The organism is Bacillus sp. A015 (genome assembly GCF_053851875.1).
In genome coordinates this window covers 1-115,343 of record NZ_JBSPZB010000003.1, presented here as the reverse complement: position 1 = coordinate 115,343, position 115,343 = coordinate 1, and the positions used below count along the sequence as shown (strand labels likewise).

Below are 115,343 nucleotides of genomic sequence, written 5' to 3'. Positions count from 1 at the left end.
CCTAAAATCGCCGCTGAATCACCAAAGCCGACACTTGTGAATGTTTTTGGTGCATAATAAATAATCGTATTGATACCGATAAACTGCTGTAAAAAGCCTAAACCGACACCAGCGATCAAAGCTGGGTGCACCCACGGCTCAAATAATTCCTTAAGACCGCCTTTCTCTTCACTTTCCGCCTTTTGAATATCTAAAATTTCTTCTTCGACTTCTTCCTTACTCTGTCTAAGTTTTGATAATATCGCCTTCTCTCGGTCAGCCTGTCCATGGACAAACAGCAGCGAGGACTTTCTGGCATAAACAAAATACCAAATAATAGAAGGATAGAAGGAACCACTGCAATTCCAAGCATCAGACGCCATGCCTCCGCATCTGCTAAAACGTAATTCACAATATAGGCGAGAAGAATACCAAATGTGATCATGAGCTGGTTTAAAGAGGACAGTGCACCCCTTGATTCCTTTGGACAAAGTCAGATAAATATAATGGAACAATCGTCGTCGAGCAGCCTACAGCAAGCCCTAGTACGATTCGGAATAAGACCATCACTTCCGTATTTGGGGCAAAGGCTGTTCCAAATCCGCCGATAATAAACAAAATAGCTGCGGCGATGATTGCTTTTTTCCGCCCAAATTGGTCTGTCAGTTTTCCAGAAAGAGTGGAACCAAACATCGCCCCGATTAAAATCGAGCTGACGACAAGCCCCTCTTGCAAACGAGTTTAAACCTAAATCTTTTTCATAAATAAGATGGCGCCAGAGATGACACCTGTACCATAGCCATATAAGGCGCCGCCAAGTGCGCCGAAGAAATAAAGCCATCCATTCCGATTTTTCATCAACATACCCCCTCTTTTGTCTGTGTTTACTGGTTGTTTCTCTATGAAAAATCATTTTCCTCACTTCCTGTCATTTCAAACATTTCGATGTTTTATGACAAATATATTTCATTTTCGTATCAATGAAACTTTTTACGATAAGGAAACGTCAATTAAGCGTTGGCGAAAAAATGTCGCACTATATCCCGTTTTAAGGTATATTTGTTTTAGTTTGTAATCATGAGAAGAACATCTTTACTATAAAAATCATTGCGAGGTTTAAAATATATGGATCAATCACGAAGCAGACGCAAAGGGAGAAAGCGTTTAAAACCATGGGTGAAAGTCACTCTTTTTATATTCGGTATTCTTTTACTGACAACCGCTTCTGTCACAGGCTATGCCTACTATAAAGTGACAAATGCTGCCAAAAAAGCACAAGTGTCTCTAGATCGAGGCGCACAATCTGTCAAACGGATTGAAGCATTTGATCCAGGAAAAGACAGTTTTTCTGTTTTGCTGCTCGGAATCGACAGCAGACCAGGCGAAACAGTTAAACAGGCACGAAGCGATGCAATGGTCTTAGCGACGATTAACCGCACTAATAAAACCGTTAAATTATTAAGCATTCCAAGGGACTCATACGTCAATATTCCAGGTCATGGTTATGACAAAATTACTCACGCACACGCATTTGGCGGTGCAGATTTAACGGTGAGTACAGTTGAAAATTTACTAGATATTCCGGTCGACTTTGTCATTCAAAGTAATTTCAAAGCATTTGAGGAAATTGTGAATGAACTAAACGGCGTTTCTATTAACATTAAGGATGAATATCTTGTCAAACAAATTCAGAAAGATACAAAAGGCAAGGTTGTGCTTCAAACAGGAACTCATACACTAGACGGTGATCAAGCTCTCGCATATGTGAGAACGAGAAAAGCAGATAGTGATTTAATGCGCGGACAGCGTCAAATGGAAATTTTAAAAGCCATTTTTGATAAATCAAAATCATTAACGTCCATTCCGTCATATGACAATATCATTGATACACTCGGTGATAATGTCTCAACGACCCTTTCTATGAAAGAATTAGTCGGTCTTTTCCCGCTTCTGACTTCATTAAAATCTGTTGATACGATTCAGCTAAAAGGTTCAGACTATCAGCCAAACGGCGTCTATTACTTCCAATTGGATCAAAATCAACTGAATGAAGTGAAAACTGAATTGAAGAAGCAGCTTGAATTATCTTAAACAGAAAGCGTCAGATTGTTGACAAAGGGCTAAAATGATCTTTATTTTAGCCCTTTGTCTTCTTTTCAGCGTGATTGAAAACCTTTGAAGTCTAGGAAGGACGAGTACCGGAGCGGAGCGAATTTGACATTCGGAGCACCAGCGCGCAGGACTGACACAGAATGCGAGGGTTTGTCTACACGCTGAAAGCGTCCCTGTGGGGTGCTTTTTCTTATCTCATCATTGATCATTTGGACATTTTTGTTTAGCCTTGATATAGAGAGGAATCAAATCTCCTCACTCTTTCATGAGAATGAAGGAAATCGTACATACTTTTAAGAGGCTATTGCATGAATGAAGGAGGATTTGACAGCGATGAAAAAAATGATTGCGATTGATTTAGACGGCACACTCTTGAATACAAAAAGTGAAATTTCCGCTCAAAACCGGCAGGCATTGATTCGGGCGAAGGAAGCTGGCTATATTGTCACCATCTGCACAGGGCGGGCGACTTTTGATGTGAAGAACCTTCTTGGCGATTTGGACATTCCAATTATTGCGGCAAACGGCGGGACCGTCCATACCGAAGGATACAAGCTCTTCAGCCGAATCACACTTGATCAAGAAGCTGGGAAACGTGCGGCAAAGGCATTAGTGGAACGGAACATTTACTTCGAGGTATATACTGACGATGCCCTCCTCTCCCCATTTGATGGAAAAGAGAAGCTGAAAGCAGAATTTGATGTGATCAAAAGCGCAAATCCAAATGAGGATGTAACTGATTTATGGGAAGGGGCAATGACCCAATTTAAACAATTTGGCATCAAATCAGTGGATGATATCCGCCAGATTTTTGAGTCGAATGAAGCGACCTATAAATTACTGTGCTTCTCATTTGATATGAACAAGCTGCAGGAAGCACGAAATCTTCTTGCCGAGATGCCTGAGCTCTCATTGACCTCGTCTGGAAAACATATCATTGAGGTGCTGCCAAAAGAGTCAGGGAAAGGACATGCCCTTAAAAAACTCGCAGCCCATTATGGCGTAGACCGCTCCAATATTTATGCGATCGGTGACAGCCCTAATGATCTATCCATGTTCGAGGAAGCAGGTCACCGGATTGCGATGGGGAATGCGGTGGACGTCATTAAAGAAAAGAGCACATACGTCACAAAAGGCAACCATGAAGATGGCGTCGCTTATTTTATTGATCTGCTTTTACAGAATCAATTCCAAGAAAAAAAGACGCTTGTCTAATCAGCGCCTAGTGAGAAGTCCAGAAGTCCGATCTGGTTGTTGATCGGGCTTTTTCTTTATTTTTTGATTCTAACAGCCGTCTCATATTTATCCTTCCAGTACGTACTTGTTTTCATATTAGTAATGACAACACCATTTGAGACGGTCACATGAATGACTTGATTTGATCCTGCATAAATGGCCGGCATCAATGAAGTCCCTTTGAAGAAGACAAGATCTCCTGGCTTAAGCTCCGAACGTTTTACAGGCGTGCCTGCCTTGACTTGTCCTGACGCATAGCGAGGAAGCTCAATGCCAAGCACTTTTTGGTACACGTACTGCGTGAATCCTGCTGTATCAAACCCTTTCTCTGGGTTCGTACCGCCTTTGACATAAGGGACTTCCCCAATATACGTAGCAGCTTTTGATACGATTGGGTCTTCTTTCACTAGTTTCAGCTCAGTTAATCGTTTCGCACCTGTCCATTTCTCGCGCCAATACGATTCGGACAAATAAGAAATCGTCACACTTTCAGAACGGCTCGCATGAATAAAACGATCGCCCCCAATGTACATCCCTACATGAGAAATTCCGGGTTTATATGTGTTGCTAAAAAAGACAAAGTCCCCAGGACGAATATCGTCTAGTGCTACTTTTTCTCCGACCATCCATTGCTGTTCAGCACTTCTAGGCAAATAAATGCCAAGTGATGTTTCAAATAAATATTGTAAAAAGCCTGAACAATCAAAGCCAACCTTTGGATCTGCTGCACCAAACACATAAGGGACACCTAAATATGTCATCGCATCTTTCACAACAAGATCATCAGAGATTTCTTGAGAAACAGGCAGCCGTTTGACCGCATAAAATCGGTCTGTCCAATATTTGCTTTGGCTGACATCTGTTTTCACCACACCTTGACTAAGCGTGATGTGGATGACTTGATGGTTTCCAGCGTACAAAGCCACATGTGTCGGGATCTCTTTTGTTTCCTCAGGACTACGGAAATATACGAGGTCTCCGGGTTTGGCTTTTTCCCATGATACCTTTTCTCCAATCTGATATTGATCGATCACCTTCCGCGGCAAATCAAATGTGCCTGATGTCTTGTACACATATTGAATAAACCCAGATGCATCAAAGCCCGTTTTTGGATCGGTTCCCCCTTTATGGTAATGTGTTCCAATCAGCGTTTCCGCTTGCTCCAAAGGAGACTTTGTTTGAGCAGACACCTCTGATTGGGACATGAACATCAGCCCTACGAGCGCACAGCCTCCAATCAGCATTCCTTTCCATTTCATGATCTTTTCCCTCCTGTCTTCTATAGTTTCGGCATGACATCTTTCATTTTACACCTTTTTTCGACAAAAAAGAGCACGCAAGGCGTGCCCCTTCTATTCACCATGACTCTATTTATTCGCTTCCGCTTTCGACTGCTTTTGCTGCTCGATCTTCTGCATTTCAACTGAGATCTTTTGTTTCTCATGATCTGTCAGACTATCACTAAATTTAAAAGCAGACATAAAGACAAATACTAAAATTAACGCAACAAACGGCCAGCTTGCTTTTAGGAATTTCATTTCTTATCTTTTCCTCCGTTTTCTTTTAATGTTTGAACTTTATCAGCATGATTGACTTCAAAGAAAATGTGTCCGTCTTTTTCTTTCCAATCCGCATTCGTGCCATTGGTCAGCATACGAATAATGGATTTCGACTCAAAAGATCCTGCCTTTACTGGAGCAGGCGTTGCTTCTTTGATATACATTGGGACAACTTCAAATGTCGCTTTTCCATCTTCATTCAGATGATACTGAACAAGGGCAGAATCACGTGTTCTAGACCAGCCTTGGTCAAAAATAAAGTTCCCCAGGCTATAGAAGATCGCCGTTCCATTGTAGACCTCCATTGGCTCAAGGACGTGCGGGTGTGCACCGATGATGATATCAGCACCAGCCTTCGACATCGCTCTTGCTAATTCTCTTTGTCTATCGTTTACTTCATTGTTGTACTCCTGACCCCAGTGAGCATGAACAACGACGATATCTGCCTTTTCAGCAGCCTGAGAAATCATCGGAATAAAAATAGATGGATCGGCTGGCAGAATACCTGCTTTGCGATTCGTTGCTTTAAAATTTTTCCCATACACATCTGTAAAACCGAGTGTAGCGATTTTGACACCGTTCACTTCTTTGTAAGAGATGTTCTGCTTCGCATCTTGGAGGTAACGACCTGCTCCGGTGTAATCCATGTCAGCTTTTTCAAAGGCATTGATCGTGTTGTTCAGACCTTTTTCACCAAAATCTGCCGCATGGTTATTTGCAAAGTTTAATACAGAGAAATTCAAATCCTTCAATGCTTGGACAGACTCTTCATCCGTTTTCAAATGAATATTCTTTTGCGCCGCCTGTTCCTGATCTAATGCAACTGGATGCTCAAAGTTACCTGTTACATAATCTGACACATCAAAATATGGTTTGGCATAGCGAAAGAGATGCTGTTTCCCGTAGCGATCGGTCACTTTCTCTACATTTCTTCCAAACATAATGTCACCGACAAACGAAGCGGTCAGGATGTTTTCTGGATTCTTTTCTACAGTTGGCACTTGCGCTTTCCCGATAAATGTAAATAGAAATGTACAAGCAATGACGATCGGTAAAGCAATCAGTACATGTTTATTCGTCTTTTTCTTTTGATTCTTTGTGATTTTCAGCAGCTTTTCCTGAAAGCTCAATTTTTTATTCATGATTGGACACACCTTATCTTAAAATAGATAGTAAACATACATGATGGCAAATGTTGCACCACTTAGAAGCAACGTGCTTCCAAGGGTAATCGTAAGACCTTGCTTTTGAATCGTATTTGCAATCAAGCCAGGTACGATGATCCCGATTCCGCGAAATTCTGCTATTTCAAATGGGACCACTGGATAGAAGAAATCAAATACGAGCTTTAAGGCAATCCCTGTAATCAGCATCGCAGCAAACTTTCTGCGTCCGTATAAAATCATAAATTTTGATAGACCAAAGCGAACGATGACATACGTAAGCAAGCTGACAGATAAGACGACTAAAATGAAGACTGGCTGGTTAAATACAAGCGCAAGATAACCTGGAACAACTAGCCCAGCTGGTACAATTCCTGTTTTTTCTGCAAAGATTAAACTAAGTAGAACACCTAAAATTAACGAGATATAAAGATCTGATCCGAACATTTTCTATATTTCCTCCTAGCTGACAAGCTGCTTAATTTTGTATTCTTGAATTTTTTCGATTAAAGGTTCAGCGGCGCCATGGATATTGCCGACTCCATAAACCACTCGATTATGAAGCTTTTTCTCAAGCATGTTCATAATTTGTTCTGTAGATTGATATTCAAGGTTGTGTAAGTGGTCAGCCGGAATTTTCCCTTCCTCATATGCCTTCACAATTGGATCAGTCGTTTCACCAATTAAAACAAGATCACTAGCTTCAATATAAGGAAGTACATCCTCCGCAAACTGGATCGTTCTATCTACACGATCCGCACGGCAGTTCATGATAATAATTGGTTCATCTGTTGGATATCCAATTTCTTTCACACGCTTCCAAATATTCAATGTAGATGATGCGTCATTTGCCGCAAATCCATTTACAAAGTGTCCAGGTGTTTTCGCATCCATTAATGGAAGAATTCTCATCGCTCCTGGATCAGGCGGCGCATTTAACATTCCTCTGAATGCCGTATCTTCATCAATCCCTAATGCTTGAGCGACACCAAGTGCAAGCGAAGCATTATCCGGGAAAACCATGTACTCAAATTTCCGTAAATACTCATCGGTAATCTTGGAATTATCTGCAACAATGACTTCCGTGTTGCGTTTTTTCGCAATCTCTTTAAAGAAATCCGTATATTCACTATCCGTAATAACCAAGTGTCCATTGTAAGGAATTGTGGCTGTAAAGGCTTCTGCTATTTCGTCAAGAGTTGGCCCCATTACATCCATATGATCTTCAAGAACGTTTACGATCACGCCAATATTCGCTTGAAGCAGCTCTTCCTGAAAGATAATTTGGTAATCTGGATTTACTGCCATACATTCACTGACGATGGCATTTGCTCCTCTTTCAACTGTTTCTCTCATAACTTCCTTCTGCTCTCCGATATTCGGTCCTTGCGGCTTCCTTTTAATCGGTTTCTCTTCTGGCGTATCCCAATAAATCATTCTTGCATCCGTTCCCGTTGTTTTGCCGACAGTTTTATAACCTGCCTCCATTAAGATACCGGTTGTCAATCTTGTAACGGTGGACTTTCCGCGAATACCATTAATATTGACGCGCACCGGCAGGGCATCGATATTTTTCTGATGACGCTTCTTTTCAATAAAGCCAATCCCTAACATGATGACGCAGGCTATAACGATTAACCACATCGATTATCTACATCTCCTTTTTTTATGAGTGTGATATGTAAATTCAATCAACAGTATATCTGTTCAGCATAAAATCACAATCGGTATTATGTAACATAATCTTTCACTTCCTCGTATGCCAAATTCCTCTAATCCTAAGGTGTAAATGCCTAGCATTCCCTCAAATAAAAAGGCCAAAAGACGGACAAAATTCAGACTGAATTTCTGCTTCATTCAAGAGAAAGCGTTACCATCAATCATCGAAAAATCTTTTGTCCTTTTCTCCCTAAATTTTTTGACAATTATTAAGATGTATTTTGAATCAATGTTTTAAAATCCTTTCATCCCTATAAAATCAGTCATATCAGTGCTTTAAATGAATAGTGCGTGTTTTGGAATGTTTTATCTTTTTGAATGAACAGGTTAGAAAGTCATCCTCAACGGTCAGAATGCTATGCGTTGACCTATGACAAAGGTCACCTCTCAAAAAATCAAGTCATATGCTTATTTTTGGGTCACGAAAAATTGGGATAAGATGTCAAAATTTGATCATTTCGTTATATCTTCTCTTTACGATATTCACTCCTTATGACCTAAACAATGAAACAATATTCATTTGTTTTTATCAAGATTCATCATTTCTTAACATTTTTAATATGATTTTAGTTGAAAGTTGTCGGCTCATGTCATGCATTCCCTAAAGGTGACGAATAAAATCAGCTTCTCCGCTTACACTAAGGTTAAAAAATAATGTGAGAGGAGGCTAAAGATGCCAAACACCAATGAACAAACACGCTTGCACTTTTTATCAGGCAGCTTTGAGGAGAAAATTCGGATCCTGAAGAAAACATTTCAGCAAAGCGGCGATTTTGAATACCGGGAGTTAATGGTGAATGAAACAAAATCAGTCCTGTTCTTTATTAAAACGAGAATTGATGAAGGCAAACTGAACGATTTCATTATCGGCAACTTGTTAGGCCCTCCCGGGAAGCAGAACTATACAAAGTCTCTTAGTACACTTGAAACAGGTGATTTGATACTGATCACTGACAGTATTATTGCAGGAAGCATTGCCTTTCTTGATGAAAATTCCTCGCAGATGAAATTGTTTGCTGTCGGACAGCCGCCGCTGCGCTCTATTTCTGAGCCTTCTTCTGAAAGTATTATTGCGGGTGCACATGATGGATTTGTCGAAAGTTTAGATACGAATTTATATTTGCTGCGTTCACACTTAAATGATCGAAAACTGGCTATCCAATATCATAAGATTGGTACAAAATCTGAAACAAAGCTTGCGACTGTATATATATCTGATATCGCTAATCAAGAAAAGGTAGAAGAGATAAACAAACGGATTTCTTCTATTAAAGTAGACACGCTGCTAAGTCCTGGCTCTATTGTTGAGGCGATTGAGGATGATTCATTTTCTATTTTCCCACAGCTTATTAATACAGAGCGCCCTGATAAGGTGAGATCTGCAATCCTTGAAGGGCGAATTGTGGTGATGATGGATGGCAGTCCGATGGCCATCATTCTTCCTGTCACCTTCTTTAGCTTCTTTCAATCACCTGATGATTATAATAGCCGCTGGATTCCGGCTACGTTTATCCGTGTTCTCCGCTATCTTGCCTGTATCATCGCAGTCGTTTTGCCATCTTTTTACATCGCTGTTATTGGCTTTCATTATGAGGTCGTCCCAGATGAATTAGCCATAACGATGAAAAATTCAATTATCGGTATCCCATTTCCTCCTTTGATAGAAGCGATGCTAATGGAGATCACCATTGAACTCATACGCGAGGCAGGGGTGCGTCTGCCAAAACCAATTGGTCAGACGATTGGAATTGTAGGAGGTTTGGTCATTGGGGATGCCGTTGTAAAAGCAGGACTCATTTCGAATGTCCTTGTTATTGTGGTTGCAGTGACAGCCGTCGCTTCTTTTGTCCTTCCATCCTTTGAAATGACTTTAGCCATTCGAATGCTGCGTTTCCCGCTCATGTTCATGGCATCGATGTTCGGTTTTATCGGTATTTCATTTGGACTGTCTATTGTCCTCATGAACTTATGCCGCTTGGAATCGCTAGGAGTACCTTACTTATCACCAGTTACTCCATTTAACTGGCAGGACTTAAAAGACACGATCATTCGATTACCGATGTGGATGTACAAAATGCGCCCTGTTTATTTAAATCCGCAAAAGAAAGAGCAAATTGAAAATTTGAGAGGGTGGAAAAAGAAAAATGAACAATAAAATATCTCCACCTCAAGCTGTCTTTTTTATCATCCAATCTCAAATTGGTGTCGGTATTTTAGCCCTCCCCCATTTGCTCATGAAAGACATGGGTCACGATGGGTGGATGACGATTATTCTAGCCGGATTATTCATCCAAATCATCAACACCATTTTTATTTACATTATTCATAAATATCCTGACACATCGTTTTTCCAAACGTTAATCAACGTGTTCGGAAAATGGATCGGCCGGACCTTGATCGTACTCTATACGGTATACTTTGCCTCAGTCTGCATTGTTGTTCTATCGATTTTCACAAGAATTCTTGGAATATGGGTGCTACCGCTTACGCCAAATTGGGTCATTGATTTCTTGCTGATGATATCCATTATCTACATCGCAAAGGAAAAATTCACAGCAATTGCCAGGTTTAACTTTATTTTGACTCCCTTTTTGCTCATGCTGTCTCTATTGATGTTTTATGCATTAAAAGGAACGAATATCGACTACCTCATGCCTTTTTTCCAAACAGATTTTTCTCAATTTCAAATTGGATTGAAGGACGTTGTTCTGTCCATGAATGGATTCGAGATGATCCTTATCATCTCTCCATTTATGAAGGGTACCACCAAGGAACGTTATAAGGTCATGACCATTTCTAATATATGCACAACGCTTTACTACCTATTTATTACATTGATTTGTTTTATGTTTTTCAGCCCTATTGAGCTTAATGTCATTCCAAACCCTGTTCTTTATCTATTAAAGACCATTTCATTCGGTGTGATTGAGAGGACAGACTTAATTTTTCTCAGCTTTTGGGTGTTTAACATTCTTGCCACCCTCAGCAATTATCTCTACTTTTGTGCAAATGGCGTATCCAGCATTTTGAAGAAAAAAGAGCATAAAAAATATGTCTATTATTTTGCCATTTTGATCTATGTCGCTAGCTGTTTTCTTGCAGAAGATCATTTTAGAATTCAGCGCTTTAATGACTTTACGACTTTTTCTCAATATTCAGTTATTTATACACTTCCGATCATTATGGCCATCACCATCTTGATCAAACATCGCAAAGGGAAGGTGAAATCACATGCGTCATAAGTACATACTGACGCTGCTTATGTGTATTTCTCTTATATTCATGCCTGGCTGCTGGGATCAGAATTTGTTAAAAAACATCTCTCTTGTCTTAACTTCAGCTGTCGATCAAGGAGAAGAAGACAATGCGAAATTCTCAATTACCTATCGAAAGGTGCAGCAGTCTCAAAGTATGGAGCAAGGAAATACAGGCAGCTATTCAACCACTGTTCTTACAACTGAAGCACCGACTTTAAGAAAAGCAAGGACCAACTTTAGCCGGATTGTCGACCAAAAAATTGATATATCGAAAATGCGGGTCATGCTGATCGGCGATGAATTTGCTCAAAATCGCCTTCTTCCCTATTTAGATATGTTTTATCGAGATCCCAAAAGCCCTTTACTCGCAAACCTTGCTGTGGTTCAAGGGGGAAACTGTGTGGAATTGATCAACCAGCTGCTCAAGGAAAAACTTATTGTGAGCGACTATTTAAACAACTTAATCACTACCGCATCACAGTCCTCCCTAGTAGCACCTAAAAACATTCAAAATGTCCGGTCCAAAATGCTGCAAACGGGAGAGGATTTCACACTGCCGTTACTTCACTTCGATCAATCAAAGAAGTTAATTAGTGTAAAAGGTGTAGCCCTATTTGATAATGAAAAAAAGAAAGGCGAACTGTACGGTCAAGATGCGATTCTGCTCACCGTGATGGACAAGAAAATGGGGAGCTATGCAACCTTCACAAAAAAAGTCAGAAGTGACATGAAATTAAAAGAGAGCAATTACATCACCATTCAAGTAACAGACTCAAAGAGAGACATCGAGATTGTCAATCCTGATCACCGAGACTTAACATTCTCTCTCAATTATGAATTCACGACATCTGTGCTCGAGTACCCGAAAGATAACCTAGATACAGATAAGAACATTGAAATGCTCAACAAAAGGCTTTCAGCCATTTTGACAAAAGAAGCCGAAAAAGTCGTTGCTGCGCTGCAAGAAGCAAACTCTGATGTCCTAAGCCTTGGCAGAAAATATCGAGTAAGACATTATGATGAGTATATGAAAATGAACTGGGTAACCGATTATCCAAAGGTGAAAATTATTCCAAAAATCAAAGTGAATATTAAAAAAACAGGTATTACTAGCTAAGAAAAGGAAGAAGTCATCTTTCTTTTCTTTTTTTATTTTTTTATGATTGTCATTTCAATACTTTCGTGATAATCTATCTATGTAAACGGTTACACATTCACGAAGGGAGGCACTCCATTGGCTACAATTAAAGATGTTGCAAAAGCCGCACAAGTGTCTGTTGCTACTGTTTCACGCGTGCTCAACGATACTGGATATGTCCATACAGATACGAAAACCCGCGTGACACAAGCGATGCAGGAGCTGAACTATTTCCCCAATGAAGTGGCTAGATCCCTTTTTAACAGAGAATCACGCTTAATCGGTTTGATCTTACCTGATATCACAAACCCCTTCTTCCCTCAGCTGGCTAGAGGCGTTGAGGATGAGATTCATGCTCATGGTTTTCGGTTATTATTCGGAAACAGTGATGAAGATCGCGAGAAGGAACTGGCTTACTTACAAACCTTTAAACAAAATCAAGTGGTCGGTGTCATTGCTGTCACCAACGAACCTGAATCGGATATGTACAATGATGATTTACCCGTTGTGTTCTTAGATCGAACAGTGCCAAATGCACCTTCTGTGTTTGCAGATGCTGCAACTGGCGGGAAAATGGCCGCAATGGAATTGATTAAGCGCGGCAGCCGGCAGATCACACTGCTAAAAGGACCTGCCCATCTTCAAACAGCGCGGCAGCGATTCAAAGGTGCACTTGATGTTCTCACTGAAAAAGGTGTCGACTTTCATGTGATGTCTAACGCTTCTTTTTCCTTTCAAGAAGCCCGAAAAAGCGCCAAGGCTCTTTTCCAGCTGTACCCTGAAACAGATGGTATCATCGCCAGCAATGATATCGTCGCAACAGCAGTCATACACGAAGCGCTTCGGAACGGAAAAGCCATTCCAGATGAAGTCCAAATCATTGGATTTGATGATATTCCGCAAAGCGAACTGCTCTTCCCTTCCTTATCAACGATCAGGCAGCCTGCCTATGATATGGGGAAAAAAGCAGCGAAGCTGTTAATCAAATCCATTCAAAAGCAACCAATAGATCAGCCAGTTATTCAAATGCCCGTCTCTTTTATTGAACGAGAGACCACGAGAAAGGTGGATTCACAATGAGTCATATTGTTGTAGTAGGAAGCTGTTCAATGGATTTAGTCGTCACATCGGATAAGCGGCCAAATGCCGGAGAAACGGTTTTAGGCGAATCATTTAAAACCGTCCCAGGCGGAAAAGGAGCAAATCAAGCAGTTGCAAGTGCCAGACTCGGTGCAGATGTATACATGGTCGGTCGAGTCGGTGATGACGCTTATGGTCAGGATATTGTAAGTAATTTACAAGGGCAAGGTGTTCGCACCACATATATGAAACCGGTTACCGAAATGGAAAGCGGTACAGCTCATATCATTTTAGCAGAAGGCGATAACAGCATTGTTGTGGTTAAAGGAGCAAATAACGAAGTCACACCTCACTATGTAAAAAATGCTCTTTCTACGATTGATGATATTGGGATGGTTCTCATTCAGCAGGAAATACCTGAAGAAACGGTCGAAGCTGTCTGTGCCATTTGCAGCGAAAAAAAGATCCCAGTGATCTTAAATCCCGCACCAGCCCGCAAAGTGTCACAGCAAGTTTTAGAGCAAGCTGCCTATATTACACCGAATGAGCACGAAGCAGCTCTTATGTTTGATGGTCTCACAATTGAAGAAGCCCTTCGTCAATTCCCTAATAAATTACTGATCACAGAAGGAAAAAATGGGGTTCGATATTTTGACGGATCGAGAGAAGTTTTAGTCCCAGGCTATCCTGTTAAAGCAGTCGATACAACAGGAGCTGGCGATACATTTAACGGCGCTTTGGCTGTGGCATTAATAGAAGGCAAATCCCTATACGACGCGCTTGCTTTTGCCAATCTTGCAGCATCTATCTCTGTTACAAAATTCGGCGCACAAGGCGGCATGCCAGCAAGAGAAGAATTGGAGAGAAAGAAATGAAAAAAAACGGCATCTTAAACAGCCATATCGCCAAGGTGCTTGCTGACCTTGGTCATACAGATACAGTCGTCATCGCAGACTGCGGTCTACCTATTCCAGAAGGCCCAATCAAGATCGACCTTGCGTTATCGATCGGCACACCGTCCTTTCAGGAGGTCACCTCCCTCCTTCTTCAGGAAATGGCCGTTGAAAAAATCACTGTAGCCAGTGAAATCAAAGAAGCCAATGAGCGAGATCATTTGTTTTTAAAGAAAGCGTTCTCACAGCCGTTACATGATGTAAATCACGAGACTTTCAAAGATATGACCAAACAGGCAAAAGCAGTCATTCGAACGGGTGAAGCCACCCCATACGCAAACTGCATTCTTCATGCCGGTGTCATCTTTTAAAAGGAGGAGCCAGAAATGAACATTGAGATGCATAACATCCATAAGGCCTTTGGAAAAAACACCGTTCTCTCCGGGGTCTCCTTTGACCTCGTCACAGGTGAAGTCCACGCGCTCATGGGTGAAAACGGGGCTGGAAAATCAACTTTGATGAACCTGCTGACAGGCCTTTATTCATTAGATCAAGGAACGATTCAAATCGACGGAAAAGAAACCGCTTTCAAAAATCCGAAGGAAGCTGAGCAGCACGGAATCGCCTTTATTCATCAGGAGCTGAACATATGGCCTGATATGACCGTATTGGAGAATCTATTCATTGGTAAAGAAATCTATACGAAGCTCGGCCTCCTAGACACAAAAAAAATGAAAGCCCTCGCTCAAACGCAGCTGGACCGATTGTCTGTTAACCTATCACTTGATCAAGATGCAGGCAGCTGTTCTGTTGGCCAAAAACAGATGATCGAGATTGCGAAGGCGTTAATGACCGATGCGAAGGTCATCATCATGGATGAGCCTACGGCAGCTTTAACAGACCGTGAGATTGAAAAGCTATTCCAAGTCATTGAATCACTCAAAAAAGAAGGCGTTTCCATCGTCTATATTTCTCACCGTATGGAGGAAATCTTTGCGATCTGTGATCGTATTACGATCATGCGTGATGGGAAAACGGTCGATACGAAAGCCATACCTGAAACGGATTTCCATGAAGTCGTCAAAAAAATGGTCGGCCGAGAATTAACAGATCGTTACCCTAAGCGTACGCCTTCTAAAGGAGATATTGTCCTAGAAGTAAAACAAGCGACGGGAAAAAGACGCTTTCAAGATATTAGTTTCTCAGTCAAAGCTGGAGAAATCGTCGGTGTCGCAGGCTTAATGGGCGCTGGCCGAACCGAAATGATGCGGGCGCTGTTTGGCCTCGATCCTCTTGACAAAGGTGAAATCTGGGTTCACGGGAAAAAGGCTGTCATTAAAAAACCAAGTGATGCCGTCAAGCTCGGCATCGGCTTTATCACAGAGGATCGCAAGGATGAAGGACTCATGCTTGATGCATCCATCCGAGAAAACATCGGTTTGCCAAACTTAGATAGCTTCTCTCCAAAAGGGCTGATTGATAAAAAAAATGAACAAGATTTTGTCGACCTGCTCATCAAGAGACTGACGATTAAAACGGCTTCCTCTGAAATCTCTGCCCGGAGGCTTTCTGGTGGAAATCAGCAAAAAGTCGTCATTGCCAAATGGATTGGCATTCAGCCGAAGGTCTTGATTTTAGATGAACCGACAAGAGGTGTTGACGTCGGGGCAAAACGAGAAATCTATCAGTTAATGAACGAGCTGACCGATCGAGGCGTTGCGATTTTGATGGTCTCCTCTGAGCTCCCAGAGGTTATTGGGATGAGCGATCGAGTGCTTGTCATTCATGAAGGAACGATCAACGGAGAATTAGATCAAACAGAAGCTACACAAGAACGAATCATGACACTAGCTACAGGAGGGAAGTAACATGAAACCACTTACTTCAAATGGACGATTTGACCACATCATGCAAAAGCTTGGGCCATTCTTAGGACTCATCATCCTTGTCGCCATTGTTTCTATTTTAAACCCGGCCTTTTTAGAGCCATTAAACATTTTAAACTTACTGAGACAAATCTCCATTAATGCCCTCATTGCCTTTGGGATGACGTTTGTTATTTTAACTGGAGGCATTGATTTGTCTGTCGGTGCGATTCTAGCCCTGTCTAGTGCTTTGACCGCAGGCTTTATCGTTTCTGGCATGGACCCGATTCTAGCCATTATCGTGGGATGTATCATCGGTGCGATCCTTGGGATGGTCAACGGTCTTTTAATCACAAAAGGAAAAATGGCTCCTTTCATTGCCACTCTTGCAACGATGACCATTTTCAGAGGATTGACGCTTGTTTATACAGACGGAAATCCGATTACAGGGCTTGGCTCTAACTATGCATTTCAGTTATTCGGGCGCGGATATTTCTTAGGCATTCCTGTTCCAGCGATCACGATGCTTCTCACCTTTATTGTGCTTTGGGTGCTGCTTCATAAAACGCCTTTCGGCAGAAGAACGTATGCCATCGGCGGGAACGAAAAAGCCGCTCTCATCTCAGGAATAAAAGTACCGCGCGTCAAAATCATGATTTATTCATTAGCAGGTTTCATGTCTGCTTTAGCCGGTGCGATTTTAACCTCCCGTCTAAACTCTGCTCAGCCAACAGCTGGTACGTCCTATGAGCTTGATGCGATTGCTGCCGTTGTTCTTGGCGGGACAAGCCTATCTGGCGGAAGAGGAAGAATTGTCGGCACACTAATCGGGGTGCTGATCATCGGTGTCCTGAACAATGGTATGAACTTACTTGGTGTATCATCATTCTATCAATCTGTTGTGAAAGGGATTGTCATCCTGATTGCAGTCCTACTAGACAGAAAGAAATCTGCTTAAGGAGGCAGCTGCTATGAAAAAATATCTCATTCTCATCCTGACTCTCTCATTGTTCATGCTCTCTGCCTGTTCACTTGAACCGCCAGAGTGGGCCAAGTTATCAAAGGATGGCAAGAAAAAAGACATCAAAATCGGGCTATCAATTTCGACCTTAAATAACCCATTCTTCGTTTCTCTGAAAAACGGCGTGACAAAAGAAGCGAAAAAGCTTGGCATTGAAGTCGTTATTGCAGATGCACAAAATGATTCAGCCAAACAAACCAGTGATGTCGAAGATTTAATTCAGCAAGGGGTCGACGCATTGCTCATCAACCCAGCGGATTCTTCTGCCATATCAACAGCTGTCGAATCAGCGAATGCTTCAGATATACCTGTCATCACATTAGACCGCTCAGCAGAAAGCGGAAAGGTGGAAGCACTTGTTGCATCAGATAACGTCAAAGGCGGCGAAATGGCAGCTGACTTTATGATCGACAAGCTCGGCAAAGGAGCGAAGGTCGCTGAATTAGAAGGTGTGCCAGGAGCTTCCGCCACACGTGAGCGCGGAAAAGGGTTCCATCAAATAGCGGACAAAGATCTAGATGTTACAGCAAAACAAGCCGCTGACTTCGACCGGACAAAAGGATTGAATGTCATGGAAAACCTGCTTCAAGGAAACCCAGACATCCAAGCCGTTTTTGCCCATAATGACGAAATGGCACTTGGCGCACTAGAGGCCATCCAAAGCTCTGGGAAAGACATTCTCGTCGTTGGCTTTGACGGAAACGAAGATGCACTAAACTCGATCAAAGCAGGAAAACTCTCAGCAACGGTCGCACAGCAGCCAGAGCTAATCGGTAAACTGGCCGTTGGCGCTGCAAACGACGTATTAAAAGGGAAGAAAGTACAAAAGAATATCGCCGCTCCGCTAAAACTTGAACAAAAGAAATAAACAAAACCCCCGACAGCCTCGGGGGTTTTTCACATTATTCTGGTCTTTTGAGCACAAATGACGTACCTAAATGAGCGTAATCATTTCCTGCTAAACGTGCGACTGGCTTTAATTCATTAGTAGAAATATATCCTTTTTCCGCATCATAGACAGCCTCATCTAAATGCGCACACACAACCCGGCCAATGATATGATCGACCGTGATCTCTCCTTCATCATTTTGAAAGGTGAGATGTTGTTCTAACTGACATTCAAAGCGAATGCGTGCTTCCTTGATGCCAGGAACTGAAACAACACTGCTGTTTACTTGATGAAGACGGGTTCGATCCAGCTCACTCTCTTCCTGCGGCAAAGTAGCAGCCGTTTCATTAATATCCTGTATGATGTCTTCATCACTGACATGAACAACAAACTCTTTCCTATCTATGATATGCTGCGCCGTATCTTTCATCTCTCCTTGACGTCGTCCGATGGAAACAGCGATGAGCGGCGGGTGTCCACTGATGACATTAAAGAAACTAAATGGTGCGGCATTTACAACATTTTCTTTTGACAGACTTGTAATAAACGCAATCGGTCTTGGAACAATGGAACCAGATAATAATTTATATGCTTCTTTTCGTGACAGCTGATCCATTTGCAATGTAATCACTTCAGGCACGCCTCCTTTTTATGTAACGACATCATACCATACCCATTTTTCTATGCCATTACTCCGGCTCGGTACGATGCAGGATATGATGGACAAGATGAAATAAAGCAGGATTATGATTTTCTCGTCTATAGGAAATGGTCCATTCTGCCAGAAGCTGTTCATCCTCAATCGACCGATACACAACATCTAGGTTAAATAAACGCCGGGTCGATTTTGGAATGACCGCAATGCCGATACCTGCTGTGACAAGTCCAATAACCATTTGATATTCCGCCGCTTCCTGCACGATATTCGGAGAAAACCCATACTTTTCACATAGCAGAATAAAGTGCTGATAAAGAGATGGCCATGATTCCTTTGATAAAGAAATAATGGGTTCATGACGAATATCTTCAATGCTGACAGCTTCTTTTTTCGCCAGTGGATGATTTTTCGGAATTGCAAAAATACATTCACTTTGTTTCATTAAACGACTGACCAGTTCTTCATGCGGTGATGTGGGATGTAAAAATCCAATATCAATCTCCCCATTCAAAAGCGCCCGCAGCTGCTGCGAGACAGAAAGCTGCTTCAATTCAATACTGACTAAGGGATACAGCTCCCTGAATTCACGTACAACTGGCGGCAGAATATCATACGTCGCGGTTCCAACAAAACCAATGATAATCTTCCCAAGCTCCCCTCTTGCTGTATGACGGGCATGATCAACGGCTTTATCAAGCTGATGCAGCACCCCCCGAACCTCATGTAAAAAGACCTTCCCAGCAGCTGTTAACTCCACCACTCGTTTAGACCGGTGAAACAAAGGAAAACCCAATTCTTCCTCAAACTGCTTAATTTGCTGACTAAGTGGAGGCTGTGTCATATTCAACCGTGCGGCCGCTCTGCCGAAATGCAGCTCCTCCGCTACTGTGACAAAATACTGCAAATGTCTCAGTTCCATCCTTTCACTCCTCGCACACTTATTCGTAAAACATATCAAAACCACGTTAAACATATATTGGAAATTTTATTTTATGAAATGTATAGTAAATCATATCATGAAAATATATTTTCATAAAAAATTTTACTTGCCGAAAGGAGTGCGGGGTATATGAATTCTCTAGCACAACCCCTAACAAAACGAGGAGCAGAGTTGATTGTCGATACGCTGATTGCTCAAGGTGTGACCCATGTTTTTGCGATTCCAGGTGCAAAAATTGACGCGGTATTCGATGTATTGAAAGACAGAGGTCCAAAGCTTGTTCTATGCAGACACGAACAAAATGCGGCCTTTATGGCTGCTGCTGTCGGTCGTTTAACTGGCAAGCCAGGCGTTTGTCTCGTCACATCAGGTCCTGGTGCATCTAATTTAGCAACAGGTCTATTAACAGCAAATACTGAAGGTGACCCTGTTGTCGCAATCGCTGGAAACGTCATTCGTGCGGATCGGCTGAAACGAACACATCAATCACTCGACAATGCGTCATTATTCAAACCAGTGACAAAATATAGCGTTGAAGTACAAGACGTAAGCAATATACCAGAAGCATTAACTAATGCTTTTCGCGCGGCACAAAGAGGTCAAGCTGGAGCAGCATTTATCAGCTTTCCACAAGATGTCGTGACAGAACACACCACACAAACACCAGTGTCTGCTCATCCTTCTCCAGAACTAGGTCCTGCACCGGATGCTCTCATCAGTTCGGCCATCGCCAAAATTCAAAATGCACACTTACCTGTGGCAATTGTGGGAATGAAAGCTAGTCGTCCAGCTGCTGCAAACGCCACAAGAAAATTATTAAAAACACTTGGTATACCATTTGTCGAAACGTACCAGGGAGCCGGCGTTCTCTCAAGAGAGCTCGAGTCTCAATATGTGGGTAGAATCGGCTTATTCCGTAATCAGCCGGGAGATCTTCTCATTGAGCAAGCAGATGTCATTTTGACCATCGGCTTTGATCCGATCGAATATGATCCGAAGCATTGGAATATCAAGCCGCAGCAGCGCCAGATCATCCATGTTGATGACATGCAGGCGGATATTGACCATTTTTATGAACCAACGCTTGAGCTTGTTGGCAATATATCTGAAACCGCCCAACACTTAGCACATGACAGTGTTCCACTTTCACTATGCAAAGAGAAAATAGAGCTCGTCACTCATGTACAGGAACTATTAAACGATATCGAAAAAGCACCAGAAAGAGAAAGTCATCTGTCTCACCCGCTGGATGTCATTCATACATTGAGACACCTGATTCCTGATGACACGAAGGTCACGTGTGACATCGGATCTCACGCGATTTGGATGTCCCGCCACTTCCGCGTCTATGAACCGAACACATTCCTAGTGAGTAACGGAATGCAAACACTCGGCGTGGCATTACCATGGGCAATTGCTGCCTCTATTTTGAATCCAGATGAGAAAATTATTTCTGTCTCAGGTGATGGCGGTTTTCTCTTCTCTGCAATGGAGTTAGAAACAGCCGTCCGCATGAAAACAAACCTTGTTCATCTCGTTTGGAATGACAGCACATATGATATGGTGGCGTTCCAGCAAGAAATGAAATATAAACGCACGTCCTGCGTTGAATTCGGACAGATCGACTTAGTGAAATATGCGGAAAGCTTTGGAGCGACTGGGTTACGTGTAAACTCACCTGAAGAGCTTTCAACCGTCCTTCAAAAGGGTATAGACATAGAAGGACCTGTCATTATTGACATACCGATTGATTATCAAGACAACCCAGACCTCGCCAGTCAAAAATGGCCAGAAGTTTTTCGCGAAACACACACATTGAACGTCAGATAACATCAAAGGAGTGAGCGGATATGGGTATGATGCACCCAATGAATCAACACAGCGACACAAGACAGCATGACAAACAGCAAGAGGTCTATCAAGTATCGACGATGACCTCCCTGCTGGAAGCCGTATACGATGGAGATTTCTCCCTCGCGCATATTCCTGAACACGGTGATTTCGGCATTGGCACATTCAATCAATTAGATGGAGAGCTGATCGGCTTTGACGGCGCATTTTATCGACTGCGCTCGGATGGAACAGCGACACCGGTAACAGATCAAGATTATTCACCATTCTGCTCTCTAGCATTCTTTGAAACGGATATCGTTCATCGAATTGATGCACCAATGACTTCCAAAGAGCTAGAAGAAGAAATTGACCGCATTTTACCAAGTAAAAATGTTTTTTATGCGATCCGCATTGATGGATCATTCAAAAAGGTTCAAACCCGAACGGTCGAAAAACAGGAAAAACCTTACGTTCCAATGGTGGAAGCAGTTAAGTCCCAGCCTATTTTCGATTTTGAGGATATTCATGGAACGATCGCAGGGTTCCGTACACCGCAGTACGCACATGGCATTGCGGTGAGTGGATATCACCTTCACTTTATTGATGATGATCGGCGTGTCGGCGGGCACGTATTTGATTACACCGTTAATCAAGTCACCATTCGAATCTCTCAAAAACGTCATATGAATTTACACCTGCCAAATACGCAGGATTTCTTCCAAGCTGACCTTGATCGAGCTGACCTTGCACAGCAAATAGCCAGTGCGGAAAGCAGCCCAGATAAATAAGATGAAGACACCCCGGTGATACCGGGGTGTTCAGCGTGTAGACAAACCCTCGCATTCGGTGTCAGTCCTGCGTTCCGGTGCTCACGAATGTCAAATTCGCTCCGCTCCGGTACTCGTCCTTCCTAGACTTCAAGGGTTTTCATATCACGCTGAAAAGAAGACAAAGGGCTAAAATAAAGATCATTTTAGCCCTTTGTCAACAATCTGGACACCCCGGTCATACCGGGGTGTTTTTTATACATATCGACTGTTTATCAAACATAACGATTTCATTTCGTTTGTAAATTGAAATTCAATCATTCTATTCGTAATAGAATATGATAGAATATCAACAGAAGAAAGGTGGTCATACGGTGTCAAACGATTATAGCATTCCAGACTTAACAATAGATGAAAGAGATAAACAAATTTTATCCCTATTACACGAGGACGGGCGTATGTCCTATACAGATCTCGGGAAACAAGTCGGTCTTTCACGTGTTGCCGTGCAAGCCCGAATTCAGCAGCTCATTGAAGCAGGTGTCATTGAACGATTCACCGCTGTGATTAACCCCGCGAAGATCGGCATTCATGTTTCTGTCTTCTTTAATGTAGAGGTTGAGCCGAAATTTTTAGAAACGGTAGCCCTTCAGCTTGAGCAGGAAACAGCTGTCACAAGCCTTTACCATATGACAGGACCAAGCAAGCTGCATATGCATGGCATTTTTCAAAATGAACAGGAAATGGAGACATTCCTAACAAAGAAGCTATATCCGCTTGAAGGCGTCGTCAGTGTCGACTGCCAGATGCTCATTAAACGATACAAAAGCCGAATGGGCATGAAATTGTAGACAGGAGTTGAACCATTTGCAATCATATATCGAACTCATCATCGCAATGGTACGAACCGGTTTTCTCGGCTTTGGCGGAGGTCCTTCCGTGATACCGCTCATTCGTCATGAAGCGGTGGTGAAATATCAATGGATCAATGATGACGAATTTGGAGAAACACTCGCCATCGCCAATGCATTACCCGGTCCAATCGCCACTAAGATGTCGGCATACCTCGGCTATCGATTAAAAGGGGCATGCGGCGCAATTGTCGCAACAGCTGCTCATATTTTACCGACATGTCTCGCCATGGTGGCACTTGTCACACTTGTCAGTGTCTTAAGCTCCTCACAAATCATTCAAAATATGATTGGCGCTGTGACACCAGTCATTGCCGTTCTATTAGGCATCATGGCATATGAATTTGCGCAAAAAACGCTAAAAGGCTTCGGGATGATCTTCGGTGTCACTCTGTTCCTTCTTGCATTTATCGGCCTTCAGGTGCTATCCATTCATCCAGGAATCATTGTCATCATCTTTTTATGCTATGGCGCCTTTCATTTCAAACTGAAACATCACTGGAATCGAACAAATAAAGAGAAAGGAGTGTCTTCATGATGCTGATTCTCTTTTTATTCTGGGCATTCTTCTTGTCCAACCTGTTAGGCTATGGCGGAGGCCCTGCATCGATCCCGCTCAATTATGAAGAAATCGTCAATCATTTTCATTGGATGACGAACGAAGGATTCTCCAATATGCTTGCTTTAGCCAATGCACTTCCAGGACCAATCGCTACGAAAATTGCGGCATATGTGGGCTATGATGTCATGGGCTGGCCAGGCTTTATCGTAGCACTGCTTGCAACTGTACTTCCCTCCGCTGTTGGATTGATTTTATTGCTAAAGCTCATTGACCGCTTTCGCCAATCTACTGTCGTAAAAGGCATGACCTTATCCGTACAGCCTGTCATTGCCATGATGATGCTTTTATTAACATGGGAAATCGGTGGAGATGCAGTGAAAGCCATTGGCTGGACTCAATCGCTCGCCATTGCTGCCATCTCATTTTTCTTTATGACCAAATTCAAGATGCACCCTGCCTTTCTCATTGTGGCTGCATTTTTATATGGCGGATTCATTCTTCCGCATTAACGTTAAAAACCGATAACATCATCTGTTATCGGTTCAGCGTGTAGACAAACCCTCGCATTCGTTGTCAGGTCTGCGCGCCGGTGCTCACGAATGTCAAATTCGCTCCGCTCCGGTGCTCGTCCTTCCTAGACTTCAAAGGTTTTCTATCACGCTGAAAAGAAGACAAAGGGCTAAAATAAAAATCATTTTAGCCCTTTGTCAACAATCTGAACCGATAACATCATCTGTTATCGGTTTTCTTTTACATATAAATAGGAGAGACCGGCCTGCGTCCAATAGAATGATATTCGACCCCTGCTCGTTCTGCTGCTTCAAGCGTATGGCAGTTTCGACCATCAAAAATGAGCGGCTGGCTCATCCATTCCTTATAGGCCGAGAGCGGAAAAGCCTGTATATCCGCCCACTCTGTTAATATACAGACCGCATTGGCATCCTTTATCGCTTCTTCAATGGTATGAGCAAAAAAGACTTGATCAGGCAGTTCACGGGTTGCCTTGCGAGCGGCAACAGGATCATAGGCCACCAGCTCCGCGCCTAATTGATGGAGCTCATGAGCGATCGGGATCGATGGCGCCTCCCTCATATCATCTGTATTTGGCTTAAAGGACAGACCAAGAAGTGCGATTCGCTTCCCTTCTAGATTAACCCCCAGCCGCTCCTGAATACTTCGGATAAAACTGGCTTTCTGCTCATTGTTTACTTTGATCACAGCCTTTAACAGCTCAAAATCATGGGACACATGCCCTGCGATTTGGACAAGTGCATTTGTATCCTTTGGAAAACAGGAACCTCCGTAGCCAATGCCCGCCCTGAGAAACGAAGAACCGATCCGCTGATCAAGCCCCATTCCCTGTGCCACCCATTCAACATCAGCACCTGTTTTTTCACAAATCAAGGCAATTTCATTCATAAAGCTGATTTTTGTCGCTAGAAAAGCATTTGATGCGTACTTGATCATTTCTGCACTTTTACGATCTGTTTTCACAACTGGAAGGTGAAAATCAGCATACATGCCCTCTAGCTGGTCTAATACGCCTTTTGTTTCAGCCCCAATCACAAGCCGATCCGCTCTCAATGTATCCGAAATGGCGGACCCTTCTCGTAAAAATTCTGGATTAGATGCGATAGATAACGGCTCATTCCGCCCTAATTCTTGATGAATCAAACGATCGAGTTGATCACCCGTTCCTACAGGCACCGTACTTTTCACCACAAGCACCGCACCCGGCTTCGCTTTTATGCCCATCTCTTTTGCAGCCTGAAACACATACTGCAAATCGGCTTGACCGTCTGCCTGCTGCGGGGTACCGACGGCAATCATTAACACATCAGCCCGCGGGTAGGCTGCCGCTCCATTGACATGAAAATGAATTCGTCCTTGCTCAAGATTCCGTTTCAGCAGCTCTTTTAATCCGGGTTCATACATCGGAGGATTTCCCTGCTTCAGCTGCATGACCTTTTTGCTGTCAATATCAATACACGTCACATCATGTCCTGCCTCCGCTAAACACACCCCCGTGACAAGCCCCACATACCCACAGCCTGCAATCGCAATATTCATGACACCATCAGCTCCCCATACTCCTTATGCTTGTAATGTCATCGTATGCCGGGAGTTTTCTTTCCATTCATAAAAGCATACAAAAACCCCCTGCCGCAACTAGCAGGGGGTCACCTTTATGAAACAAGACCATTTCGAATATGAGCAATCAGATTTTCAAGCATTTCTTTTGTTGTGACATCATTTGAATTTTCACCAATATCATGAGCGTACATCAAAATCTTTAAAAACTCTTCTTGATTTAAACCCTTATTATCCATGTCTGTATCCTTTCGATTCCACTAATTTCATTATTATATGCTGTATGGTTGGTTTATGCAATACTCTAATACATCATTCGACAGCTTTTGAAATTTATGACCATTTTCATGAAAAACTTTTTTATAAATCACCATTGAGCTATAATAAAAGAATTGGAATCTTTTACTTGGTTAGGAGCGGATCAAATGCTTCAGCACAACTTCAACGAAGAAGAAATCAAACAAACAGCCGAACAGATCAAAGAACTTCTTCCTGCGACAGATGAAAACAAACAACTCATCAAAAAAACATTGATTACTTATAGACAGGACAGCGTATATCGTCTCAAGCAAGAGTCTGATACCGAATGGTCAGCTTATGTACATGATGTCGTGGCAGCAAGAGTCCACCTTCATGTGCTGTTTCCAGTGAGAAGCAGCTGCTCATGTCCAGCTGAAGGACTTTGTAAACACATCCTCGCTGTCTTCTTTTCGCTATACGCTCAAGTAGAGAGTGTGACCGGCTTTACAGAAAATTGGTCAGAACAGGATGAGTTACAGCGCAGCAAAGAATTGATTCGACAGCACTTCCAAGTGAAGCGCCCAGACGAACAATCACTCCAAAGCTGGCTGACTTTTTTCCAGGAGGAATTTAATCTCTGGCTAAAACGGACACCGAAGCATCAGCAAACACCACAACATTTGTATTACGGCTATTTATCGATCCTGAAAAAACACGCACCCACTTCACCTGAATTCAAGAGTTTGTATGCGATTCATACGTCCATTGATGTGTGGTTACGGCTCCATGAGCTTATTGACCTCGGCCGGCTTGATGCCGAAAAGGACTTTTATTCCATGAATCCATATGTAGAACAGCTCATGAACACCATTTTTGATTCAGTGGATCATTTGAAAACATACGCCCTTTCCTTTTCCCTCGATCCGTTTCTTGAAAACACACCAACTGCCGTTCGGACACTTCTTCAAATAAGCGGACCTTTCCAGCATGAACGAGTAGCGGTCTTTATGGAGATTTGGGGAACCATATTAAATAGAGGGAAATGGGTCAAAAAAGAAACAGAATTACTCAAGAACGCTCAGCAGCAAGAACAAACGGTTGAACGTACCATCGGGCTCATGCACATGGATTATTTGCTCAAAGAAGACGAAAGGCTCTTTCAGCAATTACAGCTGCTCAATGCACATATACTGCCAAATGTGCTCAATTGGCTGAAGGATCTCACCAACCGCAAGGACTGGAAACGACTCAAGCTTTGGTATAACGAGATCTCCTATGTATTAGAAGAATATTGCCAGCTGGATCTTTCCTACAGAGAACTGCGAGGAGCCGTCAGTGATTTCTTCTTTTATTTAGATGCGTACTTTAAGCAGACGAAGGATCATCATTTATATGAACGCTACCTCCAAATCTGCATGCCCTATGCTTTTACTGAATATAGTCAGCTTTTATATGCACAGCAGCGCTATGCAGAATGGATTGAGATTCACAGCCTTGTTGGTTTCTCCATCAGTGAATTGGAAAAGGAACTGATCAAACAGATTGCAAAAGAGGAGCCTGAAGCGCTCATTCCATCGTACCACCGTGAAATCTCACTGCTGCTCGATCAAAAGAATCGAAATGCCTATCGAGAGTCTGTGAAAATGCTCAAAAAACTGCGTACGCTTTATCATAAAACGAAAAAAACCGCGATTTGGGAAAGATATGTGAAGCAGCTGCAAGATTCAACGAAACGGCTGCGTGCGTTCCAAGAGGAAATGAAGAAAGGAAAATTAATTGATGACACGCCATAAACAAATTGTCATTCATGCAGAACAAACAGAAGATTTCTCTTTCACCATTTCAGCGCAAGCAGAGGACGGACACCCTGTTCCGCTTAATGAAATGAAGAGACAGCTTTTCCAATGGCACGAATCTTCTTTTTACGGAACGTTCTTAGAAGATGTGAGCTTTATTGGCACACCTGCCTTCCTGTTAAGCCCTTGGATGACCGTTGAACTGCTAGGAAAAAATTCATTTAATACCTTTAGTCACGTGACATTAACGGATGAAACCGAGCCGCTTATGAAAACAGCCTCTACCATTTACGAATTCATTGAGGATGAAGATTTCGTTCCCGATTACGAGGCATGGACAGAAGGTGTACTTCGGTTTAAAGACAAAGAAGGCCTATTAGATGGCTATACGGCTGATTGGTTTTCCTTTGCTGTACAGGATTACATTCAATATGATGATGCCCTGCAGCACAAATGGAACCGCATGACTGCACAATCGCCTGCCCTCTCATCCTTTCAAGGACATTTTTTAGATGAGCAGGATTTTTTGGAGACGATTGGCTGGATCGATGATGAGACGCCTTTCACTGTCGGCTTGCGCTTAAATGAGCCAGAATACGACGGGGATGATTGGAAAATCGAATTGTTTTTACGTGATAAGAAAAACAGCGATCTTCACTTCTTTGAAGGCATCCGTTCATTAAAAAAATCTTGGCGTCCGTATGAAGAAAAAATCACAAGAGAGCTGGAGCGATTCAGTCAAATTGTCCCCTGGCTCTCTTTCACATCTGGCACGACGCTCATGTCAGAAGAAGAAGCATGGCTCTTCCTATCTGAAGCAAGTGAAACACTTGTGAATATGGGCATTGAGATCCTGCTCCCATCATGGTGGCAAATCGTAAAGGAAAGCACGATGATGCTAAAAGCAAGAATTTCCTCAACACCACGAGGCGAATCGCATGTCGGAATGGATGCCTTAATGGACTTTAATTGGCGCTTTGCGACTAACGGCATCGAGCTGACAGAAGATGAGTTCAACGAGCTTGTCCAAAGTAAACGGCGCCTTGTCAATATTCGCGGGCAATGGATAAAAATAGATCCGACCTTCATCCAGCAAATGAAAAAATGGATGGAGCGTGCCGAAAATGAAGGGCTGCACATGTCTGATATCTTGTCACGTGAACTGGCAGATCAAGAGGCATCCTCTGAAGCCATCCCAGAGCTTTTAGATAGTTCGTCATTTGCCCATATTCAATTTGAACTTTCATCTCAATTAAGAGGGCTGGTCCATCAGTTAAATGATGCACATGAGCTGCCTTCTTACGAAATGAGTGAGTCCTTTAAAGGCACACTGCGTCCGTATCAGCAGCACGGTGTGAACTGGCTTTTATTTTTAAGATCTCATGGGTTCGGGGCTTGTTTAGCAGATGATATGGGACTTGGAAAAACGATTCAAATGATCGCGTATTTCACCTATTTGAAGGAGCAGCAGCAAACGACCGCTCCATCTCTCATCATTGCGCCGACCTCTGTTTTAGGAAACTGGCAACGAGAGCTTGAAACATTTGCACCACATTTGAGTGTCGCCTTGCATTACGGGCCATCACGTCCACAAGGGGGTAACTTTACAAAAGCATACGAGTCAACAGATATTGTCCTGACGTCTTACGGGCTCTCACATTCTGATCGTGATGAATTAACATCAGCAAAGTGGAATACCATTTGTTTAGACGAAGCCCAGAACATCAAGAATGCCCATACGAAACAATCGAGAGCGATCAGGCAATTAAAAGGGCTGCATCACATTGCCCTCAGCGGAACACCAATGGAGAACCGCTTGACGGAGCTTTGGTCCATTTTCGACTTCGTCAACAAAGGGTATCTCGGCAGCCTGACCAGCTTTCATAAGAAATTCGTTCTTCCGATTGAAAAAGATCGTGAAGAAAAAAGAATTGAACAGCTGCAGCAGCTGATCAAGCCTTTCTTATTAAGACGAACAAAACAAGATGAAGAGGTCGCTCTGAATCTGCCTGAGAAACTAGAAGAAAAAGAATTCATCCCACTATCCGCTGAGCAGGCTTCTTTATATGAGCAGCTCGTCAAGGATACATTTGAACATATGGCTTCATTAACAGGGATGCAGCGGAAAGCCATTATTTTAAGTATGCTCGGCAGACTCAAACAGATTTGCGATCACCCTGCTCTCTATTTAAAAGAAAGCGGGACAGATGTGAAGCTGCTGAAACGTTCATTAAAAATGGATAAATTAGCAGAGCTGTTAAAAGCGATACATGAACAAGGAGAAAGCTGCCTCATCTTTACGCAATATATTGACATGGGCAACATGATCAAGCAGCTAGCGGAGAAGATGTTTGGAGAACCTGTTCAATTTTTAAATGGCAGCTTATCAAAACAGGAGCGGGACAAAATGGTGGAACGCTTCCAGAAGAAAGAGTTCAACATCTTAATTCTTTCTTTAAAAGCAGGAGGAACAGGACTTAACTTAACCGCCGCAAATCATGTCATTCACTACGATAGATGGTGGAATCCTGCTGTAGAAAACCAAGCGACAGACCGTGCTTATCGTATAGGACAAAAACGCTTTGTTCACGTCCATAAGATGATTACAACCGGCACGATCGAGGAGAAAATCGATCAAATGCTTGAAACAAAACAAACATTAAATGATCAAATTATCCAAAGTGAAAGCTGGATTACAGAGCTATCGACGAACGAACTAGAAGATTTATTCACATTAAGTGCGGCAGCTCAATCATCTTAATCACAGCAAAAGAGGACTTTTCTCAAGCTTGATGAAAAGTCCTCTTTTTTAATTTCATATTCAATGATAGAAGATTGTTAAATTTGCAGCTTTTTCAATGCAGATTTCACGTTCATATACGTATTCAAATCACGGAAGTCCTCTTTCATTTCTCCCATTTTCATCGCAAGATTTGGTTTAATTCCTGTCACAATCAGTTCAGTGCCAGTCATTAAAATCAAATCGTTCAGCTTAAAGATCGCATCTGCCACAAACGAATCCACCTCTAATAAACCAGACAGATCCACAATAAAATAATCATCCTTGGATTGAGAGATATAGGTGGAGACCGTTGAGATGATTTTATCAAATCTTGGCGCTGTTAACGTACCAATGATCGGTAACACAGAGATACCATCCTTCACCGGAACAATAGGGACAGAAATATTGAGCACTTCATCAATCGATTGCTCAAGAAGCTCCTGCTGTTCCTTCTCTTTCGTGACATCTTTTTGCAAACCAACGAAATAAAGACGTTTTCCTTCATTCTCATCAATCCAAAGAGGAGCCACACTTAACTCGTTCCAAAACATTTGTCCAGATTTTTTGTGATTTTTCAGCTGAACAGTGACAGCCTCTTTGTTCTCAATGGCTGTTCTAATTTGCTTTAAAGCGATTTGCTCAGTTTCATCTCCTTGAAGGAAACGACAATTCTTCCCTAGTACTTCCGCTTCTTGATAGCCTGTCATATCTAAAAAGCCCTTGTTCACATATATTAAAGGATTATCAGGTAAAGACGGGTCCGTCACCGTCAGGCCAACCTGAGTATAGTCTAAAGCTTCCTTGATTAAATGAAGATTTTCGGACTTATAAGATTCCAGCGCCATTCGTTTACTCTCCTTAATTTCCTTACAAGCGGGTTATATTCATAATTAAATTATATGATGTTCCACAGCCGGTGTAAATAGAAGTAGTTCTGAATTCCTCTTTTGTAGAATGTGCTTTATCCTATATGATTTATACCAATACATCTGATTCGTCTATTTCAAAAGGTGTCGAATCATATGCGCCACACCATGTTCATCATTTGTTAACGTGATCTGATCAGCTATTTCTTTTATATCCTTTCTTGCATTACCCATCGCAACCCCAACACCAGCTACTTGAAGCATCGATTCGTCATTTAAACTGTCTCCTACAGCTGCTGTCTGGCTTAAAGGAATACCAAGCCTTTCTGCCAGCCTTGTTAATGCCTGCCCTTTAGACGCATCCTTTGAACCAATCTCAAAGTTATGATCAGCCGAACTGACCAATGTTAAATCTGAATCATGTCCAAATGTATCCCATCCGGCTTTCAGTCTGTCTTGAAAGAAAGAGAAGCCTAAAATGTTGTAAAATGAAAGCTTTTGATCCTCACGAAACAATTCTTCATATGTATCAATATAGGCAAAACCCGACTGGCTGTATTGAACTTCTGCCGCTTGCTTTAGAACACTTTGATCCGTTTCTGGATTTGCACTTTTTAAACGATCCATTTCGATCGCAAGAAGCTCTCTGCCGCGATTCGGTGTGAAAATGGCCTCATTCGTAAAGACTTCATAGTAATATTCACGTTCCTCAAGCCAGGATAATATGTGTTTGGCCTTTTCTTCTTGTAAAGCAGCTGAGTGATACACTTGTCCACTTGGATCATGAATCACAGCTCCATTCGCACTAATCACCCACGTATTCATACCAAGCTGATCAAAAATAGACTTCACATCAAAATACGCTCTTCCTGTTGAAACGACAACCTCAATCCCGTTCACTGCTGCTTCCTTTAATGCCTGCTCGTTTTCCTGACTCACTTTGTGTTCACTGTTCAATAAAGTACCGTCTAAATCCGTTGCGATTAATTGAATGTTTGTCATCGTTCTCTCCTTTTTTGTCTGCATTTTCAATTGACATACCGTTGATCAAATCCATCATCATTATGAAATGAGTATCCACTATTTGCAAGGGATGATCGGCTTATCAGTGAATAAAAGGGTACCCGGCCATGAAACATGACCGGATACACATAAGGGGATTATAGGGGACACATGACCTATACAAAGAAGCATCGGTTCTATTACGCAGTGTTCATTTGCACTAGGCAACGTCTATCAGCTTTAGCTAGAGGGGGGCTATTAGATGCTAGACGTTGACCTTTTGATTTAAGACTGGCCTCCTTTCCTTTCAACTACCCCTAGTCTACTGGGAAAGGTCGTATGTGACAAAACATGAAAATGACAAAATCGCCCTTCAAATTCTCTATTCCCTCTTTAATTTTTGTTTTTTACTGCTTGAGTATAAAACATCATCTTGTTTTGTTTGACGAAATACTTATTTTTCATAAATTGATAAAAAATATCTGAGTGAATCCAATTACTAGAAGGCATGTGAATATAATCAGATCCGTCCCACGCAAACCAATAAAAACAAAGCCGCCCGTCATGAATCGACAATTGAAATTCAAAGCAGTCCATTTGATCCTCTGTGACGTATTGAAAAGTGAGAGACTCGCCTTCTTCCATGTACACATCACAAAATGAAAGAATGTCTCCCCATGAATATATTCGCATATTGCTTTTTTCCTTCTCCTCACCAATATGTATGTTTCGCAGTTGATAGGACTCCATAAAACATCTCCTTTCACTTATATGCAGCTAGTTCTGAGTAGGCAGCGGTTTCATTTATACAGATGTTGTATGCTATAATGATACTTACGAATAATGAACGCTTGTGAGGTGATAAATATGAAAACCTTTAGGCTGATTGATCTCAAAATCGAACTTGATCCAACGCAAGATAAAATATCCAGCATTCCCCTTCGTGACGGTTTAATCATTAATAAAGAAGACGGTGAAAATCACTGGATGATTGAGGCACTCATTCCAAAGAAGCATAGACAAGTGTTTGAGGTGCTCTTTCAGCAGCACACAGAAGTGAAGATTCTCGTGACGATCACAAAAGAAAACAACCGCCCTGTTCATCTATCTGTCCAAGTGAAAAACATCGTTGCCTTAGAAGAAAACATTTCTGTGTTACTCGATGGTAAAATGATTACAAATCGTTATAGAACAGAAACCGAAGAAGTATTAAAAGACCTCGTCAAAGAGGGGCTTTCAGGAGAAAAACTGCTGGATGCTTTTAAACAAAACACATAAAAAAGAGCGGGATCAGCCGCTCTCAGATTGTTGACAAAGGGCTAAAATGAACTTTATTTTAGCCCTTTATTTCTTTTCAGCGTGTTAGAAAGCCCTTGAAGTCTAGGAAGGGCGAGTACCGGAGCGAAGCGAATGAACGATTCGTGAGCACCGGCACTCAGGACTCCGGGCGAATGCGAGGGTTTGTCTACACGCTGAGAGCGGGGTTAGCCGCTCTTTTTCTATTGCACATCTTTAGATTGGCTTTGATTTTTCAATAGATCTCTAATTTCAGTTAGTAAAACTTCTGTTTGATCTGGTGTTTCCACAGCCTCTTCTTCCTCTACCTTTTTCCGTTTTAACTTATTCAAATAACGAATAAAGATAAAAATGGAAAACGAGATAATCAAGAAATCTACCACAGTTTGAATGAAGTTACCATACAAAATTTGAGCATCTCCGATTTTAATGGCTAAATCGCTAAAATCATGCCCCCCAATAATAATACCGACAAGCGGCATGATCAAATCATTCACAAGAGAAGTGACAATTTTGCCAAATGCTCCCCCAATGATGACACCTACAGCCAAGTCAATGACATTCCCCTTGACTGCAAACTCTCTAAATTCTTTCAGCATCCTTTATCACCTTCATCTTTTTTTGTCTAATATGACGTTTTTTTGTCAAAAATGCAAGTCCTGATCCTTTCAGACTGAGCTTCCCCATATAAAAAGCGGTTCATGCAAGATGAACCGCCAGGCAAATCATGATACTTTAGGACCGATAGAAAATGTAAGTTCTGCTTCACATGCAACTTCGCCATCTACTGTAGCTACCGCTTTTCCTTTTGCGACAGGACCACGGAGACGCGTCACTTCAACCTCTAAACGAAGCTGATCACCAGGCCTGACCTGTCTTTTGAATCGGCAGCCGTCAATCCCTGCGAATAGACCAATCTTCCCTTTGTTTTCTTCTTTGCCTAACATAATCACCCCAAAAACCTGTGCGAGTGCTTCCACAATAAGTACACCCGGCATGACTGGGTATCCTGGGAAATGACCGTTAAAGAATTCTTCATTGACTGTGACATTTTTAATCCCAACCGCTTTTTTCTCACCTTCAACCTCTAAAATACGGTCGACCAATAAGAATGGGTAACGGTGTGGAATAATCTCTTGAATTTGCTGAGCATCAAGCATATCTTGATCTCTCCTTCTTTTCTATATGGCTGATCTTCATTTGATTCCTATCAAAGTATATTATGAATGCTGTCATTTTTCAATGTCCACTCCACATTTATGGTAAAAAATAGAATCTATCATTACCAATTGTCATCAAATATAATCCACACTACACTCATTGTTTTTTCACAAATATGGTAATATATATTACATCATTGATTGAATAAGAGGGTAAAAATGAATTTTATGAGCGATAAATCCATTAAAAAACTTCTCCACTCGTGGTATACAATGCTAAAGCATCGACATTTTTCGAAGGCTGAAGATATCAAAACAACTCTATCAAAACATAAACGTAAATTATCAAAGAAACCGAGGCTTTATTTGCATTATCAACTCATGCTATTCCGTCATCAGCTCTGGATGAATCAGACAGAGGACTTAGAAAAACTCAAACATGAACTGATGCTCCATAAGGATCAAATGAACGAAGAACTGCAATATTATTTTTACTTCTTTCTCGGACTATACGAATCTTTAAACAGCGATCAAAATGATGCCATTCATTATCTTGAAAAGGCAGAAGGACGCCTTCCCTTACTAAACGATGAGCTCGAGGAAGCAGAATTCCATTTTCGTACAAGTGGTATTTATTATAACAACCGCTACTCATTGTTATCGATTCGTCATATTCAAAAAGCCATGGACATCTTTGCCAAGCACGGGGATATCCATAGCATTTATCGTTGTAAAATTGTGCTCGCACTTAACTTTAGCGACCAAAAAAAATATGAGGAAGCAGAAGCTATTTTCATTGAGATTATCGAATACGTGAAAATGATTGATGACCAAGAACTGCTCGGAATCGTTTATTATGATGCTGGTTTTATTCAATCGAGACAAAACCGTCATAAGGTAGCACTAGAATACTTTAAAAAAGCGCTTTGTCTCCCAGCATACCGGAAGTCCGCACACTCCTACGTATCGTGTCTCTACGAAACTGTGCGTTCCTGTTTTAAAGAAAATTTAACCGATGAAGGAATGAAATATATACAAAAAGGGCTAAAAGAAGCGGTTGCTTCTCAGTTTGATATATTAAGAATCAAGTTCCAAATCCTATTCCTTCTCTACAGCGAAACGCCCAAAGCAGATGAGCAGATTGCCACGCTCGTCACATGTCTTGAACGAAAAGAAGCCTGGATTGATCTTGAGGATCTACTTGCAGATGTCTCAGATTTTTATAAAAAAAAGGGCGACTTTGAGCGAGCCGCCTTTTTTATCATGAGAGGCTGACTTCAGCCTGCTGATTATCTAATCGTATTCACTAATCCCAGCATCTGATCACCCATCGTAATGGTTCTTGAGTTCATCTGATATGAGCGCTGTGTTGTCATTAAATCAGTTAATTCTTTAGACATGTCCACATTCGAGGTTTCAAGTGCACCTTGCTGAAGCTGAATCGCTTGTCGGTTTGCTCCATTCAGTGCCGTTAAAGCGCCTTGATAGTTGCCGTCTACTGAGAACAAATTATCTCCTTCAGAGATGAGTGCTGAAGAATTATTGACTTGTACAACCCCAAGATCCACCTGCTGATTCGGTTGATTATCTCTAGAAATAGCCGTGAGCCGTCCATTTTTATCAATGGAAATATCACGAAAATTCGCATTTAAGACGATCGCATTTCCGTTTTCATCAAGAATCGGATGGCCTTCACTTGTAACCAGCTGAACTTGGTTACGGTTATTGCCTGGCTGTAAGTAAAGAGAACCATCTCTTGTATAACGGATATTACCGCCGGCATTGACCTGCAAATACTGCGATGGCGCCCCAAACGCAACATCAAGGTCACGCCCTGTTTCTTTAATAGACCCTTGCAATGAGTTAATGGACGCATTGACCATTGTACCTGTTCCCAGTCTTAGTCCAGCAGGTGTCAGACGACTGTTTGCCACCTGCTCATTTTTTTCATCTACTTGATTAAACTGCTGTCTGACCAGCTCTGAGAAACGGGTGTTTTTCGCGCGATACCCTGTTGTTTCACTGTTCGCGATGTTATGACTGATGATATCAAGCTGCTTTTGTACCTCGTTCATCGACACAGCTGCATTAATCATTGTTCTGAGCATAAGAATCCTCCTTTCCCTTTCATTTCTTGATTAGTACACTCTTCCGATTTCATTCACTGCTTTTTCTAAGCTTTTGTCATACGCCTGAACCACTTTTTGATTTGTTTCAAATGCTCGATAGGCTGTTGTCATTTCTGTATATGATTTCGTCACATCCACGTTCGACAGCTCCGATACACCTTGGCTTAACGAATAGGACATTTGACCGTTATTTACTGCACTTGGCAGGGGCTGGTTATCAGCCGTACGGTATAAATCATTTCCTTCACGCGCAAGATTTCTTGTGTCCATTGCGACACGTACATCGATTTGCCCGAGATTTTGTCCATTTTCACTCACAGTTCCATCTGCATTCACTTTGAAATTCTCACTCTGAACCGTAATCGGCTGACCCGTCACTGAAAGAAGGGCACGGCCACCAATGGTCAATTGATTTTGTGCGTTCAATGTAATGGAACTACTTTTCGTATAACGAACGCCTTCTGGTGTGTTGACGGCATAAAACAGCGCTGATTTTTGATTTGTCTCTGGGTTGATTGGCACATTATTTTCTACTAGTGCGACATCTGTTGTTTGATCCGTTGTTTTTAATGTTCCTTGTGTAAATTGAGGGATCAGTTCCTGCATATATGTCCCAGTATTAATTCCACCAATCGGCGTTTGCTGCGGGACATTAAAGCCTTTACCTGAGGATGTTTGGAAGCGACCTGATTCCATTCGGCTCAGCAGCATTTCTGGAAACGCCCGCATTGCCCCTTCATCAGCTTTATACCCTGGTGTATTCGCATTTGCGATATTATTTGAAAGCATTTCTGTCCGCCGCTCTTGAGCGATCATAGCAGATGTTGCGGTGTATAGTCCTTTTAACACGTGCTCACCTCATTAAGATTCTTTCACATGACCTCAACACAATCTTCTATGAAATATATCGGCATATTTGCAGGGTTCTTTAATAAAAATCCCCCATTCTTTCTAAAAAGAATGAGGGGAATCATTAGCTGAGTTTACGCTTTGGCAGCTTGTCCATATTATCAAGCATCACGCCAGTACCAACTGCTACACAGTCCATAGGATTTTCAGCAACGAAAACTGGTACTTTCAGCTCTTCTGCAAGCAATTGATCAAGCCCGTTTAGAAGACCTCCGCCACCTGTAATGATGACTCCGCGATCGATAATATCAGCTGATAATTCAGGCGGTGTTCTCTCAAGAACTTGCTTCGCTGCCTGAACAATCGCAGATACAGATTCACGTAATGCTTCTTCTACTTCTTTGCTTGTGACGGTAATCGTTCTTGGTAATCCTGTCACCATGTCTCGTCCACGAATCGAAATCTCTTCGTGACGTGCGTCTGGGAATACCGTTGCAACTTGGATCTTAATATCCTCTGCAGTGCGCTCACCGATCAACAGCTTGTACTCTTTTTTAATGTAGTTTAGAATTTCCAGATCAAATTTATCTCCAGCCATTTTAATAGAAGAGGCGGTTACAATGTCACCCATAGAGATGACAGCGATATCTGTCGTTCCGCCTCCAATATCTACGACCATGTTTCCACTCGGCTGAAAAATATCCATACCAGCACCAATAGCTGCTACTTTTGGCTCTTCTTCAAGAAATACATGCTTACCGCCGCTTTTTTCAGCAGCTTCTTTGATCGCCTTCTGCTCAACAGATGTAATGTTTGTCGGGCAGCAGATGAGCATGCGAGGCTTAGAGAACAGCCCTTTCACATTTAATTTGTTAATAAAATGCTTGAGCATTGCTTCAGTTACTTCAAAATCAGCAATTACGCCATCTTTTAATGGACGAATCGCAACAATATTCCCAGGCGTACGTCCAACCATACGTCTAGCCTCTTCTCCAACAGCCAGTACTTTCCCGCTGTTTTTGTCAAGTGCTACAACAGATGGTTCATTTAACACAATTCCTTTTCCTTTGACATGAATCAGTACATTGGCAGTACCAAGATCAATTCCAATATCCCTAGCAAACATCTATATATATCCTCCTTGAAAATCTGTTTCCATAGCAAATACCACATTCTGCCCTAATTATATATTCTATCATAATTTGCAGAAAAAAAGATATTTCTTTACAAAAGTCTTTACAAAATTTGTGGTTAGAAACTACCGATATGAGGAAGATATATATATCATGTTTATGAATAAAGAACTAAGCTTATTGTTTCACAGGCTCGCCTTCTAAAATTTCTTCTTTTTTATACTTCAACTTGGTGGCTTCTCCTCCTCGCAAGTGGCGGATTGATTTATGATAATCCAGTATCTCCTTTACCTCATTAGCCAGATCTGGATTAATTTCTGGCAGTCTTTCTGTTAGATCCTTGTGTACAGTACTTTTAGAGACTCCAAATTCTTTCGCAATAACACGAACGGTTTTCTTTGTCTCCACGATATACTTTCCTATCTTGATTGTTCGCTCTTTGATGTAATCGTGCACACCACTCGACCTCCCTAAAATGGATGTGAGAAGTGTGAAATGAGATCCGTATGAAGATTATCCATTTTCAGCAGCGCTTGTTCGTCGTAATTTCTCATCCATTAGGTAGTAAATTCCAAACACGATCCCTCACCTCAAACACTCTCTTTGTCAGGTTTGTAACAGTGTATTAGCATTGCATAGGGAATATGCTAAAAATGAAGATGGGACAAGGGATTTATCAGAAAAGGCAAAATAAAAAATTCATTTCGGGTGGCGAAAATTTTCACTTTACAAGCATGGATCAAGCACGTAAAATAGAAAAGGTGAATTTATTTACCTAGATAAATATTTAATAAAGGTGAGCATATGGATACGTTAAACAGAGAGTGTTTACATCAAATACATCAAAGCGCCAGGCTGCTGTCTAAAAAGGCGAACGAAGCGCTTGCTGCTTATGACTTGTACATGTCCCAGTGGACTGTACTTTTTTGTTTGGATACATTCGGCCCGAAAACACAAAAAGACATTTGGACATATTTGAACGTCGAAGCACCAACCATTACCAGAACCGTCACCCGTCTAGAAGCAAACGGCTGGGTGAAGCGTGTACAAGGAAAAGACAAACGTGAAAATCTCATCGTGATGACAGATGATGCAAAAGCTCGATTTGAAGAAATTAAGCACACGATAGAACAATTTGAAGAAGAATGTCTTTCAGACTTTACCTACGAAGAAAAACAACTCCTCCATACCCTTTTACACAAATTATCAACTGAATAGGAAGTGACATACATCGTGAACGAACGCATTTGGACGAGAGACTTTATCATGATTGTCCTGGTGAATTTATTTACATTCACCTCTTTTTATGCCCTTTTGACATTGTTGCCCATTTACACAATGGATGAACTAAATGGAACAGAATCACAGGGCGGACTCCTTGTGACGGTCTTCTTATTATCCGCCATTGTGACGAGACCGTTTTCCGGAGCCATTATTGAGAAATTCGGCAAAAAACGCATGGCAATTTTCTCTTCAACGGCCTTTGCCTTACTCACTTATTTATACATTCCGATTGATCAATTCCAACCGCTGCTCATGCTGCGTTTTGTACAAGGAATCTTTTTTAGCATTTTGACGACAGTAGCGAGTGCCATTGCTGCCGATATGATCCCGAAAAACAAACGCGGGGAAGGCTTAGGATACTTTGTGATGTCAATGAACCTCGCAGTGGTCATCGGTCCGTTTATCGCACTGAATCAAGTAGGAAAAGTAGGATTCCATTCCTTATTCCTTCTCTTTTCCATCATCGTGACCATCGGAGCAGCTTTTACTATCATGATTAGACAGCCAGAGCCTGAAAACGGAGGAAGCGTCGTCTTTCGATTCACTTTTTCTCACCTGTTTGAAAAAGGTGCATTAAAAACAGCGGCAGTCGGAATCATTATTTCCTTCTGTTATTCGCCAATCATTTCATTTATTTCAGTCTATGCCAATTCACTTCATCTGATGGGTGCAAGCAGTTATTTTTTCATTGTTTTTGCGGCTGCGATGCTTGGATCACGTCCGTTTACAGGCAGACTTTTTGACCGAGTAGGACCTCACATTGTGATCTATCCATCCATTGCCCTTTTTGCAATTGGTTTATGGATGCTGACGGCTACACATTCAGCGACAATGCTTCTTTTATCAGGTGCTGTGATTGGCCTCGGCTATGGATCTTTGGTGCCTTGTTTGCAAACACTAGCGATTCAGCACTCTCCAGCTCACCGTACGGGCTATGCAACGGCCACTTTCTTTACACTATATGATACTGGCATTGCTGCTGGTTCATTTGTATTTGGTCTTCTTGTCAGCTTCACAGACTTCTCAAATGTGTATCTCATTGCAGGCATCGTTGTCTTGCTAAGCATGGGCGTTTTTTACTGGAGCGAACGAAAACCCCAAGAAGCTAAAGCACAAAAGGTCTCACTATCAGAATAGGATTCTGTTTTAAACTTCACCGGAAACATGCTAAAATATAGGATATTTCAAATAAAGCATATAGGCTTGTTTGAAAAATAGTTGGCGTTAAGCGAAGGTATAGGTGATGTTTTGAATTACGAATTGTTTAAAGTCATACACGGGATGGCTCATCATTCTGAGTTTTTAGATCAGGCCATGATTTTCATTACGAAAAAGGCCATTCTTGTGTATGCCCTTGTCTTATTGATATGCTGGTTTTTAGGTAATCATAAATTTAAGAAGCATGTCTTCTTCTCCGGTGTAACAGGCATCGTGGCACTCATCGTCAATTTTGCCATTACACTGTTTTATTATGAAGAGCGGCCGTTTGTGGCACATAAAGTCGACACACTCATCCCGCACTCAGCAGACGCTTCCTTCCCAAGTGACCATACAACAGGCGCACTGGCTCTTTCATTAGCCATTAGATCCCGTAATAAAAAGCTCGGCAACATTTTGCTCGTCTTTGGATTACTTACAGGATTCTCCCGCATCTGGGTCGGTCACCATTATCCATTTGATGTCTTAGGCAGCTTGGCCGTATCGATTGTGGTTGTCTTTATCATGAATAAATTATGGAAGTTCTTTGACTCTCCAATTGATCGCATCGTGATGTTCTATGAGACAATGATGGGGAAAATATTCAGAAGGAAGCAAAACGATCAGGGCTCTGACCTGTCCAATTCTTAAGCGGCTTGCGATAAAGTGATGAAGATTCTTCTTCCACTTTATCCGGCCGCTTTTTTTATTGGCTGTCTCCCTCTGATCGTACTTGAAAAATAGAGACTTACACCAATGCCAATAAGAGAAATGATGATTAACGTCCACCCTAACTGCTCAAAATGGGAACCAGCGATTTCCTCACCAAACAGCATGCCAAGCACAGCAGATGACAGAATGGAACCAAGGTACCGGCATGTTTGAAAAAGCCCGGAGGATGTGCCAATCATTTGCTGAGGACTCGCTTTTAGCATCGCAGCTTGAAGCGCCACATTCCCAATGCCGTAACTGAGTCCAAGTAACGCAAGAACCACTCCTTTCCCCCATAAGGGCGCAGGAATAAAAAAGAATGTCATCGCAGAAGCTCCACCCAGCATCAATACTGTGCTTGCTAAAATCGGATGTCGTTCATCCCCGCGATCCACCCACTTTCCTGTCAGCGGCGACACAATGATGCTCACCCCAGACATGCACAGCATAAAAAGACCCGTCATCTCCACACGCCAGCCCAATTCATCCTGAAAATAACTCGGCAAACCAAAAAAGAGACAATAGAAGAAAATATTTAAAATGATAAATTGCACATACACAAGTGACAGCCGCTTCTCCTTGCGAAACATCCGAATTTGAATAAACGGTTCATCCACCTGATATTCCCACCAGATAAAAGCACCTGCACTCAGGAGACAAAGAATGCCCTGTACATACTGAATACCATCAGCAAGTGATAATAAAAATGAAAGTAGGAGTACAATACAAGCTGTAAAAAGAAGCATCCCTGGCAAATCGAGCTTTCGTACAGTTTCTCCTATGCGGAGCTTTCTCTTCTTCTGCTCCTTCGGAAACAAAGATAGTCCAAGAAAGAAACTAATCAGAATAAAAGGCAGATTCACTAAAAAGATAGCCGGCCAGCCGCCGATTGTCATCAAAAACCCGCCAAGCGTCGGTCCGAGTGCTGTCATCGCTGATGCAAAAATGGACAATACCGCTAATGCCGAAGCCTGTTTTTCCTTAATATGATCCTGAATGAGTCCAACACCCGAAGGATAAATGGCACTACTTCCAATCGCCTGCAACAGCCGGATCACAATCAGCACCGCAAAAGTCGGGGCAAAAGGGGCACAAATGGCCGAAATGGCCACAAGAGCCAACCCAAATAAAAATAATGTTCTCCGGCTCATCACATGATCCCCAATCCGGCCGCTCACCGGCTGCGTCACCGCACTGGCTAAATAAAAAGTCGAAATGAGCCAGGATACGGTCGTAAACGACAAACCAAACTCATGCTGAATTTGATGCAAGGCCAAAGAAATCATCGAGGAATTCAGTGGATTTAACATCGTTCCAAAGGCAATAGCGGTCAAAAAGACTTTTCGGTTGTCTCTCCACTTGTTCATACACCGGACCCCCTCTTTGTTATATGGTATGTTCTTTGCCTATTCTTCCGTTATTATGAGATTCATTTCCCTTTTTTACCCTTATTAATTCAAGTTCTCTCTTTGAACAGCAAGACATACATTCTAAAAGGGGCAAGTGTTGGAAAAACACATGTAAAATTGAGAATAAGAGGAACAAATGGTAAGATTCACACATATTTAACGCCTGCTTTCTCCTTATATGGAGAACGGCTGAAAAGGAGGAGAAGCATATTATTAAAAAAAGACGGTTTTGGGTCCCAGCCCTTTTCTCGGTTGCAGTATTACTTCTGTCTTCGTGTGGATCAAATGAAACAAATGGGAACGGAGATAAACGTAATTCTACAGCGAAAGGGTCGCCGATTTTGGAAGATGGAAAATTTGTTTTTGCAGCATCAGGGGAATTTCACCCATTCAGTTACATGGATGGAAACGAGATGTCCGGCTTTGATATCGATGTAGGTAATGCGATTAGCGACAAGCTCGGCCTCGAACCTGTACAGAAAAAATATAAATTCGCAGGTATCGTCGAAGGCGTGAAAGCAGGGAAATTTGATGCGGCAGTTGCGAGTCATACCATCAATGAGGAACGAAAAAAACACGTCCTTTTTTCTAAACCCTACTACTACTCCGGTCCGCAAATCTTCACAAGAACTGGAGCAGACATTCAAAGTGCTAATGACTTAAAAGACAAAGAAATCGCTGTATCAAAAGGGTCGTCCTACGCTGATATTGCGAAAGAACATAGCGGGCAGGAACCAAAATATTACGACAGTGATGTGGTCGCTTTAGAAGCACTAGCCAAAGGAAAACACGATGCGGTCGTGACTGATTTTGCCACAGGTGCAGAAGCCATGAAGAAAAAATTAAAAATAGAAGCGCAGGAAAGACTCGGACAAAGTGAGCAAGCAATCGCTGTGTCAAAAGAAAATAAACAGCTCATAGAAGAGATCAACGATGCGATTGATGCACTAAAAAAAGACGGAACATTAAGACAAATTAGCGAAAAGTACTTTGACGAAGATATTACCGTTAAACAGGATTAAAACCACGATTGTGCGCCCTTTTCCAGGCGCACTTTCTTCAAATGGAGATGATTGTTTTGCCTACCCTATCACACTTTTTCCAGACGCTGATTGATTCTAGAGACATTTTCTTAGAGGGGATGCTGCTCACCTTACAACTAACTGTGATCAGCATCTTCATCGGTATGTTCATTGGGCTCTTCTTTGCTTTACTGAAAATATCCCGCGTGGCGGTTTTCGGATATATCGCCAATGCCTATATCTTCCTTGTACGCGGAACACCACTGATTGTTCAAATCTTTATCCTATATTTTGGACTCACGGAATTAAATATACCCGACTTCTGGGCTGCTTCTATTGCGCTTGCCTTTCATAATGGTGCCTATATAGCAGAGATATTCAGAGGCGCCATCCAATCAATCGACCAAGGTCAAAAAGAGGCAGGACGTTCTCTTGGAATGGGCCGCTTTTTAACCATGAGACGTATCATTCTCCCGCAAGCGATGCGGCGCGCCCTTCCCCCTCTCGGTAATCAGTTCATTATCGGGTTAAAAGACTCATCACTTGCCGCCTTTATCAGCGTCAATGAACTATTTAACGTAGCCACCACTCAAGGCTCCAACAGCTTTGACAATATGACGTATTTACTTGTTGTGGCTGTCTATTACTTAGTTCTTGTCCTGCTGTTAACATTCGCTGTCCAAACCTTTGAGAAAAAACTTTCAGTCAGTGACCATTAGGAGGAGAAGCATGACAGAATCAAAGGAAATCATTCGTGTTGAAAAACTCAATAAATACTTCGGGAATCTGCATGTCTTAAAGGATATCGATCTCACCGTGTATGAAAATGATGTGTTCGTCTTAATTGGAGCGAGCGGCTCTGGAAAAAGCACCTTGCTCCGCTGTATGAACTTTTTAGAAATAAAAAATGACGGTCAGATCATCATCGATGGCAGTCCTGTTCAACCAAAGCGTGATCAACTAAACGAAATGAGACAAAAAATAGGCATGGTGTTTCAGCATTTTAATCTCTTTCCGCACAAAACTGTACTTGAAAACATCATCGAAGCGCCTGTGATGGTGAAGAAAACAAAGAAAGCACAGGCCATCGCTGAAGCCAAAGTCTTGTTAGAAAAAGTCGGACTTGCGGATAAAGCCAAGGTGTATCCTTCTAAACTATCAGGCGGCCAAAAGCAGCGTGTTGCTATTGCACGGTCTCTCGCCATGAAACCTGATGTCATGTTATTTGACGAACCTACGTCTGCCCTTGACCCAGAGCTTGTAGGCGAGGTGCTGCAAACCATGAAAAGCCTCGCAAAAGAAGGCATGACAATGGTCATAGTTACACATGAAATGGGCTTTGCAAAAGAAGTCGCCGATCGTGTCGTCTATATGCACGAAGGACGTATCATCGAAGAAGGGATCCCATCGGAATTGTTCGATTCCCCTCAAGAGGAGCGAACCAAACTGTTTCTCAGCTCCATTTTATAGGTCAAACGCCCTTTATTTTTAGTGATCAACGCACGTTTTTTCTCATTTTTTACGAACGTTTCATCCATTTATATTGAACATAACCAAAAACCATGTTAGATAAACTTACATGTATATGTTATATGTGACTTTTCTCTCTATAATGAAGAATTAAGAAATCAATTAATTCTGAATGATTCGGGGGAATGCAGCATGCAAATGGGTGATACAGTATTTATGTTCTTCTGCGCACTACTCGTGTGGTTAATGACACCGGGTTTAGCTTTATTCTACGGGGGACTTGTGAGAAGTAAAAACGTGTTAAGTACAACAATGCACAGCTTAACATCACTGGCCATCGTCTCGATCGTCTGGATCGTGTTTGGCTATTCCTTGGCTTTTGCGCCAGGCAATGCATGGATCGGGGGCTTTGAATGGGTTGGGTTAAAAGACGTGGGCTTTGAGCCTGGTTCATATAGCGATACCATCCCACATTCATTGTTCATGATGTTCCAAATGACCTTTGCCGTCTTAACAACAGCCATCATCTCAGGTGCCTTTGCCGAACGTATTCGTTACTCAGCAGTGGTCGTGTTTACACTCCTTTGGGTCACATTTGTATACGCGCCAGTCGCACACTGGGTATGGGGCGGTGGTTGGATTGGAGAAATGGGCGCGCTTGACTTCGCTGGAGGAAACGTGGTTCACATCTCATCCGGTGTTGCCGGTCTAATCGTTGCGATTGTTCTTGGGAAGCGAAAAGAAGCAGCAAGTTCTTCCCCGCATAACTTGATCTACACACTTCTTGGCGGAGCTGTCATCTGGTTTGGCTGGTTTGGTTTTAATGTTGGGAGCGCCCTGACGTTAAACAGCGTCGCCATGTTTGCCTTTATTAACACCAATACAGCAGCTGCCGCAGGAATCATCGGCTGGCTGTTAGTCGAGTGGATGATCAACAAAAAACCAACAATGCTTGGTGCCATCTCTGGAGCCATTGCAGGTCTTGTCGCCATTACACCTGCCGCAGGCTTTGTCACTCCATTTGCTTCTATTATTATAGGAATCATTGGCGGGATCGTCTGTTTCTGGGGAGTCTTCTCCCTCAAAGCCAAATTCGGCTATGATGATGCCCTTGATGCATTCGGCCTTCATGGAATTGGTGGTACTTGGGGAGGCATTGCAACAGGACTTTTCGCAACAACCTCTGTCAATGACGGCGGAGCCAATGGCTTATTTTACGGAGATCCAAGCTTACTTTGGAAGCAAGTTGTCGCCATTGTCGCCACTTACGCCTTTGTTGCTGTTGTAACATACGTGATCATCAAAGTCGTCAATATCTTCTTCAAGATTCGAGCAACCGAAGAAGAAGAATCAGTGGGTCTTGATTTAACCATGCACGGCGAAAAAGCATATCAAGATTAAAGAAAAAGGGGTGTCTCTATGAGCAAAATGTATAAAGTGGAGATTGTCACACGTCCAGCTAATTTTGAAACATTAAAGGTGGAGCTTGGAAAGATTGGTGTCACCTCTATTACCTTTTCAAATGTGCACGGCTGCGGCTTACAAAAGGGACATACAGAGCTATACCGCGGCGTCAAAAAGGAAAGCAACGTGTACGAACGATTAAAGATCGAGATCGTCCTGAGCAAGGTACCTGTCGAACAGGTCGTTGAAACAGCACAAAAAGTACTTCGCACAGGCGAACCAGGGGATGGGAAAATGTTTATATATGAAATAGAGAATACAATTAACATCCGGACAGGTGAAGAAGGACCTGCCGCCTTATAGTACATCCTCCGCCGCGTGGTGGAGGATCTTTTTAAGGCAGAAAAAAACTCTGTGTAGTCATCTACACAGAGGATCTTGCAAGACATTAAGATGGTTTTGTTTCTTCTAACTGACTGCTGTCTTTAGAGGAGTCTGAAGACTTTTCTTGATCAGAGGATTTCCCCTTCTCATCAGACTTTTCTTCAGATTTTTCTCCAGCCGGCTCTTTGGCCTTATCTTCAGCAGCAGGTTCCTTCGTTTTTTCATCAGCCTTTGGCTGAGCAGGTTCTTTTGCTTCTTCCGTCACTTCTTGTGCTGCTTTTTCAATAGTAGAAACAGGCTTATCAATGAAGCTAAGTGGATTGAGCGCTAAACCTTCCATACGAATTTCAAAATGGACATGGTTACCGCTTTCAGCACCATAAAGATTTTTACCAGAAGCACCGATGACATCATTCTGCTTCACTTCATCGCCTTCTTTTACACTCACTTGAGACAACGATTGATAGACAGTCGACAAACCATCTTCATGTTCAATTTCAACGACGTGACCGAGAACTGGATCTTTTTTTGCTTGAACCACTGTTCCACTAAGAGCAGCTGCGACATCAAACACTTTGCCATCTTTATCTGCAAGATCAATACCTTTGCTTAAGGTATAGGTGTTATTATAGTTTACAAGTGCTGCTTCTTTTTCTTTTTGATCAGCATCTGCTTCATAGAACTTTTTCACGACAGAAACATTATCAGAATTCTGGACCGGCATTGCAACATTTTCAATTGGCTTTCCAACTTCAACGGCATCATCACGCTGTTCTTGTCCTGCTTGATTTCCATCAGATAATTGGTCTTTCACATCTTTTGATACAGCTTGATACCAAAGAACTGCTGTTAACACGACCGCTGCGCTGACCAAGTAAATAGCAGGGAATACCCAGCGCTTACGGAAAAATTGCTGAACTTTTGTGATTTTGGAAGTACGTTTCTTTTCTTCCTCTCTCATTTTTCATCACCTCAGCAACATTCTGAACACTTTTCAAAAAATATATACACACGAAATCATTTTTCTTTTTATTTTGCGCAATCGCATCAATAATATGTATGATGAATGAAAAAAAGATGGGGGACTTTATTGTGAAAACTTTCAACCGCATTGCAACAGAAGATGACCTCAAAGCGATCGTCGATATCTACAATTCAACCATTGCTTCAAGAGAAGCGACCGCCGATACAGAACCTGTTACAGTTGAAAACCGCAGGCAATGGTTTTTGAATCATTCAGAGAAAAGACCTCTCTATGTAAAAACAGATGAAGAAGGAAATATCTATGGCTGGCTCAGCTTTGAAACATTTTACGGGAGACCTGCATACAACGGAACCGTTGAATTGAGTATTTATTTGAACCAAGACTATCGAGGGAAAGGCTTAGGATCGCTTTTCTTACAAGAGGCCATTGAATTGGCGCCCTCATTAGGCATCCGAACGTTGCTTGCCTTTATTTTCGGGCACAACGAAGCCAGCATTCGACTATTTAAAAAACACGGCTTTGAGACTTGGGGACACCTGCCACGCATCGCAGAAATGGACGGCAGCAGGTACGATTTAGATATACTAGGAAAAGAAATATAAAACCAGTGTCTCTAACGCTTCAGATTGTTGACAAAGGGCTAAAATGATGTTTATTTTAGCCCTTTGTCTTCTTTTCAGCTCAGCGTGATAGAAAACCTTTGAAGTCTAGGACGCAGCGGAGCGAATTTGACATTCGTGAGCACCGGCACGCAGGACTGCGGGCGAATGCGAGGGTTTGTCTACACGCTGCAGCGTCTCTAAAAGAAAGAGACGCTTTTTTATGAAGCGTGCAACAGCTGTTCAAACTGTTTCGCATTTTGAAGGGATTTTCTTTGCAGGATGATTCCGTGTTCATCAATGAGAATCGCTTGCGGGACAACAGTTACCCCATACAGCTCCATGATTTGTGAAGAGCGCATATAAACGGCTTGATCCGGCAGCAATTGAAGAAGCGACGCATCATCCGCTTGTTCATCTCCATTAATAAAAATGAACTGAGCATCATCACTAGAGATTTGCTGCTGCATATCAGCCAAAATGCTTTTGCACGTCATACAAGTAGAATTCACAAATAACAGCATCACGGCTCTCCTGCTTTGCAAATATTCCTTTAACATCACCTTTTCCCCTAAATGCGTATAGCTTCGAAATAGCGGGGCCGGATCACCCACTTCTGCTTCCTTCAACTCAATCCCATCAAGGGTTTTTATTTTATTCATAAATTTCCCGATAAAACGGGCAAGCAGAAACACCACAGCCAGCTGCGCAATGACAATCAATAACACAATGATTAATAAAATATCTGTCATTTCATTTTATCTCCTTCTATAATTGATCCAAATTGATTGATCCACTTTCGCTTGAATAACATGATTTCTTGACTGACCGCTATGATGAAACAGACAGCCACCGCGATCAGAAAACAAATGATTTTGAAGTGCCATGGAATCGTCTCTACTACATAGGAATGCACATAAAATAACCCCAGTACAAGAGCCAGCATCAACACATTTCGAATCACAATCCCCCAATGAAGGCGTTCATTTTCAAGAAGACCTCCACAGCCACACGAAATATCACGATGCCCTCTCAATAAATTGAACGTAACCGCTCCAGTATAGATACATAAAAGTGCTGTAAGACCAATCGCAGGTACGAGAGACATGTTCCAAATGAACAAATGAACAGTACAAACCAGTTCAACAGACAAAAACAAATAAAACATTGGTGCTGCGAAAGATGGAGGCAGCAGCCGATAAGCATTCATCTGCTGCACATGCGCCGTCTGTTTGCTCACTTTATCCAGCCATGCACCTGCAAAAATGATTCCTAGTAGATAGACACCTATGAAATAAAAGACACTCACCCTACACCATCTCCTTTTGTTGAAATAGTTGAGATTGTGCCTCGTAAAGCCTTTTGTACTCTCCGTTTAGCGTCATAAGCTCATCATGGTCCCCCTCTTCGACGAAAGCACCATCTTTCATAACGATAATACGATCTGCTAAGCGGGCCGCTCCCATACGATGTGTAATAAACAAAACACCTTGATCCTGCGTATGATCGAATAACTTTCGAATGAGTGAAATCTCCGACAGTGGGTCGAGAGCAGAAGTTGGTTCATCTAAAATGATAAAATCACTCTCTCTAAAAAAGGTTCTCGCCATCGCAAGCTTTTGCCATTGTCCACCAGACAGTTCATGGCCTTCTTCAAAAAAGCGGCCAAGCTGCGCATCATACGTTTCTTCCATTTGATTGATTCTTTTTTCTATACCTGCTTGCCGCGCAGCTGAAATCATTCGCTCTTCCTCATCTATATCGTCGATACGGCCAAACCCAATGTTTTCTTTCACAGTGAATTCGTACTTCATAAAATCTTGAAAGAGAACGGCCATTCTAGCATGATATGACCTTTTATGAATGGTCGAAATAGACTCACCATTGACTTTCTGCATATTCGGCTGATCTGGATCGTATAAGCCGGTCAAACATTTGATCAAGGTGGTTTTACCTGATCCGTTATCCCCGACTAATGCTATACGTTCACCTTTATTGATATGAAAATGTATATGCTCAATAGCAGGCGTTTTCATATTCGGATAAGTAAAAGAGAGATTTTCTAGTGTGATGGACTGAATATGCTCGATCCTTCGAAGCGATGCTGCACCTTCTGACTGTTCATGAATTTCCTCTTCTCTCTTTTGAAAAGCTCTCATTTCATCAACATAAAGACTCGTTTCATATAAACTAGAGAATTCCCTCGTTAAATCTTGAAAACCACTTTGAATGTTTTGTACAGCTTGCAGCACAGCGACAAACGTCCCCGCCGCTATTTTTTTTTGGAAAATAAGAAAGACAATAAAAAGACCGCAGCACACATAGGCAAAGGTCATGAGCAATCCGCCCGCCATCTCCCAGCGGACTTGTCGTTTAAGCAATTTATATTTCTCATCTGCACTTTTTACATAATGACCTTTCCATTTTTGAAGAAGATAATTCCCTATTCCATATAAACGTATTTCCTTCAGAGAATCTCTTTGTGCTACAAGATCGGACACATACATTTCTCTTCGATCATTGGCAGTTAACATGCGGTTTAATTGATAACGCGCACCTCCAAAGAAAAGTTCAATCCACAAGACAGGCAGGGTAAACACGATCAGAATGACCGCCAAGCCCCAGTGGATACCGACCATGTAAATGAGAAGTGATACAACAGTAATCAACGCGCTCATGATTGTGAAAATACTCCTGACCATGCTCAGAACGTGCTGATGACTGTTCATCACACGTTGACTTTCATTATAAAAAGAGGGGTGTTCAAACGTAATAAACGGAAGCCTTATCGCCTTCTGAAGCAATTCACCCTTCAAATGCAAACCAATCAGATTTGTCGCTTTCTGCTGACTAAGCTGAAGAATGAACTGAAGCCCATACCCTAAAACCACAATGACCATTTGCAACCCAAATAACCACAAAACCTTTTGGATGTCTCCTGAAGAAGTCATAAATAAAATAATTTCATTAATCAATGTTTGAATAATCCAGACGCTAGCCAAAGGCATAAAACCAACGATCACTTGGACCAACAAGGTTAAAAGAAGATAAGAACGACTTCTTTTCCAAGTATAGGAGATTGCATATAAACAATGGTTTACTGTACTCATCAAATGCTCCACCTTACACCATTTAGTATAATTGACATATTTTTGATATTTGTATTATGATAGCTTTGCGTAACTTCACTCTGAGAGGACGATATACGATGAATTCAATCTTACTTTTACAGCTCACTCTTATTCTTTGCAGTCTTTTATTAACGGTCGGAGTCATCACTTATTTAAAACATCAGATGAAGCTGATCATCTTACCTATTCAACATGTTGGACAAAAACTTGCGCATCCGCTTCTCGAACAACCATCACCCATTCATATGAATGATCTGCTGCAAACAAATCACAAGCAGCAATTACTTATTTTCACTGACACAGCATGTCCGCACTGCATCCCATCACTTGAACAATTCCTAGAAACGAAAGAACAGCGTAAATTAAACGTCTCATTTAGTATCTTGTTAAAGAATGGGCAAAAAAAGGATCAAGAATTATATCGTGATAACCAAACCAATATGCGAATGATCCCGGTAGATGAGCAATTGATAGAGGCATTCCAGATTCAAGAGTTTCCATATTACATCATGGTAGAAGACGATGAAACAATCTCATATGCAGCACCTTTTCCGGATGGTCTTTATTCACGGTTGCCTGCAAAATAAAGATAAATGAGGCATGTGAAGAGTATCAAACACACGCCTCATTATTTATTATTGTGGATTTGGCTGGACATCCTTATCTTTTTCCCCTGTAGCGATTTCACTAGCTTCACTTGAAGCTGATGCTTGTTCCTCAGCCTGTTCAAACTCACTGCGAGCTTCATTCGAAATGTCTACTTGATCACCATGCTGATTCACAGTAACGGACGAAGAAGACCCCTCTTTTTGAACCTCTTCCTCTAGTTCCTTTAATTTAGAAACATGAAGCTCTAAATCTTTTCCTTGCTGAACTAAAGTCAGTTGTTGAAATAATGCCTTTCTCTCTTCTGGAGAATGGTCGCCTTGAACAATTTGCGCAGCTTGGGTTAAAAAAGAATTTGATGTCTGGCCCGCTTGACGACTGTTCGACGTCTGCATAGCATCTGTTAAGAATGAAATTGAAGATATGCTCATGCGTTCACATCCTATTAAATAAGATACCTAGATTTAGCAGCCGCATCTAACGCGTTCTTGGCTAGTACAAATCTCACCTGTGTCACGATCCACGTAGTAACGGAAAGTTCCAACACCTTGAAGGAAACAAGTTGGTGCTGATTTGCAAGAAGTTACTAATTTTTGCAAAATACATCTAGCAGCTGCAGGTTGAACATTGGTCATTTTGTTTAAAAAACGATCTAACATATGAATTCCACCTTCCAATTTTTATGGTAATACAACACAATAATAACCAATTGCGAGACAACTAACAACATATTTTGATAAATTTACTAATTATTTTTAACTACTATCCTTATTTATGACATAATTTGTCGCTAAAAATCATAGTAAATGTTACTTTTTTCTTATTCAGAAATAATTTATTTATCCATAAATAGTAAAGTGAAGATAGAAATATTTTTAATTGTTCAACATTCACTCTTCCTAAAGTACTACTTGCTCAAGTATGATAAAGAGTGAATACATAAAGGAGTGAACACGATTGCAACAAACTGAAAAAATCATTCAATCTCTTCATTCAATAGCAAAGTGGGGAAAAGTTGGTAGTATCTTTCTCTATATTTCAGGTGGACTTTCGATCCTTATTGGGTTTTGGCTTGTTCTTCCTGCTGCCCTTGGCGTTTTCCTCATTATGATGGGGATACATGTACAAAAATCTGTGAAAGCAGCTGAACAATTGATTCAAGCTCCTGATACTTCTTACGAAGACTTGTTAGAACAATATGCTAAGATGATGAAAATGCAGACACTGTTCGCCATTTCAAGTATTGCCGCAGTCATTCTCTCATTCATCGCCATCATTTTGATGCTTGTACTAGGAGGACTAGCCTTTCTCCAAGAGATCCCTAGTGATGTCCAGCAGTACGAAGGTGATTACGAACAAGAACTCGGTGACTTTTATTAAAGGATGGGGGTATCAATTAAAATTCGATACCCCTTTGCTTTGTGATTTGGCATTGATCATTTGATACTAAGCTTGACAATCAGCCTTTATCATTTTAAAATACAAATCGTAACTATTACGAATTAAAGGAGGATCATATCACTTATGCGTGTGAAAATCACCTTAGCCTGTACTGAAACAGGTGACAGAAACTATATCACTACAAAAAATAAACGAACAAATCCAGACCGATTGGAATTAAAAAAATATTCTCCTCGATTAAAGAAATATACCCTTCATAGAGAAACAAAATAATTTTTTAAGTTTTAAATCGTAATGATTACTTTTTAAGTGAGGCGGAAAACAAAATGAGCATTTTCAAAAGGACAGAAACAAATGAATAAACGAATACCTGTTACAGTATTAAGCGGCTTTTTAGGAGCGGGAAAAACAACGATATTAAATCATGTTCTTCAAAATCGTAAAGGATTAAAAGTAGCTGTTATTGTAAATGACATGAGTGAAATTAATATTGATGCGGAATTAGTCAAGCAAGGCGGCGAGCTCTCTCGATCAGATGAGAAACTTGTTGAACTATCTAATGGTTGTATTTGCTGCACATTGAGAGAGGATTTATTAATCGAAGTAGAACGCCTTTGTAAGGCTGGTAATATCGATTATATCGTCATTGAGTCAACAGGTATTAGTGAACCAATCCCTGTTGCTCAAACTTTTTCTTACATCGATGAAGAAATGGGCATAGACTTGACACGCTTTTGCCGGCTAGACACGATGGTAACAGTGGTAGATGCAAACCGTTTCTGGACTGATTTCCAATCTGGAGAAAGTCTATTAGATCGTAAAGAAGCCGTTTCCGATGATGATGAACGTGAAATTTCCGATTTACTCATTGATCAAATTGAATTTTGTGACGTGCTGATTATCAATAAATGTGATCTTGTATCACCATCAGAACTAGATCGACTTGAGCACGTGCTAACCACACTTCAACCAGAAGCAACTATCATAAGAACCACAAAAGGTAAAGTACAGCCAAGCGACATTTTGAATACTGGTTTATTCGACTTTGAAAAATCCAGTGCTTCTGCTGGCTGGATAAAAGAAATCAACGCTGGACATTCTCAGCATACGCCGGAAACAGAAGAATACCAAATCTCATCATTTGTTTATGAAAGAAGACTCCCTTTTCATACCGGCAGGCTGAATAATTGGTTAGATCAGATGCCAGAGCAGATTGTTCGCGCTAAAGGATTTACATGGCTTGCCACACATAATGATTTAACCATTTTAATTTCACAAGCCGGAAAATCCGTTGCAATTGAACCTATTGCATACTGGATGGATGCCTTGTCCGAGCAAGAAAAAGCACGGATTTTAAATCAGGAACCAGAGCTTCTTGATGAGTGGGACGCAGAGTTTGGCGATCGACATACTAAACTGGTTTTTATCGGTGTGGACTTACCTAAAGCAGATATCATTCGCACACTTGATCAATGCTTACTCACTCCTGAGGAATTTGATCAAGATTGGACAACGTTTGAAGACCCCTTTCAATGGAAAATACACAATTAAACCAGGAGGGTTTTAAATGGCAAAGAAATCAAAGATTGCTAAAGAAAAAAAGCGGCAGCAGCTTGTTTTGAAATATGCGGAATTAAGGAAAGAGTTAAAAGAAAAAGGTGACTATGAAGCTTTGCAGAAATTACCTAGAGATTCCTCCCCCACTCGCTTAAAAAACCGCTGTGAATTAACGGGCCGTCCTAGAGGTTACTTACGGAAATTCAAAATGTCTAGGATTGCTTTTCGTGAGCTTGCCTATAAAGGCCATATCCCAGGAGTGAAAAAATCGAGCTGGTAAAGATTGATTCGATCTTATCACAGCTCCTGTAAAAGTAAAGCAGCGCAGTATGATTGAAAATCTATTTTCCACACTTATCTTACGGTTTTTGAGGCACAAAATAGCATTTTAAAAAACAGCAGAATCTCTGCTGTTCAGCGTGTAGACAAACCCTCGCATTCGTTGTCAGTCCTGCGTGCCGGTGCTCACGAATGTCAAATTCGCTCCGCTCCAGTACTCGTCCTTCCTAGACTTCAAAGGTTTTCTATCACGCTGAAAAGAAGACAAAGGGCTAAAATAAAGTTCATTTTAGCCCTTTGTCAACAATCTGAAAACAGCAGAATCTCTGCTGTTTTTTTATGATGATTGAGTTTATATGATGAATCAGCCTGTTTTCAAAAAAAGATTTTCAACAGTAATTATGCCATTTCCTCTTCTTTTCAAAAATACATGATCATGATACTTTGTTGTCACTACCCACCGATGTATGACATCTCAACTTTTTTCTGATCTTTCTTTTGCTCTCTCTCGGCTGAATATTGATCATGTCTATTTGACCATAGCTCCTTCAATATTTTCGTTATATCTTCATCATTTTCTGTCGTACGAATGATCCGTTTCAGATCAAAACCCGATGATGCAAAGAGACATGTGAACAATTCACCGCGTGCAGATAGCCTTGCTCTATTACATGATCCACAAAAAGCATCTGAGACAGAAGAAATAATGCCAATCTCTCCTGAACCATCTTCGTAAAAAAAGCGATTGGCTACTTCACCCGCATATCGAGGGGGTTCTGGTTTGATAGGATATTTTGAATCAATCAGATCAATTATCTCTTTTTTCGTCATCACATGCTCTAGATTCCATTTATTTGTATTGCCGACATCCATAAATTCGATAAATCTCAGAATGTGTCCTTCTTTTTTAAAATAGTCTGCCATTGGTAAGATATCCTGATCATTCACACCTTTTTGGACAACCATATTGATCTTAATAGCAAGTCCAGCCTTTTTTGCAGCCTTAATTCCATCAAACACTTTTTGGATGGAAATATGCCTTCCATTCATTTGCTTAAAACGTTCGGGATTTAATGAATCCAAACTAATGGTGACTCTCTGAAGACCTGCTTTCTTTAACTTATCAGCATATAAAGGTAAAAGCGTTCCATTGGTTGTCATAGCGATGTCTTCGATTCCTGGGATTTTTGCGAGCTTTTCTATTAAGGTGGACAAATCTTTACGCATTAAAGGTTCACCGCCCGTGATGCGTAATTTCACCACACCTAAGTCCTTTGCAAAAAGGGTAGCAAGTCGTTCAATTTCTTCGAAACTAAGCAGCTCTTCTTTATTCAAAAAAGGAAAATCTGGTCCAAAGATTTCAGCAGGCATACAGTACGTACATCTAAAGTTACAGCGATCGGTTACCGATATTCTTAAATCGCGCAATGATCGATGTCTTTTATCCAAAATACTGACCATACTTTGCCTCCTATTCTGTAATACGCTGGTGATGAGTATAGATATTAAAAGATCCTCCTCTGACGAATCCAACTGTCGTGATATTTAATTCTTCTGCCATTTTCAGCGCTAGCTCAGTAGGTGCTGATTTAGATATCACAATAGATACTCCTAGTTTCGCTGCCTTCAACAGAACTTCCGACGATATCCGGCCGCTAAACACAAGGATTTTATCTCTAAGTGGGATTCGGTGAAGTAAACAATATCCATAGATTTTATCCAAAGCATTATGTCTTCCTATATCAGTTCTAGTGATGAATAGCTTCTCTGTGTCACACAGTCCAGCATTATGCACACCACCAGTATGTCGAAATAATTGGCTTTCGTCTTGTAAACACTTCATTAAGTGCATACAAGTTTCAGCAGAAATGTTAATTTGATCAATGGCTGTTTTTGCCGTCTTCACATCTTGGAGAAAATAAAAGTGTCTCCCTTTCCCACAGCAAGAACCAATCACTCGTTTTGTAAAGTCTGATGAATGAAAACGACTTGAGTGGATTAAATCAACATATGCAAAGCCCATACTTTCATCTATTGTAAACCTTTTAATCTCATTTTCAAATCGAATGACTCCTTCTGAAGCTAAAAAGCCGATAACCAATTCTTTCAAATGCTCTGGTGAACAAACGAGTGTCACAAACTCTTCTCCATTCACCATCACAGTTAAAGGAAATTCTTCTACAACTTCATCTGTTTTGCAGGTAAATTTGCCTTCGCGATATTGGTGTATGACTCGTTTCTTTTTAACAGAAGGATTCATTGTATGATCTTCCTTTCAACACAAATTTAGTTATATGAACCAATCAAATTGTGATATTATTTTAAAAAGTCATAAAAATGTAACATATTTCTATCTTATCAAACTTTTTGATTGCTTTATATGGGGGGAACACAATGAACAAATCAAAAAATCGTTGGCTCATTGCGACAAGTGCTGTGGGAATCCATTTATCTATTGGGTCTGTTTATGCATGGAGTGTTTTTACGAATCCTTTACATCAATCCTTTCAGTGGTCATTAACAGAAATAAGCCTCACCTTCAGCATTGCTATTTTATTTTTAGGTTTATCTGCTGCTTTCATGGGACATTTCGTTGAAAAGTATGGCCCAAGGGCATCGGGGCTCTTCTCAGCTATTTTCTTTGGCATCGGAATGACTGGGTCAGGGTTCGCTGTCCACATGTCTTCACTGCCTCTCCTCTATTTATTTTATGGTGTACTTGCTGGAATAGGATTAGGTGTAGGCTATATTGCACCTGTATCAACATTAGTCAAATGGTTTCCGGATCGAAGAGGACTTGCAACCGGTTTAGCCATTATGGGTTTTGGATTTGCTTCACTTATCTGCAGCCCAATTATTCAATTTCTCATTGAAAAAGTTGATATCGCAAATACCTTTTATATTCTTGGACTCTCCTATTTTATGATCATGGTGATCTCATCTCTTTATTTATCACCACCAACGCCCGATGACGTCAAACAATTTGACGTGTTGAAAACAAGTCAAAGAAAATTTCCTCAAGATTTATCACAGCTCACAGCAAATGAAGCGATCAAAACACGGCGCTTTTATTATTTGTGGCTCATGCTCTTTATTAATATCACGTGCGGAATTGCCATTATTTCAGTAGCGTCGCCTCTTGCTCAAGAAAGTGTTGGATTCACTGCAGGCGCTGCAGCTACTCTTGTTGGTATTTTAGGTGCTTTTAATGGTCTAGGACGAATTGGCTGGGCATCCTTCTCTGATTATATCGGAAGGCCAAATACGTATACGATTTTCTTTAGTATACAGCTCATTGCTTTTCCCTTACTTCCCTACTTAAAAGAACCACTTATCTTTTCAATCGTGATGGCGATCATTTATACGTGCTATGGAGGAGGGTTTGCCTCAATTCCAGCCTATATTGGAGATTTGTTTGGTACGAAGCAACTTGGTGCAATACACGGTTATATTCTGACCGCTTGGGCCGCTGCTGGTTTAGCAGGACCTTTATTTTCATCCTTTATTCGAGATATAACAGGCAATTACACACAAAGTCTCATGGTGTTCTCCGGCTTATTTTTCATTGCTTTTATCCTATCTCTTCTCATTCGGAAGGATATTCAACAGCTTAGAGAATCAAACCTTACTGCTACTTCTTCTGTCACAGTGCGTCCTTAATTTGAATTTGACAGAATCACAATCTACAGGTAATTTTTAGATATGAAAACGCTTTACAAATTAATAGGAGGGTGATGATATCATGGGGAAAACACAACACAAGGGGCCTGTTAAACTCAACAAAAAACCCTCACCAAAGCTATGGGCCTCTTTTGCTCCTATGGGGCTTGGAAAAGTGAAACCTAAGCACATTCGGGATACGATGAAGGTGGCTTGGGAAAACAAAGATAACCTCCCTTACGCGTACCGTATTTTAACGCAGGGCGTTTGTGACGGCTGTGCCCTTGGTGTATCAGGTTTATACGATCAGACACTCGCAGGACCCCATATATGCACAACAAGGCTAAATGTGCTTCGCCTTAACACAATGCCAGCTATTGACCCAAAATGGTTCGAAGATATTCATCAGCTAAAAAAAATGGATAGTACCTCTCTGCGTAAGCTTGGGCGTATTCCCTATCCACTGATTCGAAAAAAAGGGAACAATGCCTTTACACGTATTTCTTGGAATGATGCATTAGATCAGATCGCAGCTAAAATCAACTCAATTGATAAACGGCAGCTCGCTTTCTACTTAACAGCCAGAGGGATTACAAATGAAGTTTATTATACTGCTGCGAAGGCTGCACGATTTATAGGAACAAATCATATCGATAATGCTTCCCGCATTTGCCATTCACCGAGCAAAACCGCTCTTAAACGTTCCCTTGGCATAGGTGCTTCTAGCTGTAATTACAGTGATTGGATCGGAACGGATGTATTGATTTTTTGGGGATCAGTCGCAGCAAACAATCAGCCCGTTTCCACTAAATATATGTACGCTGCTAAAAAGAAAGGAACCAAAATTATTGTCATTAATCCGTATAAAGAGCCTGCGATGGAAAAGTACTGGGTTCCCTCTATTCCAGAAAGTGCTTTATTCGGAACAAAAATAGCTGATGATTTTTATCAAGTCAATATAGGCGGCGATATTGCGTTTATGAACGGCGTCATCAAACATTGGTTTGATATGGAGCAGCATGCTCCTCACTCCGCTCTTGACCATGAATTTATTCAAGCCCATACAACTGGCATAAAGGATGTAAAGCAACATGTCGAACAGTTGAAGTGGGAGGACCTAGAAGCATCGTCAGGCTTGTCAAAAGAAAGAATGAAGGAATTCGCAGTCCTCCTTGCCAATGCCAATTCTGGCGTTTTTATTTGGAGTATGGGTCTTACCCAGCATCGATTTGCAACAGATAATATATCGCAAGTCGCAAACCTTGCCATGTTACGTGGATTTATTGGCAGAAAACATTGTGGCGTCATGCCGATTCGCGGACATAGTGGTGTCCAGGGTTCAGGCGAAATGGGCGCCGATCCATTTGTTTTGCCAGGCAGTGATTTTGATGAAGAGAATATTGAAAGAATTGAGAAGATATGGGGATTTGACATTCCGAAATGGCATGGTGATACCATCGGTCAATCGTTTGAAAAGATGGCTCTCCCAAAAGAACACCCGCAAAAACTCAAAATGCTGTTTACTAGCGGTGGAAACTTTTTAGAAACGATGCCAAATCCAGAAGCGATCGAAAAAGCATTATCTGAGCTCGAACTCCGTGTCCATCAAGATATCATTTTGAATACCTCTACACTGGTAGAGGCAGAAGAGACGGTGATTGTTCTGCCTGCTATGACAAGGTATGAACAGCCAGGCGGCGGTACGTCAACCAGTACGGAACGCATGGTATATTTCAGTCCGGAAATTGAAGGACCTCGTATTGAAGAAGCCAGAGCAGAATGGGACATTTATATTGATCTTGCGAAAAGGGTCCGACCAGAGGATGCCGAGCTGATTCATTTTGAACATGCTGAAGACATTCGCCGTGAGATTGCCATCGCAAATCGAAACTATGATGGCATACAGCATTTGCGTCATAAAGGAGACGTTTTCCAATGGGGAGGCGCATGGCTTTGCGAAGATGGTGCATGTCCAACACCGGACGGCAAGGGACACCTTCTTCCTGCCCAGCTGCCTCAATACCGGAAAACTGAGGGACATTTCAATATTACGACAAGACGAGGTAAACAATTTAACTCTATGATCTACAGTGAAAAGGATGCCTTTAATGGCGGAAAGCGTCATTCTATCTTGATGAATGAAGAAGATGCAAAAGAGCTTTACATCCAAGAAGGTGATCCAGTTGTTCTTTTTAATCAATATGGGTCCTATCAAGGAGTTGCTCAATTCGGGGAATTGAAACGGGGAAATATCGCTGTTTATTGGCCTGAAGGGAACGTTTTAATTCCTAAAGGTGTTTATGAGAGCTATTCACAGATTCCAGAATATAATACGACTGCGATATTAGAAAAAGCCGAAACCTTTCATGCAAGAAAAGATCAGCACTACGTGGAGAAACGAATTGATGAATTAGAAACGACTTTAAATTGATCTCCAACTAAAAAAACAGCTGGGGGGTTTTTCCACCAGCTGCCATTCACATCCTACTGACCAAAAGTACTCGCTTCTTGTTGAAGAATCTGTTTCAGTTCTTCTGCATTTGCTGCCGGTTGATATTGTCCACCACCAGCTTTTGCAACAGATTTTAGACTTTTTGCTTCTTTTTCATTCACATCGAAGCCAATGATATTGACGATTGTATCAATACCGTCTTCATGTAATTCCTTTGCTGCTTGAGAAGGGCTTCCACCACATGTTTCTTCACCATCGCTGACAACATATACGATATTTTTCCCTTTAGCTTGGTGATCTTCAAAATCTTGTTTCGTATCAGTTAATGCTTTTGCTAGGGGTGTCCAGCCTGTTGGACCATACACATTCAGCGCTTGCTGAAATGTTGTTTGCTCATATGTTCCAAATCCATAAACGGCTTCAGAACTTGCACATGAAACGGCTTTTCCTGCATTTTTATTGGTCCCTTCATGACCAAATACACGAAGCAGGACTTGCGTATCTTCTGATAAAATACTTGCGAAGCTTTGAATAGAACGTTTTGCGATATCGATTTTCTTTTCTCCCTCAACCGATTGTGCCATGCTACCGCTTAAATCGAGTAATATGACCACATGAGCAGGCTCCTGTTTTGTCACAGCATGAGCTGGTGAAGAAAGAAGCAAGACAAGACTAGCTAAAATGGTTAATACAATATTTTTTTTCATAAATGAAAACCTCCCTTTTTACATTTGTACAGAAAAAGAGAAACGAAAGCATAAATCAATCGTTTCCCTTTTGTTCAACAAGTTATTCGTGTAGTTTTAATGATTCTGCCGTAAAGATAGAACCCATCTCTTTACCAGTACTTGCTTGGTAGTAGTGACCTTTACCAGCTTTGGCTACTTGCTTTAATTGGCCTTCATAGCCATCGTTAAAGTCTAATCCGATGACATTGACAACAGTAGATCCTTTTGATTGATGCAATTCTTTTGCTACCTTCACTGGATCTCCGCCACAAGTTTCTTCACCATCAGTAATTAAATACACAATATGTTTTGTTCCCTTATGAAGCTGCTTATCCGTTTGCTTTGCACTTTCAAGGGCACGTGCAATCGGTGTCCAGCCGTTTGGTCCAAGTCCGTTTAAAGAGTTTTCAAAGCTTTGCTTTTCGTAAGGCTGTACGCCGTAAACTCCTCTAATGACTTCACATGATTGAGCTTTACCTGAATTTTTGTTGTTTCCTTCAGAACCAAACAAGCTCATACGAATTTTAGCGTCTTTCGGAAGTGACTGTGCAAATTTAAATACCTCTTGTTTTGCGAGATCAAATTTGCGCTCTCCATCTACTTTTCTTGCCATGCTTCCACTTGCATCAAGTAAAATTGTGACTCTTACATCATTCTTATGTTTTTTGACTGCTGTTGCTTCTGCAAATACTGGTGAAGAGATTGACATGGATAATGCCAATACAGCTAAGGCTACGAGTGTAAATACTTTTTTCAACATACTTTTCATTCCTCCTTATGTATTTGATTGAAACATCTTAATCGTAAATTATTCTTTCTTGGAATGGTATAGGACTCGATCCCTTTTTCTCTTTCATCGAAATCACTAAAAATCTGTCAGATGTCTAGATATTTTCACCTAACGCATCATTTATCCCCTCGTTTTCTCTGTCTTTCGAGGGACTTTGTATCGGCCATCGGTTCTTGTCAGGACATAAATGTTTAAGATTTCCTGACCTGCATCTTAAGTCGCAATTTGACACATTCTGTTCAAACCTCTTTGAACACAAAAAAAATGCCTCGTTTCTGAGGCACCTTTTCTTTTATTTTTTAGCCATATACGTGTTGAGAAAACGATCAGCTGATTCAATTTGAATCCCTTTATAATAATGTTTCACAATGGCTTCTACTTTTTTGCCTGACTGCGCCATATAATGCGCACCATATTGGCTCATCCCTACACCATGGCCGTATCCTTTTGTCGTGATCACAATTTGCTGGCCCTTTCTTTCCCATGTAAAATCTGCAGAGTGAAGTCCCAGTGATTCTCGAATGTCTCTGCCTGTCAGTGTTTTACCGTTTATCACGGCTTTTGCTACTTGGTTTCCTGGTGTCCGCTCTACAATCTCTCCTACCTGAGCCTGCTGACTGAGGGCCACACCTAGTTTTTGCTGAAATTCACTAACCGTGATGGTCTTCGTGTTTTGAAATTTTGGTGATTTTTCGTCCCATTTACTTGAGACACTTTTCAAATAAGGGATTTCGTTTTTCCAATAGGCTTCTGCATTTTCAGTTTTCCCATTACTTGTAGAAAAGAAAGAAGCATCAATTGGCTTTTCGTCATAGGTCAGCACTTTCCCTTGTGTGCTGGCGACAGCTTCTGTGACCTTTTTTAATTTCCAGTTGTACGCTTTCCCCCAAATTTTCTTGAGTTCCTGCTTGTTTTTGTAGACTTGGAACATTTGTGTGTCATCTACAAGAGAGCCCTTTGGTGATTTGACGGTCTTATCGATGATCATTTGTCTGACGATATACGTTCTAGCAGCGAGTGCCTGTGCCTTGAGCGCCTCCATTTCAAAATCAGCTGGCATTTCAGAAGCTACGACACCGATCACATACTCTTCTAGGGGGATGTTTTCTACCTGCTGATGAGTTGAACGATAGACGGGAATGGAGACGGGTGATTGCTTCAATTTGACTGAACCTTTCACTTCTTTTTTAACGGATGGTTCTGCTGCTACGTGTTGGCTGGCCGCGGGTTTCCCTTGGAATGTCGGCAACACGAGTAAGGTTGGAATCATTAAAATGATGATGCATATTCCTGCGATTGTCCATATCATTGGTTTCATATTTGGCTGCCCCCATTTGTCATTGAATCTCTTTTATCCTATGGGCAAGGACAAGCTAATATGACAGCTTCTTTCATTCATTGGACAAGACTTTCGATCATGCCAACATGCTCTTCACCAATTGATTTTACTGTTCGTCTTTATGAATAAAATTTAAAACGATTGGATACACTAATGATAAGCTTTTGAAAATGAAGCATTCTATGATTCTAAAAAAAATCAGTATGCCCCAATGGACACACTGATTTCTTTATCATTACGCGTTCAGATCTGACACAACTTGTTCTTGTGTAACATCTGCTGATTCATCGTTTACTCTTTCAATATCTGCACCGATTGCTGCAAGTTTTTGGTGGAAGTTCACATATCCACGGTCAATATGCTTCAATTCAGTGACACGTGTATGACCTTCTGCCACTAATCCAGCAAGTACAAGTGCTGCTCCTGCTCTTAAGTCAGTCGCTGAAACTTCAGCACCTTGAAGTTGAACCGGGCCATTGATAATCACAGAGCGACCCTCAATTTTAATATCGCCATTCATGCGGCGGAATTCTTCAGCATGCATAAAACGGTTTTCAAACACAGTTTCTGTGATCATGCTTGTTCCGTTCGCACGAAGCAATAGCGCCATCATCTGAGATTGCATATCCGTTGGGAACCCAGGATGCGGCATTGTTTTTAGATCGATTGGCTTGAGCTCAGATGGTCCAATCACTCTTAAACCTTCTTCTTCTTCAATGATCTGAATACCCATTTCTTCCATTTTTGCAACAAGTGAAGTCATGTGCTCTGGCACTGCGCCTTTTACAAGAACATTTCCTTCTGTAATGGCTGCTGCCACCATGAAAGTACCCGCTTCAATTCTGTCAGGGATGATGTTGTGTTTTGCACCGTGAAGTGTTTCCACACCTTCGATTTTGATTGTACCAGTACCGGCCCCGCGAACCTTACCGCCCATGGCATTGATGTAGTTTGCCAAATCAACAATTTCAGGTTCTTTTGCTACGTTTTCTAAAATTGTTGTTCCTTCAGCTAATGCTGCTGCCATGATAATGTTTTCAGTTGCACCCACACTTGGGAAATCCAAATAGATTTTTGCACCTTTTAAACGGCCTTCTACCTCAGCCTCGATGAAACCATTGCCTACTTGAATTTTAGCTCCCATTGCTTCGAAGCCTTTTAAATGCTGATCAATTGGTCTTGAACCAATCGCACAGCCTCCAGGTAATGCGACTCTTGCATGACCTGTTCTTGCTAAAAGTGGTCCCATGACGAGCACAGATGCTCGCATTTTACGCACATACTCAAACGGAGCCTCAGTTTCCAGTGCATGAGATGCATCTACTGATACTTCGTTATTTTCAAAATGTACTTCTGCTCCTAAATGACGTAACACTTCATTGATTGTATATACATCGGAGAGCGTAGGTACATCACAAATTACGCTTTTTTCTGTACTTGCTAACAAAGATGCAGCGATAACTGGTAAAACGGCATTTTTTGCGCCTTCTACTTTAACTGTGCCGTTTAACTTTTGACCGCCGCGGACGATGATTTTTTCCAAGGTCTTCCCCTCCGCGTCCCAAATTCTCTATATTAATATTCAGTCGTTACGATTGGTGTGCCAACCGTAATCGTATGATTTTCGTTCATTTCCGAACTTCTGATGGCAATTTGAACATTCATTTTATCATTTGAAGTCATAATGAACTGTTCCCACTTATCTGTGTAAGCGGAAAGCGACACAAAATTAGACTCAACGAGATACTCAACTGGTTTTGCTTGAAATTCTTTTGCTAACATTTCAGCTTTTTTTTGCAAAACAACATCCATCATACCATTTACATGACCATCGAGACAAGTAAAAATCACAAATTTTTCTTGTAATATGCTTTTTGCATGACGTACGAACTGATCATATGTATGCTCCCAGGTATTCAGTGGGCGAGCACCTTTTTGCTCATATAATAAATACGACTTTTGGTTTGATTTTGTGTCGGTCTTCACGAGTGAAATTTTCGATAAGGTATCATTTTTTTCATCTTTGTACATTCCTGTGACTTTGGTGACATGTTTCTCTTTTTTTTCGGTCCACTCATACTGTCGTAGTTCGTCTTTCAAACGTTTCACTTTTTTTGAAAATTGTTCGGATGAAATGTCTACATTTGTTTTGGCATGAAGGGTCCATCCATCTACTTCGATTTGCTGGTTTTTCAGACCTTCTGCTATTTGGGCGAGTGGGGAAGATTCTTCCGCACGAACACCTTGAATCATAAGAACAAAAAAAAGAATAAACGCAAATAATGGCCAGCCTTTCAAATACTTTCTCACTTGTCATTCCCCCTTGCTACCAGTGTTGCCGCAAGGGGTTAAATGCATACGTGGAAAAGTCAACAATGGCCATGCTTTGACACTTCTTTTTACGTTCCCGCAGAAGGCAGTGTCCAAACCTTTTATGTTAGAACATATAAGGAATTTGTCTGGAGAAATTTAAATAATCAAGGAAGAAATTGCTAACCGCAGATGCGATAGCAATGGTGATGAGCATCATCAGCAATCTTGCCTGAATGATTTTCCCTTTTTTAATCAGCGGATCAATATTTACGGCAAGCAATGCCCACCACGTAATGGCGATAAAAAATAGGTGGATCACAATACTCACAATTGCTTGTTGTCCTACGTCTTCCATACAGCTGAATCCTCCTTTTATTTATTTCTGTAAAGGAAAACTCCCTTTCATTATATCCTCGAAAGTCGGAAAGATGAATCATTTGGAAAAAAGAGCTACATTTAGTGTGAATCCCCTCTTATACTGTTGCCTAGGAGATGATATACTGCGTGTGGAAGGAGCTGATCAGTTTGAAAGATTCTTTTCCTGACTTTGTTGATTTGTACGGAGAACTGGTTCCCTCATTTGATCATGAATGGGAGGCCATTGCTTTCTACTTTGATTATAGACAGACACAGTTAGAAGAATTAGCACAATTGTGTCATTTTCATAACATTTCTTTGGATTACTCAGAGGAAAGCCTGTATCAGTTAGAATCTTTATACTTTGATGCGTTTACCCAGCAGCTTTTTGCTGAGTGGAAAATGCCCATTGATGCATTAGAAGCGATGATGAGTGTGTATATGGGAGAGGCTGTCATCCGGCATCATTCAGATGCTGACTGGGTGGTGCGGCCTTATATGGACTCTCCGCATCAATATACGCTTGGTTTGCGACGACATCATAAAACGTGGCATACTACGCAGTTTTGCGAGCATTTATATCTTGAAAAACAAGCATCTCATCCTTATGTGTCGATGTATCATTCTCTCTTGTCATTCTAAAAAAAATCCTTCTTATCATTGTGATAAGAAGGATTTTCTGTTTTATTTCCCTGCTACATTTAAACGGTTTAACGCCCGTTTTAATGCGAGTTCCGCCCGGCGTACATCACTTTCATTCGGGTGGTTCAAATGCTCTTCAGCACGCTGTTTCGCTGATTTCGCACGATCTACATCAACTTTGTCTGATGTTTCAGCGGCCTGAGCAAGAATGGTTACTTTTTCAGGGCGAACTTCAACAAATCCCCCACTTACTGCAACCAATTCAGTTGATCCACTATGTTTTAAGCGAACTGCACCGATTTTTAGCGGAGCAACCATTGGAACGTGGCCAGCTAAAATACCAAGCTCACCGCTTTCTGCTCTTACACTGACCATTTCCACATCCGCTTCATACACTGGGCCGTCGGGAGTAACGATATTGACTTGAACGGTCTTCATGCTTTTACCCTCCTAAGGACCAGATTAGGCCTCTACACCCATCTCTTTGGCTTTTTCAACCACTTCTTCAATGCGTCCGACTAAGCGGAATGCATCTTCTGGAAGGTGATCGTATTTACCAGATAAGATTTCCTTGAAGCCTTTAACAGTTTCTTTTAATGGCACATAAGAACCCTTTTGGCCAGTAAACTGTTCTGCTACGTGGAAGTTTTGAGATAGGAAGAATTGAACACGACGTGCTCTGTGTACCACAAGCTTATCGTCCTCAGATAATTCATCCATACCTAAAATGGCAATGATATCTTGTAGCTCTTTATAACGTTGCAATGTTTGCTGAACTTCACGCGCAATCGCATAATGCTCTTCGCCAACAATCTCAGGTGCAAGTGCACGAGATGTTGATGCAAGTGGATCAACCGCTGGGTAAATACCCATTTCTGTCAGCTTACGCTCAAGGTTCGTCGTTGCATCAAGGTGAGCGAACGTTGTTGCTGGAGCTGGATCCGTATAGTCATCCGCAGGTACATAGATCGCTTGAATCGATGTAACCGATCCTACGTTTGTAGACGTGATACGCTCTTGCAGCTGACCCATTTCTGTTGCAAGTGTCGGCTGATAACCTACCGCTGAAGGCATACGTCCAAGAAGGGCTGATACTTCAGAACCTGCTTGTGTAAAACGATAGATGTTATCGATGAAGAACAGTACGTCTTGACCTTGTTCATCACGGAAATGCTCTGCCATTGTCAAACCAGTTAGGGCAACACGCATACGTGCACCTGGTGGCTCGTTCATTTGACCGAAGACCATCGCTGTTTTTTCGATAACGCCAGAATCTTTCATTTCGTAGTAAAGGTCGTTTCCTTCACGTGTACGCTCTCCAACACCGGCGAATACAGAAATACCGCCGTGTTCTTGTGCGATGTTGTTGATTAATTCTTGAATCAGAACGGTTTTACCTACACCGGCTCCACCGAATAGACCGATCTTTCCACCCTTGATATAAGGAGCTAGAAGGTCAACAACTTTGATACCTGTTTCAAGAATTTCAACTTCTGTAGAAAGTTGATCAAAAGAAGGCGCTTGTCTGTGGATTGGATCTCTCTGAGCTTCCACACCAAGTGGCTCATCTAAGTCAATGTTATCTCCCAGTACGTTGAATACACGTCCAAGTGTTACGTTACCAACTGGTACTGAAATTGGTGATCCAACGTCTACAGCTTCCATGCCGCGCTTAACACCGTCTGTTGATGCCATTGCGATGGTTCTCACTGTATCATCACCTAAATGTAGTGCTACTTCTAAAGTTAAGTCGATATCAACTTCACTTTCGCTTTCCGCTTTATGCGAAACTTTGATCGCATTATAAATCTCAGGCAAGTGACCGTCTTCAAAACGAACGTCTACGACTGGTCCCATGATCTGACTGATGCGTCCTGTTTTCATTGCATTCCCTCCTGACAATTATTTCTATTCTAAGGCAGCTGCTCCGCCGACAATTTCTGTAATCTCTTGTGTAATCGCTGCTTGACGAGCACGGTTATAAGAGAGTGTCAGGTTGTCGATCAATTCTTTCGCGTTGTCTGTTGCACTCTTCATTGCTGTCATTCTTGCAGCATGTTCACTGGCTTTGCTGTCAAGAAGTGCACCGAAAATCAAACTCTCTGCATATTGAGGAAGGAGGACTTCTAGAATTTCTTCTTCAGAAGGCTCAAACTCATAAGATGCGGAACGTTTATTTGGTGTCGCTGCGGCCGAAAGGTCCGTTAGCGGCAATAATTTTTTCTCTGTTACTTCTTGTGAAATGGCACTGACAAAATGGTTGTAGAACATGTAAAGTTCATCAAACGCTCCATCAGAGAACATTTGAACTGTACTGCTTGCTAATTCTTTAATATCAGCAAACGCTACTTCATCACCAAGCCCTGTTACTTCAGAAATAACTGGAATACCGCGCTTTTTGAAGAAGTCGCGTCCGATTTTACCAATGACAATCACCGCATATTCATCAGCGGATTGATGACGAGATTGAATGGTTTGGTAAGCGGCACGCAAAATCGAGCTGTTAAAAGGTCCTGCAAGCCCTCGATCAGATGTAATGACGAGATACCCTGTTTTTTTGACAGGTCTTGAAAGAAGCATTGGGTGCTTAGCACTTGTTCCAGTTGCTATTGCTGCAACGACTTCTTGGATTTTCTCCATGTAAGGAACAAAAGACTTCGCATTGTTTTCAGCACGATTCAGTTTCGCAGCTGATACCATTTGCATCGCTTTTGTGATCTGACTCGATTTTTTCGTTGACGTGATCCTTGACTTAATATCGCGTAATGAGGCCAAAGATTTCACCACCTTTTTTCAGGAATCCGTGTTCATTTACGTGAAAAGAGAGAAAAAGAGAATCTTTTTCTCTCGGAAAGATTACTAATTAGTTGCTTGGCGCAAACGTACGTTTAAAGCCTTCGATTGCTGTATTCCACTCTTCATCAGCAGGCATGTTTCCTGTTTGAGAGATTGTATCAAACAAGTCTTTATGGTTTTCTTCAATGTACATGAATAACTCAGCTTCAAAACGTTTGACATCAGCAATTGCCACATCGTCTAAGTATCCTCTTGTCAGTGCATAAAGAATCGCTACTTGTTTTTCAACTTTAAGCGGTTTGTTCAAGTCTTGTTTTAAGACTTCAACTGTTCTTGCACCACGGTTTAATTTCGCTTGAGTCGCTTGGTCTAGATCAGATCCAAACTGAGCGAATGCTTCAAGCTCACGATATGACGCAAGGTCCAAACGAAGTGTACCTGCTACCTTTTTCATCGCTTTGATTTGTGCAGAACCACCTACACGGGATACAGACAATCCTGCGTTTACCGCTGGACGTACGCCTGAGAAGAAGAGATCAGATTGTAAGAAGATCTGTCCATCTGTGATCGAAATCACGTTTGTTGGGATATATGCAGAGATATCACCAGCTTGCGTTTCTACGAAAGGCAATGCTGTGATAGAACCGCCACCCTTTTCATCACTAAGCTTCGCTGCACGTTCTAATAAACGAGAGTGAAGATAGAAAACATCACCAGGGAACGCTTCACGACCTGGAGGACGACGAAGCAATAATGAAAGTTCACGGTAAGCTGCCGCTTGTTTAGAAAGGTCATCATACACAACAAGCACGTGCTTGCCGTTATACATGAATTCCTCCCCCATCGTTACACCTGCATATGGAGCAAGGTAAAGAAGTGGAGCTGGCTGTGATGCAGAAGCTGTCACAACGATTGTGTAATCAAGCGCACCATGCTTACGTAGTGTTTCAACAACGCCACGAACTGTTGATTCTTTTTGTCCGATCGCTACATAGATACAGATCATGTTTTGATCTTTTTGGTTTAGGATCGTATCAATTGCAACAGATGTTTTACCTGTTTGACGGTCACCAATGATCAATTCACGCTGTCCACGTCCGATTGGAATCAAGGCATCAATCGCTTTAATTCCTGTTTGAAGCGGCTCATTTACAGATTTACGATCCATAACGCCTGGTGCTTCACTTTCGATTGGACGCGTTTTGCTTGTTAAAATTGGACCTAGTCCATCAACAGGCTGACCAAGCGGGTTCACAATACGTCCGATTAACTCTTCACCTACTGGAACCTCCATGATACGACCTGTACGTTTTACGTCATCACCTTCGCGGATATCTTTGTAAGGTCCTAAAATAACGATACCTACGTTAGACTCCTCAAGGTTTTGAGCCATACCCATTACACCGTTAGAGAACTCAACCAGTTCTCCTGCCATAATGTTGTCAAGGCCATGTACACGCGCGATACCGTCCCCTACTTGAATGACTGTACCGACATCTTTTACTTCGATTTCAGATTGATAGTTTTGGATTTGCTGCTTTATCAGCGCGCTAATCTCTTCAGCTTTGATACTCACTAAGGTTTCACCCCTTCTAACGATTTTCGCCTGCAAGCTGACGTTCAATGCGGGAAAGCTTTCCGCTGACACTGCCGTCATAAATGCGGTTTCCGATACGGATTTTCACTCCGCCTATTAGATCCTTGTCAATCACATTTTCAACACGCAGTGATGTGACTCCGGCTTTTTCGGCAAATACTTCAGATAAAGATTGAATTTCAGCCCCGCTAAGCGGTTTAACTGAATACACGATCGCATCGTCTATTTGTTTCGTGCGGTTTGCAAGTTTCACAAACTCAGACGTCATTTCAGGGAAAATATTCGTGCGTCCGCGGTCAATCAGTAAATACATTGTGTGCAATACATAAGTTGAAACACCTTTGAAAGCTTCTGCAATCAACTGTTTCTTTTTGTCTGCCGTAATTTTCGGATGAACAAGAAAGTCGTTCAGTTCTTGATCAGCCTTTAGCACTTTTTTGATCTCATTCAGCTCTTTTTCAGTTTCGTCTACTGCCGAAGAAGCAAGAACGATGTCAAAAAGAGCAGAAGCGTAACGCTTAGAGACAATAGTCACGCTCATCGGCTTTCGCCTGCCTCTTTAAGATACTCTTGGATCAATTTCTCTTGTGCTTGCTCATCAAGTTCTTTTTCAATCACTTTAGAAGCAATTAGCACAGATAGTGATGCAACCTGCTCACGCAGCGCAGCCACAGCTTGTTCTTTTTCTTTCACGATTTCAGTTCTAGCAGATTCTTTCAAGCGCTCTGACTCTTGACGTGCTGCTTGAATGATCTCTTCTTTTTGTTTCTCACCAAGCTTTTTCGCATTTTCGATGAGTGTATGTGATTCTTCGCGTGCTTCTTTCAATAAAACACGTTGTTCTTCAAGAAGTTTTTCAGCTTGAACATGCTTTTGTTCAGCACTTGAAATTTCATTTCCTATATAATCTTCACGCTGCTTCATAATACCTAATAAAGGTTTAAGCGCAAATTTCTTTAAAAGTGCAAGCAGGATGAGCATAGCGATCAGCTGGAATAACATATCCCCGGCGTTGAAACTTAAGCCTCCTGCTCCTAAAACCACTGGTAACTGAGACATTTAGTACGGCAACTCCCTTCTTCAAATAATATGTTAAGAAACAAAACATAAAGGAATGGCGAAGTTTCGAACTAATCTGATCTTCGCCATTAAAATTCATATTAGAACGCTTCTCACATATTAACCAAAGAATGCCAAGAATGCGATAACGACAGCGATAATTGGAAGTGCCTCAACTAAAGCGACCCCGATGAACATAAGTGTTCTTAGTTCTCTACCAGCTTCTGGCTGACGAGCGATTCCTTCAACTGTTTTAGATACGATTAGACCGTTACCAATACCTGCTCCTAGTGCTCCTAAACCGATTGCAATTGCTGCTGCTATTAAATTCATTAAAAAGCTCCTCCTTTAAAATAACGTCCTTTTTGGACTCTCAATTTTTTTAGTGTTCGTCGCTGACTTTATGGGATATGTACACCATTGTCAGCATGGTGAAGATAAATGCCTGGATTGTTCCGACAAACAAACTGAATGCCTGCCATACAATCATCGGCACGATGGCACCTAATGTACCAACGATACCAAGCGCAATGTTTTGCGTGTAGAAATTGGTCGCAAGTCCTGCAAGTAACCCAAGAAGAATCTCTCCAGCGAAAATATTTCCGTAAAGACGCAAACCAAGTGTTAGCGTGTTTGCAAATTCTTCAATAAGTTTCAATGGTACTAAAAGCGGAATTGGTCTAAAGTAGTCTTTCGTATATTCCTTGACTCCTTTTGCCTTGACACCGTAGTAATGTGTCAATCCCATGACCATAATCGCTAGTGTCATTGTGATTGCTGGGTCTGCTGTTGGTGATTTCCACCACAAGTTGTGATCGACCGTAATCGAGAATGGCAATCCAAGCATGTTTGAAACAAATATGTACATGAGTAATGTAACGCCAAGCGCTAGAAATGGGGCTCCTGTTTTCATGTCCATCGAACTACCTATGATATTTCGAACAAAATCAACAATCCATTCCATGAAGTTCTGCGCCTTTGTCGGACGAATAGACAGAACACGAGTAGTCAGCACCGCTATGAGAAGAACGATGATACTAGCAATCGTAATCATGAGAACATTGGATAAGTTGAACGTTAACCCTAAAAATTCTGTAGTTTTTGAACTGTGACCCAAAGAGTATTCACCTCTCTTCCATAGTAGAACGTTTAAGTTGAATGAAGGAATCTATCATAATGACAGGATATATTGTCATTAATCCTATAACAACACCTGCCAGATGAACTTCATTAGGGTAACGCCAAGCAATCGCTACTGCGAGAATCGCGTTGGCCCACCTGGCTGTACTTCCCATTGAACGAATGGCTTTTCCTTTTTTAACCGCTCGATCAAAAGCGTGCATTCTCCGTATAAGTAGGAATAAATTAAAGAAAGCAAAAATTGTGCCGATAATGAAACCGAGGAACAGTGGTTTAAAACCAGGCATGGCATAGCCAAACACAAAAATTGCCAATAGATACAACATGTATTTACTCTGTCTGCGGAAAATCGCGTTTGGATCGTTCATTCATCTGACTCCCGATGAAAAATATTGTAAAAAAGGTGATAAATGGTGATGAAAACTGCGTAGAAGACGCTGATGATAAGCCGTCCTGTTCGAAAAAATCAATCACCCATCGGTCTAATTACACAATCAGACTTGGAATCTTTAGATCTATGGGATGCTGCTTCATTCGCTGATACAAACCCTGATAATTAAAGGGTTCACAATGAGGATTAGTAGAGTGCTATAGGCTATGAAAACCTTACCATAATACCCTCGTTTAGCATACAATAGCGTCTATGATGTGTCAATCCGTTGAAAGTTAAAAAACTTTTCTATAATGATAGAGCACACAAAATGTTCACAATTTCATCAAACTTTAGGAGAGATGTGACATTCATTGAAAAAAACAGCTAATCATCAGTATACATTGATTTTTCTAAGAACGGTATCAACCGTTTGTCATATATTTCAAAAAATCCCACATGCTCGTCTGCATGTGGGATTTTATTGAGATCTTCTTATTTTGTTCCATACATACGGTCACCAGCATCACCAAGGCCTGGGATGATGTAACCTTTTTCGTTTAATTTCTCATCTAATGCTGCAATGTAGATATCGACATCTGGATGATGTTTTTGCATTTCTTCTACACCTTCAGGGGCAGCAATCAGACACATGAAGCGGATGTTTTTCGCACCGCGTTTTTTCAAGCTGTTTAACGCTTCGACTGCTGAGCCGCCGGTTGCAAGCATTGGGTCTACTACGATAAATTCACGCTCTTCCACATCAGATGGAAGCTTCACATAATATTCAACAGGCTTTAATGTTTTTGGATCACGGTATAAACCGACATGTCCCACTTTAGCAGCTGGAATGAGCTTCAAAATCCCGTCTACCATTCCAAGACCTGCTCTTAAAATTGGCACAACACCGAGTTTTTTCCCTGAGATCACGTTTGATTTAGCTACTTGTACAGGTGTTTCTACATCTACCTCTTCAAGCGGTAAGTCTCTTGTGATTTCGAATGCCATTAATGTGGCGACTTCATCCACTAGCTCTCTAAATTCTTTTGTTCCTGTATGAACGTCACGAATATATGTAAGTTTGTGCTGAATTAGCGGGTGATCAAATACATAAACCTTTGCCATTGCTTGCTACAACTCCTTTTCTGTCATCTTCCGGTGAACTTTGCACACTTCCTACAATTCTACATAAAAAGACATCATCTTTCAATATGATTCGCAAATCCTACAAAAAAAACCCACATGCCAAAAATAGGCAAATGGGTCTGCTTTTTAATAATCTAATTCGTTATACAGAGGGAAGCGGGCAGTGAGATCAGACACACGCTTTTTCGCCTCTTCTAATTTCGTTTCATCTTCATGATGTTTCAGAGCAAGCGCAATAATGGAACCGACTTCTTTCATCGCTTCTTGATCGAACCCACGGCTTGTCACTGCCGCTGTACCTACACGTACACCACTTGTGACAAATGGTTTCTCTGGATCATAAGGAATCGCATTTTTGTTCACTGTGATGCCGATTTCATCAAGAACATTTTCTGCAATTTTCCCTGTGATGCCAAGAGTACGCAAGTCGATGAGAACTAGATGGTTATCTGTTCCACCAGATACAAGCTGAATATCCTCAGATAAAAGTGTTTCAGCTAGTTGTTTTGCGTTATCAATCACGTTTTGTGCATATGTTTTGAAATCTCCGTTCAATACTTCACCGAAAGAAACAGCTTTTGCAGAGATGACATGCATCAGTGGTCCACCTTGAATACCAGGGAAGATCGATTTGTCGATCTTTTTACCAAACTCTTCACGGCATAGGATCATTCCGCCGCGAGGTCCGCGTAATGTTTTGTGTGTCGTCGTTGTCACAAAATCTGCGTAAGGAACTGGATTTGGATGAAGACCTGCTGCAACAAGACCCGCAATGTGAGCCATGTCGACCATAAAGTAAGCACCGACTTCATCAGCAATTTCACGGAACTTTTTGAAATCAATTTGACGTGGGTATGCACTTGCACCCGCAACGATTAGCTTCGGCTTATGCTCACGTGCTTTTTCAAGTACATCTTGATAGTCGATATGCTGTGTTTCTTTATCTACACCATATTCTACAAAGTTGTATTGTACCCCGCTAAAATTTACAGGGCTTCCGTGTGTTAAATGCCCACCATGTGATAAGTTCATGCCTAGCACCGTATCGCCATGCTCAAGAATTGTAAAGTATACGGCCATATTCGCTTGAGCACCTGAGTGAGGCTGTACGTTCACATACTCAGCGCCAAAAATTTCTTTTGCGCGATCACGTGCGATATCTTCTACAACGTCTACATGTTCACAGCCGCCATAGTAGCGTTTACCAGGGTAGCCCTCAGCATATTTGTTTGTTAAAACTGAGCCCTGTGCTTCCATGACTGCTTCGCTTACGAAGTTTTCTGATGCAATTAATTCGATTTTGTCCTGCTGGCGTTTCCGCTCTAGTTGAATTGCTTTGAATACTTGTGCGTCTTGCTCAGGTAAATGTTTCATCAGCGAAATCCTCTCCAATCTATTTCCATTCGATGTTTTCACCATCTCATTGTACACGGTTTTTGAGTAAAATGTAAAAGTTTTTTTTGGAAAACGGACTTATTTTTTATGAAAAACCGAATATTCAAGAGGTGAAGCGTCTTCATCATTCAACATTATATCAGAAATATATTTGAGTTATGCTCTTGTATAAACTGCTCGTTCTCCGCCAATCAGCTTCGGACGTGTTTTCGCAAACGTCACATGCGCTTGTCCTAATTGATGTCGACTAAGACGGACAGGAACGGCTACTCGCTTTAAGTGCATCCCAATCAATGTATCGCCGATATCAATTCCTGCATGCGCCGCAATGGATTCAACTAACACAGGGTGTTCCATTTGCTGATACGCATGAGCCGCCATAGAACCCCCCGCCTTACGAACAGGTACTGCGGCCACAATTTCTAGGTTCAGCCGGAAAGCCACTTCTTCTTCAACGACGAGGGCACGATTGAGGTGCTCGCAGCACTGGAAGGCCAGCTCAATGCCGGTCTCTCGTCTTAGCTGGTCCAGCTCTTGATAGATGGCCTCCGCAATTTGCTCACTTCCTGCTGTACCAATATGCTCGCCAGCCACTTCCGACGTACTGCAGCCAATCACTAAGATTTGGCCAGCACGCAGTTCGACTGCTTGATGAAACTCTTTTAACATTTCAAGCCAATCTTGACCAATGTTCATATTAAGCGCTCCTTATAGGTGCTTTTCTTCGTAATCAGCGATTTTACCAATCCGCATAGCATGACGTCCTGCAGCAAATTCTGTCGTCAGCCAAATGTGTGCGATCTCACGTGCTAGTCCCGGTCCAATGACACGTTCTCCCATCGCAAGAACATTTGTATCATTATGTTCTCTCGTTGCTTTCGCACTAAATGTATCATGTGCCAGCGCACAGCGAATGCCTTTCACTTTGTTTGCTGAGATGCTCATGCCGATGCCTGTCCCGCAAATTAAAATACCACGATCGACTTCTCCGTTTGCCACCATATTGGCTACAGGAAAAGCATAATCTGGGTAGTCTACAGATCCTGATCCACATTCACAACCCATATCAATGTATTCAATCTTCAATTCATCCATCAGTTGCTTGATTTCTTCACGAATATTCGTTCCGCCGTGATCGGATGCAATGGCTACTTTCATCGGGCTATTCCTCCTAAGGGTGAGTTGATCTGTCATGTCTTACATTCATTCTTTATTCATAGTTATATTTTAACCTCTGCCTAGTCATTTGCAAACAAAAGCAGAAAAACCGTTTTCGCAACGGTTTTACAGGTTGTCCATTTATGAGGATGTTCTATCCTTTTTCAGTTTTTCAGCCAGCTGATAAAGCAATGCTTCTAGTTCATCACGTGTTTCCTGATAAACAGCAAGACTTCCTCCAAATGGATCGGATACATCGCCTTCTGTCCCTGTCGCAAATTCCTTTAATGTGAAAACCTTCTCTTTTGCATGCCCATATTGCTCCACAATCAACTGTTTATGCTGAATCGTCATGGTGAAGACATAATCGGCTTCGTGAAGAAGATCCTCTGTCAGCTTTGACGATGAGTGATTGAGTGGAATGCTTTTCTCAAATAATGCTTCGACCGCTTGCGGAGAAGCCTTCCCCTCATTCGAGGCAAAGATGCCCGCTGATTTTACAGCGGCCTGCAAACCTTTTTCATCCGCAATTGAAGCAAAAAGGGCTTGAGCCATCGGACTTCTGCATGTATTTCCAGTACAAACAAATAAGATATTCATCATTCGCCCTCCTTTTCTTCTATTATATAGGATTTCATTCTACATGTTATGTAAGGAGACTGGCTATAGCGGGAATAATAATTTGATTCCAAAGAATAGTAAAATGATGCCGCCAAGCGCCCCGCTATATGAACCAATCCATGAACGGACCTGTTTACCGAGTAATAATCCGAGCCACGTAAGCTTCATACTAAAAAAACCAAACAATAAAATGGTCATCCACACCCGAGAACCGTAAATTCCCAGGCTTAAGCCCACGGAGAAACTGTCTAAGCTCACACTTGTCGCAAAAAGAACGAGACCAGTACCAACAGGCGCGATAAATGGTTTATCCTCTTTTCGGATAGACGCAATGATCATTTGCAGCCCCAGCACCAAAAGCAGCGCCCCTCCGATATAGGTTGCAAGGAGACCGAGCCAACCAGATAAAAGCTGACCTGTCAGCATGCCAAAAAGCGGCATAAACATATGAAATATCCCAATGACAAGTCCAATATAAATGATCTGGCGGAACCTCAGCTGAATCATCCCCATCCCAAGTCCAACCGAAAAGGCATCCATCCCAAGCGCAAAAGCCATGATACTGAGTGTCAGCAATTCGCCAGCTAGTTCGTTCATGTAAATCCCCCTTGGACACGCATTCTCCTTTAACCTATGTTTGTCCAAGAAAGGTTAGAACTATTTGACCGAAGAGAGTGTACGCCCTCCTGCCGCTTTTTGCAGACGGTTCATAATAGCAGAACCAACACCCTGCTCTGAAAAGGCTTCTGAAATGATCATGTCTACATCCGTCTCATCAAATTGTCTCAGCACACGATATAGGTTTGCGGCAACAGTTTCAGGCTTCTCTCTCCATCCACAGCTGTAAACAACATCTGCCGTAAACAACGATTTCTTTTCTTCTGTTGTCAGTACACCGACTTTTTGACCCTCAGCCTGATACTTCTGAATGTGACGCTGCATCTCTTCATCACTTCCATGAAAGATATACATATGTGCTTCAGGTGCATAATGTGTGTATTTCATCCCTGGTGATACTGGTGCCTCGTCCTTTTTCGTTAAGCCTGGATCGACGCTGACTGTCCCCACTACTTCTTCTAATGCTTCTTTTGTAATACCGCCCGGCCTTAAAATCACTGGAATTTCGTCTACACAGGATACAACCGTTGACTCAACACCAATACCAGTAGAACCACCATCGACAATCCCAGCAATTCTTCCATCGAGATCACTCGCTACATGGTCAGCTAGTGTCGGTGATGGTTTCCCTGAGCGATTGGCACTCGGTGCGGCAATTGGCAGACCAGCTGCTCGGATGAGCTCAAGCGCAATGGGATGATCAGGCATTCTCACGCCAACTGTGGATAGACCCGCTGTGACCTGCTTTGATAAAGTGCCCGGTTTACATGGAAGAACAATGGTTAAGGCACCCGGCCAAAAGGCATCCATCAGCGCCTTCGCTTTTTCATTTTCTATTTGTGCAAATTCATGAAGCTGCTGAACTTCCGCAATGTGGACAATCAACGGATTATCACTTGGACGCCCTTTCGCTTCATAAATTTTCATGACGGCCTCTGTCTCTTTCGCATTTGCCCCTAGTCCGTAAACGGTCTCTGTCGGGAAAGCGACCACTTCGTTTTGCTGCAACAGCAGGGCTGCCTGTTCAATTTGTGGATAGTATGTGGATAAATCCTTTTCTAAATCCACAGACCACCTTTTTGTATTTAACATCATACAAACTCCTTTTAAAAAAGATAAAACTGTTGATATGTCTCAATTATCCTTTTGAAAGTATAAAAGATGATGCTAAATAAAACAAGCGTTGTCCACAATTTGTGGATAACGCTCGTTTAACAGTGGATAAGTATGTGTATAAGTCCAGTGTTTTGTGATTAACTGACCTTTTTTTGCAGTACCACGGCCTGTTCTTTCCCCAATGACTCTTTTGCATGCGCAGATACCAACACGCTATCCGGAATGCTCTCTAAAGGTGTGAATCCCATTAATGCTAAAAAGTCATGTGAGGATGAATGGTTTGCTACGACATAAAAGGTATCCACACCTATTTTTTCTCCCAGCGTTTGAATACTTTGGAATAAAGAAACAATGTGCCCCTGACCAAGTTTATCTGAAATGACAAGTGACCGCAGCAACCCCTCTTGTTCATTAAGCTGTTCAAGACCTAAGCAGCCTGCCAGCTGCCCGTCCCCATCTTCCATGACAACAAATGTCGTACGCTCTGCAATCGTTACTCCACCTTTCGCTTGTCCCTTTTCAAGAAACGCATTGATAGCTGGAGCATCATCTTCTGTGGCTATTCTTAATTGATAATACATGCTTTCACCTCTTTTTGATCTCTTACTTCAACTCTATGAGGCAAAAACAGATTTATACCTTTTTTAAGAGAAAAGACTAGAGACCCATTCGAACAGAAAGAATTTCACTTCTCCAGTCTCTTCCTCCTCTTCTTTCACCACTTCATTGACGGACTCACCTGTTTGCTGCTCTGCCACTTGGTCTTCACCATCCCCTTCTGGCGAGGCAATCGCTTCTCCATTTGAAAAGTCGATAAAGCAGAGAGGCGGGAATAACACACACCACCAATTGGCTCCGTCCCCTTCCCCAAGCGTAATTAAAATGGCTTCATATTTCCCAGCAGGATAGACGAAATTTCCATAAAGCTTTGTTGGAAAAGAAGCTTTTTGAAAACTCACTGATACGGATTGATCAATGTGTTGTTCTTTCAATTTTGCTTTCGCAATACGATTGATTTCTGGCAGCTTTGAACGAATGACACGTCTTGCTTCTTCAATGGATGTCAGGTCTTTGACCCACTCGGTCATATTGGCATTGACCTCATCTCGAATGCTTCTTTTCACATCCTGATCCGCCGAACGATCACTATTTGCTAAAATCCGTAATCGAATCGCTTCATCTGGTATCACAACAGGCTGGTTTGCAGAAGCAGCCGCTGTCTCCTCCCGGCCAAGGTTTGCAAAAGCACCGCATAATAATAGAAACATATAAAGACAAATCATCATTTTACTTTTCAACATGATGTGTTCCCCCCACTTTTTCTCTTCGCTACAAACATTGTGTCCAGGAAACTCATCTCTTAAACAGCAAACATGATTTTTTTAATAGATTATGAGTCAAACTTCCGCTCAGCGTAATAGAAAGCACTTGAAGTCTAGGAAGGACGAGTTCCGGAGCGAATGAACGATTCGTGAGCACCGGCACGTGATAAAGAATACGAGGGTTTGTCTACACGCTGAAAAGCCGTTCAATTTCAGAACGGCTTTGGAGTGAGGATTGGTAGTCAGAGGGGTACAGTCTCCCATCCCAATCACGGCTGATTTTCAAACCTGATTCTGTTTGGATGACAGTCATTGCCCCCTTTTTCTCAATTTCTTTTTTGACTTTTCCGTTTTGATCAATAAATTGAATGACCATTTCATAGTCAAATTCAATTCTGTCATCGCTTTCATCTGAAGGCGTAAACGTAATTTTTTTCAGCTTAATTTGACAATCTTGATCCTTGGCTGCTTCTAATACGTTTGGAAACATGCTGTCTTGTGTATATTCTTGATATTCATGCTCGGTTAAATAAAACTTCAACTTCTCCTTCATGTCAGATAGGTCATCCGTTCGATTCACTGTGTATTGTGCTTTTTTATAGCTTTCTCCAAATGCTGCTGCCTCTTTTTTAAAGCTCGGTTTACCGCAAGCACTCACAATCAATAGTACACTAACGATGACCAACACCATCGCATACCTTCTGTTCACACCATTCGCTCCTTCAAAACAAATTTATGTAAAAAAATCATGATCAGAATGTTCATTCTTTTATATATACGTTTCTCTTTTACCATAAGTTTCATCTTTACATAATAAAATAGTCCGACTTTATTCAGCCGGACTTTCCGTTTTGAATGTGTGCGCAAACAGCTCGGTCCTTCTCGTTAATATCCTTAACGATGCGAACATCAGCTGCAGGGAATGCCTGCATGAGAAGCGCTTTTACATCTTGTGCTTGCGTGTGTCCAATTTCAAAGACGACCACCGCCTGCTCGCTCAGTACGTTGTGGAGATCATGAACGAGCCGCTGGTAAAACCACAGACCGTCACGTCCATCCGTCAGCGCATGGACTGGCTCATGCTTTGTGACAACCTCTGATAGACTGTCCATTTCTTCTACAGCAATATAGGGTGGATTGGAAATAAACAAATCCACTTTGATGCCTTGATCTATGACTGGTTCAAGTAAATCTCCATGTAAAAAATGAACGTCTGCACCAAGCGCTTGTTGATTCCGCTTCGCTACCGCAAGTGCATCACGTGAGATATCAGTCGCTGTGACAGATAGAGATTCCTTTTCAAGAGCTAACGTAATGGCGATTGCCCCGCTTCCTGTGCCAACATCAACTGCTTTGAGCGGCTGATCGTGCGGGAATACGTCACCTGCCATATTGAGCGCTGCCAGTACGACTTCTTCCGTTTCAGGACGAGGAATAAGAACATGTTTGTTCACCTCGAAGGGACGACCATAAAAGAATTCAATACCCGTTAAATGCTGCACAGGCACTCCAAGTTTGTGCTGTGTGACAAACTCACTGAACAGTCGATCTTTCTCTTCTGGCAGTGGGTCATGAAAACGCGCAAGAAGTTCACTTCTGCTCCATCTAAGTACATGCATCAAAAGAAGCTCTGCTGCATTTTGGTCTCTACCAGCTTCCGTTAACAAAGAAGAAGCCCATTTAAGGGCTTCAAAGATCGTTCGTTGATTATTTTGCATTTTGAAGCTTTCTTGCTTGGTCTTCCATAATTAAAGCATCAATGACCTCGTCAAGTTTTCCTTCTAAAATTTGATCAAGCTTTTGAATCGTCAACCCGATGCGGTGGTCCGTTACACGGTTTTGCGGGAAATTATACGTACGGATACGCTCTGAACGATCCCCTGTTCCAACAGCAGATTTACGTGTTTGATCATATTCAGCTTGTGCTTCACGCTGGAATTTATCATAAATTCTCGCACGTAACACTTTCATTGCTTTTTCTTTGTTTTTGATTTGCGACTTCTCATCCTGACAGGATACAACGACACCTGTTGGAAGGTGAGTTAATCGAACAGCAGACATGGTCGTGTTTACACTCTGTCCGCCAGGTCCGCTTGATGTGAAAGTATCTACACGGATGTCTTTTTCATGGATATCAATTTCAACTTCTTCAGCCTCAGGCAAGACAGCAACTGTCGCTGTTGATGTATGAATCCGTCCGCCTGATTCTGTTTCCGGAACACGCTGCACGCGGTGTGCGCCGTTTTCAAACTTTAGTTTGGAATATGCGCCTTTCCCGCTGATCATAAAGATAATCTCTTTATAACCGCCAGTTCCAGTCACACTCGCTTCCATGACTTCCGTTTTCCAGCCTTGCATTTCAGCATAACGGCTATACATACGGTAAAGATTTCCAGCAAAAAGCGCAGCCTCTTCCCCTCCTGCTGCACCACGAACCTCCACAATAACGTTTTTGTTGTCGTTCGGATCTTTCGGGATCAGCAAGATTTTCAGCTCGTCTTCTAAACGTTCCGTTTCCTCTGTGAGCTCTGAAATTTCTTCTTTGACCATGTCGCGCATCTCGGCATCCAGCTTTTCTTCCAGCATTGCTTTCGCTTCGCTCAACTGGTCGTATGCCGCACGATATTGTCTATATACCTCAACAGTTTCTTGAATATCAGATTGTTCCTTCGAATATTCACGAAGCTTCTTAGGGTCGTTCACCACTTCAGGATCACTTAAATATTCATTTAGCTTTTCATAGCGTTCTTCGATTGATTTTAAACGGTCTAACATGGTCTTCACCTCTGTTTTGTGCGTAACAGTCTAATTATAGTATAGCGGGGTATGACAGTCAAAAAAATTTCCAAAACAATTGATTTTCTGCGATTTTTCGCTAGAAAGCACGATCTTTGGCGATTGGTTACTTGTTTTGTCTAACGTGAAGGAACAGGTCCTCCTTGAAGAGAATGGTACTTATAATTGAAAAAAGGGAGGGCATTTGGTTTGAATACAAATGAGGTTGCAAAAGAAATTGGTGTTTCTTCAAAAACGATTCAGCGTTGGGTTAAACAGCTTAACATCCCTGTCGCCCGGAATGAACTTGGACATTATGAATTTCATGAAGATATTGTACAGCTGCTCAAAGAAGTCAAACACCAAATGAGTGAAGGGGTGATCCTCCAAGACATTCGACTGCCAATCCATGAGGAAACAGTTCGTCAGTTATCGTCTGCTGTAGAAACTGATGAATCTACACAAAGGTTTGAAGCATTAGAAGAGCAAGTGAAGCAGCTCATTCAGCAGCAATCACACGTCCATGACGTTGAAGTGCGTTTACAAGAGCTCGAACGGAAACTGGCTAAAAAAGCAGATGAAGGTGTGTCCTATCAGCTGCTCCAGCATCGTAGAGAAATTGAAGATTTAACCACTAAATTTGAACGCCTCGCAGCCACACTCAAACAACCGTCTCAAGTAGAAGAAGACAAGGAAATCAAGCGCCCTAAGATCAAAAAGAAGCGTATGCTTTTCCCTCTGTTTCATTCATTTCGCTAAGAAAGGCTGCCTCGTTAGGCAGCCTTAGATTGCTGACAAAGGGCTAAAATGATGTTTATTTTAGCCCTTTGTCTTCTTTTCAGCGTGATAGAAAACCTTTGAAGTCTAGGAAGGACGAGCACCGAAGCGCAGACCTGACAAAGAATGCGAGGGTTTGTCTACACGCTGAGGCTGCCTCGTTAGGCAGCCTTTCTACTATTATTATACGGTAAGTGCAATAATGATCGGTAATGTAATTAATGACATGATTGCACTGATGACAAATGCGGATGCAGTCTCCGCTTCTTGTTTTTCAAATCGTGTTGCGATCATCGCTGCAACGGCTGAACCTGGGAAGGCAACAAGCAATACAGCTTTTGTAATTTCATCTGCTGAAAGACCCATAAGAATGGCGATAAAATACATAAGTAATGGTTGTACAGCTACTTTTAGCAATGCGATACTGAATGCCGGTAGGCTGAATTTAATCTTACGGATACCAACAGTGACACCGACTGCAAATAGCGCAACCCCTGATGTAACACTTCCAATTTCCTCTAACATTTCGTGTCCGATTTCAGGAAGTTTAAATCCTAAAAGAACAAGAACGATACTCGCTAGCGGTGCAAGTGCAAGCGGCTCTGATAAACCGTGCAAAATGGCTTTTGTTGTCATTTTCAAGAAGCTTTCGCCGTCTTTGGCTTTTCCTTTTGTTTTTTCACCGACAGTTGACACAATAATCGCAATTGGATCAAGCAATGCATTTACAACTATTCCGGTAATTGCAATCGGAATTGCAACTTCTTGGGCCCCAAATAAACTGCCTAAGACCGGAATCCCCATAAATGCAAAGGTCGGTTGAGCTGAGTTTAACGAAAAGATAGATGAATCTGTTAAATCATATTTAAAAGCAAATTTCGTCACAAGAAGGATAATGATATAAAAACCAACGATTCCTAAAATCAATGCAACGAAGAACGGAATTTGACTATAGAATTTATCTTTTGGTGTTGACAGAATGCTGGCGATAAAGTGCGCTGGCAAAGCATACTTTGTAACAAGTGTGCTTACACCTTTTGCAGATTTAGCGTCATAGCTGCCGAAGTTCCCTGCGAACCAACCCAGCGCGATAACGAAAAAAATCGGTGCTAGGAGGATCAAAATATTTAAAAAGTCCATCTTACTCTTCCTCCTTAAATCCTTTACATGTTTCAATTTATTGCGGCATTGTTTAGATTACCCTAAACAACGCCGCATGACATATTTTATTATGCTCTTACAATTTTTTTATATTCAGGAGTCCACATTGCGTCTTTCACAGCTTGTTCGATGTTGTCAGGCGTTTTTCTTGCGACTCCATCTTCAATCGCTGCTTTCGCTACTTCAATTGCCACATGGATTGACACTTCTTGCAATTTATCAATGCTTGGAAGTAGGCCAGCACCTGGTTTTTCGTGATCAACCATTTCAGCAATCGCATTCGCAGAAGCGACGAACATTCCTTTTGTGATGATTTTTGATTCCGTTACGATAGAACCAAGACCAAGTCCTGGGAAAACGAACGCATTATTTGATTGTCCGATTTCATGTTCGATGCCATTATACTCAACATTTTCGAATGGGCTTCCTGTTGCAACAAGTACACGGCCGTCTGTCCATTTAAATAGATCCTCTGGCACTGCCTCAGCAAGTGGTGTTGGGTTAGACATTGGCATGATCACTGGACGTTCTGTATGAGCTGCCATTTCTTTAATGATTTCTTCAGTGAATGCGCCGCCTTGACCTGATGTACCGATTAGGATCGTTGGCTTCACTTTGCGAACGGTTTCTGCAAATGAAATTTGTCCTTTTTCATCACGAGCCCAGCCCTCAACTTCGTCAGATGAACGAAGATACGGTTTTTGGAAATCAAGCACTTCATCTTCAAATTGATCTGTTAGCAATCCTCTGTAGTCTAATGTCCAGAAGGCATTGTTTGCTTCTTCTTCAGTCAGACCTTCAAGTACCATTGTGTCACGCACTTGATCTGCGATTCCGATACCAGCTGAACCAGCTCCAAAAATCACAACACGGTGATCTTTCAATTGAGTACCAGTTTTCTTGACAGCGGCAAGTACTCCCGCTAAAGTAATGGCACCAGTACCTTGAATATCATCATTGAATGTTAAGATGTTGTCGTTGTATTTTTTCATGATGTTACGCGCATTTTTGTTTCCAAGGTCTTCCCAGTGAAGCAATGCTTTCGGGAAGAATTTAAGTGCTGCTTTTACATAAGCATCAATGAATTCTTCGTATTTTTCACCTTGTACACGTTTGTGGTGGTTACCGATGTATAATGGATCATTCAATAATTTTTCATTGTTTGTTCCAACATCTAATACAACTGGAATCACGCGGCTCGGATCAATACCTGCTGCTGCAGTGTAAACAGCTAATTTACCGATTGCGATGTTGATACCACCAACACCCCAGTCACCAATTCCAAGAATACTCTCAGAGTCAGTTGCAACGATTAGGTCAATATCGCCAGCTGTTGCATGTAAGTTTTCAAATGCTTTCTCAATGCCGTCAATGTTGTCGATTGAAAGATAGACACCATGAGGTCTTCTGTATTCATGGCTGTATTCTTGAATCGCTTCACCAACAGTTGGTGTGTAAACAACAGGAAGCATTTCACGAAGCTTGTCTGTTAGAAGCTTGTAGAACAATACTTCATTACGGTTTTGCAAATCACTTAAGTATACGTTTTGACGAAGACGATCTGGCTGAGCTAGAAATTGCTTGTACGCTCTCTCCGCTTGCTGTTCTAAAGTCAGAACAGTTGGAGGAAGTAATCCTTCTAGTCCAAGCTCTTGTCTTTCTTCTTCAGAAAAAGCAACGCCTTTGTTCAACGTTGGAATCGATAATACATCTCTACCTGTTAAAGTGGTTTCGAGGTACCCTTCTTTTGTTTTCTTCACGTTGTTCATCAAAAACTACCCTCTTTCTAAAATATAAATAAAGTTAACTATTAATCAAAAGAATGATTAAGGAGAAAAATCCTTAATCAAAAAAATTATGACAAGAAATCGAACTTTTCGTTGAAATGCTTTACACTACAGTTAGTCATTTTATGCCTGCTTATGCTAAAACGCAAGCGTTGAAAATTAGATAATTTTTTCGTAGTGTTATTTAATTTATTTAAGTACAAATGATGGGTGTTCATCCAAAATCTCAAAAAACAAAACACAGCGGCATTTGCTATTTTTTTAATTGTCAAGTGTTGTACCAACGTCAAGTCTTGGTACTTCATGGTGATGTCTGCATCGTGCTTCGTATGATTCCTGCGCACCTACTAAAATAATGGGATCATCATAGGATGCGGGTTTACCGTCGATCAAGCGTTGTGTTCTACTCGCTGGGGAGCCGCATACCGAACAAACTGCTTGAAGTTTTGTTACAAGCTCTGCACATGCCATTAAATGCGGAACAACACCAAATGGCTCTCCTCTGAAGTCCTGATCCAGGCCTGCAACAATGACTCGGTAGCCTTTATCAGCCAATTGAGTGACAATATCAATGATTGTCTCATCAAAAAATTGCACCTCATCAATGCCAATGACATCGGTTCTTTCTGATATGTGCGTTATTATGTCTTTTGGTGAGGCTACTGCAATCCCATCTACTGATGAACCGTTATGTGACACAACTGAGCTTGTACTATATCGGTTATCGATCGCTGGTTTGAATATTTTTACTTCTTGTTTGGCAAAGGTGGCTCTTTTGACTCTCCGAATCAATTCTTCCGACTTTCCAGAAAACATACTACCGCAGATGACTTCAAGCCAACCGCTTTGTTTCATCACATACATAAGGTCTTCTCCCCCGTTTTAAAGTTCCATCAATCCACGTAAAAAAACAGGCAAGAACGGATTCCTGCCTGTTTATTGTATCTATTATTACTTAAGACCGTATTTTTTGTTAAAGCGGTCAACACGTCCATCAGCAGAAGCGAATTTTTGACGGCCTGTATAGAAAGGATGGCACTCAGAGCAAATCTCGATGCGAACCTCTTCTTTTACTGATCCAGTTTCAAACTCATTTCCACAAGCGCATTTGACTGTAGCTTTTTTGTAGTTAGGATGAATTCCTGTTTTCATCTACTGTCATCTCCTTCCGCCCTGAATCCAATTCGGAAACAGAGTTAATATCTCAGAATAAATTCTGAAACGCACATGATAAAATTATAACAGTGAGAGTCTATGATTGCAAATGTATTTTTTCAGGAAGTTATCTTCTTGATGCAGACATATTTGCTTGTTTCCATTCTTGCGTTAAAATATCGAAAAATTCTTGGTTTGTCTTTGTTTTTCTCATTTTGCGCATGAACTTCTCAGCGAAGTCAGGTGTATCTGACATCGATTTTCTCATTGCCCATAGACGATCAAGATGCTCTTTTGGCACAAGCAGTTCTTCTTTTCTCGTACCCGAACGACGAATGTCGATCGCTGGGAAGATTCTTCTCTCTGCAAGAGAACGGTCCAAATGAAGCTCCATGTTTCCAGTTCCTTTAAACTCCTCATAGATCACATCATCCATACGTGATCCAGTATCAACAAGGGCAGTAGCTAAAATCGTCAAGCTTCCGCCTTCTTCGATGTTACGCGCAGCACCAAAGAAACGTTTCGGGCGATGGAAAGCCGCTGGATCAATCCCCCCAGAAAGCGTTCGGCCACTTGGCGGGATGACAAGGTTGTATGCACGAGCAAGCCTTGTGATGCTGTCCATTAAGATGATGACATCTTTTTTATGTTCAACAAGACGCATGGCACGCTCTAATACAAGCTCTGCTACTTTAATGTGGTTTTCCGGTACTTCGTCAAAGGTTGAACTAACAACATCCCCTGCAACAGAACGTTCGATATCTGTTACTTCCTCCGGACGCTCGTCAATAAGAAGGACAATCAATTCTGCCTCTGGATGATTTTCAGAAATGCTGTTGGCAATTTCTTTGAGCAGAATGGTTTTCCCTGCCTTAGGCGGCGCAACGATTAATCCACGCTGTCCAAACCCAACTGGCGCCATCATATCCATAATTCTAGTAGACAGGTGATTAGGCTGTGTTTCAAGAATCATTTGGCGATCAGGAAATAGCGGTGTGAGTGCAGGAAAGTGAACACGTTCCTTTGCTGATTCTGGGTCGTCCCCATTTACCGCTTCTACATGAAGGAGGCCATAGTAGCGTTCATTCTCTTTTGGAGGTCGTACCTTTCCAGACACTTTATCTCCATTTCGTAAATCAAAGCGTCTGATTTGTGAAGCAGAAATATAAATATCTTCAGAACTTGGGGAGTAGTTAATCGGTCTTAAGAAACCAAATCCCTCAGACTGAATAATTTCAAGAACCCCTTCCATAAATAAGAGATCCTCTTGCTCAGCATTTGCCTTTAGAATGGCAAAGATTAATTCTTTTTTTGTTAGTTTGCTGTAATAAGAGATTTTGTAGCGTTTTGCTAACTCATACAGCTCTTTTAATTTCATATTTTCCAAAGATGAGATCGAAACATCTTTCAATATGGACACCACACTTTTCTAGTCAATGTATTTCATTACAAATGCATGACTATTGTATTTGATTAGCTTTTTAATTCCTTTTATTGTTGGAATGACCTCGCTCTAATGGTAACGCTCCCACTCGTTTTACCGTGATAGATAGAAACAATGTGGAATAGAGCTTTGTCAACATAGAGAAGGATAAAGAGTATATCGTCATGATGCGGCAGTATTTAAACTTGTTGAAGCTTAAAAGAAGTAAATTCGCAGGAAATTTCGCAGCACTCTTTAGTTTTACCTCATTTGCAGAGAATATTCAACTTTAAAAAGAAAATGATATACATTTGAAACCTATATGAAAAGCGGGTAATGAATACCCGCTTTCTGATTACGGACGAATGAAAAGATTCGGTTTTTTCTTTAAGCTGTGTCTGCCATCAACGAATCGAACAGTACCCGATTTCGCACGCATGACAACACTTTGTGTTGTTCCAACAGAGCCTTTAAATTGAACACCTTTTAATAACTCGCCGTCCGTTACACCTGTCGCTGCAAAAATGGCGTCGTCTCCTTTTACGAGGTCTTCCATTCTTAGGACTTTCCCAACATCCAGCCCCATTTTCTCACAGCGTCTCAGCTCTTCTTCACTTTGAGGAAGAAGCTTACCATGGATTTCACCACCAAGTGCCTTTAACGCAACAGCAGAAAGGACACCCTCAGGCGCTCCACCTGAACCAAATAGAATATCAACACCTGTGTGATCAAATGCTGTATTAATGGCTCCTGCAACGTCACCATCATCGATTAGTTTAATTCTTGCTCCTGCTTCTCTCAGCTCAGCAATAATTTTCTCATGTCGACCTCTGTTTAAAATTGTCGCAACAACATCTTCAATATCTTTATTTTTTGCTTTTGCAACAGCACGAAGATTATCAATGACAGGCGCTTCAATGTCGATGCACCCTACCGCTTCTGGACCTACTGCGATCTTATCCATGTACATATCAGGTGCATTCAGCAAGTTGCCATGATCTGCAACCGCAATGACAGCTAAGGCATTCCAGCCGCCGCTTGCCACAATATTTGTTCCTTCTAATGGATCAACAGCGACATCCACGCGAGGTCCATATCCGTTGCCAAGCTTTTCCCCAATATAAAGCATTGGTGCTTCGTCCATTTCTCCCTCGCCGATGACGACTGTTCCCTTCATCGGAATGGTGTCAAATACATCACGCATTGCACTTGTTGCAGCATCATCCGCTTCGTCTTTCTTTCCTCTTCCCATCCAACGGGCAGATTTTAAAGCGGCTGCTTCTGTCACCCGTACTAGTTCCATCGATAAACTTCTTTCCATTTTTGTCCAAATCTCCTCTCACAGTCAAAGCCTTATGAATTTTGAAGTTCTTCTATTTCTTGGTCATTCAGCTTTTCACGCCAGATGGTTGCACCCAAGCCTTCAAGCTTCTCCTCAAGCAAACTATATCCTCTGTCTATATGTTCAAGCCCTGTGATTTCGGTCACACCGTCTGCCATTAACCCTGCGACAACGAGACAGGCACCTGCACGCAGATCACTTGCTTTTACCTTTGCTCCTTGAAGCTGCGTTTGTCCGGTAATAATAGCAGACCTTCCTTCCACCTTCATGTTTGCACCCATTCGACGCAATTCGTCAATGTGCTTAAAGCGGGCAGAGTAGATCGTATCTGTGACCACACTCGTGCCTTTCGCTTTTGTTAACAAGGCCGTCATCGGCTGCTGAAGATCAGTCGGAAAGCCCGGATACACAAGGGTTTTGATATCGACAGGCTTGAGTCCTTCGTTTCTGCCAACGATCAGCATCTGATCGTTGCTCGTTTCAATGGTGAACCCCATTTCTCTAAGTTTCGCCGTAATTGATTCTAAATGAGTTGGGATCACATTATCAAGTACAACTTCATCTCCCATCGCTGCACCAGCAATTAAAAACGTACCTGCTTCTATGCGGTCAGGGATGATGGAGTGCTTACAGCCATGAAGAGATTCTACACCTTCGATTCGAATCACATCAGTACCCGCACCTTTGATTTTGGCTCCCATGCTTGCAAGCAGTGTCGCTACATCAATAATTTCGGGCTCTTTTGCGGCATTTTCAATCACCGTTTTTCCTTCAGCCAGTACAGCTGCCAGCATGATATTGATGGTCGCACCCACACTGACAACATCAAGATAAATACGGGCTCCGACTAATTTTTCAGCACGCAAATAAATGGCACCCTGCTCGTTTGTCACCTCGGCTCCAAGTGCTTCAAAGCCTTTGATATGCTGATCGATCGGTCTAGGTCCTAAGTGACATCCTCCTGGCAAACCGATGACAGCCTGCTTGAACCTGCCTAGCATGGCTCCCATTAAATAATAGGACGCACGCAGCTTCTTCACTTTCCCATTAGGAAGCGGCATGCTGATCATTGCTTTAGGATTGACAACCATTTCACCTTTTTCAAATGTTACCTTCCCGCCAATTTCTTCTAACAGATCTCGTAATGTGTCTATATCTGAAATATGCGGTAGGCCCTCAATGGTTACTGGAGAATCTGCGAGAATCGTGGCAGGAATCAGTGCCACAGCACTATTTTTCGCACCACTAATATGTACGGTCCCGCGTAAGGGGTCACCGCCGGCAATGTTTAACTTTTCCATATTTATCTCCCTTCTTAAAGAAGATCACTGTTGGAGTTATACTGTTTGTGGATGTCGCGCTTTAAAAGGTCTTGTCCAAAATTTAGCCAATATCAAGAGAAAGAATACAGGTTAAACGAAATTTGTCGGAAGAAAAATAATCGAAGCTTTGCGAGGCTGTGATGTTCTCTTCTTTGCACAAAACATTTCTTAGCGTTCTTAAGGAAAACTGCGGCAAACGGAATACGCTCCCGCCTGCCACAATCACTTATTTATTCCAATCTGCTAAAAATTGCTCAATGCCTGCATCCGTTAATGGGTGTTTTGTCAGCTGCTTGATGACTTTCAGCGGCATTGTGCCGATATGAGCACCTCTAATGGCAGCTTCTGTCACATGCTGCGGGTGACGAATGGATGCAGCAATGATTTGTGTATCTAATCCATGAACATCAAAAATGGTTTTCACTTCGCTAATGAGATCAAGACCATTGTGGCCAATGTCATCTAAACGACCGAGGAATGGAGAAACATACGTCGCACCAGCTCTAGCTGCAAGCAGTGCCTGATTTGCATTAAAAATCAATGTGACATTTGTTTTAATACCAAGGTCTGTTAACGCTTTGACAGCTTTAAGGCCGTCCGTTGTCATTGGAACTTTGACAGTGATATTTGGTGCAATGGCAGCAAGCTCTTTTCCTTCTTCAATCATTTCCTCTGCTTTTAAGGAAATGACTTCCGCACTGACAGAACCTGATACGACGTCAGTGATTTCACGAAGGCGATCGTGGAATGATACGTCCTTTTCTTTCGCTACTAAACTAGGGTTTGTTGTGACGCCTGCTAAAATGCCAAGCTCGTGCGCCTCTTTGATGTCTGCAATATTCGCTGTATCTACGAAAAATAACATAACTGTGCCACTCTCCCATCAAAAAATTGTCTGAAATGTAAATTTGATTGCGCTTTCTCAAGATATGGAGAAAACCGCCTGTGACTCAGGCGGCTTTCGGTTCTCATCAAATTATGCTTGGTTAGAAGAACCAAATTCGCGCATTTTGCCGATAACAGTCGCTTTAATTGCGTCACGAGCTGGTCCAAGATATTTACGTGGATCATACTCTTCTGTTTTTGCAGCAAGTGTTTCGCGTACTGCTTTCGCAGAAGCAATTTGGTTTTCAGTGTTTACATTGATTTTTGCTGTACCAAGTGAAATTGAACGCTTGATGTCAGCAGTTGGGATACCTGTTCCGCCGTGAAGAACAAGTGGAAGACCTGTCATTTTACCAATTTCTTCCATTTCAGCGAAACCAAGGTTTGGTTCACCTTTGTATGGACCATGAACTGAACCTAGTGCAGGTGCAAGGCAGTCAATACCAGTACGTTCTACAAGCTCTTGGCATTCTTTTGGATCAGCATAAATAACGCCCTCAGCGATGACGTCGTCTTCTTGTCCACCAACAGTTCCAAGCTCAGCTTCTACAGATACACCGTGGAAATGTGCAAGCTCAACTACTTTCGCAGTTGTTGCTACGTTCTCATCGAATGGGTGGTGAGAAGCGTCGATCATGACAGAAGTAAATCCTGCATGGATTGCTTTTGCACAAGATTCAAAGCTTGAACCGTGATCTAAATGAATCGCAACAGGAACTGTTACATTATATTCTTCGATTAACGCTTTAACCATTGCGACAACTGTTTTGAAGCCGCCCATGTAGCGTCCTGCTCCTTCAGATACTCCTAAAATAACTGGAGATTTCTCTTCTTCAGCAGCTTGTAAAATCGCTTGCGTGAATTCTAAGTTATTTAAGTTAAACTGTCCAACAGCGTAACCTTTTTCCTTTGCGTCTTTCAACATTTCTGTCATTGAAACTAAAGGCATGATGAAAAATCCTCCCTATGTAGCTAATTTGCTTACTAAAAAAAGCTCTCCACCCTAGCATGACCAGAATTTCTCGCCATATGTAAACTTTCAAAGTCAGATCGCTTTCTTCTTCTTATCTAGAATACCAATTATTCGACAAATCGGCAACAGAATGACTCGATTCAATCATTTCCAGCTAGCCATTTGTTTCAAGAGGCAAGTATTCTTTGACTGCATCTCGGATTTCATCAATATCAAATGGTTTAGCGAAGTGCGTCAATGCACCGAGTTCTTTGGATTCTTGAATCATATCTAATTCACCATAAGCTGTCATAATGATCACGCGGATGTCTTCATCAATTAATTTCATCCGTTTTAAAATCTCAATCCCATCCATTCCAGGAATCTTCATATCAAGCAGAACAAGGTTCGGTCTATGGTTTTTCACAATATCTAACGCTTGTAGACCATTAGCTGCTTGGAAGGTTTGATAGCCTTCTTTATGAAACACTTCATTCAATAATATTCTAATACCGTACTGATCATCGACAATTAAAATTTTCTCATTCATCTGTTACACCCCATTGCTTTCATTTTTCGCCATAAAAAGAGCAGTTGTTAAATAATTCTGTTTGATTTTCACATTTCCTTTATTTATAATAGTTTACTTTACGACATTTTCTGAGCATTTTTCCTAATATTCTCTTTATATTCTATTATAAAATGATCTGACCGAAGGAGGAAATGAGTCTTGTTAAAAATTTTCACCACCCAGTTATCAGGTATTTTTTCACGTATTGGAGAAAAGCAGGCAGAAGCGATTGAGGACGGTGCACGCCTTCTTGCTCAAGCCGTCGTCAGTGGACATGCTGTTTATTTCCACGGAAGGAATGAGCTGGCTGCTGTAGCCCTAGAGGCATCCGAAAGCAAGGAGCCATTTCCCGGTGCAAAAGTACTGCCGCTGGATCAAAAGGAGCGCAGCTTACTTCATCCAAGTGACAGGGCTCTGCTTTTTTATTCAGATCCAGAAGATCAGGAGATTCAATCCCTTGTAAAAGAACTGCACACGCAAGGTACGCCCATTGTTGGAGTTGGGCCAGCACAAAAGGAGACGTCAATAATTGAAGAGCATTGCGAAGTCCACATTGATTTCCAGCTCAAGAAACCACTTGTGCCTGCCGAGGATGGAAAAAGGTTCGGCTATCCTGCTTTAATGACCTGCTTATATGTCTACCATGCTTTATCGTTTACTGTGAAAGAAATCGTTGAGGAATATGAATAAAAAAACTGCCGAGAAGATGATATTCTCGGCAGTTTTTTGTTTTATTTTGATTCAGATGCTTGCAGTGAAGCACCAACGAAATCTCTAAATAATGGCTGTGGTCTTGTCGGTCTTGAAATGAATTCTGGGTGGAACTGAGAAGCAAGGAACCAAGGGTGATCCTTCAGCTCAATAATTTCAACAAGGCGTCCGTCTGGGCTTGTACCAGAGAATACAAATCCTGCTGCTTCCATTTTCTGTCTGTATTCGTTATTAAACTCATAACGATGACGGTGGCGTTCGTAGACCACTTCGTCATTGTATGCAGCATATGCTTTCGAGTCTTCATTTAATTTACAAGGGTACAGCCCTAGACGAAGTGTTCCGCCTAGATCATCTACATCCTTCTGTTCTGGAAGAAGGTCGATGATTGGGAATGCTGTTTCTGGATCAATTTCCGCTGAATGAGCTCCCTCAAGGCCTAGTACGTTTCTCGCATATTCAATAGACGCGACTTGCATTCCTAGGCAAATTCCGAAGAATGGTACTTTGTTTTCGCGGGCATATTGTGTTGCAATGATTTTCCCTTCCACTCCGCGGTCTCCGAAGCCTCCAGGAACAATCATGCCGTCTACATCTTGAGCGAGATCAGCTATATTCTCTGCTGTGACTTCCTCTGCATTGATCCATTTGATTTGAACATCAGCATCAAATGCATAGCCAGCATGACGAAGTGATTCAACAACAGAAATGTATGCATCTTGCAGCTCAACATATTTCCCTACAAGTCCAATCGTTACTTGTTTTGAAAGGTTTTGCACTTTGTCGACAAGAGCCTTCCACTCAGTCATGTCCGCATCTTGGCATTCAAGCTTCATGTGCTCACATACAAGCTTGTCTAATCCTTGTTTTTGTAAATCAAGCGGAATGGAGTAAAGGGTGTCTGCATCCTGACATTCGATGACAGCTTTTGTATCAATATCACAGAATAGAGCAATTTTGTCCTTCATGTCTTGTGTCATTGGCATTTCTGTTCTGACAACAATGACGTTTGGCTGAATGCCAAGGCTGCGAAGTTCTTTCACACTATGCTGTGTTGGTTTTGTTTTCAATTCGCCCGCTGCACGGATGTAAGGAACAAGGGTACAATGAATGTACATGACATTTTCACGTCCGATGTCACTCTTCATTTGACGAATCGCTTCAAGGAATGGAAGGGATTCGATATCTCCAACTGTTCCGCCGATTTCTGTAATGACAACATCCGCACCAGTTTCTTTCCCTGCACGGTATACACGGTCTTTGATTTCATTTGTAATGTGGGGAATAACCTGTACTGTACCGCCTAAATAGTCGCCGCGGCGCTCTTTTTTCAAGACAGTAGAGTAGATTTTACCCGTTGTTACGTTGCTGTACTTATTTAAGTTAATATCAATGAAACGCTCGTAGTGACCTAAGTCAAGGTCTGTTTCAGCACCGTCATCTGTAACAAATACTTCACCGTGCTGGTATGGACTCATTGTCCCAGGGTCTACATTTATATATGGATCGAATTTTTGAATGGTGACATCCATCCCTCTGTTTTTTAGAAGGCGGCCTAACGATGCAGCCGTGATCCCTTTTCCAAGTGAGGAAACAACTCCTCCTGTTACAAAAATATACTTTGTCATTTCGTATGCTCCTCTCTTTTTTACCCTTGCATGACTAGACATGCACAGCTTCATCCTTTTTAGAGTGTATCCCTAAATCTCTTGAAAAATAAGAAAGCTCCCTTTCAAATAAATGAAAGGGAGCGTAAATGAACGTATCTTTACGTACTCTTTTTAGAGAGCCCAAAATACATACTACATAGTTCGCTCTCGAAAGTCAAGACGGTTTTGTCCTGTTTTAAGGACCGGTTTGAGAGGGTTATTTGCCTTCCTTTTCCTCGTCTAAATCGTCTTCATCAATCTCCGTTAAGCCGTCATCATCTTCGTCATCATCTTCGTCGAAGTCTTCTAGATCTTCATCAACTTCTTCTTCATCTAAGTCGAGATCATCGTCGTCTTCAACAAGATCAAGATCTTCTTCAAGCTCTTCGATTTCTTCTTCCTCTTCAATCTCATCGAAGTCTTCTTCAACGACAGCTGCTTTTGTTTTTTTCTTTTTCGCTTTTGTTTTCACAGCTGGCTGAACTTCTTCTTCGATTTGATCAACTGGATACCAGCTGCGAAGTCCCCATCTCTGATCACCTAACGAAATAAAGCGACCATCTATATTTAAGTCTGTATAAAATTGGGCAAGTCGATCATCTAGATCAGATTTTTGTATCCCTTGCAAACGGATCATTTCATCTATTAACTCGGAAAACGTAATCGGTGTTTTGCTGTCTCTGAAAATTTCATAAGCAAGTTCAACTAAAGACATTTGTTTGAGCTGTTCCTGTGAGTATTCTTTCAAACTCAAGGTCAGACACTCCCTTTCTATTACATGTATGTATCCATTTATCAGTGAAATAATAAGTATTTATACCTTATTCTTACGACAAACCATACCTCTCATTATAAACAAATTAGGGGAGTTTATGCCACCTTTATTGATGTTAAATTTTGATTTTTTCTCACGGGGAGCACCTAGAGGTTCATCATCTGCGTTAAATTGGACTGGTTCTTGTGTGCGGCATGCTTTTTGTATGCGTCCTTCAAATAGAAAAAATCGAAACAGTCAGAGGCGTTATTGATGAATGAATACAATGACTGTACAGACAATGGCACCTGGTCGGCTATCGATCGGACGAAGTGATTATCATTTTTTTATAAAGCTTATAAAAAGGTACACGTAAACGGGTTTAAGTCTACGTGTACCCTTAATGAAAAAACTTGTTTTAAAACCTTTTTTCTTTGATGACCTTGTCTTCATTTTGTGCGAATACCGTTGCCTCTTTTTCGCAAGCTTTGTTTATCTTGAAAATCAACTATACATCTTATTTCTTCACTTGAAAGTTCATGCTTTACTTATCATTCATTACAGTACAGCAACTATTTCTTTTCCTAAAGAAATTAAAGCATCAATAATAAATGGTGCCGCAAAGAGAATCGATGCTTTCCAGTTCGCTTTTTTGTACTGGAAAAAGATCAAAATGAGAATCGATCCTATAAGTGCTGTGAAGATGTACAACCATAAGCTATGTACTTGCAAAATCCCCATACATATTACATTAATAAACATAATGAGAATCTTAGGAATCAGAGCATAAAACAAATGACTCTTAACCTCAGGAGCAAAGATCATTAATAAGAATTTACCGATTAGATACTGTACTAAGAGGCTTATTGTTGTTAAAGTTGTGGTGATTACAACAATTAGATTCAACATCGTTTCATAGGAGATATCCTCTAACAAAGCTTTCAAATCATCTAGTTTTGAAATGTAGCCATTCAACTCAATAGCAAAAGTGACAAAATAATAATTGGCCAGAATAAAAATGACCAATGATATCAGTGATGTTATTCTTGGACGTTGTTCCATAATAGCCTCCCATCCCCTATACTCATAATGCTTGAATGATCGTTTAAGCGTTTATTGACCATGCTATGGGAAACATATATGATGGTTGCTATTTTTTTGATAGAAAGATTCACTAACCTTTCAGATAGCATATCTATACTTTCTGAATCTAGAGATGACATGGTTTCATCAATTAGTATTGTTTCCCAATCTTTTACGAATACTAAAGATAACCCTACCTTCGCTTTCATACCCGTGGATGCTCTACTATACGAACCATCTAGGTTACCATCAAAAAAATCATTCACATTACACATTTGTTCTTCAGTCGGTGCAATATTAAACGTATTCCACAGAATCTCTAGGTTTTCTCTAATTGTAAATGGGTGAATACCAATAGGGTCCACATTTAAATAAAGAGTCGATTCTTTGTTTGTCTCAATATCTCCAGAGTATCTCTTATCTAAACCAGCTATCATTTTAAGGAGAGTACTTTTACCTGCACCATTTCGTCCCACTAAATGAAAGAGACCTGATGGAATTGAAAAATTCACTTTATCTAGTATCATATTGTTTTTGAATTTCTTCGTACATTCTACAAATTCTAATCCCACTTGAATCCCCTTCTCTGTAGTATTCTTCAATAAAAGCAACTATTATTGATAATGATAGAAAATAATAAGGAATCATACCCTTCAATAAAAGCAGCTATTATTAGGATGACTAACGATAGTAGATAATAAGGAATCATTTTTTTCATGACACCTAAAGCAGCTTTAATTGATTTCGTATAAATTAATGTGAAAAGCACATACTGGCTTATTCCTTGATACAGCAACATATTTGGAAATTCTAATAACCCATGAGGAATTAATTTATCTAAAGCTTCTTGTGCTCCTAGCGTTCTAAAACCCATCGTAATGACGAAGGACGAACCTCCAAAATCCATTATTTGAAATAACGGCGACAATAAAAACCCCAGTAGATACATTGCAAAGTTCGTTAAGTTATGAGTCAGGACTACAGACATAAAATCCTGGCCCGAAGTTGGCGGTGCTGCTTCAAATAAATCTTTGTTGACTATGTTCCCAAGATAAATCCCTGTACCTATCAGTAATATACAGTAGATAGAATAGTACCACAGAAAATATTTCAATCTTTTATGTATCATTTTCCTCCTCTTTTCATGAAGTAATAGTGAAAATTGTAATGCATATTAGTAATAAAATCGGCAAGGAGAGTTTCAGTAACTTATGTTCATAATCGCTGATTAATAGTTCTGTTTTTCTGAAATATACGACCCCAATAAAGGTTATAATAGGAATCGATAAAGTATTTTTAAGAATGATTGAGATATCGGAAGTGTTTATCATTACTCCGACGATTCCACACATGCTTACAAAAATCAGCACAAGACATAGTAAATAAATCGTGCTGGATTTAAACCTCTCATATGGACTTACAATCAAAGAGGCTTGCAACGTCTCGACTCTTGCCTTATCAAGCATGATCTCTTCCTTTTTTGACCCTATTAAGATTTCTAAGATCGTTATAAAGTTTATATAGACTAGAATTAGCGCAGGCAGGTTTTCTACTTTTGTTAAAAGAGATTGAGCAAAATAAGTAAGCACTGAAGCTAAGGTACCTATTAAGACTATTAATATTTTATTGCTCTTTATATAAGACAAAAATAGATAAAGAATACTTCCAGATCTATATTTCTTATTAGCACTTTTTAAAAATGAAAGTCCAGTTGTCGGCGGTATACTATGCGAATTACTTATGTAAATATAAATAAGAAGAGATTGTACTATCTGCAGTATAATAACTGCTTCAAAAAAGGACATTATCATATACCAAAATTGTAACAAAAGGAGTATTCTGTTCATGATATTGAATAGACCAGACAATAATTGAGATGCAAAGGAAAGTATTATAACAACAATTGATAGTATAATAATTAAATATTGCTTTTCTACTAACAAAAAAGTTGAAGAGATTAAACAAGCAAGAAATAATTGAACTGCATATCCTTTTTTAATAGTAAAGAATAAATGTTTCAACAACAATTGTTTAGAGATAAAGACCAAGCCTGGTTGTTGTCTTCTGTATGGTAATACACAACGATTGATATTTGCTGTAGCCACAATATATATTGAAATAAAAATAAAGCTGTTCAGGTAAGAGCTGGGAATCACACCGCGATAGAAAATAATCGCTACCATAACAATAAAAGAAAAAAGAATCATCCCAATATAATTGAGGTACCCCATTATACTTCGATCATACATTTTAAATAGCTCTAGTTTGTACATAAGTCACTTTAACAAGCAGCAGCTTTGGCTTTTCCTTGTTTTTTAAGTTCAGCCAAAATACCCGCATTCCCTTTACTAACACCAAAGTTTGCTGCAATTAAAGAACCTCTACCAACAATAAAAGATGCCATTGTAACTGCTAATGACACTAGTGAGAATAAACAATTTTTTTTTGCTTTTATCATAAAGAAATACCTCCTAATTAATGTTTATAATAATCCATAATGGGCATAAAACGTTAAATTAGTTTTAAAGTCGCCGTTTATTGACACCGTTTCACCATACAATCTCAGAAAAAATCATCTCAATAAAGATTGAGATGATTTTTTTTGAGATTAAAAAGCAGCAGCTTTAGCTTTTCCTTTTTTCTTAAGGATAGCCAAAATAGTAGCAGCTACACCTGCACTAATTGTTCCTACACCAGTGAACATGCCAACGACAGTAATGACAGTTGCTACTGAGGACCAAGTATCTAAGAAATTAACCATTGCAAACGCGGTTCCAGAACTAACACCAAGATTTGCTGCAATTAAAGAACCATTACCAATCACTAAAGCTACTAATGTTACCGCAAGAAGTAACAGCGATAATAAAGCATAAAACTTAGAATCTGTTGCTTTTGTCATAATATGACCTCCTTCTATTATTTACCACTCTTTTAGTCTAACAAGAATTAAATTACATTTCAACATTTTTTGTAAAATATGTAATATTAATTTAAATAGAGGTATTTATAACCAACTATTATCAGGGATTAAGTTCATTTTCCATTTTTACAGGGCACTTATGTAATGGCATAAAATGCTCTGATTCTCTAAAAACTAGTCAAAATTTCTAATAAACACTATCAAAAAATCAATTCGTTCATATTTTTATTGACCTGTCTTAGAGATAGGTAACTTTTATCATGACTTAAAAGATGATGGCATTTATATTTATAGGTATGATAAGCTACCTTTATCCTTGAAGTTATTAACGGAATATTATTAATAAAAAACGTTCATCTTTACTAAAGGCAGAGCTAAATTCAATGAATAGCTCTCTCTCATTCTATTCTCTGTAAACTTATTTTGAATTCAAGAGAATTGATGAATTGAATTGGCAGTACATCATACACTTGAATCTTATAAAGACAAGAACCTTATCATTTATTAAAATGCTAATAACCTGATCGAACATGTCAGTATCTTTATACATCGCAGTTCCTATGACATCCTTTGAAAAATTTTAATATATTAGAAAATTCAATAAACTTACTATTCTTCAAAACCCAATATAAGCCCCTGTATACCGATGATAAAAAAGACTTAAATGGGTGGAATCAACTACTTAAAATAAACCAATTTCTCGATTTCAAAAAAATCGAAACACTCATATTGAGCTGTCTCGACTTCGGTTGATACTAGAATAAATGTACTTAATTAAAGGCTTTATTTTCGAAGGTGTTATTCTTGTATTAAACATCTCACTGGTCATCTCTGCAATTTCTTTAAATCAAGATATTCGGACAAATAAAATCTTTTCTTCATTTATATAGTTTGAATAATATTTATCATTTTAGAAATCCATTCTCTTTTAGAATGAAGCTAAATCCTGATATTTCCGCAAAATTGAAAACACTTTCGGCATTTATTTACTAATGATTAATTTTATATATCTCAAGCATTGAGATTTGCTTTAATTATGTGATGTCTAAGAGATGATTGCCTCAGTTTTACTTATAATATATAATATGCTTAAAAATTAATTGATGAAAACTTTATAGCTATACACTTTTATACTCTATCTTAATCTAAAGTTTCTGAAATAATGAGATTACTACAGCTATGGTCAATACAATTCCTGCAAACATTAATACAATTAATTTTCTATTACTGTTTTCTTTTTGATCATTGTCTTTTTTTGAAGTCTTCGAAAGTTCTGCGGAAACCAGAATCCATATAACCATGGTTACGATTCCTAAGGTGGTAGCAGTGCTCATAATAACCTCCCATATTTATATTTCTTCAATTTTAACATAATCCCATGATAAGATGGATCGATACTGGAAATTCTCTTAAATTAAGGGGAAATTAACTATTACCTTTTATGCATATTTACCTATTTCTTTATTATCGTCTAATACTTTAGTAAGTTTGTTGCCAGTTCATATGTATCAATACTCTCTACATCATCGGTGACAGGTCACTATTAAGTTAAAGCTGTTATACTGCTGACACAATCCTTTTTCCACCACTAAAAAAACTTTAGATTTTGCTACTGATTTAAAATTTTAAAGCTGATTGAACCGCACTAAAACAGACCACCTCACGTTCAGGTGGTCTTTGCTTTTTCTACTTATCTAGCAGTTTCCGCGAAATGACCAGCCGCTGGATTTCCTGTGTTCCTTCGTAAATTTGAGTGATTTTCGCATCACGCATGTATCGTTCGACTGGGTAATCCTTTGTATAGCCGTATCCGCCGAAGATTTGAACGGCTTCTGTCGTCACCTTCATGGCTGTATCACCGGCAAAGAGCTTGGACATGGCTGATTCCTTTCCATACGGAAGCCCTTTCGTTTCAAGCCATGCTGCCTGATAGGTGAGCAGCCTTGAGGCTTCAATCGCTGTCGCCATATCGGCTAGCTTAAAAGCGATCCCTTGCTGCTGAATGATTGGTTTTCCAAATTGCTTGCGCTCCTTTGCATAATTGACCGCCGCATCAAGAGCGCCTTGGGCGATCCCAACAGCCTGTGCAGCAATGCCGTTTCTGCCGCCATCGAGCGTCATCATGGCTATTTTAAACCCTTCTCCTTCTTTGCCGAGCCGGTTCCTTTCATGAATGCGACAATCTTCAAAGATGATTTCAGTTGTTGGCGATGAGCGTATGCCCAGCTTGCTTTCTTTTTTACCTATCGAGAAGCCCGGTGTCTCTTTTTCTATAATAAAAGCGGTTGTATTTCGAGATGCAGCTTCTTGGTCTGTCACGGCAAACACAATATAATAATCCGCAATGCCTCCATTTGTAATAAAGATTTTCGCACCGTTCAGGACGTATTCACTACCCGCTTTCACTGCTGTTGTCTTCATTCCGCCGGCATCAGAACCGGAGCCGTTTTCAGTGAGAGCGTATGCTCCTATCTTCTGTCCCTCTGCAAGCGGCTTTAAATAGGTCTCTTTTTGCTCATCTGTCCCAAATGTATAGATTGGCCATGAGGCGAGAGATGTATGGGCAGACAGGGTAACGCCAGTAGAGGCGCACACTCTTGAGAGCTCCTCAACCGCTATGACATAGGCTAAATAGTCACTGCCGATCCCGCCAACCTCTTCCGGCCAAGGTATGCCCGTTAAACCGAGTTCCGCCATTTGGCGAAAAATAGCTGGATCATAGGTTTCTGTCTCATCTCGCTCTGCTGCTGTTGGCTCCACTTCATTTCTCGCAAAATCTCTCACCATTTTTTGTATCATTTCATGTTCGTCACTTAATTGGAACTGCATCATGAGCCACCTCATTTCATATTAGCTGTTTACAAATGACCAGCCTTTGAATTTCACTTGTTCCTTCATAGATTTCACAAATTTTCGCATCACGAAAATAGCGTTCTGCGTGATATCGATTGGTATAACCGTCCATGCCTAGCAAATGGATCGCTTCTGTACTGATCTCAACCGCCGTTTTTGAAGCAAATAACTTCGCCATCGACGCTTCCTTTGTGACCGGGCGATTTGCCTCTTTATAAGAAGCTGCTTGATAGACGAGCAGCTTGGCCGCTTCAAGCTTCGCCGCCAAATCGCCTAGCCGAATGGTCGTTTCAAGACCAGCTGGATGCTGCTTTAAATAAGTCACTGCCTCCGTTAATGCGGCTTCTGCAATACCAAGGCTTTGGGCCGCGATACCGATTCTCCCCGCATTTAAGCTAGACATGGCCATTCGGAAGCCCTCTCCTTCTGCACCGAGCAGCTGCCCCTTCGGAATTCGCACGCCATCAAAATGAAGCGTCACTGTTTTTGATCCGTGCAGCCCCATCTTCTTCTCATCTTTTCCGATCGTAAACCCCGGTGTATCTTTTTCGACAATGAACGCCGATATATTTTTTTTAGCAGAAGCGGGATCTGTCACTGCAAATACAAGATACAATTCTGCTTCCCCGCCGCTTGTGATAAAAATTTTCGTTCCATTTAACTCATAGTGGTCGTCTACCCGCTCTGCTCTAAGCTGAATACTAGAAGCATCTGAGCCAGCTGTTGGTTCAGTCAGGCAAAAGGCTCCCAGCTTCTGCCCGGACGCAAGCAGCGGAACATAGGATTCTTTTTGCTCGGTCGTACCAAAAGCCAAAATAGGCATCGTCACAACAGATGTATGAACGGACACAATGACACCGATGGTTGCACTCACTTTCGACAATTCATGAATCGCGATGATATACGTTGTAAAATCTGCCCCTAATCCTTGATACGCAGCTGGTATCGGAAGCCCTAGAAAGCCTTGCCGTCCCATCTCAGCTAAAAGTGTGCTTGGAAACTGGCCTTGTTCCATGGCTTCTACTTCAGGGAATACATGCTGGCGTGCAAATGAGGACACTTGTTCTCTCCAGAGACGCTGTTTTTCCGTTAGCAAAACATCCATCTTGACTCCCCCTATGAGTGGTCGTGGTATGTGTAAAAACCTCTCTTTGTCTTTCTGCCAAGCCAGCCTGCGCTTACGTATTTTTTCAAAAGAGGACAAGGTCGATATTTGCTATCTCCAAGACCCTCGTGAAGGGTATTCATAATAAATAAACATGTATCCAGTCCGATTAAATCAGCGAGACGAAGCGGACCCATTGGGTGATTCATTCCAAGTGTCATGACGCTGTCAATGCTTTCTGCATCTGCCACGCCTTCATAAAGGGTATAAATGGCTTCATTGATCATCGGCATCAATATACGATTTGAGACAAACCCCGGGAAGTCTTCCACTTCAATTGGGGTTTTGTTTAATTTCTTCGCTGTTTCAAAAACGATTTGATACGTTTCGTCATTCGTTTGCAGGGCACGGATGACCTCAACCAGTTTCATCACAGGAACCGGATTCATAAAATGCATGCCAATGACCTGCTCTGGCCTTGTCGTAACGGCTGCTAATTCTGTGATCGATAAGGAAGACGTATTTGTCGCAAATATCGTCTTCACCTCTGCAAATTGATCGAGGGTTTTAAAGATTTGTTTCTTAACACTCATTTGTTCAGATGCCGCTTCAACCACCAAATGAGCCTGCTGTACGTCCTTTAAATCTGTTGAGATGGCAAGCCGCTGCGTAATATCACGGACTGCCTGATGTGCCAGCTTTCCTTTTTCCGCTCGTTTCGTCAGCTGTTTGGTCATGGAGGAAATCGCTCTATGAATCTGCTCTTCTTGTGCATCATGGAGCAGGACTGTGTAGCCTGACTGAGCAAATACTTGGGCAATGCCTGATCCCATTTGACCAGCCCCGACGACCATGACGGTCTCTTCTGTACGCATGACAATAAACGCCTCCCTTTTAATCCACCTTGATCATGATGGCATCTCCTTGACCGCCCCCACTGCAAATCGCCGCGATGCCAATGCCGCCGCCTCTTTGTCTGAGTGCATGAATCAAGGTCAGTATGATACGTGTTCCGCTTGCCCCAATCGGGTGACCGAGCGCGACTGCTCCTCCGTTGATATTCATTTTCCGCCGGTCCAGCCCGAGTATTTTTTCGCATGCCAGAGCCACTGCTGAAAAAGCCTCATTGATTTCAAACAAATCGATATCCTCTACACGCTTTCCTGTTTTCTGTAACATTTTTTCGATCGCAAAGGCTGGTGTTTTTGGAAAGTCCTTTGCCTCTACTGCTACCTGTGTATGTCCAAGCACGACAGCCATTGGCTTTTCGCCATGCTGCTTAGCATATGTGTCTTTCATTAGAAGAAGCGCACTTGCTCCGTCATTGACACCTGGTGCGTTCCCAGCAGTGATGGTACCGGTCTGATCAAAAACAGGCATGAGCTTTGATAACCTTTCATATGACGTATCACGCCGCGGGGATTCATCTTCTGTGATCAGCTGATCTCCTTTTTTCGTCTTGACGGTGACTGGGGTGATTTCATTTTTAAAAAAGCCGTTTTTTTGAGCTTCAATGGCTCGTTCATGGCTTCTTAGCGCCCAAAGGTCCTGCTCTTCTCGCGTGATGCCGAGCTCCTTCGCTGCCATGCTTCCATACCCGCCCATATGAACACCTGTAAACGAACAGGTTAATCCATCTAAAATCATCGCATCTTGTACCGCGCCATCTCCCATTTTGTAGCCCCATCGCGCTTTTTTTAGAAGATAAGGGGCATGAGACATGGATTCCATACCACCCGCCACGATGACCTCCGCATCACCTGCTCGAATGATTTGATCTGCTGTGCTGACACTGCGCATTCCAGAAGCACAGACTTTATTGATGGTTTGCGTCGGAACCGACCATGGAAGATCAGCATATCTAGCTGCTTGCCTAGAAGGGATCTGACCTTGTCCTCCTTGAAGGACACTTCCCATGATGACCTCATCCACCTCATGAGAACTTGAGGCTCTTTCCAGCGCAGCCTTGATCGCCATTCCGCCTAATTCTGCGGCAGTTAAACCACTTAAAGATCCGCCCAGTTTTCCAAATGATGTTCTCGCTCCAGATACAATGACTGTCGTGCTCATGTATTTCCCCTCCTGTTTGTTACCGCTTACATATTGTCCAGGCAGCTGATGAACAGCGCCATGCTTAGGCCGATGAACATCATATTCATCGGCCTGCCACTCTACGAAGCCTGCGTTTTAGCCTCTCCAAACACTGATTTTTCAAGAAGTTCTGCGACGTCAAATGTGCCGACCTGCTCCTCTACTTCTTTCGCTTTTGTTCCGTCTCCCAGCATGGTTAAACAATAAGGACATCCTGAGCTGATGATGGATGGCTGCACCTGTAAGGCCTGCTCCGTTCGTGCTGTGTTAATCCGAGTACCTGTCTCTTCTTCCATCCACATTAAGCCTCCGCCTGCACCGCAGCACATACCGGTTTCACGATTGCGCTCCATTTCTTTCAGCGTCACACCAGGAATGGCTTTTAAAATGTCTCTTGGCGGGTCATACACCTCGTTATATCTGCCCAGATAGCAAGAATCGTGGAAGGTAATCACCTCGTTCACTTCATGTACAGGTGTTATTTTCCCTTCTTTCACTAGCTCTGCCAGTAATTCTGTATGATGGTATACTTCTACCTCAAGCCCGAAGTCTGGGTATTCATTTTTAAATAAATTGTAGGCGTGTGGATCAATCGTGACGATCTTTGTCACGCCGTTTTTCTGAAATTCTTCAATGTTCTTTGTGGCAAGCTCTTGGAATAAAAATTCGTTCCCGAGTCTTCTTGGTGTATCGCCTGAGTTCTTCTCTTTATTGCCTAGGATGGCAAAGGAGACACCTGCTTCATTGAGCAGTTTTGCAAAGGCAAGCGCAATCTTTTGACTTCTATTGTCATATGCTCCCATTGAACCAACCCAGAATAAATAATCAAAGGTCTGATCTGCTTTTTTCAGCTCTTTCACTGTCGGCACATGCACATCTTCTCTAAGTTCACGCCAATTTTCTCTTTCTTTCCGGTTCAATCCCCATGGGTTCCCTTGGCGCTCAATGCTTGTCATGGCACGCTGTGCATCTGCATCCATTTTTCCTTCTGTCAGTACGAGATATCTGCGCATATCAATAATTTTGTCGACGTGTTCATTCATGACAGGGCATTGATCTTCACAGTTTCGGCAAGTCGTACATGCCCAGATTTCTTCTTCCGTAATGACCTCACCAATGAGAGATGGATGATACATGGTGCTGGCAGCTGATTCTTCCGCTCCAGCTCCTCTCGCCTGCATCGCCAGCTGATTCCCTGTTGTCTGCTTGAAGGCAAGCTGCGGGACCCACGGTGTCTTTGATGTAATAGCAGCCCCTTTATTTGTTAAATGATCCCTTAACCTTAAAATCAAATCCATTGGAGAAAGCATCTTCCCTGTCCCTGTTGCCGGGCACATATTTGTACAGCGCCCACATTCCACACAGGCGTAAAGATCGATCAGCTGAGACTGACGGAAATCTTCCATTTTCCCAACACCGAAGGTCTCTTGTGTCTCATCTTCAAAATCAATTTTTTGCAGCTTGCCTGGCGGGTCCAATCTGCTGACAAATACATTCACCGGTCCTGCAATAAGATGAGCATGCTTAGACTGCGGAACGTACACTAAGAACGTCAGTAAAATGAGAAGATGCACCCACCATGCGACATAAAAAACAATTGTTGCCGCAAGAGGCGAGAGCCCGCCCAGCAAGAAAGCAATGCCCGAAGCTATTGGCTCAGTTGGTGATAGGGCGTGTCCATGCCAGATGATGTTCATGCCGTTCCCTAATAATACTGTCAGCATCAAGCCGCCAATAAACAGCAGCACAAGACCTGATTTAAAGCCTCTTTTTAAACGGACAAGCTTCTCCACATATCTTCTATGGAAAGCCCAAACAACCGCCACTAAAATCAGAAGTGTGACGACCTCTTGGAAGAACGTAAAGACGCCGTACAGCGGACCTAACGGGAGCCCGCTATCTGGGACAAGTCCCTTCATAATAAAATCAAGGGCTCCGAACTGAACAAGAATAAATCCATAGAAAAACAGCACATGAATGATGCCGCTCTTCTTATCCTTTAACAGCTTCTTTTGCCCAAACACATTGACCCATACACGCTCTAAACGCTTCTTCATGTCCTGTTGAAACTCTTCTTTTTTACCAAGACGAATATACGCCGCTCGTGTTCGAATGAGATAAATAAACAAATACACAGCGTAAGCGGTCACCGCCGCAAATGCGATCAAGTTCATCATTAAAAGGCTATTCATCTTGCTCCCCCTTTCATTCCCCACAACCCACTTTGTTCCGTTTCCATGTTGTACCTCTATCATAAATAATGAATGAGTATTCAGTCAATATTTTTTGTGCGTTTGGGTACACTATTGAAATATGCAAAAAAAGGAGGACCCTTCATGATCGCATTGATCATCCTACTCGTACTTATCACAATCGTACTACTCGTGATTTTGGACCTTTATATGGCAAAGAAATATTTTTCTACCCATGCTTTCGAACGGACTTTTGACCAGACAAGTGGCGATGCAGCCTTTTATCATGATGGCGAACCAATTTTTGATCAGCTGCTCACTGATATTCAGCAGGCCTCTTCTTCTATTCATATGATGTTCTTTATTGTAAAGAACGACAAGATTGGGCAAAGGATCTTACAAGCACTTAAAGCCAAAGCAGAGCAAGGCGTTTCGGTCTTTTTGCTCACCGATCGATTAGGCTCCTATCCATTTGATCAAAAGTCGATCGACATGCTCAAAAAAAGCGGCATTCAATTTTATTTTTTAAATAAACCTCGTTTTCCTTTTTTGATTTATCGTTTAAACATGAGAAATCACCGCAAGATTACGGTGATTGATGGGAAGATTGGCTATATTGGCGGGTTTAATATCGGCGATGAATATGTAGGGAAAAACGGCCGGTTTGGCATTTGGAAGGACTATCACCTGCGAATGACAGGACAGGTTGTCGCAGACCTCCAGCATGTGTTCCTCAATGATTTGTACCGAGCATCAGGCATACATCAGCTGCAATACGAGGTTTTCCCTGCATTGGAACCGGGAACATTACAATGCACTACACGTGCGACTGCTGGCTTTTCTTTAGAAGCTTTATTTCTCCATGATATTCAGCAGGCTAGGCAGCAGATCACCATCTGTACGCCTTATTTTATTCCATCAGCCCCTCTTCTCAAGGCCCTGCTTGAGGCACGGAAGCGAGGCGTCACTGTCGAAATCATCATCCCCATGAAGGCGGATCATCCTTTTGTGAAAGAAGCTGGATTTCATTATTTGAAGGATCTGATTGCCTCTGGCTGCCTTGTGTATCGTTTTTATAAAGGGTTTTATCATTCGAAAGCGATTCTCATTGATCACAGTCGGTGCATCATCAGTACGGCGAATTTTGATAAACGGAGCTTGTTTTTAAACGAGGAAATAGATGTCGCCATTGATGATGAAGTCTTTACTGCACACGTGGAGGAAAAGATTCGTGAACACATTGAAGTGTCTGAGCTCATGACAGAAGAGAAATTTAAACAGCGCCCACTTTTCACACGGCCGCTTGAGTGGGTAGGCGCCATGTTCTCGTATTTTTTATAAAGGAGATGACATATGCGTTATCGATTTGGTTATGTTTCCAATGCCGTCACCCTGTGGGAAGCTTCTCCTGCCAAGTCGCTGACCTTTGCAAGATACAGCAAGCTCTCAAAGGAAGAAAGAGAAGAGGCTTTATTGCGAACTACGAAGGCCAATCTCGTGAATACATTAAGAACACTTTATTTTGCGATTGCTCATGACATTCCGCTTTACCGTTTTTCCAGCTCGATTGTTCCGCTGGCAACCCATCCCGAGGTTCGCTGGGACTTTGTGACACCCTTTCGCAAGGAATTCCTTGAGATTGGCGAGTTGGTCAAACGGCACGGGTTACGAGTGAGCTTTCACCCCAATCAATTTACCTTGTTTACAAGCCCAAAGCCCTCAATTACAGAGAATGCCGTGATTGATATGACGTATCATTATCAGATGCTTGAGGCGATGAAGCTCGAAAAGGAAGGCTATATGAATATTCATGCAGGCGGTGCATATGGAGATAAGGCATCGGCACTTCACCGCTTTGATGAAAATATAAAACAGCTTCCGGCTCATATCAAGGCGAGAATGACTCTTGAGAATGATGACAAAACGTATACGTCGTTAGAAACGCTCGGTGTATGCGAAAAGCACGACATTCCGTTTGTTTTTGATTACCATCATCATGTGGCAAACAAAGATGACGATGACGCGCTTGATGATATCCTGCCAAGAACGTTCGACACCTGGATCAACACTGGCATTCCGCCTAAAATCCATTTGTCCTCACCAAAATCAGAAAAGGCGATACGCAGCCATGCGGATGGAGTGGATATGTCCTTTGTCTTACCGCTTTTTCAAGCATTAAAGCCTTATGGGCGCGATGTAGATTTTATGATTGAGGCAAAGCTAAAGGATCAAGCCCTGCTCCGCCTTGTCGAAGAGCTGTCTGCGATTAGAGGTAATCGGCGAACGGGCGGAGGAACCATCGAGTGGAAATCATAGAGAAAGGTTTACCCCTGTGCAAATAGGGGTAACAAAGCTATTGTGAGAAAGTAATTAACAGGAGGATATGAAGATGTCTCAAATCTATTCAATCCGAATCGCTGCGAAAGCATTGAATTTACATAAGCTTATTTCTCTATATGAAAAGTGCCATCAGGCTCAGCATCGTTTATATGTATATTCTAAAAAAACAATGTGCAACATTAAAAACATCGTAGAGCTTGAAACCTTCAGGCTCACTCATTTAGAGTCAGACTACTTAATTGTGGTAGAGGGAAAAAAGGCACAAGATCTCCTTCAACCATTTGAAAAAGAGAAGGTTTCATGAAAATGAGCAGCCTAGGGGCTGCTCAGATTGTAGAGAAACTCATGTTTTTCTACAATCTTTTTTATTTTTAACGTATGTATGAAGAATGAAATGTATTGAAAAAGGCCTCCCACACACCTAGCCTAGCTTCGCTAGGTGTGTGGCAATCTTCTTCATGTTCTGGCACGCAGCTGTGAGAAGAACTTGCTCACTCACATTCTGTTTTCC

Annotated in this window: 120 protein-coding genes and 1 pseudogene (1 of these 121 running past the window's edge); 42 read left to right on the top strand and 79 right to left on the bottom strand. The window is 41.5% G+C overall.

From position 1 onward, the window contains the following. Positions 1–843, bottom strand: a pseudogene (locus tag ACSLGF_RS03865) (sugar porter family MFS transporter); its annotated part reaches 76 nt to the left of the window's first position; the annotation flags it as partial. Positions 844–1,104: 261 nt separating this feature from the next. Between ACSLGF_RS03865 and ACSLGF_RS03860 the strand changes: the two are divergent. Both ACSLGF_RS03860 and ACSLGF_RS03855 read left to right on the top strand, forming a co-directional pair. Next, positions 1,105–2,070 (top strand): LCP family protein, encoded by a 966-nt coding sequence (locus tag ACSLGF_RS03860; RefSeq protein WP_456002714.1) that lies wholly within the window; start codon positions 1,105–1,107, stop codon positions 2,068–2,070. 354 nt (positions 2,071–2,424) lie between these two features. Then, entirely contained in the window at positions 2,425–3,306 is an 882-nt protein-coding gene (locus ACSLGF_RS03855; protein ID WP_456002712.1) for a Cof-type HAD-IIB family hydrolase, read from the top strand. Positions 3,307–3,362: 56 nt separating this feature from the next. Here ACSLGF_RS03855 and ACSLGF_RS03850 read toward each other — a convergent pair whose 3' ends face one another. From ACSLGF_RS03850 to pgsB, 5 genes are all read right to left on the bottom strand, one after another. Further along, the gene (locus ACSLGF_RS03850; protein ID WP_456002710.1) at positions 3,363–4,586 is read right to left on the bottom strand and encodes a C40 family peptidase; all 1,224 of its coding nucleotides are present in this window, start codon (positions 4,584–4,586) and stop codon (positions 3,363–3,365) included. Between the two features lie 108 nt (positions 4,587–4,694). Then, positions 4,695–4,865 carry a hypothetical protein gene (locus ACSLGF_RS03845; protein ID WP_456002708.1) on the bottom strand — a complete coding sequence of 57 codons (171 nt, stop codon included), beginning with the start codon at positions 4,863–4,865 and terminating at the stop codon, positions 4,695–4,697. Beyond that, a complete protein-coding gene (locus tag ACSLGF_RS03840; RefSeq protein WP_456002706.1) occupies positions 4,862–6,028 on the bottom strand; it encodes a CapA family protein in 1,167 nt (388 codons plus the stop codon). The genes ACSLGF_RS03845 and ACSLGF_RS03840 overlap by 4 nt, the downstream gene beginning before the upstream one ends. An 18-nt stretch (positions 6,029–6,046) precedes the next feature. Then, positions 6,047–6,496, bottom strand: coding sequence for a poly-gamma-glutamate biosynthesis protein PgsC (pgsC, locus tag ACSLGF_RS03835; RefSeq protein WP_012011488.1), 450 nt, complete (start codon positions 6,494–6,496; stop codon positions 6,047–6,049). Positions 6,497–6,511: 15 nt separating this feature from the next. After that, on the bottom strand, positions 6,512–7,693 hold the full coding sequence (gene pgsB, locus ACSLGF_RS03830; protein ID WP_191096313.1) for a poly-gamma-glutamate synthase PgsB: 1,182 nt from the start codon (positions 7,691–7,693) through the stop codon (positions 6,512–6,514). Between the two features lie 748 nt (positions 7,694–8,441). Between pgsB and ACSLGF_RS03825 the strand changes: the two genes are divergently transcribed. From ACSLGF_RS03825 to rbsB, 9 genes are all read left to right on the top strand, one after another. Continuing rightward, entirely contained in the window at positions 8,442–9,923 is a 1,482-nt protein-coding gene (locus ACSLGF_RS03825) for a spore germination protein (RefSeq protein ID WP_456002704.1), read from the top strand. Continuing rightward, positions 9,913–11,010 carry a GerAB/ArcD/ProY family transporter gene (locus ACSLGF_RS03820; protein ID WP_456002702.1) on the top strand — a complete coding sequence of 366 codons (1,098 nt, stop codon included), beginning with the start codon at positions 9,913–9,915 and terminating at the stop codon, positions 11,008–11,010. The genes ACSLGF_RS03825 and ACSLGF_RS03820 overlap by 11 nt, the downstream gene beginning before the upstream one ends. Further along, complete coding sequence (locus ACSLGF_RS03815) at positions 11,000–12,142, top strand: Ger(x)C family spore germination protein (protein ID WP_456002700.1); 1,143 nt, start codon at positions 11,000–11,002, stop codon at positions 12,140–12,142. The genes ACSLGF_RS03820 and ACSLGF_RS03815 overlap by 11 nt, the downstream gene beginning before the upstream one ends. Before the next feature lie 117 nt (positions 12,143–12,259). Next, positions 12,260–13,243, top strand: a complete 984-nt coding sequence (locus tag ACSLGF_RS03810; RefSeq protein WP_456002698.1) for a LacI family DNA-binding transcriptional regulator — start codon at positions 12,260–12,262, stop codon at positions 13,241–13,243. Then, positions 13,240–14,118 (top strand): ribokinase, encoded by an 879-nt coding sequence (gene rbsK, locus ACSLGF_RS03805; RefSeq protein ID WP_456002696.1) that lies wholly within the window; start codon positions 13,240–13,242, stop codon positions 14,116–14,118. The genes ACSLGF_RS03810 and rbsK overlap by 4 nt, the downstream gene beginning before the upstream one ends. Further along, entirely contained in the window at positions 14,115–14,507 is a 393-nt protein-coding gene (gene rbsD, locus ACSLGF_RS03800) for a D-ribose pyranase (protein ID WP_099726452.1), read from the top strand. The genes rbsK and rbsD overlap by 4 nt, the downstream gene beginning before the upstream one ends. Before the next feature lie 15 nt (positions 14,508–14,522). Continuing rightward, positions 14,523–16,004, top strand: a complete 1,482-nt coding sequence (locus ACSLGF_RS03795) for a sugar ABC transporter ATP-binding protein (RefSeq protein WP_456002694.1) — start codon at positions 14,523–14,525, stop codon at positions 16,002–16,004. Between the two features lies 1 nt (position 16,005). Continuing rightward, the gene (rbsC, locus tag ACSLGF_RS03790; protein ID WP_071168464.1) at positions 16,006–16,959 is read left to right on the top strand and encodes a ribose ABC transporter permease RbsC; all 954 of its coding nucleotides are present in this window, start codon (positions 16,006–16,008) and stop codon (positions 16,957–16,959) included. A gap of 13 nt (positions 16,960–16,972) precedes the next feature. Continuing rightward, entirely contained in the window at positions 16,973–17,890 is a 918-nt protein-coding gene (rbsB, locus tag ACSLGF_RS03785) for a ribose ABC transporter substrate-binding protein RbsB (protein WP_456002692.1), read from the top strand. A gap of 34 nt (positions 17,891–17,924) precedes the next feature. Here rbsB and ACSLGF_RS03780 read toward each other — a convergent pair whose 3' ends face one another. Both ACSLGF_RS03780 and alsR read right to left on the bottom strand, forming a co-directional pair. Continuing rightward, entirely contained in the window at positions 17,925–18,542 is a 618-nt protein-coding gene (locus ACSLGF_RS03780; RefSeq protein WP_456002690.1) for a flavin reductase family protein, read from the bottom strand. Between the two features lie 58 nt (positions 18,543–18,600). Next, positions 18,601–19,488, bottom strand: coding sequence for an acetoin biosynthesis transcriptional regulator AlsR (gene alsR, locus ACSLGF_RS03775; protein ID WP_456002688.1), 888 nt, complete (start codon positions 19,486–19,488; stop codon positions 18,601–18,603). Positions 19,489–19,638: 150 nt separating this feature from the next. Here alsR and alsS point away from each other — a divergent pair, with 150 nt between their 5' ends. The 5 genes from alsS (at position 19,639) to ACSLGF_RS03750 (ending at position 24,091) form a co-directional block, all read left to right on the top strand. Beyond that, positions 19,639–21,339, top strand: a complete 1,701-nt coding sequence (gene alsS, locus ACSLGF_RS03770) for an acetolactate synthase AlsS (RefSeq protein ID WP_456002686.1) — start codon at positions 19,639–19,641, stop codon at positions 21,337–21,339. A 20-nt stretch (positions 21,340–21,359) separates the two neighbouring features. Further along, positions 21,360–22,130 (top strand): acetolactate decarboxylase, encoded by a 771-nt coding sequence (gene budA, locus ACSLGF_RS03765; protein ID WP_456002684.1) that lies wholly within the window; start codon positions 21,360–21,362, stop codon positions 22,128–22,130. Between the two features lie 353 nt (positions 22,131–22,483). Next, a complete protein-coding gene (locus tag ACSLGF_RS03760; RefSeq protein WP_456002682.1) occupies positions 22,484–22,960 on the top strand; it encodes an Lrp/AsnC family transcriptional regulator in 477 nt (158 codons plus the stop codon). A gap of 16 nt (positions 22,961–22,976) precedes the next feature. Then, entirely contained in the window at positions 22,977–23,558 is a 582-nt protein-coding gene (locus ACSLGF_RS03755; protein ID WP_456002680.1) for a chromate transporter, read from the top strand. Then, positions 23,558–24,091, top strand: a complete 534-nt coding sequence (locus tag ACSLGF_RS03750) for a chromate transporter (RefSeq protein ID WP_456002678.1) — start codon at positions 23,558–23,560, stop codon at positions 24,089–24,091. Before ACSLGF_RS03755 ends, ACSLGF_RS03750 begins: the two co-directional genes overlap by 1 nt. Positions 24,092–24,332: 241 nt before the next feature. Here ACSLGF_RS03750 and ACSLGF_RS03745 read toward each other — a convergent pair whose 3' ends face one another. Both ACSLGF_RS03745 and ACSLGF_RS03740 read right to left on the bottom strand, forming a co-directional pair. Next, positions 24,333–25,652: a UDP-glucose dehydrogenase family protein gene (locus tag ACSLGF_RS03745; protein ID WP_456002676.1), complete on the bottom strand. Its 1,320-nt coding sequence runs from the start codon at positions 25,650–25,652 to the stop codon at positions 24,333–24,335. Between the two features lie 116 nt (positions 25,653–25,768). Then, the gene (locus ACSLGF_RS03740; protein ID WP_003214884.1) at positions 25,769–25,912 is read right to left on the bottom strand and encodes a hypothetical protein; all 144 of its coding nucleotides are present in this window, start codon (positions 25,910–25,912) and stop codon (positions 25,769–25,771) included. Positions 25,913–26,098: 186 nt separating this feature from the next. Between ACSLGF_RS03740 and ACSLGF_RS03735 the strand changes: the two genes are divergently transcribed. Continuing rightward, positions 26,099–27,706: an SWIM zinc finger family protein gene (locus tag ACSLGF_RS03735; RefSeq protein ID WP_456002674.1), complete on the top strand. Its 1,608-nt coding sequence runs from the start codon at positions 26,099–26,101 to the stop codon at positions 27,704–27,706. Next, positions 27,693–30,470, top strand: coding sequence for a DEAD/DEAH box helicase (locus tag ACSLGF_RS03730; RefSeq protein WP_456002672.1), 2,778 nt, complete (start codon positions 27,693–27,695; stop codon positions 30,468–30,470). The genes ACSLGF_RS03735 and ACSLGF_RS03730 overlap by 14 nt, the downstream gene beginning before the upstream one ends. A gap of 77 nt (positions 30,471–30,547) precedes the next feature. Here the strand turns inward: ACSLGF_RS03730 and ACSLGF_RS03725 are convergent, their stop codons facing one another. The 3 genes from ACSLGF_RS03725 to ACSLGF_RS03715 form a co-directional block, all read right to left on the bottom strand. Next, complete coding sequence (locus ACSLGF_RS03725; protein ID WP_099726465.1) at positions 30,548–31,336, bottom strand: PAS domain-containing protein; 789 nt, start codon at positions 31,334–31,336, stop codon at positions 30,548–30,550. A gap of 153 nt (positions 31,337–31,489) precedes the next feature. Beyond that, entirely contained in the window at positions 31,490–32,350 is an 861-nt protein-coding gene (locus ACSLGF_RS03720; protein ID WP_456002908.1) for a Cof-type HAD-IIB family hydrolase, read from the bottom strand. A 402-nt stretch (positions 32,351–32,752) separates the two neighbouring features. Continuing rightward, complete coding sequence (locus ACSLGF_RS03715) at positions 32,753–33,109, bottom strand: hypothetical protein (protein ID WP_456002670.1); 357 nt, start codon at positions 33,107–33,109, stop codon at positions 32,753–32,755. A gap of 117 nt (positions 33,110–33,226) precedes the next feature. Here ACSLGF_RS03715 and ACSLGF_RS03710 point away from each other — a divergent pair, with 117 nt between their 5' ends. Next, on the top strand, positions 33,227–33,637 hold the full coding sequence (locus ACSLGF_RS03710) for a YwpF-like family protein (protein WP_456002668.1): 411 nt from the start codon (positions 33,227–33,229) through the stop codon (positions 33,635–33,637). A gap of 221 nt (positions 33,638–33,858) precedes the next feature. Here the strand turns inward: ACSLGF_RS03710 and mscL are convergent, their stop codons facing one another. Together mscL and fabZ are read right to left on the bottom strand one after the other, a co-directional pair. After that, positions 33,859–34,254, bottom strand: coding sequence for a large conductance mechanosensitive channel protein MscL (mscL, locus tag ACSLGF_RS03705; RefSeq protein ID WP_456002666.1), 396 nt, complete (start codon positions 34,252–34,254; stop codon positions 33,859–33,861). A gap of 126 nt (positions 34,255–34,380) precedes the next feature. After that, complete coding sequence (gene fabZ, locus ACSLGF_RS03700; RefSeq protein ID WP_456002664.1) at positions 34,381–34,815, bottom strand: 3-hydroxyacyl-ACP dehydratase FabZ; 435 nt, start codon at positions 34,813–34,815, stop codon at positions 34,381–34,383. 219 nt (positions 34,816–35,034) lie between these two features. Here fabZ and ACSLGF_RS03695 point away from each other — a divergent pair, with 219 nt between their 5' ends. Continuing rightward, a complete protein-coding gene (locus tag ACSLGF_RS03695) occupies positions 35,035–36,090 on the top strand; it encodes a tetratricopeptide repeat protein (RefSeq protein WP_456002662.1) in 1,056 nt (351 codons plus the stop codon). Between the two features lie 14 nt (positions 36,091–36,104). On the opposite strand, the gene ACSLGF_RS03690 is transcribed toward ACSLGF_RS03695, so the two are convergent. The 4 genes from ACSLGF_RS03690 to spoIIID all read right to left on the bottom strand — a co-directional run bounded on the left by ACSLGF_RS03690 (position 36,105) and on the right by spoIIID (position 39,382). Next, positions 36,105–36,923: a flagellar hook-basal body protein gene (locus ACSLGF_RS03690; protein WP_456002660.1), complete on the bottom strand. Its 819-nt coding sequence runs from the start codon at positions 36,921–36,923 to the stop codon at positions 36,105–36,107. A 30-nt stretch (positions 36,924–36,953) separates the two neighbouring features. Then, positions 36,954–37,793: a flagellar hook-basal body protein gene (locus ACSLGF_RS03685; RefSeq protein WP_456002658.1), complete on the bottom strand. Its 840-nt coding sequence runs from the start codon at positions 37,791–37,793 to the stop codon at positions 36,954–36,956. A gap of 124 nt (positions 37,794–37,917) precedes the next feature. Then, positions 37,918–38,919, bottom strand: a complete 1,002-nt coding sequence (gene mbl / locus ACSLGF_RS03680) for a cell shape-determining protein Mbl (RefSeq protein ID WP_456002656.1) — start codon at positions 38,917–38,919, stop codon at positions 37,918–37,920. A gap of 184 nt (positions 38,920–39,103) precedes the next feature. Further along, positions 39,104–39,382: a sporulation transcriptional regulator SpoIIID gene (gene spoIIID / locus ACSLGF_RS03675; RefSeq protein ID WP_008343327.1), complete on the bottom strand. Its 279-nt coding sequence runs from the start codon at positions 39,380–39,382 to the stop codon at positions 39,104–39,106. 348 nt (positions 39,383–39,730) lie between these two features. On the opposite strand from spoIIID, the gene ACSLGF_RS03670 reads away from it, so the two are divergent. From ACSLGF_RS03670 to ACSLGF_RS03660, 3 genes are all read left to right on the top strand, one after another. Then, positions 39,731–40,144 (top strand): MarR family winged helix-turn-helix transcriptional regulator, encoded by a 414-nt coding sequence (locus ACSLGF_RS03670; protein ID WP_099726473.1) that lies wholly within the window; start codon positions 39,731–39,733, stop codon positions 40,142–40,144. A 48-nt stretch (positions 40,145–40,192) separates the two neighbouring features. After that, positions 40,193–41,347, top strand: a complete 1,155-nt coding sequence (locus tag ACSLGF_RS03665) for an MFS transporter (RefSeq protein ID WP_456002906.1) — start codon at positions 40,193–40,195, stop codon at positions 41,345–41,347. Between the two features lie 111 nt (positions 41,348–41,458). Continuing rightward, complete coding sequence (locus ACSLGF_RS03660) at positions 41,459–42,058, top strand: undecaprenyl-diphosphatase (RefSeq protein WP_456002654.1); 600 nt, start codon at positions 41,459–41,461, stop codon at positions 42,056–42,058. A gap of 38 nt (positions 42,059–42,096) precedes the next feature. On the opposite strand, the gene ACSLGF_RS03655 is transcribed toward ACSLGF_RS03660, so the two are convergent. After that, the gene (locus ACSLGF_RS03655; RefSeq protein WP_456002652.1) at positions 42,097–43,485 is read right to left on the bottom strand and encodes an MFS transporter; all 1,389 of its coding nucleotides are present in this window, start codon (positions 43,483–43,485) and stop codon (positions 42,097–42,099) included. A gap of 254 nt (positions 43,486–43,739) precedes the next feature. Here ACSLGF_RS03655 and ACSLGF_RS03650 point away from each other — a divergent pair, with 254 nt between their 5' ends. The 5 genes from ACSLGF_RS03650 to ACSLGF_RS03630 all read left to right on the top strand — a co-directional run bounded on the left by ACSLGF_RS03650 (position 43,740) and on the right by ACSLGF_RS03630 (position 47,786). Further along, a complete protein-coding gene (locus ACSLGF_RS03650) occupies positions 43,740–44,549 on the top strand; it encodes a transporter substrate-binding domain-containing protein (RefSeq protein ID WP_456002904.1) in 810 nt (269 codons plus the stop codon). A gap of 41 nt (positions 44,550–44,590) precedes the next feature. Continuing rightward, positions 44,591–45,268, top strand: coding sequence for an amino acid ABC transporter permease (locus ACSLGF_RS03645; RefSeq protein WP_456002650.1), 678 nt, complete (start codon positions 44,591–44,593; stop codon positions 45,266–45,268). Positions 45,269–45,278: 10 nt separating this feature from the next. Then, positions 45,279–46,019, top strand: coding sequence for an amino acid ABC transporter ATP-binding protein (locus ACSLGF_RS03640; protein ID WP_456002648.1), 741 nt, complete (start codon positions 45,279–45,281; stop codon positions 46,017–46,019). A gap of 192 nt (positions 46,020–46,211) precedes the next feature. Beyond that, complete coding sequence (locus ACSLGF_RS03635; RefSeq protein ID WP_456002646.1) at positions 46,212–47,420, top strand: ammonium transporter; 1,209 nt, start codon at positions 46,212–46,214, stop codon at positions 47,418–47,420. 18 nt (positions 47,421–47,438) lie between these two features. Next, on the top strand, positions 47,439–47,786 hold the full coding sequence (locus ACSLGF_RS03630; RefSeq protein ID WP_034318379.1) for a P-II family nitrogen regulator: 348 nt from the start codon (positions 47,439–47,441) through the stop codon (positions 47,784–47,786). An 85-nt stretch (positions 47,787–47,871) separates the two neighbouring features. On the opposite strand, the gene ACSLGF_RS03625 is transcribed toward ACSLGF_RS03630, so the two are convergent. Next, positions 47,872–48,768, bottom strand: coding sequence for a peptidoglycan DD-metalloendopeptidase family protein (locus ACSLGF_RS03625; RefSeq protein ID WP_456002644.1), 897 nt, complete (start codon positions 48,766–48,768; stop codon positions 47,872–47,874). Between the two features lie 116 nt (positions 48,769–48,884). Between ACSLGF_RS03625 and ACSLGF_RS03620 the strand changes: the two genes are divergently transcribed. Next, the gene (locus tag ACSLGF_RS03620; RefSeq protein ID WP_456002642.1) at positions 48,885–49,394 is read left to right on the top strand and encodes an N-acetyltransferase family protein; all 510 of its coding nucleotides are present in this window, start codon (positions 48,885–48,887) and stop codon (positions 49,392–49,394) included. 218 nt (positions 49,395–49,612) lie between these two features. Here ACSLGF_RS03620 and ACSLGF_RS03615 read toward each other — a convergent pair whose 3' ends face one another. From ACSLGF_RS03615 to ACSLGF_RS03605, 3 genes are read right to left on the bottom strand one after another with little or no spacing between them, the layout of a single operon-like run. After that, entirely contained in the window at positions 49,613–50,143 is a 531-nt protein-coding gene (locus tag ACSLGF_RS03615) for a TlpA family protein disulfide reductase (protein ID WP_456002640.1), read from the bottom strand. Continuing rightward, complete coding sequence (locus ACSLGF_RS03610) at positions 50,140–50,700, bottom strand: MauE/DoxX family redox-associated membrane protein (RefSeq protein ID WP_456002638.1); 561 nt, start codon at positions 50,698–50,700, stop codon at positions 50,140–50,142. Before ACSLGF_RS03610 ends, ACSLGF_RS03615 begins: the two co-directional genes overlap by 4 nt. 1 nt (position 50,701) lies before the next feature. Then, positions 50,702–52,501 carry an ABC transporter ATP-binding protein gene (locus tag ACSLGF_RS03605; protein WP_456002636.1) on the bottom strand — a complete coding sequence of 600 codons (1,800 nt, stop codon included), beginning with the start codon at positions 52,499–52,501 and terminating at the stop codon, positions 50,702–50,704. A gap of 98 nt (positions 52,502–52,599) precedes the next feature. On the opposite strand from ACSLGF_RS03605, the gene ACSLGF_RS03600 reads away from it, so the two are divergent. After that, positions 52,600–53,109: a thiol:disulfide interchange protein gene (locus tag ACSLGF_RS03600; RefSeq protein ID WP_456002634.1), complete on the top strand. Its 510-nt coding sequence runs from the start codon at positions 52,600–52,602 to the stop codon at positions 53,107–53,109. A 48-nt stretch (positions 53,110–53,157) separates the two neighbouring features. Here ACSLGF_RS03600 and ACSLGF_RS03595 read toward each other — a convergent pair whose 3' ends face one another. Together ACSLGF_RS03595 and ACSLGF_RS03590 are read right to left on the bottom strand one after the other, a co-directional pair. Further along, a complete protein-coding gene (locus ACSLGF_RS03595; RefSeq protein ID WP_456002632.1) occupies positions 53,158–53,559 on the bottom strand; it encodes a hypothetical protein in 402 nt (133 codons plus the stop codon). Positions 53,560–53,592: 33 nt separating this feature from the next. Next, complete coding sequence (locus ACSLGF_RS03590) at positions 53,593–53,787, bottom strand: hypothetical protein (RefSeq protein ID WP_073978875.1); 195 nt, start codon at positions 53,785–53,787, stop codon at positions 53,593–53,595. Between the two features lie 298 nt (positions 53,788–54,085). Between ACSLGF_RS03590 and ACSLGF_RS03585 the strand changes: the two genes are divergently transcribed. The 4 genes from ACSLGF_RS03585 (at position 54,086) to rpsN (ending at position 56,366) form a co-directional block, all read left to right on the top strand. Beyond that, positions 54,086–54,508: a DUF5362 family protein gene (locus tag ACSLGF_RS03585; RefSeq protein WP_099726486.1), complete on the top strand. Its 423-nt coding sequence runs from the start codon at positions 54,086–54,088 to the stop codon at positions 54,506–54,508. 144 nt (positions 54,509–54,652) lie between these two features. Then, on the top strand, positions 54,653–54,802 hold the full coding sequence (gene rpmG, locus ACSLGF_RS03580; RefSeq protein ID WP_003214771.1) for a 50S ribosomal protein L33: 150 nt from the start codon (positions 54,653–54,655) through the stop codon (positions 54,800–54,802). A gap of 81 nt (positions 54,803–54,883) precedes the next feature. Continuing rightward, the gene (locus tag ACSLGF_RS03575) at positions 54,884–56,080 is read left to right on the top strand and encodes a GTP-binding protein (RefSeq protein ID WP_456002630.1); all 1,197 of its coding nucleotides are present in this window, start codon (positions 54,884–54,886) and stop codon (positions 56,078–56,080) included. A gap of 16 nt (positions 56,081–56,096) precedes the next feature. Continuing rightward, on the top strand, positions 56,097–56,366 hold the full coding sequence (gene rpsN, locus ACSLGF_RS03570) for a 30S ribosomal protein S14 (RefSeq protein WP_099726488.1): 270 nt from the start codon (positions 56,097–56,099) through the stop codon (positions 56,364–56,366). 452 nt (positions 56,367–56,818) lie between these two features. Here the strand turns inward: rpsN and moaA are convergent, their stop codons facing one another. Together moaA and fdhD are read right to left on the bottom strand one after the other, a co-directional pair. Beyond that, the gene (moaA, locus tag ACSLGF_RS03565; RefSeq protein WP_456002628.1) at positions 56,819–57,826 is read right to left on the bottom strand and encodes a GTP 3',8-cyclase MoaA; all 1,008 of its coding nucleotides are present in this window, start codon (positions 57,824–57,826) and stop codon (positions 56,819–56,821) included. 10 nt (positions 57,827–57,836) lie between these two features. After that, complete coding sequence (gene fdhD / locus ACSLGF_RS03560; protein WP_099726490.1) at positions 57,837–58,625, bottom strand: formate dehydrogenase accessory sulfurtransferase FdhD; 789 nt, start codon at positions 58,623–58,625, stop codon at positions 57,837–57,839. 134 nt (positions 58,626–58,759) lie between these two features. On the opposite strand from fdhD, the gene ACSLGF_RS03555 reads away from it, so the two are divergent. Both ACSLGF_RS03555 and ACSLGF_RS03550 read left to right on the top strand, forming a co-directional pair. Beyond that, positions 58,760–60,025 carry an L-lactate MFS transporter gene (locus ACSLGF_RS03555; protein WP_456002626.1) on the top strand — a complete coding sequence of 422 codons (1,266 nt, stop codon included), beginning with the start codon at positions 58,760–58,762 and terminating at the stop codon, positions 60,023–60,025. An 82-nt stretch (positions 60,026–60,107) separates the two neighbouring features. Beyond that, positions 60,108–62,456: an FdhF/YdeP family oxidoreductase gene (locus tag ACSLGF_RS03550; RefSeq protein WP_456002624.1), complete on the top strand. Its 2,349-nt coding sequence runs from the start codon at positions 60,108–60,110 to the stop codon at positions 62,454–62,456. Between the two features lie 53 nt (positions 62,457–62,509). Here the strand turns inward: ACSLGF_RS03550 and ACSLGF_RS03545 are convergent, their stop codons facing one another. The 6 genes from ACSLGF_RS03545 to ACSLGF_RS03520 form a co-directional block, all read right to left on the bottom strand. Next, on the bottom strand, positions 62,510–63,184 hold the full coding sequence (locus ACSLGF_RS03545; RefSeq protein WP_456002622.1) for a VWA domain-containing protein: 675 nt from the start codon (positions 63,182–63,184) through the stop codon (positions 62,510–62,512). A gap of 82 nt (positions 63,185–63,266) precedes the next feature. Next, positions 63,267–63,965 (bottom strand): VWA domain-containing protein, encoded by a 699-nt coding sequence (locus ACSLGF_RS03540; RefSeq protein WP_456002620.1) that lies wholly within the window; start codon positions 63,963–63,965, stop codon positions 63,267–63,269. A 322-nt stretch (positions 63,966–64,287) separates the two neighbouring features. Beyond that, entirely contained in the window at positions 64,288–65,313 is a 1,026-nt protein-coding gene (spoIID, locus tag ACSLGF_RS03535) for a stage II sporulation protein D (protein WP_456002618.1), read from the bottom strand. A gap of 256 nt (positions 65,314–65,569) precedes the next feature. Continuing rightward, complete coding sequence (gene murA / locus ACSLGF_RS03530) at positions 65,570–66,877, bottom strand: UDP-N-acetylglucosamine 1-carboxyvinyltransferase (protein WP_099726496.1); 1,308 nt, start codon at positions 66,875–66,877, stop codon at positions 65,570–65,572. 32 nt (positions 66,878–66,909) lie between these two features. Further along, a complete protein-coding gene (locus ACSLGF_RS03525) occupies positions 66,910–67,644 on the bottom strand; it encodes a YwmB family TATA-box binding protein (protein WP_456002616.1) in 735 nt (244 codons plus the stop codon). 127 nt (positions 67,645–67,771) lie between these two features. Beyond that, positions 67,772–68,002 (bottom strand): DUF1146 family protein, encoded by a 231-nt coding sequence (locus ACSLGF_RS03520; RefSeq protein WP_025208130.1) that lies wholly within the window; start codon positions 68,000–68,002, stop codon positions 67,772–67,774. Positions 68,003–68,139: 137 nt separating this feature from the next. Here ACSLGF_RS03520 and ACSLGF_RS03515 point away from each other — a divergent pair, with 137 nt between their 5' ends. Then, positions 68,140–68,646, top strand: a complete 507-nt coding sequence (locus ACSLGF_RS03515) for a hypothetical protein (protein WP_456002614.1) — start codon at positions 68,140–68,142, stop codon at positions 68,644–68,646. A 42-nt stretch (positions 68,647–68,688) separates the two neighbouring features. Here the strand turns inward: ACSLGF_RS03515 and ACSLGF_RS03510 are convergent, their stop codons facing one another. The 21 genes from ACSLGF_RS03510 to prfA all read right to left on the bottom strand — a co-directional run bounded on the left by ACSLGF_RS03510 (position 68,689) and on the right by prfA (position 85,759). Beyond that, positions 68,689–69,084 carry a F0F1 ATP synthase subunit epsilon gene (locus tag ACSLGF_RS03510; protein ID WP_008343393.1) on the bottom strand — a complete coding sequence of 132 codons (396 nt, stop codon included), beginning with the start codon at positions 69,082–69,084 and terminating at the stop codon, positions 68,689–68,691. Between the two features lie 24 nt (positions 69,085–69,108). Continuing rightward, positions 69,109–70,530: a F0F1 ATP synthase subunit beta gene (gene atpD, locus ACSLGF_RS03505; protein ID WP_099726498.1), complete on the bottom strand. Its 1,422-nt coding sequence runs from the start codon at positions 70,528–70,530 to the stop codon at positions 69,109–69,111. A gap of 24 nt (positions 70,531–70,554) precedes the next feature. After that, positions 70,555–71,421, bottom strand: a complete 867-nt coding sequence (locus tag ACSLGF_RS03500; RefSeq protein ID WP_099726499.1) for a F0F1 ATP synthase subunit gamma — start codon at positions 71,419–71,421, stop codon at positions 70,555–70,557. Between the two features lie 88 nt (positions 71,422–71,509). After that, positions 71,510–73,018, bottom strand: a complete 1,509-nt coding sequence (gene atpA, locus ACSLGF_RS03495; protein WP_456002612.1) for a F0F1 ATP synthase subunit alpha — start codon at positions 73,016–73,018, stop codon at positions 71,510–71,512. A 16-nt stretch (positions 73,019–73,034) separates the two neighbouring features. After that, positions 73,035–73,580, bottom strand: a complete 546-nt coding sequence (locus ACSLGF_RS03490) for a F0F1 ATP synthase subunit delta (protein ID WP_456002610.1) — start codon at positions 73,578–73,580, stop codon at positions 73,035–73,037. Beyond that, complete coding sequence (gene atpF / locus ACSLGF_RS03485; protein ID WP_456002608.1) at positions 73,577–74,098, bottom strand: F0F1 ATP synthase subunit B; 522 nt, start codon at positions 74,096–74,098, stop codon at positions 73,577–73,579. Before atpF ends, ACSLGF_RS03490 begins: the two co-directional genes overlap by 4 nt. A gap of 120 nt (positions 74,099–74,218) precedes the next feature. Then, on the bottom strand, positions 74,219–74,431 hold the full coding sequence (gene atpE / locus ACSLGF_RS03480) for a F0F1 ATP synthase subunit C (protein WP_003214968.1): 213 nt from the start codon (positions 74,429–74,431) through the stop codon (positions 74,219–74,221). 49 nt (positions 74,432–74,480) lie between these two features. Continuing rightward, positions 74,481–75,215, bottom strand: coding sequence for a F0F1 ATP synthase subunit A (gene atpB, locus ACSLGF_RS03475; RefSeq protein ID WP_003215198.1), 735 nt, complete (start codon positions 75,213–75,215; stop codon positions 74,481–74,483). Between the two features lie 7 nt (positions 75,216–75,222). Next, positions 75,223–75,606: an ATP synthase subunit I gene (locus tag ACSLGF_RS03470; RefSeq protein ID WP_456002606.1), complete on the bottom strand. Its 384-nt coding sequence runs from the start codon at positions 75,604–75,606 to the stop codon at positions 75,223–75,225. A gap of 497 nt (positions 75,607–76,103) precedes the next feature. After that, on the bottom strand, positions 76,104–76,733 hold the full coding sequence (gene upp, locus ACSLGF_RS03465; RefSeq protein ID WP_003214553.1) for a uracil phosphoribosyltransferase: 630 nt from the start codon (positions 76,731–76,733) through the stop codon (positions 76,104–76,106). 147 nt (positions 76,734–76,880) lie between these two features. Continuing rightward, positions 76,881–78,128 carry a serine hydroxymethyltransferase gene (gene glyA, locus ACSLGF_RS03460; protein ID WP_456002604.1) on the bottom strand — a complete coding sequence of 416 codons (1,248 nt, stop codon included), beginning with the start codon at positions 78,126–78,128 and terminating at the stop codon, positions 76,881–76,883. 177 nt (positions 78,129–78,305) lie between these two features. Beyond that, positions 78,306–78,845: a TIGR01440 family protein gene (locus ACSLGF_RS03455; RefSeq protein WP_456002602.1), complete on the bottom strand. Its 540-nt coding sequence runs from the start codon at positions 78,843–78,845 to the stop codon at positions 78,306–78,308. Between the two features lie 12 nt (positions 78,846–78,857). Continuing rightward, positions 78,858–79,307, bottom strand: a complete 450-nt coding sequence (rpiB, locus tag ACSLGF_RS03450; RefSeq protein ID WP_456002600.1) for a ribose 5-phosphate isomerase B — start codon at positions 79,305–79,307, stop codon at positions 78,858–78,860. Between the two features lie 141 nt (positions 79,308–79,448). Then, positions 79,449–79,907: a low molecular weight protein arginine phosphatase gene (locus tag ACSLGF_RS03445; protein WP_456002598.1), complete on the bottom strand. Its 459-nt coding sequence runs from the start codon at positions 79,905–79,907 to the stop codon at positions 79,449–79,451. A gap of 63 nt (positions 79,908–79,970) precedes the next feature. After that, complete coding sequence (locus ACSLGF_RS03440) at positions 79,971–80,525, bottom strand: manganese efflux pump MntP (RefSeq protein ID WP_456002596.1); 555 nt, start codon at positions 80,523–80,525, stop codon at positions 79,971–79,973. 60 nt (positions 80,526–80,585) lie between these two features. Next, a complete protein-coding gene (locus ACSLGF_RS03435) occupies positions 80,586–81,638 on the bottom strand; it encodes an L-threonylcarbamoyladenylate synthase (RefSeq protein WP_456002594.1) in 1,053 nt (350 codons plus the stop codon). 161 nt (positions 81,639–81,799) lie between these two features. Further along, positions 81,800–82,243 carry a GNAT family N-acetyltransferase gene (locus ACSLGF_RS03430; protein ID WP_456002592.1) on the bottom strand — a complete coding sequence of 148 codons (444 nt, stop codon included), beginning with the start codon at positions 82,241–82,243 and terminating at the stop codon, positions 81,800–81,802. A 63-nt stretch (positions 82,244–82,306) separates the two neighbouring features. After that, positions 82,307–82,963 (bottom strand): stage II sporulation protein R, encoded by a 657-nt coding sequence (gene spoIIR, locus ACSLGF_RS03425; protein ID WP_256499077.1) that lies wholly within the window; start codon positions 82,961–82,963, stop codon positions 82,307–82,309. A 208-nt stretch (positions 82,964–83,171) separates the two neighbouring features. Further along, positions 83,172–83,675, bottom strand: coding sequence for a hypothetical protein (locus ACSLGF_RS03420; RefSeq protein ID WP_456002902.1), 504 nt, complete (start codon positions 83,673–83,675; stop codon positions 83,172–83,174). 142 nt (positions 83,676–83,817) lie between these two features. Continuing rightward, the gene (prmC, locus tag ACSLGF_RS03415) at positions 83,818–84,702 is read right to left on the bottom strand and encodes a peptide chain release factor N(5)-glutamine methyltransferase (RefSeq protein WP_456002590.1); all 885 of its coding nucleotides are present in this window, start codon (positions 84,700–84,702) and stop codon (positions 83,818–83,820) included. Next, a complete protein-coding gene (gene prfA / locus ACSLGF_RS03410) occupies positions 84,692–85,759 on the bottom strand; it encodes a peptide chain release factor 1 (RefSeq protein WP_034660298.1) in 1,068 nt (355 codons plus the stop codon). The genes prmC and prfA overlap by 11 nt, the downstream gene beginning before the upstream one ends. A gap of 210 nt (positions 85,760–85,969) precedes the next feature. Between prfA and racA the strand changes: the two genes are divergently transcribed. Then, a complete protein-coding gene (gene racA / locus ACSLGF_RS03405; protein ID WP_456002587.1) occupies positions 85,970–86,518 on the top strand; it encodes a chromosome-anchoring protein RacA in 549 nt (182 codons plus the stop codon). A 201-nt stretch (positions 86,519–86,719) separates the two neighbouring features. Here the strand turns inward: racA and ACSLGF_RS03400 are convergent, their stop codons facing one another. From ACSLGF_RS03400 to ACSLGF_RS03355, 10 genes are all read right to left on the bottom strand, one after another. Then, a complete protein-coding gene (locus ACSLGF_RS03400) occupies positions 86,720–87,676 on the bottom strand; it encodes an AEC family transporter (RefSeq protein ID WP_456002584.1) in 957 nt (318 codons plus the stop codon). Positions 87,677–87,765: 89 nt separating this feature from the next. Beyond that, a complete protein-coding gene (gene malS / locus ACSLGF_RS03395; protein ID WP_456002581.1) occupies positions 87,766–89,466 on the bottom strand; it encodes an oxaloacetate-decarboxylating malate dehydrogenase in 1,701 nt (566 codons plus the stop codon). A 279-nt stretch (positions 89,467–89,745) separates the two neighbouring features. Further along, positions 89,746–90,348: a thymidine kinase gene (locus ACSLGF_RS03390; protein WP_099726516.1), complete on the bottom strand. Its 603-nt coding sequence runs from the start codon at positions 90,346–90,348 to the stop codon at positions 89,746–89,748. Positions 90,349–90,435: 87 nt separating this feature from the next. Next, positions 90,436–90,636 carry a 50S ribosomal protein L31 gene (gene rpmE / locus ACSLGF_RS03385; RefSeq protein WP_003215407.1) on the bottom strand — a complete coding sequence of 67 codons (201 nt, stop codon included), beginning with the start codon at positions 90,634–90,636 and terminating at the stop codon, positions 90,436–90,438. A gap of 130 nt (positions 90,637–90,766) precedes the next feature. Continuing rightward, positions 90,767–92,050 carry a transcription termination factor Rho gene (gene rho, locus ACSLGF_RS03380; RefSeq protein ID WP_008354975.1) on the bottom strand — a complete coding sequence of 428 codons (1,284 nt, stop codon included), beginning with the start codon at positions 92,048–92,050 and terminating at the stop codon, positions 90,767–90,769. Between the two features lie 367 nt (positions 92,051–92,417). Continuing rightward, on the bottom strand, positions 92,418–93,383 hold the full coding sequence (gene glpX / locus ACSLGF_RS03375; protein WP_456002578.1) for a class II fructose-bisphosphatase: 966 nt from the start codon (positions 93,381–93,383) through the stop codon (positions 92,418–92,420). A 32-nt stretch (positions 93,384–93,415) separates the two neighbouring features. Next, positions 93,416–94,705 (bottom strand): UDP-N-acetylglucosamine 1-carboxyvinyltransferase, encoded by a 1,290-nt coding sequence (locus tag ACSLGF_RS03370; protein ID WP_099726518.1) that lies wholly within the window; start codon positions 94,703–94,705, stop codon positions 93,416–93,418. A gap of 247 nt (positions 94,706–94,952) precedes the next feature. Continuing rightward, the gene (fsa, locus tag ACSLGF_RS03365) at positions 94,953–95,591 is read right to left on the bottom strand and encodes a fructose-6-phosphate aldolase (RefSeq protein WP_456002575.1); all 639 of its coding nucleotides are present in this window, start codon (positions 95,589–95,591) and stop codon (positions 94,953–94,955) included. A gap of 111 nt (positions 95,592–95,702) precedes the next feature. After that, on the bottom strand, positions 95,703–96,560 hold the full coding sequence (locus ACSLGF_RS03360) for a class II fructose-bisphosphate aldolase (protein ID WP_034660304.1): 858 nt from the start codon (positions 96,558–96,560) through the stop codon (positions 95,703–95,705). Positions 96,561–96,738: 178 nt separating this feature from the next. Then, positions 96,739–97,113, bottom strand: coding sequence for a response regulator (locus tag ACSLGF_RS03355; RefSeq protein ID WP_003214681.1), 375 nt, complete (start codon positions 97,111–97,113; stop codon positions 96,739–96,741). A 180-nt stretch (positions 97,114–97,293) separates the two neighbouring features. Here ACSLGF_RS03355 and ACSLGF_RS03350 point away from each other — a divergent pair, with 180 nt between their 5' ends. Continuing rightward, positions 97,294–97,824, top strand: coding sequence for a DUF2529 domain-containing protein (locus ACSLGF_RS03350; protein ID WP_456002572.1), 531 nt, complete (start codon positions 97,294–97,296; stop codon positions 97,822–97,824). A gap of 41 nt (positions 97,825–97,865) precedes the next feature. Here the strand turns inward: ACSLGF_RS03350 and ACSLGF_RS03345 are convergent, their stop codons facing one another. The 14 genes from ACSLGF_RS03345 to ACSLGF_RS03280 form a co-directional block, all read right to left on the bottom strand. Beyond that, entirely contained in the window at positions 97,866–99,473 is a 1,608-nt protein-coding gene (locus tag ACSLGF_RS03345; protein ID WP_456002569.1) for a CTP synthase, read from the bottom strand. Positions 99,474–99,711: 238 nt separating this feature from the next. After that, on the bottom strand, positions 99,712–100,248 hold the full coding sequence (gene rpoE / locus ACSLGF_RS03340) for a DNA-directed RNA polymerase subunit delta (RefSeq protein WP_456002566.1): 537 nt from the start codon (positions 100,246–100,248) through the stop codon (positions 99,712–99,714). Positions 100,249–100,806: 558 nt separating this feature from the next. Beyond that, the gene (locus ACSLGF_RS03335) at positions 100,807–101,310 is read right to left on the bottom strand and encodes a hypothetical protein (protein WP_456002563.1); all 504 of its coding nucleotides are present in this window, start codon (positions 101,308–101,310) and stop codon (positions 100,807–100,809) included. Next, the gene (locus tag ACSLGF_RS03330; protein ID WP_456002560.1) at positions 101,289–101,903 is read right to left on the bottom strand and encodes an ATP-binding cassette domain-containing protein; all 615 of its coding nucleotides are present in this window, start codon (positions 101,901–101,903) and stop codon (positions 101,289–101,291) included. The genes ACSLGF_RS03335 and ACSLGF_RS03330 overlap by 22 nt, the downstream gene beginning before the upstream one ends. A gap of 26 nt (positions 101,904–101,929) precedes the next feature. Further along, positions 101,930–102,460: a stage II sporulation protein M gene (locus tag ACSLGF_RS03325; protein WP_456002557.1), complete on the bottom strand. Its 531-nt coding sequence runs from the start codon at positions 102,458–102,460 to the stop codon at positions 101,930–101,932. Positions 102,461–102,473: 13 nt separating this feature from the next. Beyond that, the gene (locus ACSLGF_RS03320; RefSeq protein WP_456002554.1) at positions 102,474–103,580 is read right to left on the bottom strand and encodes a hypothetical protein; all 1,107 of its coding nucleotides are present in this window, start codon (positions 103,578–103,580) and stop codon (positions 102,474–102,476) included. Between the two features lie 32 nt (positions 103,581–103,612). Next, positions 103,613–103,789 carry a hypothetical protein gene (locus ACSLGF_RS03315; protein WP_456002551.1) on the bottom strand — a complete coding sequence of 59 codons (177 nt, stop codon included), beginning with the start codon at positions 103,787–103,789 and terminating at the stop codon, positions 103,613–103,615. Between the two features lie 150 nt (positions 103,790–103,939). Then, complete coding sequence (locus ACSLGF_RS03310; protein WP_256499084.1) at positions 103,940–104,230, bottom strand: uberolysin/carnocyclin family circular bacteriocin; 291 nt, start codon at positions 104,228–104,230, stop codon at positions 103,940–103,942. A 1,166-nt stretch (positions 104,231–105,396) separates the two neighbouring features. Then, entirely contained in the window at positions 105,397–105,585 is a 189-nt protein-coding gene (locus tag ACSLGF_RS03305; RefSeq protein WP_456002548.1) for a hypothetical protein, read from the bottom strand. A gap of 352 nt (positions 105,586–105,937) precedes the next feature. Continuing rightward, complete coding sequence (locus tag ACSLGF_RS03300) at positions 105,938–107,080, bottom strand: acyl-CoA dehydrogenase (protein WP_456002545.1); 1,143 nt, start codon at positions 107,078–107,080, stop codon at positions 105,938–105,940. A 16-nt stretch (positions 107,081–107,096) separates the two neighbouring features. Then, entirely contained in the window at positions 107,097–108,209 is a 1,113-nt protein-coding gene (locus tag ACSLGF_RS03295; protein WP_456002542.1) for an acyl-CoA dehydrogenase family protein, read from the bottom strand. A gap of 11 nt (positions 108,210–108,220) precedes the next feature. Beyond that, positions 108,221–109,084, bottom strand: coding sequence for a 3-hydroxybutyryl-CoA dehydrogenase (locus ACSLGF_RS03290; protein WP_099726527.1), 864 nt, complete (start codon positions 109,082–109,084; stop codon positions 108,221–108,223). Between the two features lie 19 nt (positions 109,085–109,103). Further along, positions 109,104–110,279, bottom strand: coding sequence for an acetyl-CoA C-acetyltransferase (locus tag ACSLGF_RS03285; RefSeq protein ID WP_456002539.1), 1,176 nt, complete (start codon positions 110,277–110,279; stop codon positions 109,104–109,106). 101 nt (positions 110,280–110,380) lie between these two features. Further along, the gene (locus tag ACSLGF_RS03280; RefSeq protein WP_456002536.1) at positions 110,381–112,492 is read right to left on the bottom strand and encodes a heterodisulfide reductase-related iron-sulfur binding cluster; all 2,112 of its coding nucleotides are present in this window, start codon (positions 112,490–112,492) and stop codon (positions 110,381–110,383) included. A gap of 144 nt (positions 112,493–112,636) precedes the next feature. On the opposite strand from ACSLGF_RS03280, the gene cls reads away from it, so the two are divergent. The 3 genes from cls (at position 112,637) to ACSLGF_RS03265 (ending at position 115,136) form a co-directional block, all read left to right on the top strand. Beyond that, positions 112,637–113,833: a cardiolipin synthase gene (cls, locus tag ACSLGF_RS03275; protein ID WP_456002534.1), complete on the top strand. Its 1,197-nt coding sequence runs from the start codon at positions 112,637–112,639 to the stop codon at positions 113,831–113,833. 12 nt (positions 113,834–113,845) lie between these two features. Next, positions 113,846–114,808 (top strand): UV DNA damage repair endonuclease UvsE, encoded by a 963-nt coding sequence (gene uvsE, locus ACSLGF_RS03270; protein ID WP_456002531.1) that lies wholly within the window; start codon positions 113,846–113,848, stop codon positions 114,806–114,808. Positions 114,809–114,881: 73 nt separating this feature from the next. After that, positions 114,882–115,136, top strand: a complete 255-nt coding sequence (locus ACSLGF_RS03265; protein ID WP_456002528.1) for a general stress protein — start codon at positions 114,882–114,884, stop codon at positions 115,134–115,136. Positions 115,137–115,343 lie beyond the last annotated feature (207 nt).

Coding starts and splice junctions, on each gene's coding strand:
- ACSLGF_RS03860 (WP_456002714.1), top strand. CDS start 1,105: ATGGATCAATCACGAAGCAGACGCAAAGGGAGAAAGCGTTTAAAACCA.
- ACSLGF_RS03855 (WP_456002712.1), top strand. CDS start 2,425: ATGAAAAAAATGATTGCGATTGATTTAGACGGCACACTCTTGAATACA.
- ACSLGF_RS03850 (WP_456002710.1), bottom strand. CDS start 4,586: ATGAAATGGAAAGGAATGCTGATTGGAGGCTGTGCGCTCGTAGGGCTG.
- ACSLGF_RS03845 (WP_456002708.1), bottom strand. CDS start 4,865: ATGAAATTCCTAAAAGCAAGCTGGCCGTTTGTTGCGTTAATTTTAGTA.
- ACSLGF_RS03840 (WP_456002706.1), bottom strand. CDS start 6,028: ATGAATAAAAAATTGAGCTTTCAGGAAAAGCTGCTGAAAATCACAAAG.
- pgsC (WP_012011488.1), bottom strand. CDS start 6,496: ATGTTCGGATCAGATCTTTATATCTCGTTAATTTTAGGTGTTCTACTT.
- pgsB (WP_191096313.1), bottom strand. CDS start 7,693: ATGTGGTTAATCGTTATAGCCTGCGTCATCATGTTAGGGATTGGCTTT.
- ACSLGF_RS03825 (WP_456002704.1), top strand. CDS start 8,442: ATGCCAAACACCAATGAACAAACACGCTTGCACTTTTTATCAGGCAGC.
- ACSLGF_RS03820 (WP_456002702.1), top strand. CDS start 9,913: ATGAACAATAAAATATCTCCACCTCAAGCTGTCTTTTTTATCATCCAA.
- ACSLGF_RS03815 (WP_456002700.1), top strand. CDS start 11,000: ATGCGTCATAAGTACATACTGACGCTGCTTATGTGTATTTCTCTTATA.
- rbsK (WP_456002696.1), top strand. CDS start 13,240: ATGAGTCATATTGTTGTAGTAGGAAGCTGTTCAATGGATTTAGTCGTC.
- rbsD (WP_099726452.1), top strand. CDS start 14,115: ATGAAAAAAAACGGCATCTTAAACAGCCATATCGCCAAGGTGCTTGCT.
- ACSLGF_RS03795 (WP_456002694.1), top strand. CDS start 14,523: ATGAACATTGAGATGCATAACATCCATAAGGCCTTTGGAAAAAACACC.
- rbsC (WP_071168464.1), top strand. CDS start 16,006: ATGAAACCACTTACTTCAAATGGACGATTTGACCACATCATGCAAAAG.
- rbsB (WP_456002692.1), top strand. CDS start 16,973: ATGAAAAAATATCTCATTCTCATCCTGACTCTCTCATTGTTCATGCTC.
- alsR (WP_456002688.1), bottom strand. CDS start 19,488: ATGGAACTGAGACATTTGCAGTATTTTGTCACAGTAGCGGAGGAGCTG.
- alsS (WP_456002686.1), top strand. CDS start 19,639: ATGAATTCTCTAGCACAACCCCTAACAAAACGAGGAGCAGAGTTGATT.
- budA (WP_456002684.1), top strand. CDS start 21,360: ATGGGTATGATGCACCCAATGAATCAACACAGCGACACAAGACAGCAT.
- ACSLGF_RS03750 (WP_456002678.1), top strand. CDS start 23,558: ATGCTGATTCTCTTTTTATTCTGGGCATTCTTCTTGTCCAACCTGTTA.
- ACSLGF_RS03745 (WP_456002676.1), bottom strand. CDS start 25,652: ATGAATATTGCGATTGCAGGCTGTGGGTATGTGGGGCTTGTCACGGGG.
- ACSLGF_RS03740 (WP_003214884.1), bottom strand. CDS start 25,912: ATGGATAATAAGGGTTTAAATCAAGAAGAGTTTTTAAAGATTTTGATG.
- ACSLGF_RS03735 (WP_456002674.1), top strand. CDS start 26,099: ATGCTTCAGCACAACTTCAACGAAGAAGAAATCAAACAAACAGCCGAA.
- ACSLGF_RS03730 (WP_456002672.1), top strand. CDS start 27,693: ATGACACGCCATAAACAAATTGTCATTCATGCAGAACAAACAGAAGAT.
- ACSLGF_RS03725 (WP_099726465.1), bottom strand. CDS start 31,336: ATGGCGCTGGAATCTTATAAGTCCGAAAATCTTCATTTAATCAAGGAA.
- ACSLGF_RS03715 (WP_456002670.1), bottom strand. CDS start 33,109: ATGGAGTCCTATCAACTGCGAAACATACATATTGGTGAGGAGAAGGAA.
- ACSLGF_RS03710 (WP_456002668.1), top strand. CDS start 33,227: ATGAAAACCTTTAGGCTGATTGATCTCAAAATCGAACTTGATCCAACG.
- mscL (WP_456002666.1), bottom strand. CDS start 34,254: ATGCTGAAAGAATTTAGAGAGTTTGCAGTCAAGGGGAATGTCATTGAC.
- fabZ (WP_456002664.1), bottom strand. CDS start 34,815: ATGCTTGATGCTCAGCAAATTCAAGAGATTATTCCACACCGTTACCCA.
- ACSLGF_RS03695 (WP_456002662.1), top strand. CDS start 35,035: ATGAATTTTATGAGCGATAAATCCATTAAAAAACTTCTCCACTCGTGG.
- ACSLGF_RS03690 (WP_456002660.1), bottom strand. CDS start 36,923: ATGCTCAGAACAATGATTAATGCAGCTGTGTCGATGAACGAGGTACAA.
- mbl (WP_456002656.1), bottom strand. CDS start 38,919: ATGTTTGCTAGGGATATTGGAATTGATCTTGGTACTGCCAATGTACTG.
- ACSLGF_RS03670 (WP_099726473.1), top strand. CDS start 39,731: ATGGATACGTTAAACAGAGAGTGTTTACATCAAATACATCAAAGCGCC.
- ACSLGF_RS03665 (WP_456002906.1), top strand. CDS start 40,193: ATGATTGTCCTGGTGAATTTATTTACATTCACCTCTTTTTATGCCCTT.
- ACSLGF_RS03655 (WP_456002652.1), bottom strand. CDS start 43,485: ATGAACAAGTGGAGAGACAACCGAAAAGTCTTTTTGACCGCTATTGCC.
- ACSLGF_RS03645 (WP_456002650.1), top strand. CDS start 44,591: ATGGAGATGATTGTTTTGCCTACCCTATCACACTTTTTCCAGACGCTG.
- ACSLGF_RS03640 (WP_456002648.1), top strand. CDS start 45,279: ATGACAGAATCAAAGGAAATCATTCGTGTTGAAAAACTCAATAAATAC.
- ACSLGF_RS03635 (WP_456002646.1), top strand. CDS start 46,212: ATGCAAATGGGTGATACAGTATTTATGTTCTTCTGCGCACTACTCGTG.
- ACSLGF_RS03630 (WP_034318379.1), top strand. CDS start 47,439: ATGAGCAAAATGTATAAAGTGGAGATTGTCACACGTCCAGCTAATTTT.
- ACSLGF_RS03625 (WP_456002644.1), bottom strand. CDS start 48,768: ATGAGAGAGGAAGAAAAGAAACGTACTTCCAAAATCACAAAAGTTCAG.
- ACSLGF_RS03620 (WP_456002642.1), top strand. CDS start 48,885: ATGGGGGACTTTATTGTGAAAACTTTCAACCGCATTGCAACAGAAGAT.
- ACSLGF_RS03615 (WP_456002640.1), bottom strand. CDS start 50,143: ATGACAGATATTTTATTAATCATTGTGTTATTGATTGTCATTGCGCAG.
- ACSLGF_RS03605 (WP_456002636.1), bottom strand. CDS start 52,501: ATGAGTACAGTAAACCATTGTTTATATGCAATCTCCTATACTTGGAAA.
- ACSLGF_RS03600 (WP_456002634.1), top strand. CDS start 52,600: ATGAATTCAATCTTACTTTTACAGCTCACTCTTATTCTTTGCAGTCTT.
- ACSLGF_RS03595 (WP_456002632.1), bottom strand. CDS start 53,559: ATGAGCATATCTTCAATTTCATTCTTAACAGATGCTATGCAGACGTCG.
- ACSLGF_RS03590 (WP_073978875.1), bottom strand. CDS start 53,787: ATGTTAGATCGTTTTTTAAACAAAATGACCAATGTTCAACCTGCAGCT.
- rpmG (WP_003214771.1), top strand. CDS start 54,653: ATGCGTGTGAAAATCACCTTAGCCTGTACTGAAACAGGTGACAGAAAC.
- ACSLGF_RS03575 (WP_456002630.1), top strand. CDS start 54,884: ATGAATAAACGAATACCTGTTACAGTATTAAGCGGCTTTTTAGGAGCG.
- rpsN (WP_099726488.1), top strand. CDS start 56,097: ATGGCAAAGAAATCAAAGATTGCTAAAGAAAAAAAGCGGCAGCAGCTT.
- moaA (WP_456002628.1), bottom strand. CDS start 57,826: ATGGTCAGTATTTTGGATAAAAGACATCGATCATTGCGCGATTTAAGA.
- fdhD (WP_099726490.1), bottom strand. CDS start 58,625: ATGAATCCTTCTGTTAAAAAGAAACGAGTCATACACCAATATCGCGAA.
- ACSLGF_RS03555 (WP_456002626.1), top strand. CDS start 58,760: ATGAACAAATCAAAAAATCGTTGGCTCATTGCGACAAGTGCTGTGGGA.
- ACSLGF_RS03550 (WP_456002624.1), top strand. CDS start 60,108: ATGGGGAAAACACAACACAAGGGGCCTGTTAAACTCAACAAAAAACCC.
- ACSLGF_RS03545 (WP_456002622.1), bottom strand. CDS start 63,184: ATGAAAAAAAATATTGTATTAACCATTTTAGCTAGTCTTGTCTTGCTT.
- ACSLGF_RS03540 (WP_456002620.1), bottom strand. CDS start 63,965: ATGTTGAAAAAAGTATTTACACTCGTAGCCTTAGCTGTATTGGCATTA.
- spoIID (WP_456002618.1), bottom strand. CDS start 65,313: ATGAAACCAATGATATGGACAATCGCAGGAATATGCATCATCATTTTA.
- ACSLGF_RS03520 (WP_025208130.1), bottom strand. CDS start 68,002: ATGGAAGACGTAGGACAACAAGCAATTGTGAGTATTGTGATCCACCTA.
- ACSLGF_RS03515 (WP_456002614.1), top strand. CDS start 68,140: ATGATATACTGCGTGTGGAAGGAGCTGATCAGTTTGAAAGATTCTTTT.
- ACSLGF_RS03510 (WP_008343393.1), bottom strand. CDS start 69,084: ATGAAGACCGTTCAAGTCAATATCGTTACTCCCGACGGCCCAGTGTAT.
- atpD (WP_099726498.1), bottom strand. CDS start 70,530: ATGAAAACAGGACGCATCAGTCAGATCATGGGACCAGTCGTAGACGTT.
- ACSLGF_RS03490 (WP_456002610.1), bottom strand. CDS start 73,580: ATGAGCGTGACTATTGTCTCTAAGCGTTACGCTTCTGCTCTTTTTGAC.
- atpF (WP_456002608.1), bottom strand. CDS start 74,098: ATGTCTCAGTTACCAGTGGTTTTAGGAGCAGGAGGCTTAAGTTTCAAC.
- atpE (WP_003214968.1), bottom strand. CDS start 74,431: ATGAATTTAATAGCAGCAGCAATTGCAATCGGTTTAGGAGCACTAGGA.
- ACSLGF_RS03470 (WP_456002606.1), bottom strand. CDS start 75,606: ATGAACGATCCAAACGCGATTTTCCGCAGACAGAGTAAATACATGTTG.
- upp (WP_003214553.1), bottom strand. CDS start 76,733: ATGGCAAAGGTTTATGTATTTGATCACCCGCTAATTCAGCACAAACTT.
- glyA (WP_456002604.1), bottom strand. CDS start 78,128: ATGAAACATTTACCTGAGCAAGACGCACAAGTATTCAAAGCAATTCAA.
- ACSLGF_RS03455 (WP_456002602.1), bottom strand. CDS start 78,845: ATGAACATTGGTCAAGATTGGCTTGAAATGTTAAAAGAGTTTCATCAA.
- rpiB (WP_456002600.1), bottom strand. CDS start 79,307: ATGAAAGTAGCCATTGCATCCGATCACGGCGGAACGAATATTCGTGAA.
- ACSLGF_RS03445 (WP_456002598.1), bottom strand. CDS start 79,907: ATGAATATCTTATTTGTTTGTACTGGAAATACATGCAGAAGTCCGATG.
- ACSLGF_RS03440 (WP_456002596.1), bottom strand. CDS start 80,525: ATGAACGAACTAGCTGGCGAATTGCTGACACTCAGTATCATGGCTTTT.
- ACSLGF_RS03435 (WP_456002594.1), bottom strand. CDS start 81,638: ATGTTAAATACAAAAAGGTGGTCTGTGGATTTAGAAAAGGATTTATCC.
- ACSLGF_RS03430 (WP_456002592.1), bottom strand. CDS start 82,243: ATGTATTATCAATTAAGAATAGCCACAGAAGATGATGCTCCAGCTATC.
- spoIIR (WP_256499077.1), bottom strand. CDS start 82,963: ATGTTGAAAAGTAAAATGATGATTTGTCTTTATATGTTTCTATTATTA.
- ACSLGF_RS03420 (WP_456002902.1), bottom strand. CDS start 83,675: ATGGTGTTGGTCATCGTTAGTGTACTATTGATTGTGAGTGCTTGCGGT.
- prmC (WP_456002590.1), bottom strand. CDS start 84,702: ATGCAAAATAATCAACGAACGATCTTTGAAGCCCTTAAATGGGCTTCT.
- prfA (WP_034660298.1), bottom strand. CDS start 85,759: ATGTTAGACCGTTTAAAATCAATCGAAGAACGCTATGAAAAGCTAAAT.
- ACSLGF_RS03400 (WP_456002584.1), bottom strand. CDS start 87,676: ATGGACTTTTTAAATATTTTGATCCTCCTAGCACCGATTTTTTTCGTT.
- malS (WP_456002581.1), bottom strand. CDS start 89,466: ATGAACAACGTGAAGAAAACAAAAGAAGGGTACCTCGAAACCACTTTA.
- ACSLGF_RS03390 (WP_099726516.1), bottom strand. CDS start 90,348: ATGTATGTGATGAAACAAAGCGGTTGGCTTGAAGTCATCTGCGGTAGT.
- rpmE (WP_003215407.1), bottom strand. CDS start 90,636: ATGAAAACAGGAATTCATCCTAACTACAAAAAAGCTACAGTCAAATGC.
- glpX (WP_456002578.1), bottom strand. CDS start 93,383: ATGGAAAGAAGTTTATCGATGGAACTAGTACGGGTGACAGAAGCAGCC.
- ACSLGF_RS03370 (WP_099726518.1), bottom strand. CDS start 94,705: ATGGAAAAGTTAAACATTGCCGGCGGTGACCCCTTACGCGGGACCGTA.
- fsa (WP_456002575.1), bottom strand. CDS start 95,591: ATGTTATTTTTCGTAGATACAGCGAATATTGCAGACATCAAAGAGGCG.
- ACSLGF_RS03360 (WP_034660304.1), bottom strand. CDS start 96,560: ATGCCTTTAGTTTCAATGACAGAAATGTTGAAAGACGCAAAGGAAAAA.
- ACSLGF_RS03355 (WP_003214681.1), bottom strand. CDS start 97,113: ATGAATGAGAAAATTTTAATTGTCGATGATCAGTACGGTATTAGAATA.
- ACSLGF_RS03345 (WP_456002569.1), bottom strand. CDS start 99,473: ATGACAAAGTATATTTTTGTAACAGGAGGAGTTGTTTCCTCACTTGGA.
- ACSLGF_RS03335 (WP_456002563.1), bottom strand. CDS start 101,310: ATGGAACAACGTCCAAGAATAACATCACTGATATCATTGGTCATTTTT.
- ACSLGF_RS03325 (WP_456002557.1), bottom strand. CDS start 102,460: ATGATACATAAAAGATTGAAATATTTTCTGTGGTACTATTCTATCTAC.
- ACSLGF_RS03320 (WP_456002554.1), bottom strand. CDS start 103,580: ATGTATGATCGAAGTATAATGGGGTACCTCAATTATATTGGGATGATT.
- ACSLGF_RS03315 (WP_456002551.1), bottom strand. CDS start 103,789: ATGATAAAAGCAAAAAAAAATTGTTTATTCTCACTAGTGTCATTAGCA.
- ACSLGF_RS03310 (WP_256499084.1), bottom strand. CDS start 104,230: ATGACAAAAGCAACAGATTCTAAGTTTTATGCTTTATTATCGCTGTTA.
- ACSLGF_RS03305 (WP_456002548.1), bottom strand. CDS start 105,585: ATGAGCACTGCTACCACCTTAGGAATCGTAACCATGGTTATATGGATT.
- ACSLGF_RS03300 (WP_456002545.1), bottom strand. CDS start 107,080: ATGCAGTTCCAATTAAGTGACGAACATGAAATGATACAAAAAATGGTG.
- ACSLGF_RS03295 (WP_456002542.1), bottom strand. CDS start 108,209: ATGGATGTTTTGCTAACGGAAAAACAGCGTCTCTGGAGAGAACAAGTG.
- ACSLGF_RS03290 (WP_099726527.1), bottom strand. CDS start 109,084: ATGCGTACAGAAGAGACCGTCATGGTCGTCGGGGCTGGTCAAATGGGA.
- ACSLGF_RS03285 (WP_456002539.1), bottom strand. CDS start 110,279: ATGAGCACGACAGTCATTGTATCTGGAGCGAGAACATCATTTGGAAAA.
- ACSLGF_RS03280 (WP_456002536.1), bottom strand. CDS start 112,492: ATGAATAGCCTTTTAATGATGAACTTGATCGCATTTGCGGCGGTGACC.
- cls (WP_456002534.1), top strand. CDS start 112,637: ATGATCGCATTGATCATCCTACTCGTACTTATCACAATCGTACTACTC.
- uvsE (WP_456002531.1), top strand. CDS start 113,846: ATGCGTTATCGATTTGGTTATGTTTCCAATGCCGTCACCCTGTGGGAA.
- ACSLGF_RS03265 (WP_456002528.1), top strand. CDS start 114,882: ATGTCTCAAATCTATTCAATCCGAATCGCTGCGAAAGCATTGAATTTA.